At 56.7% G+C, this 115343-nt stretch carries 58 protein-coding genes (1 of these 58 running past the window's edge); 40 read left to right on the top strand and 18 right to left on the bottom strand.

Going from position 1 to position 115343, the window contains the following annotated elements; translation table 11 throughout:
• From M3089_RS07865 to M3089_RS07850, 4 genes are all read left to right on the top strand, one after another.
• Positions 1-1573 carry the 3' portion of a bifunctional fucokinase/fucose-1-phosphate guanylyltransferase gene (locus M3089_RS07865; protein WP_249083160.1) on the top strand. The gene continues 1154 nt to the left of window position 1, outside the view, so 1573 of the gene's 2727 nt are visible here — the last part of the coding sequence; its start codon lies off the left edge, out of view; its stop codon occupies positions 1571-1573.
• 292 nt (positions 1574-1865) lie between these two features.
• Positions 1866-2666, top strand: coding sequence for a GSCFA domain-containing protein (locus tag M3089_RS07860; protein ID WP_205109031.1), 801 nt, complete (start codon positions 1866-1868; stop codon positions 2664-2666).
• A 207-nt stretch (positions 2667-2873) separates the two neighbouring features.
• The gene (locus M3089_RS07855) at positions 2874-5345 is read left to right on the top strand and encodes a bifunctional UDP-N-acetylmuramoyl-tripeptide:D-alanyl-D-alanine ligase/alanine racemase (RefSeq protein WP_205109032.1); all 2472 of its coding nucleotides are present in this window, start codon (positions 2874-2876) and stop codon (positions 5343-5345) included.
• Between the two features lie 152 nt (positions 5346-5497).
• A complete protein-coding gene (locus M3089_RS07850; RefSeq protein WP_249083158.1) occupies positions 5498-6949 on the top strand; it encodes an MFS transporter in 1452 nt (483 codons plus the stop codon).
• A 434-nt stretch (positions 6950-7383) separates the two neighbouring features.
• On the opposite strand, the gene M3089_RS07845 is transcribed toward M3089_RS07850, so the two are convergent.
• Positions 7384-8121 (bottom strand): nitroreductase family protein, encoded by a 738-nt coding sequence (locus M3089_RS07845; protein WP_205109035.1) that lies wholly within the window; start codon positions 8119-8121, stop codon positions 7384-7386.
• Between the two features lie 604 nt (positions 8122-8725).
• Entirely contained in the window at positions 8726-10099 is a 1374-nt protein-coding gene (locus M3089_RS07840; protein ID WP_205109037.1) for a tryptophanase, read from the bottom strand.
• Between the two features lie 931 nt (positions 10100-11030).
• Here M3089_RS07840 and M3089_RS07835 point away from each other — a divergent pair.
• From M3089_RS07835 to M3089_RS07810, 6 genes are all read left to right on the top strand, one after another.
• A complete protein-coding gene (locus M3089_RS07835; protein ID WP_249083156.1) occupies positions 11031-13595 on the top strand; it encodes an adenosylcobalamin-dependent ribonucleoside-diphosphate reductase in 2565 nt (854 codons plus the stop codon).
• A 105-nt stretch (positions 13596-13700) separates the two neighbouring features.
• Positions 13701-14081 carry a dihydroneopterin aldolase gene (gene folB, locus M3089_RS07830; protein ID WP_205109040.1) on the top strand — a complete coding sequence of 127 codons (381 nt, stop codon included), beginning with the start codon at positions 13701-13703 and terminating at the stop codon, positions 14079-14081.
• Positions 14082-14134: 53 nt separating this feature from the next.
• Positions 14135-15544 (top strand): N-acetylmuramoyl-L-alanine amidase family protein, encoded by a 1410-nt coding sequence (locus M3089_RS07825; RefSeq protein ID WP_249083154.1) that lies wholly within the window; start codon positions 14135-14137, stop codon positions 15542-15544.
• A gap of 12 nt (positions 15545-15556) precedes the next feature.
• Positions 15557-16459: an MlaD family protein gene (locus M3089_RS07820; protein ID WP_205109043.1), complete on the top strand. Its 903-nt coding sequence runs from the start codon at positions 15557-15559 to the stop codon at positions 16457-16459.
• Positions 16460-17264: 805 nt separating this feature from the next.
• The gene (gene dnaA, locus M3089_RS07815; RefSeq protein ID WP_249083152.1) at positions 17265-18671 is read left to right on the top strand and encodes a chromosomal replication initiator protein DnaA; all 1407 of its coding nucleotides are present in this window, start codon (positions 17265-17267) and stop codon (positions 18669-18671) included.
• 364 nt (positions 18672-19035) lie between these two features.
• Complete coding sequence (locus M3089_RS07810) at positions 19036-21102, top strand: TonB-dependent receptor plug domain-containing protein (protein ID WP_249083150.1); 2067 nt, start codon at positions 19036-19038, stop codon at positions 21100-21102.
• 304 nt (positions 21103-21406) lie between these two features.
• Here the strand turns inward: M3089_RS07810 and M3089_RS07805 are convergent, their stop codons facing one another.
• A complete protein-coding gene (locus tag M3089_RS07805; RefSeq protein WP_249083148.1) occupies positions 21407-23788 on the bottom strand; it encodes a C10 family peptidase in 2382 nt (793 codons plus the stop codon).
• A gap of 260 nt (positions 23789-24048) precedes the next feature.
• Between M3089_RS07805 and M3089_RS07800 the strand changes: the two genes are divergently transcribed.
• The 9 genes from M3089_RS07800 (at position 24049) to M3089_RS07760 (ending at position 48094) form a co-directional block, all read left to right on the top strand.
• Positions 24049-26622: a rhamnogalacturonan lyase family protein gene (locus M3089_RS07800; protein ID WP_249083146.1), complete on the top strand. Its 2574-nt coding sequence runs from the start codon at positions 24049-24051 to the stop codon at positions 26620-26622.
• 224 nt (positions 26623-26846) lie between these two features.
• On the top strand, positions 26847-29729 hold the full coding sequence (locus M3089_RS07795; protein WP_249083143.1) for a glycoside hydrolase family 2 protein: 2883 nt from the start codon (positions 26847-26849) through the stop codon (positions 29727-29729).
• A gap of 1549 nt (positions 29730-31278) precedes the next feature.
• Positions 31279-32238, top strand: coding sequence for a transporter (locus M3089_RS07790; RefSeq protein ID WP_249083141.1), 960 nt, complete (start codon positions 31279-31281; stop codon positions 32236-32238).
• A gap of 109 nt (positions 32239-32347) precedes the next feature.
• Entirely contained in the window at positions 32348-34420 is a 2073-nt protein-coding gene (locus tag M3089_RS07785; protein WP_249083139.1) for an RNA degradosome polyphosphate kinase, read from the top strand.
• Between the two features lie 2 nt (positions 34421-34422).
• Complete coding sequence (locus tag M3089_RS07780) at positions 34423-35340, top strand: Ppx/GppA phosphatase family protein (protein ID WP_249083138.1); 918 nt, start codon at positions 34423-34425, stop codon at positions 35338-35340.
• Between the two features lie 505 nt (positions 35341-35845).
• The gene (locus M3089_RS07775) at positions 35846-40423 is read left to right on the top strand and encodes a rhamnogalacturonan lyase family protein (RefSeq protein WP_249083137.1); all 4578 of its coding nucleotides are present in this window, start codon (positions 35846-35848) and stop codon (positions 40421-40423) included.
• 199 nt (positions 40424-40622) lie between these two features.
• Positions 40623-43202, top strand: a complete 2580-nt coding sequence (locus M3089_RS07770) for a hypothetical protein (protein WP_249083135.1) — start codon at positions 40623-40625, stop codon at positions 43200-43202.
• Positions 43203-43273: 71 nt separating this feature from the next.
• Positions 43274-43846, top strand: coding sequence for a hypothetical protein (locus M3089_RS07765; RefSeq protein WP_205109062.1), 573 nt, complete (start codon positions 43274-43276; stop codon positions 43844-43846).
• Between the two features lie 1674 nt (positions 43847-45520).
• A complete protein-coding gene (locus M3089_RS07760; protein ID WP_249083133.1) occupies positions 45521-48094 on the top strand; it encodes a hypothetical protein in 2574 nt (857 codons plus the stop codon).
• Positions 48095-48262: 168 nt separating this feature from the next.
• Here the strand turns inward: M3089_RS07760 and M3089_RS07755 are convergent, their stop codons facing one another.
• Positions 48263-48532, bottom strand: coding sequence for a hypothetical protein (locus M3089_RS07755; RefSeq protein WP_249083131.1), 270 nt, complete (start codon positions 48530-48532; stop codon positions 48263-48265).
• A 530-nt stretch (positions 48533-49062) separates the two neighbouring features.
• On the opposite strand from M3089_RS07755, the gene M3089_RS07750 reads away from it, so the two are divergent.
• The 13 genes from M3089_RS07750 to M3089_RS07690 all read left to right on the top strand — a co-directional run bounded on the left by M3089_RS07750 (position 49063) and on the right by M3089_RS07690 (position 80902).
• The gene (locus M3089_RS07750) at positions 49063-51951 is read left to right on the top strand and encodes a fasciclin domain-containing protein (protein ID WP_249083130.1); all 2889 of its coding nucleotides are present in this window, start codon (positions 49063-49065) and stop codon (positions 51949-51951) included.
• 43 nt (positions 51952-51994) lie between these two features.
• Positions 51995-55366: a SusC/RagA family TonB-linked outer membrane protein gene (locus M3089_RS07745; protein ID WP_205109068.1), complete on the top strand. Its 3372-nt coding sequence runs from the start codon at positions 51995-51997 to the stop codon at positions 55364-55366.
• Between the two features lie 41 nt (positions 55367-55407).
• The gene (locus tag M3089_RS07740) at positions 55408-57159 is read left to right on the top strand and encodes a RagB/SusD family nutrient uptake outer membrane protein (RefSeq protein WP_249083128.1); all 1752 of its coding nucleotides are present in this window, start codon (positions 55408-55410) and stop codon (positions 57157-57159) included.
• Between the two features lie 15 nt (positions 57160-57174).
• A complete protein-coding gene (locus M3089_RS07735) occupies positions 57175-59310 on the top strand; it encodes a fasciclin domain-containing protein (RefSeq protein ID WP_249083126.1) in 2136 nt (711 codons plus the stop codon).
• Between the two features lie 25 nt (positions 59311-59335).
• The gene (locus tag M3089_RS07730) at positions 59336-61063 is read left to right on the top strand and encodes a fasciclin domain-containing protein (RefSeq protein ID WP_249083123.1); all 1728 of its coding nucleotides are present in this window, start codon (positions 59336-59338) and stop codon (positions 61061-61063) included.
• The gene (locus M3089_RS07725; protein ID WP_249083121.1) at positions 61060-64347 is read left to right on the top strand and encodes a SusC/RagA family TonB-linked outer membrane protein; all 3288 of its coding nucleotides are present in this window, start codon (positions 61060-61062) and stop codon (positions 64345-64347) included. The genes M3089_RS07730 and M3089_RS07725 overlap by 4 nt, the downstream gene beginning before the upstream one ends.
• Positions 64348-64359: 12 nt before the next feature.
• On the top strand, positions 64360-66201 hold the full coding sequence (locus M3089_RS07720; protein WP_249083119.1) for a RagB/SusD family nutrient uptake outer membrane protein: 1842 nt from the start codon (positions 64360-64362) through the stop codon (positions 66199-66201).
• 337 nt (positions 66202-66538) lie between these two features.
• The gene (locus M3089_RS07715) at positions 66539-68128 is read left to right on the top strand and encodes an alpha-galactosidase (RefSeq protein WP_394802266.1); all 1590 of its coding nucleotides are present in this window, start codon (positions 66539-66541) and stop codon (positions 68126-68128) included.
• Between the two features lie 100 nt (positions 68129-68228).
• Positions 68229-68903, top strand: coding sequence for an SGNH/GDSL hydrolase family protein (locus M3089_RS07710; RefSeq protein WP_249083115.1), 675 nt, complete (start codon positions 68229-68231; stop codon positions 68901-68903).
• 128 nt (positions 68904-69031) lie between these two features.
• Entirely contained in the window at positions 69032-71695 is a 2664-nt protein-coding gene (locus M3089_RS07705; protein WP_249083112.1) for a family 78 glycoside hydrolase catalytic domain, read from the top strand.
• Positions 71696-71852: 157 nt separating this feature from the next.
• Entirely contained in the window at positions 71853-73271 is a 1419-nt protein-coding gene (gene axeA1, locus M3089_RS07700; RefSeq protein ID WP_249083110.1) for an acetylxylan esterase AxeA1, read from the top strand.
• 928 nt (positions 73272-74199) lie between these two features.
• Positions 74200-78804, top strand: coding sequence for a rhamnogalacturonan lyase family protein (locus tag M3089_RS07695; protein ID WP_249083108.1), 4605 nt, complete (start codon positions 74200-74202; stop codon positions 78802-78804).
• An 85-nt stretch (positions 78805-78889) separates the two neighbouring features.
• The gene (locus M3089_RS07690) at positions 78890-80902 is read left to right on the top strand and encodes a sialate O-acetylesterase (RefSeq protein ID WP_249083107.1); all 2013 of its coding nucleotides are present in this window, start codon (positions 78890-78892) and stop codon (positions 80900-80902) included.
• A 345-nt stretch (positions 80903-81247) separates the two neighbouring features.
• On the opposite strand, the gene M3089_RS07685 is transcribed toward M3089_RS07690, so the two are convergent.
• From M3089_RS07685 to M3089_RS07675, 3 genes are all read right to left on the bottom strand, one after another.
• Positions 81248-85504: a hybrid sensor histidine kinase/response regulator transcription factor gene (locus M3089_RS07685; RefSeq protein WP_249083105.1), complete on the bottom strand. Its 4257-nt coding sequence runs from the start codon at positions 85502-85504 to the stop codon at positions 81248-81250.
• Between the two features lie 306 nt (positions 85505-85810).
• Complete coding sequence (locus M3089_RS07680; RefSeq protein WP_249083103.1) at positions 85811-87892, bottom strand: rhamnogalacturonan lyase; 2082 nt, start codon at positions 87890-87892, stop codon at positions 85811-85813.
• 782 nt (positions 87893-88674) lie between these two features.
• Positions 88675-89514, bottom strand: coding sequence for a hypothetical protein (locus M3089_RS07675; RefSeq protein ID WP_249083101.1), 840 nt, complete (start codon positions 89512-89514; stop codon positions 88675-88677).
• 303 nt (positions 89515-89817) lie between these two features.
• Here M3089_RS07675 and hflX point away from each other — a divergent pair, with 303 nt between their 5' ends.
• From hflX to M3089_RS07660, 3 genes are all read left to right on the top strand, one after another.
• Positions 89818-91068 (top strand): GTPase HflX, encoded by a 1251-nt coding sequence (gene hflX / locus M3089_RS07670; protein ID WP_249083099.1) that lies wholly within the window; start codon positions 89818-89820, stop codon positions 91066-91068.
• Between the two features lie 42 nt (positions 91069-91110).
• Complete coding sequence (locus M3089_RS07665) at positions 91111-92937, top strand: DUF4954 family protein (RefSeq protein ID WP_249083097.1); 1827 nt, start codon at positions 91111-91113, stop codon at positions 92935-92937.
• A gap of 358 nt (positions 92938-93295) precedes the next feature.
• Positions 93296-96205, top strand: a complete 2910-nt coding sequence (locus M3089_RS07660) for a M16 family metallopeptidase (protein ID WP_249083096.1) — start codon at positions 93296-93298, stop codon at positions 96203-96205.
• A gap of 353 nt (positions 96206-96558) precedes the next feature.
• On the opposite strand, the gene M3089_RS07655 is transcribed toward M3089_RS07660, so the two are convergent.
• The 8 genes from M3089_RS07655 to xseA form a co-directional block, all read right to left on the bottom strand.
• The gene (locus M3089_RS07655) at positions 96559-97659 is read right to left on the bottom strand and encodes an Mrp/NBP35 family ATP-binding protein (RefSeq protein ID WP_205109098.1); all 1101 of its coding nucleotides are present in this window, start codon (positions 97657-97659) and stop codon (positions 96559-96561) included.
• A gap of 440 nt (positions 97660-98099) precedes the next feature.
• Positions 98100-98486: a DUF2023 family protein gene (locus tag M3089_RS07650; RefSeq protein ID WP_249083093.1), complete on the bottom strand. Its 387-nt coding sequence runs from the start codon at positions 98484-98486 to the stop codon at positions 98100-98102.
• Positions 98487-98624: 138 nt separating this feature from the next.
• Complete coding sequence (locus tag M3089_RS07645) at positions 98625-99902, bottom strand: hypothetical protein (RefSeq protein WP_249083092.1); 1278 nt, start codon at positions 99900-99902, stop codon at positions 98625-98627.
• 559 nt (positions 99903-100461) lie between these two features.
• On the bottom strand, positions 100462-101232 hold the full coding sequence (gene trmB, locus M3089_RS07640; protein WP_249083090.1) for a tRNA (guanosine(46)-N7)-methyltransferase TrmB: 771 nt from the start codon (positions 101230-101232) through the stop codon (positions 100462-100464).
• A gap of 94 nt (positions 101233-101326) precedes the next feature.
• Positions 101327-101848, bottom strand: a complete 522-nt coding sequence (locus M3089_RS07635) for a ferritin (RefSeq protein ID WP_205109105.1) — start codon at positions 101846-101848, stop codon at positions 101327-101329.
• 50 nt (positions 101849-101898) lie between these two features.
• Complete coding sequence (locus tag M3089_RS07630; protein WP_205109106.1) at positions 101899-102921, bottom strand: branched-chain amino acid aminotransferase; 1023 nt, start codon at positions 102919-102921, stop codon at positions 101899-101901.
• A 267-nt stretch (positions 102922-103188) separates the two neighbouring features.
• On the bottom strand, positions 103189-103392 hold the full coding sequence (gene xseB / locus M3089_RS07625; RefSeq protein ID WP_249083088.1) for an exodeoxyribonuclease VII small subunit: 204 nt from the start codon (positions 103390-103392) through the stop codon (positions 103189-103191).
• Positions 103389-104699, bottom strand: a complete 1311-nt coding sequence (gene xseA, locus M3089_RS07620; protein WP_249083087.1) for an exodeoxyribonuclease VII large subunit — start codon at positions 104697-104699, stop codon at positions 103389-103391. Before xseA ends, xseB begins: the two co-directional genes overlap by 4 nt.
• 1113 nt (positions 104700-105812) lie before the next feature.
• On the opposite strand from xseA, the gene ald reads away from it, so the two are divergent.
• Positions 105813-106919 carry an alanine dehydrogenase gene (gene ald / locus M3089_RS07615; protein ID WP_249083085.1) on the top strand — a complete coding sequence of 369 codons (1107 nt, stop codon included), beginning with the start codon at positions 105813-105815 and terminating at the stop codon, positions 106917-106919.
• A gap of 192 nt (positions 106920-107111) precedes the next feature.
• On the opposite strand, the gene phnW is transcribed toward ald, so the two are convergent.
• From phnW to M3089_RS07600, 3 genes are read right to left on the bottom strand one after another with little or no spacing between them, the layout of a single operon-like run.
• Entirely contained in the window at positions 107112-108200 is a 1089-nt protein-coding gene (gene phnW, locus M3089_RS07610; protein ID WP_249083083.1) for a 2-aminoethylphosphonate--pyruvate transaminase, read from the bottom strand.
• Positions 108201-108254: 54 nt separating this feature from the next.
• Positions 108255-109049, bottom strand: a complete 795-nt coding sequence (gene phnX / locus M3089_RS07605) for a phosphonoacetaldehyde hydrolase (RefSeq protein ID WP_249083082.1) — start codon at positions 109047-109049, stop codon at positions 108255-108257.
• Positions 109050-109097: 48 nt separating this feature from the next.
• A complete protein-coding gene (locus tag M3089_RS07600; protein WP_394802265.1) occupies positions 109098-110444 on the bottom strand; it encodes a DUF5690 family protein in 1347 nt (448 codons plus the stop codon).
• A gap of 222 nt (positions 110445-110666) precedes the next feature.
• Here M3089_RS07600 and M3089_RS07595 point away from each other — a divergent pair, with 222 nt between their 5' ends.
• The 4 genes from M3089_RS07595 (at position 110667) to M3089_RS07580 (ending at position 115135) form a co-directional block, all read left to right on the top strand.
• Positions 110667-111566, top strand: a complete 900-nt coding sequence (locus M3089_RS07595) for a hypothetical protein (protein WP_249083079.1) — start codon at positions 110667-110669, stop codon at positions 111564-111566.
• Positions 111567-112593: 1027 nt separating this feature from the next.
• Positions 112594-113949, top strand: a complete 1356-nt coding sequence (locus tag M3089_RS07590) for an MATE family efflux transporter (RefSeq protein ID WP_249083078.1) — start codon at positions 112594-112596, stop codon at positions 113947-113949.
• 9 nt (positions 113950-113958) lie between these two features.
• Positions 113959-114582 carry a cytidylate kinase-like family protein gene (locus M3089_RS07585; protein WP_205109120.1) on the top strand — a complete coding sequence of 208 codons (624 nt, stop codon included), beginning with the start codon at positions 113959-113961 and terminating at the stop codon, positions 114580-114582.
• A gap of 46 nt (positions 114583-114628) precedes the next feature.
• Positions 114629-115135, top strand: a complete 507-nt coding sequence (locus M3089_RS07580; protein ID WP_249083197.1) for a metallophosphoesterase family protein — start codon at positions 114629-114631, stop codon at positions 115133-115135.
• The last annotated feature ends 208 nt before the right edge of the window (positions 115136-115343 follow it).

The following is a 115343-nucleotide window of genomic DNA, read 5'->3' as shown; positions in this document are numbered from 1 at the left end:
GCAGCAGCGAAGGCAGTTCCCGGTGGTTGCCGACGTGGCCGAGATGGGCCGCGTGCTGGCATCCATGCTCGCCGGAGGGCCCGCCCCAGAGGGCTGCAGGCTCATGAGTGCCGAGGAAATATCCAACGAGGCCAACCTGCCCAGGCTCGTAGAGCAGCGCCGTCGCTACCGCAGGGACAACTGGGCGGCACTGGCCCGCAACTACGAACACAGCGTTTTCTACCAGACCGACCTCGACGACGCGGCGCGCGAGTTTGCCCGTTGCGGCATGGAACTGCCCGCGCCGCTGCCCGTTGAGGCACCGCTCATGACGCGGATTCACGACGCCATGTTCCGCTCGGAGGTGCTGAGGCTCACCGGCCGCGACGGTTCGGCTGACTGTCGGCGCGCCTTCGGCCTGCTGCGCGAGGGGCTCACGGAGACCGTGCTGGCCGACAGGCAGGAGCCGCGGCTGTCGGTCTACGCCGACCAGATAGTGTGGGCGCGCAGCCCCGTGCGCATCGACATCGCCGGAGGATGGACAGACACGCCGCCATTCTGCCTCATGGAGGGGGGCAACGTCATCAACCTGGCCATCGAACTCAACGGCCAGCCGCCGCTGCAGGCATACATACGCCCGTGCCGCGAGCCGCACATAGTGCTGCGGAGCATAGACCTCGGGGCTGTCGAGGTGGTGGAGACATACGAACAGCTGGCCGACTTCATCCACGTGGGCAGCCCGTTCTCCATACCAAAGGCGGCGCTGGTGCTGGCCGGCTTCCAGCCCGGCTTCAGCCTTGAGCGCCACGCCTCGCTGCGCGACCAGCTCGAGGCGTTCGGCTGCGGCATGGAGCTGACACTGCTGTCGGCCATTCCCGCCGGCAGCGGACTGGGCACGAGCAGCATCCTCGCGGCCACGGTGCTCGGGGCGGTGAGCGACTTCTGCTCGCTGGCATGGGACAAAAACGAGATTGGCCGGCGCACGCTCGTGCTCGAGCAACTGCTCACCACGGGCGGCGGATGGCAAGACCAGTATGGTGGGGTGCACGGAGGGGTGAAGCTGTTGCAGACGGGCCGCGGCTTCGACCAGAGCCCGCTGGTGCGTTGGTTGCCCGACGACGTATACACCCAGCCCGACTGTGCCGGCTGCCACCTGCTTTACTATACGGGCATCACGCGCACGGCAAAGAGCATCCTGTCGGAGATTGTGCGCCGAATGTTCCTCAACAACAACCGGCAACTGGCCCTGTTGCGCGAGATGAAGGCCCACACCATCGACATGTACGAGGCCCTGCAGCGCCGCGACTACAGGCAGGTGGGCCTGCTCATGCGCGAGACGTGGCGGCAGAACCAGGCCCTCGACAGCGGCACCAACCCGCCGGAGGTGGCCCGGCTTACCGGCCTTGTCGACGACCTGTGCCTGGGCTACAAGCTGCCCGGTGCCGGCGGAGGGGGCTATCTGTACATGATGGCCAAAGACCCCGAGGCTGCCGCCCGCGTGAAGCAGGTGATAAACGCCAACCGCATGAACGCCAACGCCCGCTTCGTGGACATGACGCTGAGCAAGGCAGGGCTGCAGGTGAGCCGCAGCTGAGGCGGTAGGATATGTTTACAAAGCCTGTGCCGTGAGGCCGCCGCAGCCGTTCGACGGCCTGAAATGGGCCGTTCGGCCAAGCCATACGGGCCGTTTGGCAGCACAGTCGGGGCCGTTTGGCAGCGCAACGGCGGCCTGTTTGCCAACGCCCTGTGCCACAGCTGCTTGCGGAATGGGCAGCGTCGGCATGCACAATGGTAAGAAATGTTTATTGCGGCAGTCCCGGTCCCGCCCCTGCAGGGCCTGTGCCGGGACTTGCCGCCAACAGACACGCATAAGAAAATAGCAAGATATGGATTTCAGGACAATAGTGGATGTGCCCCGGCCCGACTTTGCCATCGGGCCGCAGGAGAAGATACTGTGCGTGGGCTCGTGCTTCGCCGACAGCATAGGGCGGCGCTTTGCCGAGGAGAAGTTCCGCGCAACGGTAAATCCCTTCGGCGTGATGTACAACCCGGCGAGCATACTCCACACCGTGGAGCGCACCGACTGCGCCCCGCGCGTGGCTTTCTTCACGCTCGGAACAAACCACGTGTACATACTCAACGAGACGGGCGAGATTGTGGACAACTGCCGCAAGCGCCCACAAAGGCTCTTCACCGAGCGCGAGCTCACGGTGGATGAGTGCATTGGATACCTGCGGCAGGCCGTCGATACGCTTGCCAAGAGAGACCCTGAGGTGCAGGTGGTGATTACCGTCAGCCCCATACGCTACGCAAAATACGGCTACCACGGCAGCCAGCTGTCAAAGGCCGTGCTGCTCATGGCGGCCGATTGGATGGCGCGGATGTACCAGCGCTGCACTTATTTCCCTGCCTACGAGATTGTGCTCGACGAGCTGCGCGACTACCGTTTCTATGCGCCCGACATGCTGCACCCATCGCAGCAGGCCGTCGACTATATCTGGGAACGCCTATCTGAGGCATATTTCAGCGAGGAGGCCAAGCGTTTCCTCGAAGAGTGGCGGCCAATAAAGGAGGCCTTGGGCCACCGTCCGTTCAATCCAGACAGCGATGAGTACAAGGCGTTCTTGCAGAAAACGCACGAGAGGATGGCGGCGCTGAAGGAGCGCTACCCCTGTCTGGAGGTATGATGGCGCCATGGCCGTCGCCTGCCTCGGGGCCGGTGGTGGCGCCGGGGCGGCGTGGTGGGCGTCCGAAAGCCCAGCCGGTGGCGCCGGCATCGGTTGGCCGAAGATGCTCCGGGCACGAAAAAAACAAGTCCATTCCTTTGCCTTTCGGCCGAATTGCACTAATTTTGCATTGTGAATGATGCGCCACGGCGCACAAACGATATAACGATGAGATATTCAATCGAAAAAGTCACCACGCTCATAGGAGCGCGGCGCATCGGTGAGGCCGATGCCAATATCGGGTGGCTGCTCACAGACAGCCGCTCTCTCTGTTTCCCCGAGGAGACGCTTTTCTTCGCCCTGCGCTCCGAACGCAACGACGGTCATAAGTACATCTGCGAACTTTACCGCCGCGGGGTGCGCAACTTTGTGGTGAGCCGGGTGCCCGACGGATTGGAAAACTATCCCGGTGCAAACTTCCTCAAGGTGGTCGATACGCTCGAAGCGCTGCAGCGCCTGGCCGAACGCCACCGCGATGAGTTCGGCATACCGGTGGTTGGGATAACCGGGTCGAACGGCAAGACGATGGTGAAAGAGTGGCTTTATCAGCTGCTGTCGCCCTCGATGGTGGTCACGCGGTCGCCCAAGAGCTACAATTCGCAGATAGGCGTGCCGCTGTCGGTGTGGCTGTTGAACGAGCAGACGCAGGTGGCACTGTTTGAGGCGGGCATAAGCCGGCCCGGCGAGATGCAGGCACTGCGCGACATAATACAGCCCACCATCGGCGTGCTGACGTCACTCGGAGCCGCACACCAGGAGAACTTCCGGTCTATGGAGGAGAAGTGTGAAGAGAAGATTGCACTGTTTCACGACGCCCGTGTGGTGGTGTACGACTCTGACGACGAGACCGTGAGCCGCTGCCTGCGCAAGTCGGGCTATGCCGGCGAGAAGATTGGGTGGAGCCGCCAGAGCCCCAACGCGGCCTTCTATGTGAGCCGTGTCGACACCGAAGGCACCACTTCGACCATACATTATATGTATAAAGGGGCAGAAGGCTGCTACCGGCTGCCGTTCATCGACGACGCTTCGCTCGGCTGTTCGTTTGCATGTGCATGCGTGGCGCTGCATCTCGGGCTGACGGCCGACGAGCTCGGGCAGCGAATGGCGGCCCTTGAGCCTGTGGCCATGCGCCTCGAGGTGAAGGAGGGAAGGCACGGCTGCACGCTCATCAACGACTCTTACAATTCTGACTTCAACTCGCTCGACATCGCGCTCGACTTCATGAACCGACGGCCCGACCACAACGGGCGCAAGCGCACGCTCATACTGAGCGACATCTACCAAAGCGGCGAGCGGCCCGAAGAGCTGTATGCCAAGGTGGGCGAGCTGGCGGCAAAGCGTGGCGTGGAGCGTTTCATCGGCATAGGGGCCGACATCTCGGCGCAGGCCGGGGCCATAACAGTGGCCGACAAGCATTTCTTTGCCGACGTCGATGGCTTCGTGGGCAGCCCGGTATTCCGCTCGCTGCGCGACGAGGTGATACTGATTAAGGGGTCGAGGGCATTCGGTTTCGACCGCATAACGGAGCTGTTGGAGCAGAAGGTGCACGAGACCATACTCGAGGTCAACCTTAACGCCCTGGTGGCAAACCTCAACTTCTACCGATCTTTCATGCGTCCGGAGACGAAGATTGTGTGCATGGTGAAGGCCGACGCCTACGGGGCAGGGGCTGTCGAGGTGGCCAAGACGCTGCAAGACCATCGCGCCGACTACCTGGCGGTGGCCGTGGCAGACGAGGGGGTGACGCTCCGCAAGAACGGAATAACCACGAGCATCATGATAATGAACCCCGAGATGACGGCGTTCAAGACCATGTTTGACTATGACCTGGAGCCCGAGGTGTACAGCTTCCGGCTGATGGACGCGCTCATCAGGGCCGCCGAGAAGGAGGGAATAACCAACTACCCGGTTCACATCAAGCTCGACACGGGCATGCACAGACTGGGATTCGACCCAAGGAAAGACATAGACGAGGTGATAAACCGTCTGAAGCATCAGAACGCAATCATCCCGCGGTCGGTCTTTTCCCACTTCGTTGGCTCCGACAGCGACGAGTTCGACAGCTTCTCGGCACAGCAGTTTGCACTCTTCGACGAGGGAAGCCGCAAGCTACAGGCGGCGTTCGACCACAAGATACTGCGCCACATGGACAACTCGGCGGGCATTGAGCACTTCCCGGAGCGCCAGCTCGACATGTGCAGGCTGGGCCTGGGGCTCTACGGGATAGACAGCCGCGACAACAGAATCCTGAGCAACGTGAGCACGCTGAAGACCACAATACTGCAGCTGCGCAACGTTCCGAAAGAGGAAACCGTGGGCTACAGCCGAAAGGGAAGGCTAACGCGCGACAGCGTGATTGCCGCCATCCCCATAGGATATGCCGACGGACTGAACCGACACTTGGGCTGCGGGCACTGCCATTGCCTCGTAAACGGACAGAAAGCACCGTATGTCGGGAACATATGCATGGACGTTGCGATGATTGACGTGACGGGCATCGACTGCCACGAAGGCGACTCCGTAGAGATATTCGGCGACCATCTGCCGGTCACTGTGCTGTCGGATGCGCTGCAGACAATACCATACGAAGTGCTCACAAGCGTCAGCAGCCGGGTCAAGAAAGTGTATTTCCAAGATTGACATTAGTCAATTGCTCGTAAAAACACCTATATGCAGTCTCGTTAAACTAATTTAACGAGACTGCATTTCCTTTTTGATTAAAATTCAGTATCTTTGCCGAAAACTTACTTGACAATACCTATTGGAAATAATTAAAAACTAATTAATAACTAATGAATCCTATTCAAACAACGAAGATGACCAACTTCCGTTGGGTCATTTGTGCTTTGCTTTTCTGCGCAACGACGGTAAACTACCTCGACAGGCAGGTTCTTTCGCTTACGTGGAAAGACTTCATAGCACCTGAGTTCCACTGGAATGATGCACACTATGGCATGATTACCGGTTTCTTCTCCGTGTTTTATGCTGTCGCTTGCTTGTTTGCTGGCAAGTTTGTCGACTGGATGGGCATAAAGAAAGGTTATCTTTGGGCTATCTTTATCTGGTCGCTGGGTGCATGCTTGCATGCCGGTTGCGGTTGGGTTACGATGGAAGTCGAGGGTCTCGACTCTGTTGAGGCCTTGCGGGCTGTCGAGGCCGGCAGTGCCGTTGCGGTGGCAATAGCCACGCTCAGCGTATGGCTGTTCCTCGTGTGCCGCGCTATCCTGGCTCTCGGCGAGGCCGGAAACTTCCCTGCCGCCATCAAGGTGACAGCCGAGTATTTCCCGAAGAAAGACCGTGCTTTTGCCACTTCAATATTCAATTCAGGCGCATCGGTGGGTGCATTGGCAGCTCCTCTTACCATACCAATACTCGCCAAGCACTTCGGATGGGAGATGGCTTTCATCATAATCGGTGCCATCGGCTTTATCTGGATGTTCTTCTGGGCCCACCTCTATGAAAAGCCTGAGAACTCAAAGCATGTGAACAAGGCCGAGCTTATATACGTCAACCAGGACGAGGAAGAAGAGACAAAGCCTGCCGAAGAGGCAAAGCCCGAGAAGACCATACCTTTCATGCAGTGCTTCAAGTACAAGCAGACATGGTCGTTTGTTGTGGGTAAGTTCTTCACCGACGGTGTATGGTGGTTCTATCTGTTCTGGGCACCGGCCTATTTCTCTGACCAGTTCGGCTACGAATCGTCGTCGACGATGGGCATGGCGCTCATTTTCGTGCTCTATCTCATCGTTACCGTGCTTTCGATATACGGCGGTTACCTGCCCAAGCTCTTTGTCGAGAAGAAGGGTATGGGCCCGTATGCCGGCCGCATGCGTGCCATGCTGATATTCGCTTTCTTCCCCCTCTTCGCGCTGTTTGCCCAGCCGTTGGGTGCCAACTCGGCGTGGTTCCCGGCCATTATCATCGGTCTTGCAGGAGCAGGTCACCAGGCTTGGTCGGCCAACTTGTTCTCGACAATCGGCGACATGTTCCCGAAGTCGACCATTGCAACCATCACCGGCATCGGCGCCATGGCCGGAGGCATAGGCTCGTTGCTTATCAACCTGGGTGCCGGAGAGCTGTTCAAGTATTCCGGCGACATGGGTTCGGCCTTCTCGTTCATGGGCTTTGAGGGCAAGGAAGGTGGCTACATGATCATCTTCTGCATCTGTGCCGTGGCTTACCTGCTGGCTTGGGTCATCATGAAGGCCCTCGTGCCGAAGTACAAGCCAATCATTGTTGATTGATGACATAGACACAATTTCAATTTGACTATAGCTTATTGGTTGGGCCGCCTGCGACAAGCAGGCGGCCCAAATGTTTTTTCCAGAGCCGGCGACTGGCCCGACGCATGTTGGGGTTGGGTTGCTGCGGGAAGCTTGTCCGCTGCGTTGCCCGTTTCGGCGCCATGCCACAGGCCGTATGCCTATGGCGCGTCTGGTTGCTGCCTCAATGGCTTTTGTCGCCCTAAGTCACGTCGATGGGGCGTCGTGCCATGGTGTGTTGCCATGCTGTGCGGGGTAAAACGGCAGGCGGAATGGTATCGTTGTTGATACCATTCCGCCTGTAGCGTTTCCGGCTATGGTGTTTGCCGCCTTGCGCCAAGCCTGTAGGTTCTGCCTGCCTGTTGCCGTTTAAGGGCGTGTGGGCGTCTGGCCGTGGGCTCTGGCGATGGGTACGGTCAGATGAACTTCTGCTTTTTCAGTGCCTCCATCATGCCTTCAGACATGGCCTCGTTGTCTTTCTTGGTGTAGCGAATGTCGGTGAAGATTTGCGCGAGAGTCTCTTTGTGGTTAATCTCGCAGAAGTGTTTGTTCTCCTCCAGCCCCTCTTTGTAGGCATACAGGCGGTCGATGTCGGCCTTGGTGTAGTCGAGGTAGGTCTCGCTGTGTACGAAAGCCTCGGCCGGGAGCCTGTCGGTGAGCGGCGGGTTTTCCGCCGGCCAGCCCACTGTTAGCGTGGCAACGGGCATCACCAGTTCCGGCAGCTTCAGGGCGTCGATGATCATTTGCGGCATGTAGACAGTCGTTCCGAGGTAGCACAGGCCCAGTCCGGCTTCCTCGGCAAGGTTGCAGAACGTCTGCGTATAGAGCAGCGCGTCGGTGGCCGCATTGATAAACGACAGGAAGTTGTCGTATCCCGGCACGGCATTCCTGTTGCGGCACCATACCGACGTACGGTTATAGTCGGCGCAGATGGTCAGCACCACCGGTGCTTCAGTCACCATTGGCTGGTTGAAGTGGGCCGGCGCCAGCTTCTCCTTGCCTTCCTTGGAGCGCGTCACCACCACGCTGTACAGCTGCAGGTTGCCCATTGTCTGCGTGCGGGCGGCCTGGCTGAGCAGCTGCCCGAGCAATTCTTCACTCACGTCCTTGTCAGAATACTTGCGGATAGTCCGCCGTGTGTTTATTGTTTCCATGTCTCTTAGCATTGATTCATGATGCAAATTTACGCATATTTTTCCTTTGTTATGCTTCCGGCCATGTGTTTTTCGCATTTTTTCAAGGCTTTGTCCTCACGTCAGAGGCATGCCTCCGCCGGTAGCTGAGCGTTTGTTGGCATGTGGCCGTGGCCATGGCGATGCGTTGGCTTGTTGGGAAAAGAAACTTACACTTGGCCGACAGCCAAGCTACGCTTGCCTTGGCCGCCGGCCGAACGGCCTGTTTTGTCGTTCGGAATGCACCGTTCCGGACGACAAAACGGGCTGTATTGCAAGGCAAAACATGTGTTTTTGCAACGTGCTGCCGGCCAGCAGGTTGCGCCGGATGCCCCGGCCGGCGAAATGTCTTTACAGAAAAAGCAGCTTGCCGTATAGGCCCCGTCGGTGGCAGCAGGCTCCGGCATCCGGCCTGCCGCCTTGTCGCGTCGCGCCCGGGTAAGCCATTCACGGAGCAGGCCGGCCATATTCACAGCAACAGTTTTCTACCGTTGCGCCCTGCAATGTGCGTTAACGGTAAAAAGAGACAGCCGCCGCGGCGGGCATCCCGTTGCGGCGGCTGTTTTACATCGTTGCCCGGTGGCAATCACAACCTTTCCAGTTGCACGGTGAAGTGGCGCATTATTGGGGCTTCCCATGCAATGCGCACGCCCCTTGTCACCTGCTCGCGGCGGTCGTAAACGTTCTTAAGGGCGGCGGCAATCACGTCCATGTGGTTGTCGGTGTATACGCGGCGTGGTATTGCAAGGCGCAACAGGTCGAGCCCGTCGAAGCGGTTCTCGCGGGTCACGGGGTCGCGGTCGGCCAGCAGGTAGCCAATCTCGCAGCCGCGTATGCCGGCCTCGAGGTACAGCTCGATGGTCAGCGTCTGTGCCGGGAACTCCTCTTTGGGCACATGGGTGAGCACCTTCGGCGCGTCGACGAAGATGGCGTGGCCACCGGCCGGGCGCTGGTAGGGTATGCCGTATTCGTCGAGTTTCTCGGCAAGGTGGTGCACTTGGTGTATTCGTGTCTCCAGGTTGTCAAACTCAGTGTTCTCGTCGAGTCCTATGGCCAGGGCGTTCATGTCGCGCCCGTTCATGCCTCCGTAAGTCAGGTATCCCTCAAACTGCACGCAGAAGCCCTTGGCCCCCTCATACCAGTCTTGCCTGTTGGTGGCAATGAATCCGCCCATGTTCACTATGCCGTCCTTCTTGGCGCTCATCGTCATGCCGTCGGCCATGGCGAACATCTCGCGTGTTATTTCCTTGATGGTCTTGTTGGCGTAGCCCTCTTCGCGCGTTTTGATGAAGTAAGCGTTTTCGGCAAAGCGTGCCGAATCGAAGAGCACAGGCTTGTGGAACTTGTCGGCCACGGCCCTTACCTGCCTCAGGTTCTCCATGGAAACGGGCTGGCCGCCTGCCGTGTTGTTGGTTATGGTCACTATGATGAACGGTATCCGGTCGGCATGCTCCTCAAGGGCGCGCTCCAGCTTGGCCGGGTCTACATTGCCCTTGAACGGCACTTCGAGCTGGGTTTGCTTGGCCTCGTCGATGGTACAGTCCAAGGCGATGGCCTTTCGGCCCTCGATGTGGCCCTTGGTGGTGTCGAAGTGCGAGTTGCCGGGCACGATGTCGCCCTCGTGTACGAGGTAAGAGAAGAGCACATTCTCGGCCGCCCGGCCCTGGTGGGTGGGAATCACGTACTTGAAACCGGTCAGCCGCTCGATGGTTTCCTTCAGCCTGAAGAACGAGTCGGCCCCCGCGTAGCTCTCGTCGCCGGTCATTATGCCCGCCCATTGGCGGTCGCTCATGGCCCCGGTGCCCGAGTCGGTGAGCAAGTCGATGTACACCTGGTTGGCTTTCAGTTGAAACACATTGTAATGAGCCTCCTTAATCCATTGCTCGCGCTCTTCTCGCGTGCTCTTGCGGATAGGCTCCACCATCTTGATTTTCCAAGATTCAGCAAAGGGTAGTTCCATAGGTTTGTTTTTGGTTTTGTTTTACGGTTAGTCTGGCCCGGCCCCTTGGCATGGCCGCTTTGCGGTGCTCGGTGGCCCGCTGTGGGGCTTTTGTGGCTTTTAATGCTGCAAATATACAAAATATAAGTGAAATGCAGTCGGTGCGGGGCAAAAAAATAGCATTCCCGTCATACAGTTTTTTCACTCTGCCCCCATTGCCGCCATGGCATGGTGGTGGGCTGGCAGAGTTGTCACTCCGGCCGATGGCAGCTCCCGTGTGCGCCGCCCCGCCTTGCAGGCATGTGGGTGCCACTTTGCCGCCGGCCCTGCAGCGGTAGCTTAATGCTGCATCGTGGCGTCCGCCCGGTGGCCCTGCAGGCATTCGATGTGGTCAGAAAAAGACAACGCCGTCATTGCGGCGGATGCTTTTGTGCCGCATTCCGCTACAGTGCCCGGCCTGTTCGTTGGCGTGCTCCGGCAGGTATTCTTTTATTACATTTATCGTGCATGTTGGTCGCACGGGGCGTTTGGCCTTGCCGCCGGGGCCGTTTGGCTTTGCAATATGGGCCGTTCGGGCCAGTGATACGGGCCGTTTCGCACGGTCATACGAGCCGCGTCTTCAACCTGCTGTGTACCAGGTGGTTACGAAGCGGTGCCCCGCCGTGGCGCTAAGCACAAAAAAGTTTACAGCCACTGTGGCCGTGCCGTTTCCCGCCGGTTGGCACCTGCCGCAACCGCGCTGCCGAAGCAAGCTCGCGGCACATGCGCGAGCCCCCGACGGCGGCGCCGAATGACGTTTATCTTTATGTTTCACCCGTATCTTGGTGAGGGTTAAAATGTTATCTGTTTCGGACAACTTGCGGGCTGCGCGAGCCCAAAAAGTTTTCCCCGAAAATATTCTTTTATATCATAAAAAGTGCCTAACTTTGCCCCAGCTAACATAAACATCACAATGGATTCAGGAAAGACATTCACTTATGAGGAGGCGTTCGCCGCTTCCTTGGAATATTTCGGTGGCGACGAGTTGGCAGCCCGCGTGTGGGTGAACAAGTATGCCATGAAGGATAGCTTCGGCAATATCTACGAGAAATCGCCCGAAGACATGCACTGGCGCATAGCCAATGAGATTGCCCGGATAGAGAAGAAGTATGCCAACCCGATGACAGCCCGCGAGGTGTTCGACCTGCTCGACCACTTCCGCTACATCATACCTGCCGGCAGCCCCATGACCGGCATAGGCAACAATCACCAGATTGCCTCGCTCAGCAACTGCTTCGTGATAGGCATCGACGGCGATGCCGACTCTTACGGAGCCATCATGCGCATCGACGAGGAGCAGGTGCAGCTGATGAAGAGGCGCGGCGGAGTGGGGCACGACATGTCGCACATACGCCCGAAGGGCTCGCCCGTCAACAACTCTGCGCTCACCTCGACAGGCCTCGTGCCGTTCATGGAGCGCTACAGCAACTCTACCCGTGAGGTGGCGCAGGACGGCAGGCGCGGTGCGCTTATGCTTTCGGTGAGCATAAAGCATCCTGACAGCGAGGCGTTCATAGACGCCAAGATGACCGAAGGCAAGGTGACCGGAGCCAATGTATCGGTGAAGATAGACGACGACTTCATGCAGGCCGCCATCGACGACCGCCCTTACGTGCAGCAGTTCCCCATCGACAGCGACACGCCCGAGTACAGAAAGGAAATCAGCGCCAAGGACCTTTGGGGCAAGATTGTGCACAACGCCTGGAAGAGCGCTGAGCCGGGAGTGCTCTTCTGGGACACTATCATCCGTGAGAGCCTGCCCGACTGCTATGCCGACTTGGGCTTCCGCACCGTCTCTACCAACCCCTGCGGCGAGATACCGCTGTGCCCTTACGACTCGTGCCGGCTCTTGTCCATCAACCTTTACTCTTATGTCATCGACCCGTTCACGCCCCACGCGCGTTTCGACTACGACCTGTTCAGGGCCCACGTGCGCGCTGCACAGCGCATAATGGACGACATCGTCGACCTGGAGCTTGAGAAGATTGACATGATAATGGCCAAGATAGACAGCGACCCGCAAAGCGCCGAGGTGAAAGGAGCCGAGCGCCACTTGTGGGAAAAGATAATGCGCAAGAGCGGCATGGGCCGCCGCACGGGCGTGGGCATCACGGCCGAGGGCGACATGCTGGCCGCCATGGGCCTTCGCTACGGCACGGAAGAGGCAACGGATTTCTCGGTCGAGGTTCACAAGACGCTGGCCCTGACCGCCTACCGCTCGTCTGTCGACATGGCCCGCGAGCGCGGCGCGTTCGAGATATACAGCGCCGAGCGCGAAAAGAACAACCCCTTTGTTGCGCGGATGCGCGAGGCCGACCCGCAGCTGTATGAGGACATGGCCAAGTACGGGCGCCGCAACATAGCCTGCCTGACCATCGCCCCCACCGGCACTACGAGCCTCATGACGCAGACAACGAGCGGCATCGAACCGGTGTTCATGCCCGTATACAAGCGCCGCCGCAAGGTGAACCCCGGCGATCCCGACGTTCATGTCGACTTTGTCGACGAGGTTGGCGACTCGTTCGAGGAGTACATAGTGTACCATCACAAGTTCCTCACATGGATGGACGTCAACGGCTACGACACCAAGAAGAAATATACGCAGGAGGAAATAGACGACCTCGTGGCCAAGTCGCCTTACTACAAGGCTACGGCCAACGACGTAGACTGGCTCATGAAGGTGCGTATGCAGGGCGCGATACAGAAGTGGGTGGACCACTCGATAAGCGTCACGGTCAACCTTCCGGCCGATGTCGACGAGGCGCTCGTCAACCGCCTGTATGTGGAAGCATGGCGGTCGGGGTGCAAGGGTTGCACCATCTACCGCGACGGAAGCCGCTCGGGCGTGATGATATCCGTGTCGAAAAAAGACAAGAAGGCCGACGGGGCGTCGCTGTCGCAAGACCCCGCGCCCTGCAAGCAGCCCGAAGTGACCGAGGTTAGGCCCAAGGAGCTGGAGTGCGACGTGGTGCGTTTCCAGAACAACAAGGAGAAATGGGTGGCTTTCGTGGGCCTGCTCAATGGATATCCTTACGAGATTTTCACCGGCCTTCAGGACGACGAGGAGGGCATTGTGCTGCCCAAGACTGTGACAAAGGGCAAGATTATCAAGCAGACCGATGAGAACGGGAAGCACCGTTACGACTTCCAGTTTGAGAACAAGCGCGGGTATAAGACAACCGTCGAGGGCTTGAGCGAGAAGTTCAACCCCGAGTATTGGAACTATGCGAAGCTCATCAGCGGCGTGCTTCGCTACCGCATGCCCATCGCCCACGTCATCAAGCTGGTGGGATCTCTGCAACTCAAGAATGAGAGCATCAACACTTGGAAGAACGGCGTTGAGCGCGCATTGAAGAAATATGTGGTCGACGGCACCGAGGCCAAGGGCCAGAAGTGTCCCGTATGCGGCCACGAGTCGCTCGTATATCAGGAAGGTTGCCTGATATGCAAGAACTGCGGAGCCAGCCGTTGCGGATAGCAGGCATGGCGGCCGCCTCGCCCACAGGGGCCGGGGCGGCCGCACCGCCTTCAGTGGCGCGTTGGCCCTGTGTGTCAATCCAAACAATCATGTCAATCAGCAACTATGGTCATTGAGTCAAGTTATGTATCTTTGCGCGAATTGCGCTTCCACGCCCGTCATGGCGTCTCGCCGCAGGAGACAGTAGTGGGGGCCGACTTCATCGTGAGCCTGCGGCTGGGCTACAACATCGAGCGGGCAATGATAACCGACGATGTGCGCGACACGTTGAGCTATGCCGATGTATATGAAGTGGTGAAACGCGAGATGGCAGTGCCCTCAAAGCTGCTCGAGCATGTTGCCGGGCGCATTGCCGACGCCTTGTTGCTGGCGTTTCCCGCCATCACCTCCGTCGACCTGAGCGTCACCAAGGTCAATCCGCCCATGGGGGCGCATTGCCTCGGGGCCGGTGTCGAGATACACTTAATAAATAATAAAACTCGTTGAATTGTTCGGGTTTTTGTGGATTAATAGCTACTTTTGCATAATTTAAATGCGATATGGGCAAAAGGTACGTTGCGTTATTGGGTCTGTTAGTGTTGTTTGCCACTGTGGTTGTAGCGGCAAACAAGCGTTTCACGCTGGTCATTGATGCCGGCCATGGAGGCAACGACGCCGGGGCGCGGGGCAAGTTCTCGAAAGAAAAGAACATCAACCTTAACGTGGCGCTGGCCTTCGGGCGCTATGTGGAGCGCAACTGCCCCGACGTCAGGGTGATATACACACGCAAGACAGACGTCTTCGTGACCCTGCACGAACGGGCCAACATTGCCAACCGCAACAAGGCCGACCTGTTTGTGTCGATTCATACCAACGCCCTGCCCAAGGGAAAGATTGCCCGGGGTATGGAGACATACACCCTGGGAATGCACCGAGTGGCCGACAACCTCGACGTGGCAAAGCGCGAGAACTCGGTGATATTGTACGAAGACAACTACAAGCAGCATTACGAGGGGTTCGACCCACGTTCGTCTGAGAGCTACATCATGTTCGAGTTTCTGCAAGACCGCAACATGGCCAAGAGCGTAGAGCTGGCCAAATATGTGCAGAAACGCGCCTGCGCCGAGGCCGGCAGGCCCAACAAGGGCGTCAAGCAGGCCGGGTTCCTGGTGCTGCGCGAGACGTCGATGCCCAGCTGCCTCGTAGAGCTCGGCTTCATAACCACGCCCGACGAGGAGAACTACCTCAACTCTTCCGACGGCGTCGACGCCCTGGGGCGTGGCATATACAAGGCTTTCGTGGATTACAAGCGCAAGTACGACCGTTCGGTCACCGTGCCCTTCCAGCCTGACTCCGACGACGAGATACGCATACCCAGCGTTGTGCCCGACGAGGACAAGCCAGCCAGGCAGACGCGACGCCAAAGGCGTAAGCGCGAGAAAGAAGAGGCCGAGGAGGCAAAGGCCGTGCGCGACGACGCCGCGAGCATAGCCGCCGACCTTGCCAAGGCCCGTGGCGGCGAGCAGCAGGCGCCTGCCGAGGCGGCAGCCAAGGCCGGAGATGAGGTTGCCAGGCCCGGTGCCGACGGCAGCCGCGCCATGGCAGCCGACGGCAATGGCGCAGCCAAGGTGGCCGAAGCCGCCGAGGCACAGCCGGCCCCGGCCCGCCAACCGGATGCACAGCAGCCCGACGTGCCGGTGTTCAAGGTGCAGATAATGGCCAGCGGTAACAGCCTGCCGGCAGGAAGCAAGCAGTTTAAGGGCCTCGACGGCGTGGAATGCTATGAAGACGGAGGCCTGTATAAATACACCTACGGCTCTTCTGCCGACTACAACGAGATATACCGGTTGCGCAAGAGCGTGCTCGACAAGTTTCCCGAGGCGTTCATCGTGGCCTTCAAAGGCGGTTTGCGCACCGACGTGGCGGCAGCCATACGTGAGTTTAAGCAAAACCGAAATAACAAGAAATAAGACATAAAGCTTATGAAATTCTTCAATCGAGAGGTGCAGATAGCCCTCGTGGCCATCGTCGGGGTGGTAGTGCTGTTCTTCGGACTGCAGTTTCTGAAAGGCTTGAGCTTGTTTTCAGATGAGGATGTCTATTATGTGTCGTTCGACGACATAAGCGGGCTTTCTGCCTCAAGCGCCGTCTATGCCGACGGTTACAAGGTCGGGGTGGTCAAGGACATTGTCTACGACTACGGTAGGCGCGGCAACATAGTGGCCGAGATAGGCCTCGACAAGAACCTGAGGCTGCCAAAAGGCTCGACGGCAGAGATAGAGAGCGACATGCTCGGCAACGTAAAGATAAACCTGATGCTGGCCAACAACCCCGTGGAGCGTGTGGCCGTGGGCGACACCATACGCGGCGGCAAGGCCTCGGGCATGCTCGGCAAGGCCGCCGACATGATACCGGCGATAGAGCGCATGCTGCCCAAGCTCGACTCGATAATGGCGCGCCTGAACGTGCTGCTGGCCGACCCGGCCGTGGAGAACTCTCTGCACAACGTCGACGAGATAACGTCGAACCTCACCACCACCACTGCCCAGCTAAACACTCTCGTGGCCGGGCTCAACAAGAGAGTGCCGGGCATGATGGCCAAGGCCGACGGAATACTCGACAACACGGGCAAGCTGACAAAGAACCTGAGCGAACTCGACGTGGCAGCCACCATGGCCCGCGTGGACGCAACGCTCGAGAATGTGCGCCAGATGACCGACAAGCTGAATAGCAACGAGGGCACCCTGGGGCTGCTCATGCGCGACCCGTCGCTCTACAACAACCTAAACTCCACTGTCAAGAGCGCCGACTCGCTCATGATCGACCTGAGGCAGCACCCGAAGCGCTACGTACACTTCTCGGTGTTTGGGCGGAAAGACAAATGACCTGTTGCCATCTGTGGCAAAGGTTGGCGCGGGCTTTTGCAACGACCGGGGCCCTTCGGTGCAAGTCGCTGCCTGCCAGCGTGTTGCACCGAAGGGCTTTTGGTGTTGTAAAACGGCCCGTTTTGCAGCGTCAAACGGCCCATATCGCAATGCCGAACGGCCCGTTCTGAAACTCTGCATGCCGCAGGTGTCCAAACGGTGTCGATGCGGTTGATTTGCAGGCAGGCCACAGTCTTTGGCATCCGGGCATCTGCGAGGCTGCCCCCGTGGCGGGCCAATATGCCTGCGGGCGGCCATTCGCGCTTATGGCGCGTGGCTGTGTTGGAGCCACAGCCATACGGCGGGGGAAAGGCCTGATGGGGCTTGGCGGCCATGACCATGGCCGCCAATGGTTAGCATGCCAACGTGACGTCGCCGCGCGGGCCGCCTGCAATTGCAATGTCGGCTTTGCAGTACCTAATTTTTATTTTGTCTAAATAAGAAACCGCTTTCGGAGTGTTGCCTTCGCTGAGTCGCAAACGCTTGATACAAGCCCGTTTCGGCCTCATTGCGGCCCATAGTCGGCATGCGCGTCCGGCCTGCGGCATCCCGGTAACAATCCGTTGTATTCCAAGATGTTACAATCTTGCAACAGCGCAAACCCGTGGCATGGCGCCACTTTGCGTTTAACTGCCCGTAAATAAGCACGTTACATGCAGTAGAGGCATGAAGGCCAAAACGCGCGGATTTGCTTGTTTCAGAAAAAATTGCGATATTTGCACACCGAAATCAGCATCGGCTTTAATTAAGTAATGAGCAACGCCAAATGGTAAACAGTCATAAGGCGCTTTGGGGCAAGTGCCTTGATTTGATCAGGGAGAACGTCACGGAGCAGCAATTCAAAACGTGGTTCGCGCCAATAGTGTTCGAGTCTTTTTCGGCCTCGACCAATACATTGTTGTTGCAGGTGCCAAGCCATTATGCCTATGAGTACCTGGAGCAGTATTACGTTGGGTTACTCAACAAGGTGTTGGCCCGTTGTTTCGGGGCGAACGTGGTGTTGCGATACCGCATAGTGACCGACCAGGAGCACCATCTCACCCAGGAAGTCGATGCTGAGCAGCCTGCCGACATTGAGCCGCCGCGCGCCGCAAGGGCCAACCAGGCGCCCACCACGCTCGACGCCGCCGTGCCGCAAGGGCTGAACCCCCAGCTCAACCCCCGCCAAACGTTCTCTAATTTCATCGAGGGCGACAGCAACAAGCTGCCGCGTACCGTCGGCATATCTATTGCCGAGCACCCGGGGAAGTCTACTTTCAACCCCTTCTTCATCTACGGGCCGTCGGGATGCGGCAAAACCCACCTTGTCAACGCCATCGGAGTGCGCTGCAAGGAGCTCTATCCGCAGAAGAGGGTGCTCTACGTAAGCGCCCGCCTGTTTCAGGTGCAGTTCACCGATGCTGTGAGGCAGAACCGCGTCAACGATTTCATCAACTTCTACCAGACCATCGACATGCTCATTGTCGACGACATTCAGGAGTGGGCCACGGCCGTCAAGACGCTCGACACGTTCTTCCACATATTCAACCACCTGTTCCGCAACGGCAAGCAGATAATACTGGCCAGCGACCGGCCGCCCGTAGACCTGCAGGGAATGAAAGACAGGTTGCTCACCCGCTTCAGCTGCGGGCTTATCGCCGAGCTCGAGAAACCCAACGTGCAGCTGTGTGTCGACATACTTAACTCAAAGTGCCGGCGCGACGGATTGAAGATACCGACCGACGTAATCACCTTCATTGCCTCTACGGCCAACGGCAGCGTGCGCGACCTTGAGGGCGTGATCAACTCGCTCCTGGCCTACTCGGTGGTGTATAACTGCAACATCGACATGCGTCTGGCGGAGCGGGTGATAAAGCGCGCGGTGAAGATAGACAACCGGCCGCTCACCGTCGACGACATTCTCGAGAAGGTGTGCGCCCACTTCAACGTGACCACACAGAACGTTTTCAGCCGCAGCCGCAAGCGCGACTATGTGCTGACGAGGCAGATATCCATGTACTTCGCGCAGAAGTACACCAAGATGCCGGCCTCGCGCATAGGCCAGCTGATAGGCAACCGCGACCACTCGACCGTCATCCACAGTTGCTCAACGATAGAGAAGAGGCTCAAGGTGGACAAGGCTTTCGTGGAAGAAATGAATAGCATAGAGAACGCTTTCCGCCTTAAGAAATAGGCGGTGAGCCACAGCGTTCCTCTCTCCGAATAGGGCTGCCCCAGACAAGGCAGCCTTTCGTCGTTTCTATGGCCATGGCGTGGCGCCCGGGTGCGGCTGGCGCCCACGTCGCATTGGCCTGGGCTGCGGGGGCGGTTACGGCCGTATGCCGTTGCCATGCGTAGATTGCCTGTTGCGAAACGAGGGTGTTTGCTTTGTCGTCCATAGTGTTCGCCGCGGGAGCAATGCAGCCCCCTCATTCCAGTTGTCCTTGCCTTGTGTCCATGTTGCGGCATTTTCTTTCTGTGGTTTCGCCTTTTTTGCTTATCTTTGCAAACCCGGCAAAAAGTCCGGGCATGTTATTTTATTTTTAATTACCAATCAAATGTACAAACCAAATTTCTACAAGCGCGAGGTCTTTGTGTTCCGCCGTTTCGGTCGCAAGGGCTATTCACTCTTTGCTTGTTTGGGGCGTGAGGTGGTGATAAGCACCCTGAGTGCGTTCACCCTTACCCATGCCACGGCCAAAGGCGTCAGCATCAAGCCAATCAAGGCTGACACCATAGCGGCCGCCACAGACAGGGAGATGATTCTCGGCGAGGTCAGTGTGACCGGCACGAGGGCGCCGCTGGCCTCCGGCCGCACCGTGAGAATGGTTCGTGTGCTGACAAAGGCGGACATTGCCACTGCGCCAGCGCAGAGTGTAAACGACTTGCTGAAGCTCGCCGTCGGCGTTGACGTGAGGCAGCGCGGCCCCATAGGCGCTCAGACCGACGTGAGCATCAGGGGCGGAAACTACGAGCAGATAGCCATATTGCTCAACGGCGTCAACATCTGCGACCCGCAAACGGGGCACAATGCCTTCGATTTCCCTGTTGATATTTCTGAAATCGAGCGCATTGAAGTATTGGAAGGGCCGGCCGGCCGAGTCTACGGCACATCGTCGCTTTCGGGTGCCATCAACATCGTCACTTCTTCGCCAATGCGTACTTCGGCCTATGCGCGCGCCGAGGGCGGAAGCTATGGCTATGCCTCGGCAGCTGTGAGGCTGGCACTGTCGGGCGGCAATGCTGGCAACAGCATCTCGGGCAGCTACACGCGGAGCGACGGCTACAGCCGCAACAAGGCGGGAGGGCTCAATGCCGACTACAGTGGCGGCAAGGCGTTTTACCAAGGCGCCTATGCAGGCGATGGCATCGCCGTGCGCTGGCACGCCGGCATGAGCATAAAAGACTGCGGGGCCAACACGTTCTACGGCGTCTCGTCCGACGACCAGTTTGAGCACACCATGAAGACATACACCGCATTGCAGGCCGAGGCCCGTGCCGGGGCGTTCCGCTTGCGTTCTTCTATATATTGGAATCACGGCGCCGACCGCTTCGAGTATTTCCGTGGCTCGGAAGTCAAGAGCCCGTTCAACTATCACCGCTCCGACGTGTTCGGCGTCAGCGTGGGCGGATATTTCGACTCGCCCCTGGGCCGTACCTCGGTCGGGGCAGAGCTGCGCAACGAGGACGTGGTGAGCACCAAGCTCGGCGAACCGCTGTCAAGGCCGCATCATATCCATGGCACCGACCGTGACTATAAGTATGGGCTGAACCGCACAAACGTCAACCTGATGCTTGAGCACAATGTGGTTTGGCGCGGACTGACGGTCTCGGCAGGGCTCGTGGCGGCCAAGAACTCATGGAACGACATGAACATGAGGGTTTATCCGGGTGTCGACATCAGCTATGCCATAGGCCGCTCGTTGACGGTGTTTGCCTCGTGCAACACGTCGTTGCGCATGCCGTCGGTCACTGAGCTGTATTATTCGGTGGACGGTCACAAGGCCGACAAGTACCTGAAGCCGGAAGAGCTGACGGCCTTTGAGGGCGGCGTTAGGTATGCCTCGGGGGCCGTGCAGGCCGAGGCTTCGGTTTACCACAACCGTTACAAGAACATGATAGACTGGGTGCGCCATACGTCCGACGGGCCCGATGCTTCTTGGGAATCGGTGAATTTCACGCGTATCAATGCCTTGGGCGTGGAAGCCTCGCTCAGGCTGGGGCTCGACCGGCTCATGCCTTCGCAGCATGTGTTGCGGTCGTTGGCCGTCAGCTATGGCTACATCGACCAGGACAAGGCCAACACCGACGGCCTGGAGAGCAAGTATTCGCTAGAGTATCTGCGCCACAAGCTGGTGGCCTCGCTTGGCGTCAGCGTGGTGCGCAACGTCTCGCTCGGGCTTAGCTGCCGCTGGCAAGACCGCACGGGGATATACACCGACACGGGTGGTATGAAGCAGTCGTATTCTCCTTATGCCGTGGCCGACGCGCGGCTGGAGTGGCTGGTAAGGCCTTGCAAGATGTATGTCGAGGCCAACAACCTTCTGAACACTACTTACGTAGACTATGGCAATGTGCCGCAGCCAGGATTCTGGTTTGTGGCCGGGGCCTCTGTCGAACTGTGACAGTGACACTGTCAGGCCGGAAGCGCGCCCTGCACCCATGTGTTCCATGCGCATGCGGGGGCCTTCCGGCCTTTTCGTTGGGCGGCGCCGGCGGCTTCGCCCACCAGTCACACTGTTGCCGTGGCATTGGTCTTGGCCTCTCGCTGTGTGTGCAGCCAATGCCGCAAGTTGGCAGTGGCGTGGCCATCGGTGCCGTGTCGACGGTTGACGGTGCCGATGGGTGTATGTCAGAACGCATCGGGGGGCAGGCGCCAATGGCACCTGCCCCCCGTTGTAGGTAGTTGCTGCCGCGGCAGCCCCTTTGTCATTTCTTGACTATACGCTTGGTCTCGCCGTCTGTCTTCACTATGTATACTCCGGGAGCGAGCCCCGAGAGGTCGGCCTCTGTGCCCCTTTGGCGCCTCAGGCAAGTTCCGGCAAGGTTGAATATGGCTATGTCGTGCATTGTGTCCACATCGGTATGGGCCGTCTCTACGCCCGATGTTGATCCGATGGTGATGGTGAGCGAGTTGTTGCTGTCAGGCCCGATGGTCAGCGGTGTGAGGCCGTTGAGGCTGAACACCTGCACCTTGAACTTGTCGCCGGCCTTGGCGTTGGGCAGCGACCCGTTGAATGTCACCGTCTTTTTTTCATCTTTCCCAATGTAAATGTTGCTTATGAAATAAGTGGTTCCGTGCGAGTTGTTTTGCGGGAACAGGTAAGCATACAGTTTCCCGCCGTAGAAACCGTTGGTGCACCCGATGCTGGCAGTGAACGTGATGTCGTCGGCCGAGGCGTTGTCGGCGTCGGCCATGGCAATCGGCGCTGCCATTGTGAGCTTCGGTTGGCCTGATGGCGTCTCGGTCACGCTGATTGTTTGACTGTCGCCCAACGGCGTTCCGTATTCCGTTATCACTAAGAGGTCGTAGTTGCCGGTGGCGTTCGGGGCCGTCATGGTAAACTCCAGGTTGACGCTTTCGCCCTGTGGCACGTCGATGAGTGTTATTTCCGACTTGTCGGTTATCTGCAAAGAGCCCTGCGGCGCTATGGCAAGCTGAATGTTGCCCACATATTCTTTGCCGCTGTTGCTTAGTGTAGCCTCTACCGTAAACTGCTGTCCGGCATACGGGGTCGACGTGGCGTTGATGGCCGTCGTGGTTATTTCAGGCTCGCTTTCTGTCGGGTATGAGAATTTGATAGACCCGTCTTGTTCGGTCTTTGCGACTATGTATTGGCGCTGCGTTATCTTTGTGAGCATCTTGTACCACGTGCCTGTGGCGTTGTCTCGGTAGGCGGGGTATACCTTGTAGGTGCCTTCGGCCTGCGGGAAATTGCTCATTGGCACATTCATTGCGTTGTAGCCAGTGGCCGGGCTGTAGTTTACCGTAGTGTTGTAAACCTCGAGGAAAGTGCTGTTGCCGTTGGCGTCTTCAACCATTATCCCAAGGGTCATGTTGCAGGTGATGCTGGTGTAGTTGTAGAATCCGCCGCTGAAGGTCACCGTGGCCCACGAAGCCGTGTTGGCGGGTGACACAGCGAACCTGCCCGTGCAGTACATAAGCGGCTCGTATGTAGACCCCGTCTCGGCCGGCCTTATGTTCAACGCGGCCTCCTGGCCGTAGTTGAAGCCCGACGCGGCGCCTCCCGTTCCCTGCTCATAGGGGTCGAGTGCCGTTGTCAGGAAGTAGCCGTTGCTCACGCCTCCCCATCCCCAGTTTAGGTGGAAATAGCCGTTTTTGTATCCGTCGATGACGAAAGCGTGGCCCTCGTTCTTTGTTGTCAGTCCGGTATAGAATATTGGGTAGCCGCTTGCAAGGCTGTTGTAGAGCATCTCGTTCCACTCTTCAATGCCGTAGTAGTCGCGTGACAACATGTTGACACTTGGGTCGTAGCTGAAGTATTTCTCCAATGCCACCAGGCTGATTATGCTGCTTGCGCCGCTGCTTGAGGGCCCGTACTGCATGTCGCTGGCCACGCCGACGTCGTACATCAGGCGTGCAACGGCGTTCTTCGATGCCTGTGTGCTCGTAGAGTTGTATGTGTCGGTCATCGACTCCCAGTCATACGTGCTCTGGCTGAAGTCGGCCGACAGGCTGCCGGCCTTCTGCCCGTTGACATACCAGGCGTAAGCATGGTATCCTTTGCCGGTTTGCGGCCACTTGTGGTAATACATTATCTGTGCCAGGGCGGTGGCGGCGCATCCCGTGGGGCACTTCACCCCGTAGTAGGTGGGGCAGAGAGAGTTGTAGGGAGAGTTCTGGTCCCACTTCGATTTTGTAAGCGGTGCAATGGCATCGTATACAGGCAAGGCCCTTTTGAGCTTGTCTCTGCTGTTTGTGGCGTCGCTGCCGGCGGCGTGTTCGAGCTCGCGCTCATATTCGCCCAGCCACCAGCGCATGGCTTCGGGCATGTTGTCGGCGCTGAAAGTGCCCTCGTCAGAGTAGCCCAGCACCTCGGCTGCGGCGCGGTCGTCGGCGGCCACTATGACGAAGCCGTCTTTCTGGCCCCGGTTGAAGGCGTAGTAAGCTTTTGACGTATGGGCGAGCCTTATCGTGGCAGAGGCTCCCTGGGCAGGCGCTTTGGCCATTCCTGTGTTGCTGTTGAAGAACTTGCTGGCGATGGTCTTCGCCTGCTCAGTTGTTATCTGTCCTGCCCATGCTGCGTTTGCCAGTAAGGTTAGGGCAATGATCAATAGTGATTTTCTCATACGTTATTATGTTTGAATTTGGCTTTCTGTGATATTTTATGCATAATCCGATACTTTGCAAAGTTAAGGAATTTAAGCGATTGTTTGGTGTTTTGGTGTTTGTTTAACTATGGTTAACAGTGTGTTATAAGCAATGAGCTCCTGTACAGAGTTAAAGTATGTTGCATTTTGACTAATTTTGCCTGTCTTTTCAAATATTATGCGTAAGTTTGCAATGACAAAATGAAGCCAATAACTAGCAACAAACAAAATTTCCAGATATGAGCAAATTTACATCTTATGCAGTTGCCGCATTGCTGTCGGCAACGGCAACAGTGTCAGATGCGCAGAATACGCCTGTCAGTCGGATGGAGCATCTGACCCGTGGCGTGGTGGCTGTGCCTGCATCTTCGGGCAACGGTATGTTCGTCAGCTGGCGTATGTTCGGCACCGACGACGACCTGACCACCTTCGACCTTCTGCGCGATGGGGTGGTTGTGAAGAAAGACATAGTGGACAAGACCAACTATGTAGACGTCAACGGCTTTACGTCAAGTGAGTACCAGGTGGTCGCCAAGCACAATGGCGTTGAGGTAGACCGCTCCGAGCCGGTGACAGGATGGTCGAACCTGTACATGCAGATACCCCTCGACAAGCCTGCCGACGGCAACGTCAAGGGCAGCGCTTATTCCTATTCGCCCAACGACTGCAGCGTCGGCGACGTGGATGGTGACGGAGAATACGAGATAATACTTAAGTGGGACCCGTCAAACTCGAAGGATAACTCGCATTCGGGATATACGGGCAATGTGCTCATCGACTGCTACAAGCTCGACGGCACCAAGCTGTGGCGCGTCGACCTCGGCCAGAACATACGCGCCGGGGCCCATTACACCCAGTTCCTTGTTTACGATTTCGACGGCGACGGCAAGGCCGAGATGATGTGCAAGACAGCTACGGGAAGCAAGGACGCCACCGGTGCTTATGTCAACTCGGTGGCAACAGACCCCGACATACAGTCGGCCGACAACGAGAAGGACTGGCGCAACAGCAGCGGGAAGGTGACCGGGGGCCAGGAATACCTCACGGTGTTCGACGGAGAGACCGGCAAGGCCATGCACACCGTGTTCTACAACCCGAACAGGGCCATGGGATATGGCGGCGCTCCCGGATGGACTGTAAACTGGGACGACCGTAGCGGCAAGGAAGACAAGGAGTATGGCAACCGCGGTGAGCGCTACCTGGCAACGGTGGCCTATCTCGACGGCCCCGACAAGAATCCCTCGGCAGTGTTCGTTAGAGGCTACTATACGTTTGCCTTCCTATGGGCCGTGGGCTTCGACGGCAAGGAGATAACCACCAAGTGGCTGCATTCGGCCAAGTCGAAGACCAAGTACACGGTGACATATCCCGACGCAGACGACTTTACCCAGATGCCCGGCAAGAGCACGAGTGGCACAGGCAGCTATACGGCATACGGCAATGGCAACCACAACCTCTCGGCGGGCGATGTCGACGGTGACGGGTGTGATGAGATTGTTTGGGGCGGCTGCGCCATCGACCAGGACGGAAAGCAACTCTATGCCACGGGCTACGGACATGGCGACGCCATGCACCTGAGCGACCTGATGCCCGACCGTCCGGGCCTGGAGGTGTTCACCGTGCATGAAAGTTCGCCTTACGGGTGGAACATCCACGATGCCGCAACGGGCGAGATACTGCATTATTCAAAGGGAAGCGGTGACAACGGCCGTGGCCTTGCCGCCGACATCGACTTGAACAGCAGGGGATTTGAGTTCTGGTCGTCGAACGACCGGAGCATACGCAGTGCCGTCGACGGAAGCGTGGTGAGCACGAAGTCGACGACGGTCAACTTCCGTACATACTGGGACGGCGACCTTGATGACGAGATTCTTGACGGAAACAAGATGGACAAATGGATTGGCGACGGCACTGAACGCATTTACCCCATCAGCGGCAAGAACTTCTATGACATAGCAAACTCGTCGACCTGCAATGGAACGAAGAACACTCCGAACCTCCAGGCCGACATTCTCGGCGACTGGCGCGAAGAGTTGATATTCTGGGATGGCAGCGACGCTGCCCACCTCAATGTGTTTACGACTAACGTACCGACAGACTTCCGTGTGCCGACGCTGATGCACGACCATGTCTACCGCCTCGGAGTGGCATGGCAGAATGTGGCCTACAACCAGCCTCCTCACCTCGGCTATTACCTGCCCGACTATTTCTCTACCCGTTACGCCGTCCTGGGCGAGGGTGGGTTTGAGCAGACCGTCGCCTTGGGCGAGCCCATCAAGGACATTGAATGCAGGTGGGTGAACAGCAACGCGCCTTCGCTCTACAACTGCATTGCACCCGACGGTACCGAGACAAAGACCGCGCCGGAGGGATTCAAGTTTGTTCGCAACACCTATACAACAAAGACATTCACCTTGTCGGGCACGCCTATGATGGAAGGTCTGTATGAGTTTGTGATAAAGAGCGGTGCCAACGTCGTCGACAATTCCACCAAGTATGATACCATCCGCATCAACTGCGTTGACCCCTCGGGCATAGTGGATGCCTCGACTGCCGGCGATGGCGGATGGGCAAGAGTGGTTGGCGGTGTCTTTGCAGACCAGATTGCAATCGACGTCAATGTCAGCGGACAGCAAGACGTGGCTGTAAGCATCTATAATGCGGCCGGTGCCCAAGTGTTCGGCAGGCAGTATGGTGTGGCAGGCAGCTCAAGGCTGACTGTCGACGGCCTCGGAAACCTCCGCGAGGGCATATATGTGCTGCGCGTGGAATCTGCAAGCGGACGCTACGTCAAGAAGCTCATCAAGCGCTAAAAATGGACGTTTGACACGATAATCGTACGATATTCCCATATTGCTTATGGTGGTTTTGTCGTATCTTTGCATAAGATAAGCTGCACTCGGGAATGTGCAAGCCAGCTTGCATTCCTCTCGTTTGCATTATCTTTGCATAAGATAAGCTGCACTCGGGAGCGTTCCCTTGGTTCATTGCAGCTTAGACTGGGACTCAGATACACAAAGCAAACTATATAAGTAATATGGGAATATTTTTTAGGAACCTGTTTATTGTCGGGGGTATCGCGCTGGCTATGAATGCCGAGGCGCGCGATACATACAACTTCAACTCCGGCTGGAGAATCGAAAAGCAGAAAAATCTCGTCACCCTTCCGCATGCGTGGAATGAAGACGAGGCCTTCAAGGTGTACATCAACCAAATGAGTGACTCGGTGATATGGTACCGGAAGACGTTCCGCATGCCCGAGAGCGCCGAGGGCAAGCGTGTCTTCATTGAGTTTGAGGGCGCCCGCCAGGCTGCCGAGGTGTTCCTCAACGGTGAGCGGGTGGGGCTCCATGAAAACGGGGTGATGGCCTTTGGCTTCGACCTTACGCCTTATTTAAAGAAGGGGAAGAACGAGATAGAGGTTCGAACGGACAACGACTGGCGCTACCACGAGCGTTCTACGAACTCAACATTCCAATGGAACAACAACAACTTCAACTCAAATTACGGCGGACTTACCAAGAATGTGAGGCTTCATGTGGTTGACGACGTCTACCAGACGCTGCCGCTCTACAGCAACCTGAAGACCACCGGCGTGTACATCTATGCCAAAGACTACGACATAAAGGGCCGGCAGGCAACCATCTGCGTTGAGAGCGAGGTGAAAAACGAGACCGACCGGCCTGTGACGCGCCGCCTCGAAGTGGCCGTCAACGAGCTTGACGGAGCCGAGGTTTGCGGCTTTGCCAGCGAGGAGGTGACCATTCCGGCCCACGGCACAGCCATACTGAAAGCCCAGTGCAGGGCTTACAACCTGCATTTCTGGAGCTGGGGATACGGCTACCTTTACGATGTCAAGACAACAGTTGGGGCCGACGAGGTGGTAACACGCACGGGCTTCCGCAAGGCCGAGTTCAAAAACGGCATGGTTTATCTCAACGACCGGGTCATAATGCTGCACGGTTATGCACAGCGCACAAGCAACGAGTGGCCCGGGGTGGGCATGTCTGTGCCGGCATGGCTGAGCGATTACTCCAACGACCTGATGGTGAAGAGCGGCGGAAACCTTGTGCGCTGGATGCACATCACGCCGTGGAAGCAAGACGTGGAGTCGTGCGACAGGGTGGGCCTGATACAGGCCATGCCGGCCGGCGACGCCGAGCGCGACGTTGAAGGCCGCCGTTGGGAGCAGCGCGAGGAGCTGATGCGTGACGCCATCATCTACAACCGCAACAACCCAAGCATACTTTTCTATGAGTGCGGAAACCAGAAGATATCGAAAGACCACATGATTTCGATGAAAGCCATACGCGACCAGTACGACCCCAACGGCGGGCGCGCCATAGGCAGCCGCGAGATGCTCGACCGTCCCGAGGCCGAGTATGGCGGCGAGATGCTGTATGTCAACAAGAGCGACACCAAGCCGATGTGGATGATGGAGTACTGCCGCGACGAGGCTTTGCGCTGGTATTGGAACTCATGGTCGTATCCTTTCCACAAAGAGGGCGACGGCCCGCTCTACCGCAACGCCCCTGCCGACGCTTACAACCACAACAACGATGAGTTTGCCCGCGAGCTTGTTGCACGCTGGTATGAGTATTGGCTGGAGCGGCCGGGCTCGGGCACAAAGGTCAATTCGGGCGGCGCAAAGATTGTGTTCAGCGACACCCAGACCCACGGGCGTTCGGCCGACAACTACAGGGTGAGCGGTGTTGTCGACCCAATGAGGGTGCCCAAGGATGCTTTCTTTGCCCACCAGGTGATGTGGGACGGATGGGTAGACGACCTAAAGCCGCGCACTTACATCGTGGGCCATTGGAACTATAAGCCCGGCGAGGTGATACCTACGGTCTATGTGGTGTCGAATGCCGACAGCGTGGTGCTCGAGCAGGGCGGGCAGCGCATAGCCCCCACGGAGCACAAATATAGGTTCCTCTATGTGTTCAACGACTTGAAGTATGCCGCCGACAGGCTGACGGCCATCGGCATGGACAGGCAGGGGCGCCAAGTGTCGTCGTATTCGCTCGAGACATCGGGCCCTGCCGACCACATTAAGCTCACTGCCATCGAGAACCCCACGGGCTGGAAGGCCGACGGGGCCGACGTTGCGCTCGTCCAGGTCGAGGTGGTCGACAAGCAGGGGCGCCGTTGCCCGCTCGACAACAGCCTGATAAAGTTTGAGCTCGACGGCCCGGCCGAGTGGCGCGGAGGTGTGGCCAAGGGCAAGGACAACCATGTGCTCTGCGACACCCTGCCTGTTGAGTGCGGCGTCAACCGTGTCATGTTGCGCTCGCTCGCCAAGGCCGGGACCGTGAAGCTCACGGCCAAGGCCGAAGGCATGGCCCCAGCCACGATAACACTGCGCACGTCTGCAGTCGAAGTGGCCGACGGACTGTCCAGGTGGCTGCCCTCCGACGGGCTTAAGCCTGTGCTCGACCGCGGCGAGACTCCCGACGAACCGTCGTTCAGCCAGTGGCGCCGCGGGGTGCAGATAGTGTCGGCCAAGGCCGGCAGCGGCAACGACGTGCGCCTGAGTTTCGACACGTTTGAGAACACGTCGTGGGAGAGCAGCAACCGCCTCGACTCTGCCTGGGTGACATACACGCTGGCCGAGAACACGCAGATTGACGACATTTGTGTGAAGATGAAGGGCTTCCGCTCTACTACATACCCGATAGCTGTCTATGCGGGCGACTCGCTCGTGTGGGAGGGATGGACGCCCAAGGCGCTGAGCTACATACACATACCGCTGAAGAATGCCCCAAAGACCAACACCATCACTATACGTTCGCGTGGGGCCAGCACCACAAAGGATGCTTTCGGCGCCGTGCAGGAGCTTGACGCCCGGAACAACGACAAGGCCGTGAAAGGCAAAAACTCGCTTAAGATTGTCGAGATTGAATTCTTGAAAAATCTTTGATGTGCATTTGCCGGCCCCGTGGCTTGAAAACATAGAAGCCACGGGGCCGGCTTTTTCATGTGCATCGGTAGATGCAGGCCGCAAGGAATGCGTCTGGCAGCATGCCTTGCATGGCCGCCGCCGGCATGATGTTGCTGCCTTGCATTGTAAGCATGCAACATGGGGGCGGCGTTGCCCTGCCGTGCCGGGGGCTTTTTTTAGGATGGTGGCGGATGTATATGCGGCATGCATATCTGGCAATTGTAGTGCTTGCGCGTGGCAGCATGCCAGTTGCTTTTGCAATCGGCGGGCCGTCGTGCCGCCCTGCCGTTGTTTGGAAATGCGCGCCATGCTTGCCAATTGCCTTGCCCGTCTTGCGCCATTTTGCCTGCCGCTCTGTGCGGCCTCGGCCTGCGGCCCGATTGCCAAGGGCGGCATGTCTACGGCTCGGCAATTCGGCTGAAACACCGGTTGCCCGGGCCTGCTGTTGTGATTTAAGCCCTTTGTCGGGCAGAATGATGGTTCTGTTTTGTGGATTATGTGGTTTATATGCGATATGCAGCGAAATTCGAGCATCTAAACTCGCAATAATTGTAATGTGATATTTATCTTTGCATGCGTGGCAGCGTCCATGGCCGGGCGCATTCCATACGGAGCGTTGTGTTGCCGCAGCTGTCGCCTCGTTGCGATGCGGCTCGCGGCCCATCGCATCTTGAAGTAGGCAATTACAGTGATATTGCGATATGATATAAATAGATTCGGATTTTTTGAGGGTGTTGCGTCGTGAGGCGCGGCACCCTTTGTTTTGTATTGTGGCCTGCTGTGGGTGGCCTCGGCCTTGGGCGCTTTGCTTCCGCAGCCGGGTTGGCGTGCGGTCTTGGCGCTCAGGGGCCTGCTTCGGCAAACAGCCTGGCCTGCAGCGGGTTGCGTGGCTGGCAGCCCTGCCGTTGCAAAACGGGCCGTTCCGCCTTGCGATATGTGCCGTTTGGCAGTGCTGCATGGGCCGTTTTGCAAGGCGGAACGGCCCGTTTTGCAACTCCTGACGGCAGGCCTTGCCGTATGCCTGCGTTTTCGTTGGCCTTTGGTGGCATGCCGACGACGGTTGGCTTTGGCGTCGGCCGTGCCCGCCGGTCCCGGCATGTCATGGTGGCGCCATGTGTGCCGCATGTCGTGGGCGGATTGACAAATGAATGGAAAACACCAAAAAAAGCATCCGTTTTGTTGCGGGTTTGCGATAGAAAGGTTATATTTGCATCACAATAGATGTCCGATGCATATATTCGGAACGGCTGCCTGTAGTGGCATGTTGCCGCCGTCTGTGAGTCGGCGCTGTAGGGCAGCGGGCTCATGGCCGCCGTCGTGGTGGCGCAATTGGGTTTGATAGGGTGTCTGTTTGGTGTCACCGCCATTGGCCGTCAGGCGTGGCAATGCGGCCATGGCTTCATGCCGGCGTTGCCGCAGGGCGCCACGGTGCAAGAGCCTCCGCCTTCTCCGCCTTTCGGCCCATGGCGGCTCGCTTCAGGTCGCAGCGGTTTGTCCGCGCGTACATTTATATATTAATATTATCGTTATGAACGTTTTGTCATTCATCAAACGTTGGTCGCTGGTGGTGTCTCTGTTGGCAGGCACCCTCATTTATCTGCTCTTTTCCCGCGTTTCCTTTCTGGAGCCGATAGGAGCCGATGCCGAGCCGCTGTTGGTTGGCGCGCTGCCGGTGTTGCTCTTCGTGCTTCTGTTCGTCACATTTTGCAAGATCGACGTGCGCGACCTGCGCCCGCGGCCGTGGCACTTCTGGCTGCAGCTGTTGCGCATCGTGCTGTCGTTGGCCCTTGTGGCCGGCATAGTGTGCGCCGGAGTGCCGGGCGTCAGGCTTGTACTCGTTGGGGTTTTCGTGTGCGTGGCCTGCCCTACGGCGGCCGCCGCGGCCGTTGTCACCGAGAAACTTGGCGGCAGCATAGCCTCGATGACCATATATACCATCATCGACAATGTTGTCACGTCTGTTGTCGTTCCGCTGCTCCTGCCGCTCATCGAGCGCGGTGTCGACGTGTCGTTTTTCACGGCCATGCTCATGGTGCTGCGCAATGTGGCCTTTGTGCTGGTCGTACCGTTGGCGCTGGCGCTGTTGTGCCGCAGGTTGGTGCCCCGCATCACGTCGGCCATTGCCGGCGTGCGCAACCTCGCATTCTATATCTGGTGCGTCAACCTGGCCATCGTCACGGGCGTCACCGTGCGCAACATCCTGCATGCCACGGTGTCGGGCTCAACGCTTGTCATGCTGCTCGCGCTCCCGCTGTTGGTCACCCTGGCCCTCTTTGCCATGGGCAAGGCCGTGGGCCATGCCTATGGCGACAGTGTGAGCGCTGGCCAGGCGCTCGGCCAGAAGAACACCGTGGTGGGAATATGGATAGCGCTCACGTTTCTCGACCCGCTGTCGGCGTTGGCGCCCGGTGCCTACGTGATATGGCAGAACCTTGTCAACGCCTGGCAGATATGGTATAAGGAAAAGTATGGCCGGGTGAAGTGGTGAGCCCGTGGCGAGGCGTGCTGTGGGCGAGGTGTAATGTATTTTTCACGCCGCTGAAACAGAAATGTAGCACAGGTTAAATAATTTTGCACGAGATAAATATATTTTAGATATGGAGAGCAAGAAGAGCCGCAAAGACTGTCGCTATGTTGAACGCGACCTCAGTTGGATGTACTTTAACCGCAGAATACTGCAGGAGGCAGAGAAACAGAATGTACCGGTGCTTGAGCGAATGTCGTTTCTCGGCATATACTCAAACAACCTCGACGAGTTTTTCCGCGTCCGTGTGGCATCGCTCAGCCGCATTGCCGAGTCGAAGGAGAAAATACCCAAGGCCGACAGGGTGAGGGCCAAGGCCACGATAAAGGAAATAAACCGCCTCAACGCCGCATACAACAAGGAGTTTGAGCACACCGTGGGCGTGGTTACCGACGACCTGGCCAAGCACGGCATACGCTTGCTTCATGAGACCGACCTCAACGAAGAGCAGAAGACATACATCAGGCGGCTCTATCTTGACAAGCTCAACGGGTCGACAAACCCCGTGTGGCTTAACGAAATCAAGGAGATAGGCGACACCGACGACGACAGCATATACCTGGCCGTGAAGCGTTCGCGCTGGCAGGCCGACAAGAAGAACCCCACGATCACCCATGCCCTCATCAAGGTTCCCGACCGCGAGGTGGGGCGCTTTGTGGTATTGCCGCCCAGCGACGGCTTTGCCAACATCATGTACATAGACGACGTGGTGCGGTTCTGCCTGCCGCTGATATTCATCGGCGCCGGTAAGTGCACCTACGAGGCCTATTCCTTCAAGTTTACCAAGGATGCCGAGATGGACATCGACAACGACCTGAGCTACGGCGTGGTGCAGAAGGTGGCCAAGGGCGTCAAGAGCCGCAAGCGCGGCGAGCCCATACGCGTTATCTATGACGAGCGCATGCCCAAGGACTTGTTGCGGAAGATAATGTCGAAACTGAACGTCGACCAGCTGGACACCATCGTAAGCGGCGGCAGATATCAGAACCACAAAGACCTGATGGGCTTTCCCGATTGCGGCAAGTCGGAGTTGCGCTATCCGTCGTGGACGCCCATTGTCAAGCCCGAGCTGGAGACCGAAGACTGCATTCTTGACACCATAAGGGGCAAAGACCGCTTCTTGCACGTGCCATACCATTCGTTCAACAGTTTCATACGACTGCTGCGCGAGGCTGCGCTCAACCCCGACGTGCGCGAGATACAGGCCACGCTTTACCGACTGGCCAAGGATTCGAAGGTTGTCAACACCCTCATCTGTGCGGCGCGCAACGGCAAGAAGGTCACCGTGGTCATCGAGTTGCTGGCCCGTTTCGACGAGGAGAGCAACATCAAGTGGAGCAAGCGCATGCAGGAAGCCGGCATCGAGGTGGTGTTCGGCGTCGAAGGGCTCAAGGTTCACTCCAAGCTCGTTTACATAAATTGCAAGGGCGGCGACATTGCGTGCATCGGCACGGGCAACTTCCACGAGGGCAACGCCAAGATATATACCGACTATATGGTCATGACGGCCAGGCCCACGCTTGTGCGTGAGGTGAAAAAGGTGTTCGAGTTCATCCGCAAGCCATTCAAGCCCGTCAGGTTCCGAGAGCTCCTCGTGTCGCCAAACGACATGAAACCGCGCATACTGAGGCTCATTGACAACGAGATAAAAAACGCGAAGGCCGGCATCGATGCCTGGATACGCATGAAGATAAACCACATCACCGACGAGGATGTGGTGGAGCGGCTCTACGACGCCGCAGCGGCCGGGGTGAAGATTGACATCGTTTTGCGCGGCAACTGTTCTCTCATGCCGTCGAATGTCGACAACATGCACGTGGTGGGCATCATCGACCGCTACCTCGAACACTCGCGGATACTGATTTTTGCCAATGGCGGGACGCCACGGTATTACATGGGCAGCGCCGACTGGATGCCGCGCAACCTCGTCAACCGTGTCGAGGTGCTTACACCGGTCTACGACGAGGACTTGCAGCGCGACCTGGCGCGGACTGTGGATTACGGCTTGCGCGATACCACCAACGGGCGCATTGTCGACGGTTTCGGCAAGAACGAAATGCAGCAGGGCGAGCCCTTCCGCTCGCAGGAGCACCTGTATGTCGACTATCTCAAGGAATCTCAAGAATACAACAACATAAGGAACTGATTATGGAAAACAGCAATTTCGCAGCCATCGACATTGGGTCTAACGGGGCGCGCCTGCTCATCAAGAACGTGATTGAGGACGCAGGGGGCAACTATGAGTTCAACAAGGTGCTGTTCCTCCGTATACCGTTGCGGCTGGGCAAGGATGTGTTTACCATCGGTGAGATATCTCCCGAGCGCGAGCGCATGATGATGTGCATGATAAAAAGCTACAAGCAGCTCATGAAGCTATACCGGGTGGTGGAGTACAGGGCATGTGCCACGTCGGCAATGCGCGACGCTGTCAACGGTCAGAAGATTCTGAAAAAGATACGCAAGGAGACAGGCATCAACATCGAGATTATCCCCGGAAGCGAGGAGGCACGCCTGCTTTGCGACAATTCTGTAGAAAGCGGATATGCGCGCAAGGGCAATTATGCCTATATGGATGTGGGCGGAGGCAGCACCGAGATTTCGATGATTAGCGACGGGCGCATCGTGGGCAGCTGCTCTTACAACCTCGGCACGCTGCGCATCCTCGGCGGGGCCGTAGAAGAGGGCGAGGTGGAGAAGATGAAAGAAGAGCTGGCTGCATATGCCGCCGACTATAAAGACATCTCCATCATAGGCTCCGGGGGCAACATCAACAAGCTGTGCAGGCTGTACGACAGCGGCAAGGGCAAGAAGTCGAAGGACACGCTGCCGGTTGACGGATTGCGCAAGGTGTACGACGAGATGAAGGGAATGACTTACCGCGAGCGCATCGACCGCTATTCGCTCAAGCCCGACAGGGCCGACGTGATAATACCGGCGGCAGAGCTGTTTCTCACCGTGGCCGACGCGCTGGGGTGCCAGCAGATACATGTGCCCAACATATCGCTGGCCGATTGCATCATCGACGGGCTTTACAAGAAACTGAAAGACTCGCCCATCAAGGCATGAGGGCGGCTTTTAGGTAGGAATTGTTGCCGGAGGCACGGGCCGCAGACCGCTGCCTCCGGCTTTGTGTTTGTGCGGTGGCTTCACTATTGTGCCATCCAGCCACTGCGTGCCCGGCTGTTAGGGGGCGTAGACGTTGTAATCCCGGGGCATTCACCTGTCTTTTTCTGTCACTTTTCCATAAGTTGCCATACCGTGGCAGTAGGTGTTATGGCCCATGGGCAGATTGCCTCAGCTGTGCCTTGAGGCTGCACTTTATTGTTTGGCAAGGTTGCATTAATGTAGTGGCTAAGCCATGCAATATGGTTGTTTTTTAGAGGTTGGGCTGTAGCCCGACCGTCCGTTTTTCTCCTTTTTTACGTTTTTTGTGTTAATTATTTGCGTGTATAATCCTTTTTTATACTACTTTTGCATTGACAAACGTGTTATCTGGATAACTTGCGTCTGTGACTCTATTGCTAATTTTACATATATTCATTATATATCAATAACTACAAACAATAGTAACATGAAGAAAAGATTTCTACCTCTGTTTGTGTTGGGAATGTTATCGGGCACTGCCTCGGCGCAGCGTGCGACCGACGTGCTCGACCGAGGCTTGGTGGCTGTCCAGGTAAAGGCAGACTCCAAGCTAAACAAGGAGGGGGGCATCTTCTGCAGCTGGCGTATGCCTGCCGAGGAATATTATGATGTTAAGTACAACATCTACCGCGACGGCACCAAGCTGAACAGCGAGCCTCTCAATGTTTCAAACTACTTGGACAAAAGCGGATCTACATCAAGCAGCTATCAGGTGCAGGCGGTTGTACGCGGCGTACCGCAGCAGATGTCGGACGCCGTGACGCCATGGGCCAACAATTACCTTGAAGTGCAGATGGATCACGGCAACCTCAAGAGCACGTACATACCCAACGACGCTTGCATGGCCGACGTTGACGGCGACGGCGAGCTTGAGATTCTATTGAAGTTTGACAACCAGGAAGACATTGCCGGGCGTTGGAAGAAAGGAGGAAACAACGGAGAGTATGCCATCATCGAGGTATATAAGCTCAACGGAAAGCGGTTGTGGTGGATTGACCTTGGACCGAACATGGCCGATTTCCAGAACAACGAGAACAATATCGTTGCTTACGACTGGGATGGCGACGGCAAGGCCGAGGCTGTGTTGCGTGCTTCCGACGGCACTGTCGTACACAAGGCCGACGGCACAACGGTTGAGATTGGCGACATGAATGCCGACTACCGCCCGGCAGACGGGCATACGGGAGGGGCTGAGTTCTTTGTGCACGAGGGCCAGGAGTTCCTGCTCTACCTCAATGGCGAGACCGGAGAGCCTTACCAGATAATGGAGTATCCGCTGAAAAGGCTTGAAGATGGCGAGACCGACCTAAACGCTGCTTGGGGCGACGGCTACGGCCACCGTTCCACAAAGCATTTCTTTGGCGCTCCCGTGCTCGACGGTCGCAAGCCCAGCATCTTCATCGCACGTGGCATATACACACGCCACAAGATGATTGCATACGATGTTAACCCCGCTACCCACCAGCTCGAAGAGCGTTGGCACTGGAACTGCAACACGCCGGGATCGATGTGGTACGGGCAGGGTTACCATAACTATTGCATCTCAGACGTCGACTGGGACGGGCGCGATGAGATTGTGTTCGGCTCCATGGTGATTGATGACAACGGCAAGGGCCTCTCGTCGAGCGGCCTCGGACACGGCGACTCGCAGCACTGCAGCGACTTCGACCCATACAGCTTCGGGCAGGAAATCTTTGCCTGCAACGAGTCGCAGCCTAACAATAACTTCCGCGACGCAACCACATCGAAGATATATTACCGCTCTGTGGGCAGCCGCGACGACGGCCGTGCCAACATGGGCAAGTTTGTAGACGACATACCCGGTGCCCAGGGAGTGTCGTCGCGCGACGACAATCTCGTTGGCGCTGCGGCCCATGCCGGCGTCGACGGATATTCGAAGAGTTCGTTCAACATTACACAGAACTTCAGGATATATTGGGATGGCGACCTTTGCGAAGAGTCGTTCGACTATCGCAACGGCAAGAACACCGAGGGACACATCGTCAAGGCGCGCGAAGGCGAGATAGCGGTGCTGGCCGGCAGCATGACCAACAACGACACCAAGGGAACGCCTTGCTATCAGGGCGATGTGCTGGGCGACTGGCGCGAGGAGGTCATCATGCGCACAGCCAACAACAACATACGCATCTACACAACCGACTTCCCCACGAAGTGGCGCAACTACTCGCTCTGGCATGACCACCAGTACCGCCAGGCCATGGTATGGCAGATGTGCGGATACAACCAGACTCCGCATGCAAGCTACTATCTTGGCGAGATGGAAGGCATCACGATGGCGCCGCCGGCTCTTTCCATGACGGGGCGTGACGAGATTGCAAACGGTTCGTCGATAGATGCCGGTAGCAACGACAAGCACATCATCATGTGCGAGACCAACGACATGACTGTCAGCGTTGCCGACGGTGCACAGCCTTACATCTTTACCGACAATGCGCCGATATGGACGCAAGGCCATGACGACAACAACAACATCACTACCGAGACATACACCCACACGCTCACGGGCGGGGCGTTTACAGGCTCAATGCGCCTTGTCAAGCAGGGCAGCGGAGTGCTTGTGCTGCCCAAGGTCACCGAGACATATACGGGCAACACCGACGTATGGGGCGGTACGCTCAGCTTCGACGGAACCATGCAGTCAAGCCGCGTCTGGCTCAACCGCCACACAACGCTCATCTCTGATGGCGGCAAGTTCATGAAGGGCATACAGGCAGAGTACAACGCCAGGCTGCTGCCAGGAGGCGAAGGCAAGCAGGGAACCATCGAGACCGACTCGCTCATACTCAACTTCGGTTCGCGGATGCTTATCGACTTGTTCAGCGACGGCATCTCTTCCGACCAGATAAAGGCCAATGTCCTCACCATAGGGAAGAAGGACTGGAAGAACGGTCCGCAGTATCTCACCCCGGTGATGGAGTTTGTTTGCCATCCTGCTTCGGGCGAGGACAGGATTGCCGAGGGCAAGTATCTGATTGGTGAGTTTGGCAAGATAGAAGGCGACATCAACGACCTTGTCATCGAAGGGCTCAACAGCCAGCGCAAGACCTTGACCTACGAAGACGGCAAGCTGTATATCTCCATAGAGAACTACGTGCCGGGCAACGTTACATGGACAGGCGCCGAAGGTGGCGATTGGGACCTTGACAAGACCCCGAACTTTGCCGTCGACGGTTCTGAAGACTTGCGTTCGTTTGTCCAGGGCGACATCGTCACGTTCAACGACATTGCCTCTGTCACCGACATTACCGTCAGTGGCAACGTCGCTCCCAAGAGCATAGTATTCGACAACTCCGAGAAAGACTTCACAATATCCGGCGACAGCATCGTCGGAGAGCCCACAGTCGAGAAGCGCGGCACAGGCAGCGTCACAATAAACAATGTCAACCACACCGGCAATACCACCATCAGCGGTGGCGAGCTCGTGGTAACGTCGCTTGCCAACAACGTCGGCCAGGAGTTTGGTTCGCTTGGCGGACTCGACAAGAAGGTCACCATCACAGGCAACGGCATACTCGGTGTGTCGGGCTCAGTGACCTCGGGCCAGGAGATTTTCGTAGGCGAGGGCGGTGCAGTCATCGACGTCAAGCCGTCGTCGTCGCTCACCATGGAGCGCGGCATTGGCGGCACAGGGGCGTCGGCTGTGCTCAGCAAAGACGGTACCGGAACGCTCACGCTCGGCTCTTCCAACCAGGTGGGCCGCCTCGTCATCGTTGCCGGAGTGGTCAATGCCGTTGAGAGCGGCGACCAGACACAGCTGCCGCCTGTCGTAGAGTTCCGCGGTGGAACGCTTTACGACCCCAACGGCGAAGGCTCTTACACCACCAACTATGCTGCGTTTGAGGTGCCCGAGGGCGCAACCGGCACGTTCTATGCCGACCCGCGTTGCAACTACCGCGGCAAACTGACAGGTGCCGGAACGTTCAACGTCAACGCGGCAGGCGTCCGCAACTACTTCCAGGGCGACTGGAGCGAGTTTGAGGGAACGCTCGTGCCGGGCTTGTCGAAGCGCGCCACCTACGACCCGTCGTTCGACTTCGACAACACCTACGGTCTGCCTAAGGCCACACTGCAGCTCAATTCGGGCGTGACATTCAACAACAGGGGCCACGCTGTGAGCATTGCCAACGTCACGGGCTCGGGCGTACTGGCCGGAGGCGGCACGTACACCATTGGCGGCCAGGGCGACGACATCAAGTTCCGTGGCCAGTTCGATGGCTCGTCGGTAGTGAAGACCGGCGACGGCACATGGTCAGTATACACCTCTTCCCCGCAAGACAACATCGGTTCGGTAACGGTGAATGGCGGCGGGCTGTATCTTGACACATACAATTCTACAACGTGCATCATGTCTGGCACGATAACGATGAACAGCGGCACGTCGATCAAGGGCACCGGCACGGTGAAAAACATTGTGCTCAACTCGGGCGCAGAGCTTGCCCCGGGCCGCACCACCACAGCCGATGTGTCGGGCTTCGTTGCCGCCGAGGGCAACCTAACGGCCAATGCCGGCTCTGTGGTCAGCCTCAACATCAAGAACGCTTCGAACACCACGAGCTCGAGGTCTTTCCTCAAAGTGGGCGGAGCATTCAAGGCCGACGGAACCATCCGCATTACTCTCAGCGACAACTACTCTCCCGAGGAGGGCGATGAGATAGTGCTCTGGACGGCCGGCAGCTTCAGCGGAACACCTACGGTAGAACTGCCCGAGCTGCCCGAGTGGCTCGACTGGGACAGCACCGGCCTGCTTGCGGCCGAAGGCAAACTGCGCGTCATCTCTTCGGCAGGCATCTCGTCGAAGCCGGCCGCCGACGAAGCTGTCGTTTGCCGCGTGTTCACTCTCAGTGGAGTGCTTGTCGGACAGTTTGAGGCCACAGGTGCAACAGCCGTAGAGCGTGCCAAGAGCGCCATCGGTGCATCGGGCACATACATCATCCGCATCAGCGGAGCCGATTCGGCTTCTACGGTGAAAGTCGTAATCGACTGAATCTGATTATATTGAGCGTAAAACGGAGTTTGGTGTCCGTTTTACGCTCATTTTAGTTAAAACTAATTAATTTTGGGCGATTATCCACAAAGAATTAGTGTATAAAGGATAATGTTTGGCTGTTTTTACCTATCTTTGTCGCCGAAAGATATGACCAAAGGCTAAAAACGAAACTTATTAATAACCAACTTAATTATTTATGAAGAAGCAATTACTAATGATGGCGGCTGCCTTCATGGGCGTAGCTGGGTCGGCTTATGCTTATAACATCGGCGACGCAGTTTATACCCATTCAGGCAAGTACAAGATTGTGGGTGAGAACATCGTGGTCAATGGCGATTTCTCAAACGGTACGACCGGCTGGACCGGCCTGACCGGCAGGGCCATTCCTACCGACACGTTCAACGTTGTGCCAAACGGCGGGCCCGATGGCAAACCGTGCCTTCAGGTCATGATTAGTGGCGGTACGATGGGCAATACTCTCGACGGCAGTGCCAACTTCCGCCAGAGCGTGCGCCTTGCCGGCGGCAATACCTATGTGATTTCTTACAAGGTCAAGGCCAACACCGGTGGCGTTACGTCTACCGCACGCTGGTCGGGCCGCAACGACAACTACCAGGATGTGTTCGTCAACGGCAACGGATTGAGCCCGTATCCCACCGAGACAGAAGACAACAAGTCGCAGGGAAGCGTGGCCGAGTGGATTGACACCAAGGGCGGCGAGTGGATGACCATCAACTATGCCTACCGCGCCGAGACAGACATCTACCTCAACTTTGAGTTCTTCAACCTCATCCAGTTTGACAGCTTTGCCGACTTCGGCGTTTATTCAGCTACGCAAGTGGGCGACGACCGCATTGCCACCAGCGCAGCAAACACACTGCAAAGCATCATCGACGACACCGAGACATTCCCCGATGCAGCCGATTACCTGTCGGAGCCGTTGGCCGAGCTGAGGTCTGCTGCCGAGAATCCCGACATCTCGGTTGACGAGCTCAACGGCATGGTTGATATGATCATGGGCAGCGAGTCGGCCCTGAGCGAGTATCTCAACGCCATTTCTGCCGACGTGTCTTCATATTTCGATTACTTCACGTTTGACGACTGCACCGAGAAGGGCGCCAACAAGGGCGCTGCCGAGGGATGGTCGGAGACCGGCGGACGCTGGGGCGTGAGGGCTCCGTGGTCTGACATGACCACACGCCACATCTTTGCCGAGAGCCCGGCCAACGTGGCCATGGCTGCCGGTAGCCAGTATCAGACTGCCGCACTCCCCAAAGGCAAGTACCTGTATATGGTAAAGGGCTCGGGTACAAGGTATTACGGCGACGGCTCGGGCAAGAAATCCAACTTCTACATACCCGACTACTATAACAATGTTTCGGGCATGGGCTTCTTTATAAATGGCGACTCTGCAGAAATGAAAGACGTGCCCACATACATGTCTAACATTTATTACAAGGTGTTCGACGTGGCTGAAGACGGCGACCAGACCATCGGATTCTATCGCGACGCCCAGAGTGCCTTTACGGGCAACGACCGCAACAAGGTGAGCGGTTCGGGCATTGTGCGCTTCGACAACATGCACATACGCATACTCGGCGTTACCAACGAGGATGTTGAGGCTTACTTCCTGAAGGAGACACTGGCCAACTCGCAGAACGCGCTCAAGGTGATGGTCGACTCGGCCAAGAACGTTGTTGCGCTTACAAAGTACATCTGGGGCAAGGACGAGCTGCAGGCTGTGATCGACGAGTCTGACAATGTGTATGCAACATGCACCAATCCTACGCAGGAAGACATCGACAAGCTCGACGCACAGATGCCTATCATGCGCGACGCCATCCGCGCTTACTATGCTGTAAACAAGGAATATGTGCAGCTGGGCGAGGACATTGAGGCTGCCAAGGAAGTGGCTGCCGACGCAAAACGCCCTGCCGGCAAGGATGCACTCAATGCTGCCATCAAGACGGCCGAAGACTATTACACTCCGCTCAACGCGTCGTCGGTGCGCGACTCGCTCACTCTTGTCAAGACCGACTCTACGCTCAATGCCGCTGTGCAGACATTCTATGTTGCCAACGCATCGTGGGAGGCACCTGCTGTGATGAACCTGGTGAACGCCGACTTTGCCGACAACTCAACCGGATGGTCTATCGATGCCATAGGCGGCACTGCTTCTTGGAAGTTTGGCACCATCGACGGCGTGGGCCGCACCATGTACTTCAACCGCGGCAACACGGCATACGACAACAAGTATGCATATCAGGACGTAAAGGTTGAGCAGCCCGGAGTCTACGAGTTCTTCGCCACTCTGGCCGTGCATAACTCACAGTGGAGCTCAATCGAGGGCCAGGTGACCAGCACTTACCTCTATGCCAACAAAGACTCCATCGAGGTTTGCACTCTCGGACCGGGTGAGCCCACTGCCCAGGTTGTTGGTTCGTTCGACGACTTCAGCGTGGTAAGCAAGGTTACCGACATCAACGACACCGAGCAGGTGCCCGTGGCCGGCTACATCCGCGTGGGTCTTGAGAAGCGTCCGTTGCCCGATGGAACCAACGCTGTTGTCAACATGATTTACATTGCCAACACCAAGCTGCTCTACTACGGTTCTATCGAGGACTATGAGACCGGCGTTACCGATGTGGAGGTGGTCGACACCACGTTTGATGTTTACAACCTCAATGGCATGAAGGTGCGCTCTAACGTCAACTCTCTCGACGGCCTTGCCAAGGGCATCTATATTGTCAACGGCAAGAAGTATGTTGTGAAATAATTCATTATATCTAATATTAATTTAGTGCCAAAAGCTTAAACGCTTTTGGCACACTTTTAATTGACTTGTTTATGAGACAATATTTTATCTTTTTATGCATACTTTTTGCATTGTTTTCGTGTGATTCAGATACAGATGCTTTGTTAAGTGTAGATGATGATAAATGTATTAATGGGGAAACACGAGGAGGTAATTTACCGTATTTTGTTGATTTCGATATTTACGGGGATAAATATAAAACATTTATCGTTACTAGTGCAAATAATAACGGAGGTGTTGTTGTAGGAGATAGGGGGCCTTTTCCTTTTTATTTAGATGGTCATACGGCAGTAATTTTGGCAGATTATTCATATATCGATTTAATTACCCCATTGACTAATCTTTATTTCGATGATAGGGGTTTATGGCCTTCCGTTTATACTTATGATTATACTTTGTCAATGTATGTGTGTAGACCAATACCGATTGGAGAAAAAATTGCCATTTGGGCAAGTGAGGAGGAATATACTAATGCAGATCTAAGAGCCCACGATGGTGATGAAGAGTATTTTTCAAAAGCATGTGATACATTTGTATGTTGTTATATTACAACATTGCGTAAGAATATGGTTATTGTTTATGATTCTGTTAGATGGTTTGATTGATATCATTATATCTTGGGCGAAAGGGCAACAGCCTTTTCGCCCTTTTTTGTTGCTTTTCGCCTCGCAGCCCCTTGCTTTTTCTGCTGTATTGCCGCCGCGGTTTTGCCAAATTATTGCACCCTCAAACCGGCAATCCTGCCGCATGATTCTTGTTTTGGTGTCGATGCCCTGCTTGTCAAGCGCCTGTGTTCTCCGCCGAGGCTCTTTCCTCACCCTTTTAACCGGCGTGTGCCGCCATAAATGCGGTAAAACAGGAAGTCATTATGCGCTACATTTTTATGCGTGTTTTTTGTGATGAACAGCCCGGTAGGGGGGGTGAGAGATGGCCCTGCCGTGGGTGTGGTGTCGGCATGGGGCTGCGCCGCTGCGTGCGGCCTTGACCGGCTGCCGGCCGGTATGGCCCGTTTTGCTTTGCCGGACGGGCTGTTTTGCATTGCCGGACGGGCTGTTTTGCAGTGCCGAACGGGCCGTTTTGCAATGCCGAACGTCACGTATTGCACAGCACCGGTCGAGGGGTAGGTTTTTAGCCGGCGTTTTTCTTCAGCCCCGGCATTATGTAGGCAGTCAAAACGCCCCATGGCATTGTTGCGTGGGCCGGACGGCCCATTTGTCGGACCACAGCGTTTTGCAATGCTGCCCGAAGCATGCCGGGCGTTTTATTGGCGTTTTGCCAACTTTTAAGTAGGTGTTCAAAATCAGTTGCCATCAAATTGTGCGCTCTTTCGGAGATGCATGCCAAAGTCCGAAAAGAGAGCGTGGCGGGCTACGCTAATGATGAGACTTTGGCATGCGGCCCGCAAGATCACACAAGATGGAGGCAAATATATAGTGGACACATGCAAGGTCTATTGTATCGGTTAGTTTTGAACAGTTGCTTACCGCCGCCTAACGGCATTTTTGCCGTTGCTTTTCGCATGTGTGGCCCGCCCAACTTTCGGTATGTGCCGATTACGGTTTGCCCTGCGGCTGCAGGTTGGCGTTGTTTGCTATTATTGCCTGTCAATGTTGAAATTGTGGCGGTAAACGTCGGTAAAATAATGAAGTCAAGAAGCCTGAAATCTGGGTGAAATGTTTGAGGGGCATGAAGCAAACGTGAAAAACGGCGTTTGGCAGAGAGCCGTTGTTGTGGCGGGCAGCGTCGTTATCAAGCTCAGCTACATTTTTTCTCATTCAAATGGCGTCGGGGCTATGCCCGCCCATAGGCAAAGGGTGGGGCGGGCCAGGTGTGCAAAGGGCATGGGTATTGCAAATGTTGGGTCGGCGCAGAGACTGATGGCCCCGACATGAGGTAATAAACAGCGTTTTACACATTATTATATTTATAGCTGTTGGAAATTAATTTTGAACACCTACTTACACATTATTATATAATTATATATGCTTGTGGTCGGGTTCTGCCATAAGCAGTGGCGACATCGTCGGCGCAGGCATATCCAGCCCGATTGCCGCACCGCTGGTGTACAGACCGGCCTGTGCAGACGTCATTTTATGATTTGTTGCTATTCATTTTGCACGGTTTAATGACCACAGAGTTAAAACAGCTTAAATATCAATTATGCGCTTTAAAAATACAGTGATGAAACATTGTGGTTTGCTTTCTTTTAGCTATCTTTGCAAAGTCAGATCAAAAAACTATTACTAAACAAAGTATTTCAACTAATTTAATTGTTATTTATGAAGAGACGATTACTTATGATGATGGCAGCCATAGCTGGCTTGGCTACGCCTTCATTTGCTTACCAGCAAGGGGATGCTGTCTACACCTTTAATGGTAAGTTTAAGATTATTGGTGAGAACATGCTCACCAATGGCGATTTCTCGGATGGCGTGAACGGTTGGACCGGCCTGACAGGAAATGCTGTGCCCACCGACACTTTCAGTGTCGTTCCGGCAGGAGGCCCCGACGGCATGAACTGCCTCCAGGTGTCTATGAGCGGCGGAACGCTTGGCACAAACCTTCACAACAGCGCAAACTTCCGCCAGAGCGTGCGCCTTACTCCCGGTAACTATGTATTCACATACAAGGTGAAGGCCCTGACCGGTGGCTGTACGTCGAACACCCGCTCAAGCGGCCGTAACGACAACTATCAGGACGTGTTCCTCAACAACTCTGGCAAGTCGCCTTACCTGAGCACCAACGAGGCCGACAACATCACTTCGAGTGTGGCCGCATACGTAGAGACCGAGGCCGGCAACTGGATGACTGTTTCTTACAACTATCGCGTTGAGGCCGACGAGTATGTAAACTTCGAGTTCTTCAACCTGATTCAGTACGACTGCTTCGCCGATTTCGGTGTATATCCTGTAGAGCAGGTTGGCGACGACCGTCTGCTGCAGGATGCCGTCAATACATTGGAGGCTTTTGTTGCCGACGAGACCAACTTCCCCGGTGCTGCCGATTACCTGGCCGGCCCGATTGAAGACCTCAAGGCTTCGATGGAGAATCCCGACCTCACTGTTGACGACGTGAACGGAATGGTAAGCATGATTCTCGGAAGCGATGGTTCGGCACTTCAAGAGTACCTCAACACCATCTCTGCAGACGTTTCGAAATATTTTAATTATTTCACATTCGACGATTGCGCAGAGAAAAGCGCCAACAAGGGTGCTGCCGACGGTTGGACAGAGAGCGGCGGCCGCTGGGGCGTGAGCGCACCGTGGTCAGACTTCACCACACGCCACATCTTCGCCGACATCAACGGTGGCTACGGTTTGGGTGCCGGTTCGCAGTATCAGTCGGCTTTCCTGCCCAAGGGTAAGTATCTCTATATGGTGCAGGCCTCTGCCTATCAGTATTATACAGCTGCAAAGGAGACCTATATCGTTGACTGGTACAACCAGCGCAGCGGCCTGAAATATTTCATCAATGCCGACTCTATCGACATGGCTGATGTGCCGACTTGGAAATCAAACACTTATTTCCATGTGTTCGATGTGGCCAACGACGGTGAGCAGACACTCGGCTTCTACCGTGCCGCCAACGAGGCTGCCAGCGGCAACGACCGCAACCGCGTGAGTGGCGGTGGCCAGGTGCGTTTCGACAACATGCACATCCGCATACTCGGTGTTACCGACGAAGACGTTGAGCGCTTCTTCCTTGAGAACAATCTTGCCGACGCACAGAACTCTCTTAAGACAATGATTGATTCGGCCAAGACCGTTATCGCCGACTCTCGCTACATCTGGGGTAAGGACGTGCTGCAGGATTCCATCAATGTGTCGCAAGGCATTTACGACCAGTACACCAATGCCGTGCAGGAAGACATCGACAAACTCAACGACCAGATGCCTTTGATGCGTGATGCCATCCGCGACTATTACGCTATCAATAAGGAATATACACAGTTGGGTGACGACATTGCAGCTGCCAACAAGCTGACCGGCGACGAGACCCGCCCCAACGGAAAGGATGAGCTGAGGGCTGCCATCACAACAGCCGACAAATATTATAAGTCGCTCAATTCTCAGTCAGAGCGCGATTCGCTCCAGCTCGTCAAGACCGACTCGTTGCTCAACGACGCTGTAGGTGACTTCTATCTGGCAAATGCCTCTTATCAGACACCCGGATACATCAACCTCGTGAACGACGACTTCACCGACGGAACCAACGGATGGTCGGTAGACAATGGCACCGGTACTGCTGTATGGAAGGCCAGCGACGTTGACATGCCTACTTACAAAGGACGTGCCGTGGTGTTCAACCGTGGTGTCACAGCAACCGACAACAAGTACATCGTTAAGGATGTATATATCAAGAAGACAGGTATTTACGAATTCTCTGCAACATGTGCCGTGCACAGTTCGGCATGGAGCGAAATCGGTGAGAACCAGACTTACACTTACCTGATTGCCGGTGCCGACTCTGTGAATGTAATCACAAAGGGCGATGGCTCCAAGAAGCAGCAGATAGGCGAGTGGGCCAGGTTTGTAGTTCAGACCGAGATTGATGATGTTGAAACATCAGAAGGTCTTGTTGCTCCCCACTATCTCCGCGTGGGTCTTGTGAAGATTCCTAAGGAGGATGGTACCAACCAGAGCGTAAACATCATCTGCTTCGGTTCGCCGCAGCTGATTTACTATGGCACGAAGGAAGATTACGAGCAGGGCATCTCTGACGTAGAGGTGGTAGACACTACCTTCGACGTTTACAACCTCAACGGTATGAAGGTTCGTTCTAACGCAACTTCACTCGATGGTCTGGCCAAAGGCATCTACATTGTCGACGGCAAGAAGTATGTGGTAAAGTAAGTTAGACGTCTATAATAATCAACAACCAGTACCAAGGGGCCTCAGGCTCTTTGGTCTGGTTGTTCGTATCTGTCTGTATGTGCTTACGGGGCAGCTGCCAACGACAGGCTTTTGACGAGATTTGTCGTAATATTTCATTGTTTTAAATTACCCGGTTTTTGTTTTGTTTCACAGAGTTTCATATTTCTGTTCATCAAGCATTGTTTTGTCAGGAAATTGTTTTCCAAACGCCTTCTGTGCGTAGTTGGCACTGAAATGCAACGCGCTGAATGCCAGTTTGATGTGCCGCTGCATGCCAGCTGTTGTCTGTCGGCCTATGGCTTTTGGTGCAGTTTTTTCCACATTCTTGCCTTCGTAGCGTTCAACCGGTGGTTTCACCGGCTTTTTCGCCATCGCCACGCCGTCGTCGTACAGTTTGGCATGGTTTGCCATAGCCATTCCGGCGTCCGTTTCCCGATGCTTTTTCCTGCCGGATTTAATTTCGTTTGCCCACGGTTTTCGGAAGCTGCCGCTTGCTCATCGTTTGTTTTCGCGGTAGCCGCGCAGACTTCACAGAGTGTAATCTTTTATGTCTGTTTATCGTATTTTAATCCATATTTTCGCATGTAAGCGTAGTTTCATGCCAAATGTTCCAGGCCTCGCGATAACAGTCTGATGCGATTTCAACATATAAAATCGACCGTTTTTTGTATTTGGTAAATACAGCCAATCGTTCATTTTAACATTTTCATTGAACCGTTTTGAATGGGTTTAAGGCATAGATAATTGACATTAACCACCTTTAATTGCTAAAATATTTAGCATATACCCCCTTTACGGGTTTCCTCATTAAATTTTCTTTCCTTTTGTTTTCTTTATTACCTAAAAAATATGTAACTTTGCCCAAACTATAAAACAATCAGATTCGTGTTGCCTATTAACATTTAGGGGTCAATAACTACAAAATAAATATAAATCAAAAAAGCAGTATGAAGAAACTCATCTTTTGTTTTTCGCTTGTCTGCGTGGGAATGTTGTCTTCCTGTGTGGATAAGAACGAACTTGTGGATGAAAAATCCAAGCCGTCGTGGCTGGGCGAGAGCATCTACGGGGAGTTGAGCAACCCGGACCCGTCAAAGGGCCTTACGGGTACGTTCAAAAACTATCTCCGTCTGGTTGACGACCTCGGCTATGCCGAGACACTCAACCGCACCGGTAGCAAGACGGTGTTCCCCGCCAACGACGAGGCGTTTGAACGCTTCTTCCAGAGCAACGACTGGGGCGTGAGCCGCTATGAAGACCTGACGCAGGCGCAGAAGAAAATGCTACTCTACTCGTCGATGCTCGACAATGCCATCCTGGTTGAAATGTTGTCGAACGTTAGCTCCAACGACGGCATCGTGTCGGGAAATGCTGTGAAGCATGCCACTTCACTCAATGCCATCGACACTGTCACCACATACCCCTTCCTGTCGGCCCTCGACGCTTACGGTGAGCGCAATCCATTCTGGACACGCTTCTCCAACGGCATCTCGCTCGTGAGCGACGCAACGAAGCCCATGCTCGTTCACTTCACGCGCGACTACATGCTCAAGAACAGCATCACCACCGTGGGCGACGGTAGCGACTTCTCAATCATCACCGGCGGTAGCTATGAAGACTCCAACGATGCCTATGTGTTTGGCAACAGGATAACATCGCGCGACATCACCTGCCAGAACGGTTACATCCACCAGGTGGAGGATGTGGTTACGCCTCCGGGCAACATGGCGCAGCTCATCAAGCGCGACAAGAACCTGTCAATCTTCAACCACATGCTCGACCGTTTTGCAATGCCTGTCTACAACAGCCAGGTGACAAACAACTACCACGACTGGTATGCAGAGCAGGAGAAGGTGCAGGACATGACCGGAGTGCCCAACCCCGACTCTATCTATGAGGTGCGCTATCTCAGCAAGATGTCGCAGGGCAACGTCAAGTTCAACGGCGACGCAAGGAGCGGAGGCGTATTCCTCGACGACAACCTGCTCACATTCGACCCGGGATGGAATGAGTATTACGTGGCTTCGCTCACTGGATCGACAGCCACCGAGCTGGCCGACCTCGGCGTGATGTTCGTGCCCGACGACGAGGCCCTTTCGACATACCTCACCGAAGGTGCAGGAAGCATACTGCTTACCACTTACGGCAAACTGCCAAATACCAAGGAGAACGTGATGAGAAATGTGGAGGACGTGCCTCTGAGCATTCTCTCCAAGCTCATCTCAAACATGATGAACACTTCGTTTGCAGCTTCAGTGCCCAGCAAGTTCTCGTCTATCGTCGACGACGCAAAAGACGTGATGGGCATCACCATTGGCGACCTCAAGACCAAGGCAGACGGTGGCTACGATGTGCGCATTGCCAACAACGGCGTGGTGTATGTCATGAACAAGGTGTTCGGCCCCAAGGCTTACGAGGTGGTTTCGGCCCCGGCACTCTTCGGAGCCGAGACAAACATGAGCATGGTGAACTGGATAATCCAGAACGTTACATATAATAATGTATACGGACTCGGACTCGACTACTATGCTTACCTGCTTTCGACATCGTCGAACTACGGTCTGTTCTTGCCCACCAACGAGGCTTTCGACTGTTATTATCTCGACCCGACTTCGCTCACCCGCTCTACAGGCCCCGAAGTGATACATTATTATTATGTAGGCTCCGGCTCGTCGAGCTCTACCGCCGGTTCTGCCGGTATTGCAGCATCGAGGTGGAAGTATAATGTGGAGACACATCAGGTGGGCGACTCTATAGGCGTCATCGACTTCGAGGGAGCCAACAACGACGCAAACATGCCCATCATCAAGGCCCAGCTCTCAGACATAATACAGCAGAGCACCATAGTGCTCGGCGAGAACGAGACACTGCAGCCCGGATGCTATTACCTGACAAAGAACGGAGCCGGAGTGAAGATTGAGGGCAGCGGCGACCTGAGCAACGGACGCGTGCTCGGCGGCGGACAGCTCGTCGACGGCCTGCCTGCACCGACCATCACCGAGGTGTTCAACCAGACCAACGGAAAGTCGTATGCCATCGACCACCTCATACAGGGAACAACCCGCAGCGTTTATTCTTATTTGAGCACAACGCCGCGCTTCAGCAAGTTCTTCGACCTTTGCAACGGATTCGACACCGAGATTATGGCTTGGGCCGGAATATCCACCGAGAAAGAGGAAGGCGGCACGGGCATCATCGAGTCCGACCAGTATAAGACGTTCTTCATACCGGGCGAGACCAGCACTTCGTCAGACCAGCAGCTGCGTTGCATCGACTACAACGTGAAGTTCTTCAGCAACTACAACTACACTCTCTATGCTCCCAACAACGACGCCGTTGACTATGCAGTGAACCACGGACTGCCCACATGGGACGCAATCTACGAGATATTCTCCAAATATAACAATGAAGAGGGAACCACACCCGATGGCGAGGAGGAAGCAAAGGCCCAGGTCAAGGTGATGATCAAGGCCATTCGCGATTTCGTTCGCTACCACTTCCACTCAAACTCGGTGTATGCCACAACGACACTCGGCTCAACCCATAATGATTACACCACATTCCTCGTTGACGACAACACACACATCAGCCAGAACCTGACGGTGTGGGGCGACAACACCGGTAAGATTCACGTGAAAGACGTGGTGGGCGAGAAGGTGATAGACCCCTCGAACACTAACCTCATGACCAACGAGATGACCCGCGACCTGGAGTTCAACAAGAACCGCACCCAGGCAGGCAACTACGTAACCGCTTCGTCGTATGCTGTCGTGCATGAGCTCACACAGCCGCTGAGCTACAACTCAACGGAAGATTTCAGCCAGGGCCTGCAATGATGGACTAAGTTAAGTAAAATTAAAAACAAAGCTAAAATAAGTTATGCCAAGAATAAAACTATTGGTTACAGCCATATTGCTGACCCTCGTGCAGACTGTGTTTGCCCAGGGCACGCGAATATCGGGAAAGGTCTCTGACGACTTCGGCCCGGTGATGATGGCTAACGTTGTTGAGCGAGATGCCAACAACCGTATCGTTACAGCTGCCGTCACCGACGTGAACGGTAACTTCTCTATGGTGGTCAAGAACACCAAGAACAAGCTTTCTGTTTCGTATGTGGGTGCCAAGCCAATCACCGTGCCTATTGGTGCAAAGACGGTGTTCAACCTGAAGTTGGGCTCGTCGCAGACTACTGTGAAGGAGGTGACCGTGACATCGCGCCGCCGTACCAGCTCGGGCGGTCTCTCGATACCCAAGCGTGAGGTGTCTGTGGCCCAGCAGACCATGGACATGGCCGACGTCGAAGGTCTGTCGTTCACCAGTGCCGACGAGGCTCTCCAGGGTAAGATTGCCGGTCTTGACATCGTTGCCGGGTCGGGTAACCTTGGTGCCGGCACACAGATGCGCCTGCGTGGTGTGACTTCTATCAATGGTAACAAAAACCCGCTCATCGTCGTTGACGACCAGATTTACGATGCCCCCGACTTCGACCCGGAGAATGCAACCGAGGAAGACTATGCGTCGCTGCTCTCTGTCAATGTTGAGGATATTGCCAGCATCACTGTGCTGAAGGATGCTGCCTCTACAGCCATCTGGGGTTCAAAGGGTGCCAACGGTGTGATTGAGATCAAGACAAAGCGTGGTGCCCGCGGTAAGACGAGGGTTAACTTCTCGTATAAGTTCACAGGCAACTGGCAGCCCAAGGGCTACGAGCTGCTCGACGGTGACAGCTACACCATGCTCATGAAGGAGGCTCTCTACAACCCGACACAGGCTCAGGACGCTACGACCAACGTCAACGAGCTCAACTACAACCAGTCTTGGCCGCTGTATGAGAACTGGAACAACAACACCGACTGGGTGGACGCTGTTACTCAGTTCGGACAGATGCACAGCTACAGCCTTAACCTCACCGGTGGTGGCGAGAAGGCCAACTTCCGTATTTCTGCAGGTTATGACCATCAGACCGGTACGATTATCAAGCAGACGCTTAACCGTTTCACCACACGTATGGCTCTCGACTATTTCGTGAGCGACCGCATAACGTTCATCACCAACTTCTCGTTCTCTTATACCGACAACGACAAGAACTACACCGACCTGCTCGGTATCGCCCAGAAGATTGCCCCTAACATGAGCATCTATCGCCAGAGGGCTGACGGAACAGACACTGATGAGTATTACATCATGAACCGCAGCGACGCCAACCGCAACCCGTCGTCGTCGGAGCTCGACAAGATCAGGGAGCTCGGCAACCCCATCGCCATCGCCAACCTGGCCAAGTCGCAGGAGACCGTATATCGTATCAACCCCGACTTCAGGCTCAAGTATGAGCTGCTGGGCATCGAGGAAGGCAAGAGCCGCCTTACATACACCGGTGGCGCTTACTTCGACATCTATGCAAACAGCAAGCCGAGCTACTATCCTGCCGAGTTGGCAAAGCTCACACTCACTGACACCGACTACAACCGCGGTTACAACTACGAGAGCAACTCAATGACATTTACCTTTACCAACGACCTCGTCTTCACTCCTTATTTCAAGAATGAGGACTGGACGGCCACGATGCGCTTCCGCTATCAGATGGTGACAGGTAACAGCAGCAAGCTCGAAGAGACCGCGCGCCTCTTGCCTCCTGGAATCGAGATTCCTACTCTCGGCGGCGAATTGCTCGAGGGCAGCAAGACTCCTACGTCAAGCTCTACCGGAAAGTCGCGCTCGCAGAACTGGAGCTACACCGGCCACGTTTCTTACAAGAGCCGCTACTCTCTCGGACTCACCATCCGTGCCGACGGCGACTCTAAGTTCGGTCCGAAGAACAAGTGGGCTTACTTCCCCAGTGTGTCTGCACGATGGAACATCATCGACGAGCCGTTCATGGAGCCGTTGCGCAAGGTGGTGTCGATGCTCGCCTTCCGCCCAAGCTGGGGTATGGTGGGTAATGCGCCAAGTTCTGAGTCGCTCTTCTACGAAATCTACAAGCCGTCCGAAGGCGCCTACGGTCCCGAAGGCGGCACGCCAACCACATCTATCACACAGCTTAAGCTCGACGACCTGAAGTGGGAGACAACAACCAGCTACAACCTCGGTTTCAACCTCGGATTGTTCGACGACAAGATCGATGCTGAGTTTGAGTATTACTACAAGAAGACTACCGACCTGCTGATGAAAGACGTGGCCATCCCGACAACCAGTGGATATTCAAAGCTGGCCTACGCCAACGTCGGTGCCATGACCAACGAAGGATGGGAGCTCAACGTTAACTTCAACGACATCGTAAAGGTGGGCAAGTTCTCTATGGATGCTTACGTGAACGTTTCGCAGAACTACAACGAGATTACCGAGATGGACGAGAAAGTGCTCAACTCTGTCAATGCGGAGTGGTCTAACGAGAACGGTAAGTATATGAACCGCGCACAGGTGGGCAACCCGCTCGGCTCTGTCTATGGCTATAGGTACAAGGGCGTTTACCAGTATTCTTACGACTATCTGCTCAACCAGCAGAGGGAGAACAACTGGACGTCTTCCGACTTTGAGAACTGGATTAACAACGAGTTCCTGGCCAAGGGCAAGACTGCTCCTGTGGCCCTCGACAAAGACGGCAAGGTGCTAATGCAGGAAGACGGAACCCCGAAGCATGTGGTATACGACTACACTGGCGTGAACTATGAGTTCAAGGGTGGTGACGCCATCTACGAGGACATCAACCACGATGGTGAAATCAACAGCCTCGACGTTGTTTACCTCGGCAACTCGCTGCCTAAGGTTAACGGAGGTTTCGGCTTTACCTTCACTTACGACAGGTTCACGCTGCGTACCAGCTTCAACTATCGCTTCGGCAACAAGGTGGTCAACACGGCACGCATGAACCTCGAGAACATGTCGTCGGCTTACAACCAGTGCGCAAGTGTAAACTACCGCTGGCGCAAGGATGGCGACGTAACCCCGATACCACGCGCCATGTACGGCGACAAGGTGGCTTACAACTACCTGGGTTCTGACCGATATGTAGAGGATGGCTCGTTCGTGCGCTTCCAGTATGTGCAGCTCACTTACAACATGCCGCCGAAACTCACCAAGAAGCTCGGCCTGAACCAGTTTAAGATATACCTCTCTGCTAACAACCTGTATTGCTGGACCAAGTATAGCGGCACCGACCCAGAGCATTCTGCCGACGGTTGGGGATACGCTGAGGATGACTCTAAGACTCCGAGAGCCAAGTCGTTCACCGTTGGAATTAATATAGGTTTCTAAAACTCGATGTGTAAACGCATATAAATTGGAGTTATATTGTTATGAAGAAATATATATTGTTTTTATTATCTGGCATGCTCATGACGTCCTGCATTGACACAGAAGTGTTGCCTAACGATGTGGTCATTGGCGAGGATTTCTGGAAAACCAAAGACGACGTGACGTCGATGGTGGCTGCTGCCTATAAAGAGATGAGCCAGGCGGGCGTGATAGAGCGCTGCATCGTTTGGGGCGACTTCCGCTCAGACGAGCTTGAGGTCAACGAGATTGTGTTCAACGACTCGAAGCGTACGGACTTGGAGGAGATAAAGGTGGGAACGATGGACTACGAAAACCAGTTCTCAGACTGGGCTTCTCTCTATTCTGTAATCAACAAGTGCAACATCGTTCTTGAGAAGGCTCCGCAGGTGGTGAGCATCGACCCGAGCTACACCGAGGGAACGCTCCGCACCGACGAGTCGCAGATGCTCGCCCTGCGTGCGCTGTGCTACTTCTATCTTGTGCGTGCTTTCCGCGACGTGCCTGTGACCGATGGCGCTTATTTCAACAGCAGCCAGAATTTCGAGATTCCGCAGCAGGCTCCGCTCACCGTGCTCGACAAGTGCATAGAGGATTTGCAGAAAGCGCTGCAGACCCCGCTTTCACCCGACGGATACACCGACTGGCGCAGCGTTGGTTACATCAACCGCGATGCCATCAACGCCATCCTGGCCGACGTGTACCTTTGGCGCGCTTCCATGACGGGCAACTTGGACGACTATGACAAGTGTGTTGACTATTGCGACGCAGTCATCGAGTCGAAGAAAGCAAGGTATTTGTCAGACAACCAAGCCTCTGGCCCCAGCATCATCGGAAACATCGACCACGACGGCTACCCCCTCTATCCGGGCGAGTATGCTTATCAATACAATTTCATCCAAGGCAACTCGATGGAGAGCATCTTTGAGTTGCAGCTCGATGGTGAGAACATTTCAAACAGCGGCCTTATGCATTGCTATTGGAACTATGACGACAAAGCCCGTACCTACGGCTTGATGATGGCTCCGGCAAGCAGGTTTGCAACGGCAGGCGACGGCAATGTGTTTATCAAAGACAAAGATTACCGTTGGTTTGAAAGCTGCTTCAATGTGCAGAGCGCCGATGCAACTCAGTTGACAGTGTTCAAGATGGTGTCGCCTACGGGAACTGGCAATACCGAAGCCTCGCTCAAGCCCGTTACTGCAGTGATCACTCCAGGGAATACCAAGATTGACCAGAACTGGATAGTTTACCGACTCACCGACGTGATGCTCATGAAGGCAGAGGCCCTTGTGCAGCTTGAGGCTTCTGACGCCAACAACCTCCAGCGTGCGTTCAGCATAGTCAACACGGTCAACAAGCGCTCACTGGCTATATCTTCACCCACAGCCACCGACACACTGCAGTTCTCTTCTTACAACTCAAAGTCGGCCATGGAGCAGCTCGTGCTCGAGGAGCGTCAGCGTGAGCTGTGCTTCGAAGGCAAGCGCTGGTTCGACCTGATGCGCTACACTTACAGGAGCCTGCGTTCGGGAGATGCCAACGACCAGTCGGCACTTCTTCATCCCGATATGCTTCTGAGCGAGATGGGCGGACTGTCGAACATGGCTAAGACCAGCACTATACTCGGCAATATCCTCGGTTCGGACGTGCAGATGTCAATGGAGTCAGAGCCTTACCTCTACTTCCCGGTTAAGCAAAGTGAGATGAAAGTCAACTTCTTGCTGAAGCAGAACCCGGCATACGAGAAAATGGAAAGTATTCAGAAACAATAATAAGGAAATTAGAATATGAAAATCAACGTGAAATCATTGCTTAAGGCAGTCGGGGCTGTGTTCATCCCCGGGTGTATAGCATTGTCTTCCTGTACGGCTGAGCCGGATGAGTCTAACCGATTCACTTTTACGGGAGAGACCATTTATGACTTCCTTGTAAACAATGATTCGGCATATAGCAACTTCAATTACATTCTGCAGCGCTCAGGACAAGACAGGATATTGAGCTCTTATGGAGAGTATACTTGCTTTGCACCCAACAACAGGGCTGTGATGAGGTATATTGACAGTCTGTATAATGACAAGGAAAGCGTGGACGACGCCGGCAACTTGCTTCACAACGGCATGACGGAGAACTCTCTCGAGGGACTGAGCGACAGCCTTTGCGAAGACATCGCCATGTTCCATTTGCTGAAGACCGAGCTCACCACCACCGAGATGCTTACCTCTACCGGTGCTACATACCGCACATTGCTTGGCCGTTACATCACTGCCGGTGCAAGCGGAAGCCAGATTCTTGTGAATGGCAATGCCCCTATAGACCGCACGCTGTGCGACTATGAGGTGGTGAATGGTATCGTGCATGCTGTTGACAGGGTTATCCAGCGTTCAAACAAGCTTGTGGCACGCGAGCTCCAGACCGACTCTGTGCATTTCTCCATATTCTATGAGGCACTCGAGCGGACGGGTCTTGACAAGCAGCTTGAGACTCAGTATAAGACTCTTTCGGCCCAGGCACCCGCTTCAAAGGACGGTTACTATATACCGACCGAGTGCAAGAAAGGCTTCACTGTGTTTGCCGAGACCAACGATGTGTTCAAGGCTAACGGCATCAACAACTTCGACGACCTTGTTGCAAAGTGCAAGGAGTGGTATGGCAATGCCGCTTCCGGTTCGCGCAGCATGACTTCCGGATGGTACGACTACTTCCGCAACAATAACATTGAGGTCGACATGTCGTCTGACTATACCAAGCAGAACAACGTGGTCAACATGTTCGTGAGCTACCATATACTCAAGACAGCTGTCAATGCAAATGTGCTGGCGTTCAAGAACAACACCCACACCACTCACGGATGCACCGGCGACGCATACGATTATTACGAGACCATGCTTCCCATGACGCTCATCAAGGCATGGAAAGTGACATCTGAGGGCGACAAGATTTACCTCAACCGCTATGTCCAGAACAACACCCTGACCGACGGAATCGAGACAGTCGGTTCTGCAGCAATGCACCAGATGGTGTACAAAGGCGTTGAGGTTGACGTCGACTCGCTCAAGCAGCCGCTCAACGGATATGTCTATCCTATCAAGGACATCTTGCTTTACGATGGCAAAGTGCCATTGGGCGTGCTCAACGAGCGCATGCGTTTCGATGCGCTTACCCTGCTCGGCGAGACGATGGACAACGGTTTCCGTGGCGCTTATGTAAAGGATGTCACAGCACTCAACAGTGGCAAGTCGGCCGGCCGCGTGCGTTTCCCGGTTGACTATTTCGACAATGTGGTTGTGTTCAACGGCAACAATACCCAGTTGGACATGAACCTCGTGGCCGACCCGGGCTCAAAGGCATACTCGCTATACAAGGGCGACTCATTCCAGGGAATGGGAGTGTTCGACTTTGCCATCAAGCTCCCGCCCGTGCCGGACGGAACATACGAGATGCGAATCAACCTTGACTGTATGCCCCACGGCACCATGCTTCAGCTGTATATCGGCGACAAGCCCGAGATAGCATCGATGGAGCCGCTGAGCATACCTCTCGACATGCGCATGGCCATGGACGAGAACGACCCAGCCATCAAGGCCATGGGCTTTGTAAGGCTTGACGATGAGTCGTTGCACCCCGAGGCTTACGCCGACCGCGGACTTGAGACCGACAAGATAATGCGTTCACACGGATTCCTGCGTGGCCCGCTTTCAGTAAGGCGCCAGAACGAGAGCACCGATGCCTTTATCGTGCGCTTCATCCCTCACCAGTTCCGCCGCATCCTCGACACACGCCAGTTGCGTCAGCAAGACTACTGGCTCCGCCTCAAGACAGTGCTCGACGACGGCAACCTTGAGCGCAAGTTCCAGATTGATTATATAGAGTTTGTTCCGATAGGTGTGGCTCAGAACCAGCAATATCTTGAGGATTGGTATTGATTCCTTGTAAAATCAAAAAAGAATTATGATACGTAACAAATGTATATACAGCATGATAGCAGCAGCAACATTGCTTGCTGCTTCATGCACCGACTTCGATGATTACAACGAAGCGTACAAGACAGGTTCGCCTGAAAGCAAGAAGACTCTTTGGGAGAACATTTCTTCGCGCAGCGACCTTACTGAGTTTGCGTCATTGCTCTATAAAGTTGGCTACGACAAGGAGCTTGGCAATACTCGATTCTATACCGTGTGGGCACCGCAGAACGGCACCTTCGACTATGCCACTTACGACCAGATGGACAGCACGTCGCTCGTCGACAGGTTTATCAAGAGCCATGTGGCAGACTACAACTTCACGGTGTCTTCAAGCATCAACGAGCGTGTTCACACCTTGAACGAGAAGTCGTTTGAGTTGCAAAACATCGAGGGATGCACCTACGGCGACCACAACATAGTTAGCCTCAACAATCCGAGCATCAACGGTATTTACCACGTGATGGACGGAGCGGTGCAATACTTGCCCAACATCTATGAGTATATCTTCGACCAGGCAGACACCGACAGCCTCATTGCTGCATATTTTGCGAAATATGAGTCAGAGGAGTTGGATATCAAGAACAGTGTGCCCGGGCCTATCGACTCTCTGGGCCGGCAGACCTACAGCGACTCTGTGATGATAATGAACAACACCTTGTTCAGGGAGCTGAATGCCCAGATTAACAATGAGGACAGTATGTACACCATGCTGTTGCCAACTGATGAGGCATACACCAGCTCATACGACCAAATCAAGAACTCGTTCAAATACAACACAGAGACCAAGTATTATCCTATCACTACCGACGGAGTTGGGTCTGTGCTGACAAAGAGCGAGGCCAACAAGGATTATGATGGGGCTTACCTGACCGACTCTCTTGCAAAGCTTTGCATTGGCTCAAGCCTTATACTTGCCCATAGCAACAAGTACAATTTCTGGCTCGACGAGGTGGACGGCCCGCAGAATGGTTTGCTCGATACCCTCATGACAACTTCCCATATCAAGCTTTCTGGTGGCGAGGAAATAGTGTCTCACACTATCGGCTCTCCCGAGAAGATGAGCAACGGCTATGCACGCCGTGTCGACTCTTTGGCTCTTAAGCCCTGGGAGGTTTGGAATCCCGAGCTCAGCGTCAATGTTTACAGCACCGATGTACGTCCTTTGGTAAAGGAGGCCGCTGTCAACACTGTCGAGGTGACGACCTACGATTTCAACGAGAGCGTTGGCGACTACATATCAAGGTATATCGACCTCGTTCCCAACAACGACAGAACGGCTCGTCCGGAGGCATATTTCTATCTGAATGGGATAAGGTCGACGAAATACAACCTCTATGTCGTTTTCGTGCCGGCCTGCATCAACAAGAACTCAACCGAGCAAGAGAAGATCATCCAGTTTGACGTCAATGTGAACTATATGAACGAGAAAGGCAATATCGGAACCGCTTCGTCTCCTACCAAGAAGTTTACCAAGCTGCTCACCGACTCGGCCAATCTCAACAAGATAGACACATTCTTGGTAGGCGAGGTTGACTTCCCATATGCATACGTTGGCATCAGCGATGATTGCAAGCCGTATGTCAGTGTCAAGATTAACCGCAACGTTTATAGTTCAAAGGAAAAGAACTATGGCAACAGGATGCGTATAGCCGGTTTGATTCTCCGTCCGGTTGATTATGACGAGTACTTAAAAAAAGAAGATGAAAGATTATGAACACTGTTATATATAATATCCATAAGTCGTTTTTCAGGAACGCTTTCTTCGCACTTTTAGTGGGGTTGGCTGTGCCGGCTTACGCTCAGGATGAAGTTGCTGCCGACGATGAGCAGGCCTCTTCGGTTCATCGAGCTCCAAAGATTGAGCCGGAGAAGTATGAACTCGTGTCTGTCAAGGGAACCGTATTCGAGGAGTCCAGCAAGAAGCCTTTGGCCGGTATTCAGGTCAAGGCGCTTGGCAACGCCCGTTACACGGCCATGACCGACGAGAAGGGGCAGTTCGAAATCAAGGTACCCAAGTTCACCACTTCGCTGTTTGTCTATTCGCCAGAGTTCCTATCGCAGCAGGTTGCCATCGGCAAGGGCGACGATCTCGTTATCTATATGTTGAGCGACAAGTATCGCCCGATGTATGAAGACGCAACGAACATCACGGCTTCGCGTTCCATCAAGTCTGATGCAACAGAGAACTACACCCTCGACACAGAGCTTGAAGACAAGTTGCTGGCAGACATGCGCACCACCCAGCGTTCGGCAATGCTTGGCGTCGGAGGCGACATGTTTATCCGAGGCATCAACTCACTGAATGCTAATTCGCAGCCGCTTATCATCGTCGACGGCGTAGAGCTCGACATGCAGCGTGACCGTGCGGTGCTGCACAGCGGCAATTTCTTCAATATGCTGGGCAATATCATGCCTGCCGACGTAGAGAAGGTGACGGTGCTGAAGAACGCCACAGCCCTTTATGGTGCCCGCGGCGGCAATGGCGTCATCCTCATCGAGACCAAGCGTGGCCATAGCATGGCAACGCGAATCGACGCCAACCTTTCGGTAGGCGTGACGCTGATGCCACGCCTGCAGACCGTCATGGATGCCTCTCAGTATCGCATCTATGCTACCGAGATGCTCGGCACAGTGCCCAACCTCGACGTCAACTCGTCGGCATTCAAGTTCCTCAACGATGATCCCAATGGTTATTACTACCATACGTATCATAACAACACCGATTGGCAGGACGAGGTTTACCAGACGGCATTGACGCAGAACTACAGCATCAATGTGCAAGGAGGCGACAACATCGGTATGTACAACCTCTCTGTGGGCTATGTCGATGGCGAGACAACCTCAAAAGGCAATGCCTACAATAGGATGAACGTTCGCTTCAACACCGACATCAACATCCTTAAGAATCTCTCAACCAAGTTCAACCTGTCTATTTCGCGAATGCAGAACGACCTGAAAGACGACGGCGTGCAGGAAGACTTCGATGCCGCAACACCGACATCGCCCACATTCCTCGCTCAGATTAAGTCGCCGCTGGTTGCACCTTACCAGTACAACCAGTACCTGGGAGGATTCTCCAACCTGCTCAGCGAGGCCGACGACTTGTTTGACGCTGTCGGCACGGAGCATTCGCTTTCAAACCCTGTGGCCATTCTGGCGCAGGCTCACGGCGACAACAAGAACTTCCTTGAGAACACCTACTTCCAGGCAATGTTGGAGCCTACGCTTAAGTTGGGCAACGACTGGCGCATTACCACAGCGTTCAGCTATACCCTCAACCGCAACTCGCAGCGCTACTACCGTCCTAACACGGGTGTGGCCGGGTTCAACATACCCGATGTAGGCTTGGTTTACAACCAGTTCTCTACATATTATGCCAAGGAGAACAACATCCTCAGCAACACGCGAGTAAGCTACTCTCACATCTTCGGTGCCCACTCGCTGAGCGCTTTCGTTGGTTTCCGTTACAATTACTTCTCGTACGACGGCGACGGTATCTCAACCCAGTACACAACGCGCCAGGACGACAAGAACCCGCAGATTTCTGCCAACACCAACAACATCATCTCGGCCTTCGGTGCCAATGATGTATGGAAGCAGATACAGTGGTACGGCAACGTAGACTATAACTACCAGAACCGTTATTTCCTCACACTGTCGCTCCTTGGCGAGGCCAACAGCCGTTTCGGCGACAACAGCGACGGGCTCAGCATGTTCGGTGTGCAGTGGCAGGTTTACCCCAGTGTACAGGCCGGATGGGTGGTTACCAACGAGAAGTGGTTCCCGAAGAATGCCGGAGTTGACTATCTGCGCCTCAATGTTGGCTACGACATCAGCGGCAACGACGACATTGCCAGCAATGCCGTGCGCACCGTTTACGCCATGGTGAAGTACGACAACCAGGCCGGCTTGCAGCTCAAGAACATCGGTAACGACAAGATAAAGAGCGAGACGATGAAGAAGTTCAACGTGGGCTTGCAGACCAACTTGCTGCACAACCGTGTCGCATTGAGCTTTGATTACTATATCAACAAGACGAGCGACCTGCTCACTCTGAAGACCTTCACCGACCCGATTGCCGGCCAGAACAACTACTGGACCAACAGTGGCGAGATTCAAAACACCGGTTTCGAGGTCATGCTTTCCGGCAAGCCCGTCGTGGCAAAGGACTGGGATGTCGAGATTGGCGCCACTGTGGGCCACTACAAGAACGAGGTCAAGTCGTTGCCTGATGGCGATTACCTCTCTTCTATATATGGCGAAGACAACATCCTCACCTCTGTGGGCAACCCTGTGGCCCTGTTCTACGGCTACGAGACAGCCGGTGTGTTTGCCGACGATGCAGCCGCACGCGCAGCAGCAAAGCAGGACGGTGGCCATGAGTATCTCTACATGCTCGACAACACCGGCAAGGAAATGTATTTCCAGGCTGGCGACATCCACTTCGTCGACCGCAACGATGATGGCAAGATTGACGAGAGCGACCGTACGGTCATCGGCGACCCGAATCCCGACATCTACGGCAACATCTTTGCTTCTGTCAACTGGAAGAACTTCACGCTCAGCCTCAACTTCAACTACAGCCTCGGCAACGACGTGTTCAACTACCAGCGCATGATACTCAACTCGGGCAGCAACTTCTACAATCAGCAGGTGGCAATGACCGACCGCTGGCACTATGAAGGCCAGGTGACCGACATTCCGCGCATAGCCTATGGCGACCCGATGGGCAACAGCCGCTTCAGCGACCGTTGGATTGAAGACGGAAGCTATCTGCGCCTGAAGACCCTCAAGCTGACATACCGCGTTCCTGTCAACTTCAGCTGGCTGCAGGGTCTTGCTGTGTGGGCAGAGGCAGTCAATCTGTTTACTCTTACCAATTATCTTGGCAACGACCCCGAGTTCAGCATTGGCCGCGGTTCGTTGTACCAGGGCATAGATTGTGGCAACCTTGCCCAAAGCCGTGCATTTACTTTTGGAGTGAAGATAAATCTATAAGAAAACGAAATCATGAAGAAGATAATATTTTCAGTTATCTGTATGATGACGCTCTTTGTGTCGTCATGTAGCGATATGCTCGACGTTGAGACAAGCCGCGAGGTTGAGCTGCCCTCCATCGGGCAGGCCTCCGACTCCTTGTTCTACGTGCTGGGCATAATGCAGGCAGTGCAGCAGGCTGCCGACGCCTACTACATTCAGAATGAGATGCGTGGCGACCTGGTCGACGTCACCGTGCATTCAGACCTCAACTTGCGTGAAATGGCAAACTTCAGCGCCACGGCTTCCAACAAGTACGACAGCGCTTACGTTTACTACCGCATCATCAACAACTGCAACTACTACATTGCCAATCGCGACACCACCTTGTATGACGGTACATACAATGTCACACAGTCGGAGTATGCCACCGTGCTGGCTTTCCGTGCGTGGGCTTACTTGCAGCTTGCCCGCAATTACGGCAAGGTGAAGTTCGTGACCAAGCCGCTCACCTCTTTGAGCGACATCGAGAACGACAAGTCTGAGGAGCTTGGCATCAAGGAGATTGTTGCACGCCTGGCCGACGAGGGCAACACCGCGTTGAGGCGTTACAGTGGGCTCGACCTGCCCTACGGCAATGGTGTCATTGGCAGCTATTACATTCGCTCAATGTGCATCCCCGTCGACGTTATCCTTGGCGAGCTCTATCTTGAGGCCGGGCGCTATGCCGAGGCTGCCGACTATTACTTCAAGTACCTGCTTAAGTATAAGATGGTGGCCAGCGACCAGCGTTCTCCTGTTGAATTGTCGAATATGTGGGATCTCAATTTGCCCAACGACTTCCTGCCAGAGTCTTCCGGCCAATGGTTCTCTAATAACTTTTCTCTCATATCTACATCAACGTCACTCGACGGTCGCATCACTTATCTCCCCATGGCGCTGAACAAGTTTAAGGGAGTTACGTCGGAGATACCCAAGTTGTTCGGTTTTGACTATTACCTAACTTCCGGCGACGAAGATGCCACTACGGACGAGAAGTATCAGGCCAAGTTCATGGACGAGCAGCAGATAGTGCCGTCCTCTGCCTACAAGTCGCTGGCCAACAACTCTCTTTATTACTACACGTCGAGGTTTGCCGGCCATGAGAACGAGAAGGGCGCGCTCAGCATTGGCGACCAGCGTGCAAAGGCTCGCGTGGTTCAGCGCAGCAATGTGGGCGGCGTCGACACCATGGAGTATCAAAGGCTGTTCACTTATGCACCGCAGATCATTCTCTACCGTTCTTCCACCGTGTGGCTGCATCTGGCTGAGGCGTTCAACCGCATGGGTTATCCCGACGCAGCTTTCGCCATCTTGAAAGACGGCCTTACCACCAACCTGCTCGCGGATACGACCTACATCACCGATGGCACCAAGGAGTTGCTCACCGGTCGCTATCCGTTCCTGATAGGCGAGGGTGCCTCTATCTTCAGCGGCACGGGTGGGGCGCGCAACTACGGCATCCATCGCCATGGTTGCAGCGACGCCAGCGGCATCGACGGCGTTTACTCGCTCTATCAGATGGACACCGAGGTTTTGCGCAAGCTCGACGAGATAGAGAGCATGTTTGAAGTGACCTCTGCCGGCAGCGAAGACTCTCTCGCCGTTATCGTCAATGCTGTAGAAGACTTGCTGTGCGACGAGTACGCCATGGAGTTTGCTTTCGAAGGCTGCCGCTATGCCGACCTCATGCGCTTGGCCCGCCATAAGAACGAGTCGAGCCCTGCCGGCTACGGCACCAACTTCGGAGGCCGTTGGCTTGCCCGCAAGCTGGCGTTCAAGAATCCGGTCAAGAATCTTGAAGACGAGCAGAATTGGTATCTTCCGATGAAGTAATGCCATAAATTGAGTTTTTTCACATGCAATGGCCGCATGCACGCATGGGCGCGCATGCGGCCATTTTGTTTGTTCATTTGTTACACCGCCGTCACGCGGGACGTTTTCGTACGTATTTCATATTTTTCGTACGAAATGACAATGCCATTGTCGTTGCCGATGCTTAACTTTGCGCACGAAAGCCGGCAGAGGCTGCCGCAGTGCCATGGCAGCGGCCCGCAGGCCGGCATTGGCGTCAGAGAAACAATCAATACATATAATGATGACATATTTCAACCGTTTATCCCTTTATGGCTGTGCATTGGCCCTGGCTTGCCTGCATAATGCCTTTGCCTGCATGGCAGCCCCGCCAACAGTCCGTGCAGTGGCCTCGCCGTCAGCAGAAGAGTCTGCTGCCGCAGACCCGCCAGTGATGGGCTGGAGTTCCTGGAACACCTATCATGTAAACATCAGCGACACGCTCATCATGCGCCAGGCCGACGCCATGGTGGCCAAGGGCCTCAAGGCGGCAGGCTATCGTTACATAAACATCGACGACGGCTTTTTCGGCTATCGCGACAGCACAGGCCTCATGCATGCCCATCCGCAGCGTTTCCCGCGCGGCTTGCGGCCCGTGGCCGACTACATCCACTCGCTGGGCTTCAAGGCCGGAATATATTCCGATGCAGGCAGCCACACATGCGGCTCGCGTTACGACAACGACGAGAACGGGTTCTGGGCCGGCCTGTACGGCCATGAGCGGCAGGATGCCGAGCTTTATTTCAACGACTGGGGCTTCGACTTCATCAAGATAGACTATTGCGGGGCGGGCACAGAGCTCAACCTCGACGAGCGCCGCCGATACACCGAGATAAGCGAGGCCTTCAAGAGTGTGGGCTGTGGCGACGTGGAAATCAACATCTGCCGTTGGGCTTTCCCCGGCACATGGGCCCGCAGCATTGCCCGCTCGTGGCGCATCAGCCCCGACATACGCCCCCGCTGGTCGTCGGTCAAGCGCATCATCGACCTCAACCTATACCTGTCGGCCTATTGTGGCGGCGGACACTACAACGACATGGACATGCTCGAGATTGGCCGCGGCATGCCCCGCAATGAAGAAGAGGTGCATTTCGGCATGTGGTGCATCATGAGTTCGCCGCTCATGATAGGCTGCGACATGCAGACCATACCCGAGGCGTCGCTCTCACTCATAAAGAACGAAGAGCTGATAGCCCTCAACCAAGACCCGCTCGGGCTGCAGGCCTACGTCGTTCAGCACGAGGGCGAGGGCTATGTGCTCACCAAGGACATCGGGTGCAGGCGGGGCACGGAGCGTGCCGTGGCCCTTTACAACCCGTCCGACTCTGCCTGCCACTTCAATGTGCCGTTGTCGCTGCTCGAGCTTGGCGGCCGGGTGAGGCTGCGCGACCTTGTAAGGCGTTGCGACCTGGAGCCCGTCAGCGACAGCATAGTGTGCGACCTGCCTGCCCGCAGCCTGCGCCTGTTGCGTGCCGAGGGCCTTTACCGCACCGACCCGGTGGCCTATGAGGCCGAGTGGGCTTACCTGCCCTGTTTCGATGCCCTGGGCAAGGTGAAGCACCAGGTGCTCTATGCCGCCAACCCCGACGCTTCGGGGGGCATGGTGGTGTCGTGGCTGGGCGGTCGCAAGGAGAACATAGCCCGCTGGAGCGACGTCTACAGCAGCCGCGGCGGCGCCTACGACATGACCATCACCTATGTGCCCGCCGCCCGCCGCAGGCTCGAGGTCACGGTCAATGGCACAACCACGCGCCTCTACGACCTCGCCTCCGAGGGGCGTTTGGCCACGGTGACCATACCCATTACGCTGCGCAAGGGGTTCAACACCGTCGAGATGGGCTATCCCTACGGCTGGACTGTCGACATAGACCGCTTCGAGCTTCGCCCTGCCGGCAGTGGCGGGCGCTGACAGCTGCCCCGCATGCCGGCATGACTGAAGGGCGCCGGGCGTGACGTGGTCACACGGCAGCCTGCCGTTACCGTTTACGTTTATGCATGTTTTTTTGTTTATGAAGAAAATACTGTTAGTTATGGCTGCCGCCATCATAGCCGCAGCCAGTGCCGTGGCCGGCGACCCCGACCCGTTGATGGGCAAGAAGATGGGTGTCATCGGCGACAGCTATGTGCGCAACCACCGTGAGCCGGTAGAGAACACATGGCACTATAAGTTTGCCATGAAGCATGGCATGAGGTATTACAATTACGGCCGCAACGGCAATTGCATCTCCGTCGACCTTGCCCGCTGGGGCGAAGGCATGTACCGCCGTTATGCCGACATGGCCGACTCGCTCGACCTCGTCGTAGTCATTGGCGGGCACAATGATGCCGCCCGCCTCGACAGCATAGGCATGGGCCTGTTCCGCGAGCGCCTCGGCGTGCTTTGCCGCGGGCTCATCGAGAAATATCCACGTGCCCAGATAGTTTTCTTCACGCCGTGGGTGTGCGATGGCTTTGCCGGTAGCAACCGCGAGCGTGTGGTCGACGCCATGCTCAGCGTGTGCGGCTCTTACGGCATACCCGTGTTCGACGCTGCCCGCCGTGGTGGCATCTATGCCGGCAGCGCCACTTTCCGGCGCATCTATTTCCAGGGTGGCGGCACCCGCGACACGGCCCACCTCAATTCGCGGGGGCACGACCGTTTCCTTCCGGTGGCCGAGTCGTTTATACTGCAATACACAGAGTGATGCGCCAACAAACCGTTTACCAATGACTTTCGGCGCCCATCGGCGGTTGGAGGCAACAGTGGCGGCTGTGGCTGCCTGGTGCCCCAGGCCGTCGTCAGCCATGGGCCCGCACAAAACAAATCGCAATTATGAAGTTTACCAACATCATCATGGCCTTGGCCTTCATGCCGCCCTGTGCGGCGTCGGCGTCGGGCGTCAGTCTTTCGCGCCTCACGGTAGAGGGCCGTGTGGCCCCTGTGGGCATCGACGTTGCCGTTCCCCGTTTCGGCTGGCAGATAGTTTCTTCCGGGCGCAACGTCCGCCAAGAGTCTTACCGTATCATAGTGTCGTCTTCCGAAGACAATGCGCGGAGCATGGTGGGCGACGTGTGGGACAGCCGCACCGTGGCTTCCGACTCGTCGCAATGGGTGGCTTACAAGGCCGCCCCCTTGCAGCCCAACCGCAAATACTATTGGCGTGTGCTTGTCAAGACCAACGTCGGCGACGCCGTGTGGAGCGAGCCGTCGTCGTGGTCGACGGGCCTCATGTCGCCAGAAAACTGGCGGGGACAATGGATTGGGCTCGACTCGCTGCTGCCCGGCGACGTTGCCGAGCGCCACAGCCGCATGGCGGTGCGCTGCTTCCGCAAGGAGTTCCGGGCCGGCAAGGGGGCCGTGAGCCGAGCCACTATCCACATTTCCGGACTGGGCAACTACGCCCTCTACATCAACGGCAGGCGGGTGGGCACCGACGTGCTCACGCCCGTGCCCACCGACTACACCAAGACAGTGGCCTACGACACCTACGACGTCACCTCGCTCATTGCGGGCCGCAATGCCGTGGGCGTGGCCCTTGCCCCTGGCCACTATTTTGCCCAGACACAGAATTACCAGACCAACGTGCGCACCACCTACGGTTACCCCAAGCTGCGCGCCAACCTCATCGTTGAGTATGCCTCCGGGCAGGCCGACACCATAGTCACCGACTCCACTTGGCGCTTCTTTGCCGGCGGCCCCATACGCTATGCCAACGAGTACGACGGCGAGCTCTTCGATGCCCGGCGGTGCGTGGCCGGCTGGGCCGAGGCCTCGTTCGACGACAGCAGCTGGGCCAGGGCTCGCGTCGTGGCCGCGCCCGGTGGCGTGTTGCGCGGCAATGTCACGCCGGCCATGAGCGTCTATTCGTCGGAGCGCCCGGTGGCCGTGCGCAGCTACGGGCGGCGCCACATTGTAGATTTCGGCACAAACGGGGCAGGGCGCCTGCGCCTCACGCTGAGGGCCGCTGCCGGCGATACCGTGCGCATACGCCATGCCGAGCTGCTGGCCCCGGGCGACTCGGCCCTCTATGTGGCCAACCTGCGCAGCGCCGAGGCCACGGCCTGGTATGTGGGCGACGGCCGCAGCCGGCGCTGGGCGCCCGAGTTTACATACTACGGCTTTCGGTATGCCGAGATAACTGGCGTCGACGACATCGGGGAATGCGACGTGGTGCGCGAGCTCATTGCCGACCGCATGGACGATGAGGGCACCGGCTTCGCCGCCTACGAGGCCGGGGGCGAGAGCATGCTCAACGCCATAGTGGCCAATGCGCGCCGGGGCGTGAGGAGCAACTACAAGGGAATGCCCGTCGACTGCCCCCAGCGCGACGAGCGAATGCCGTGGCTCGGCGACCGCACCACGGGCTGCCTGGGCGAGAGCTACCTCATGGACAACCATTCGCTGTATGCTAAATGGATTGCCGACATACGCGACGGGCAGCGTGCCGACGGCCGCATCAGCGACGTGACACCTGCTTACTGGAGGCTGTACAACACTAACATCACGTGGCCGGCGGCCCTGCCTTTTGCCTGCGACATGCTTTACCGCCAGTATGGCGACCTGCGCCCCATGCGCGAGAGCTACATGTCGATAAAGAGGTTTCTCGACATGATAAGGCGCGACAACTATGATGGCGGGCTCGTGCCATACGACCGCTACGGCGACTGGTGCGTTCCGCCGGAGTCGCCGAAGCTCGTTCACAGCAAAGACCCGGCCCGCAAGACCGACGGGCGGCTCATCTCGTCGGCTTACTATTACTATCTGTGCCGGCTCATGCAGCGCTATGCAGGGCTGTTCGGCCTGGATGCCGATGCCGAGACATACTCGCGCGAGGCCGAGACCACGCTGAAGGCCGTCAACGACACCTTCCTCTGCCGGGGCCGCTATTCAAACGGCACTGTCACGGCCAACCTGCTGCCGCTGGCCATGGGCATGGTGCCCGAGGGCTACGCCCGTGGCGTGGCCGACAGTCTTGTCAACACCATAGTGGCCAAGAACGGCAAGCATGTCAGCGCGGGCGTCATAGGCATACAGTGGCTCATGCGCCAGCTGTCGGCGATGGGGCGCGGCGACCTGGCCTACGACCTGGCCACCACCGACACATACCCCGGATGGGGATATATGGTGAGCCGCGGGGCCACCACCATCTGGGAACTGTGGAACGGCGACACCGCCAACCCGTCGATGAACAGCGGCAACCACGTCATGCTGCTCGGCGACCTGCTGCCCTGGTGCTACGAGCACCTGGCCGGCATCAGTCCCGACCCGGCCTGTCCCGGGTTCAAGCGGGTGGTGCTCAAGCCCGACTTCAGCATCAGGCGGCTCACCCGTGTGGCCGCCTCCCACCGCTCGCCGTATGGCACCATACGCAGCGAGTGGTGGCGCGAGGGCTCTGCTGTCAGGTGGGCGGTGTCTGTGCCGGCCAACACCACGGCCGAGGTGCACCTGCCCGACGGCACCGTGCGCCAGATAGGCTCGGGCGACTATGTGTTCTGACTTTGCAGGGTGGGGCGGTGCCGTGTGGCTGCCGGCACTGCCCCACGCCGTCGCCCTGTTAGGGTTAAATGTCGTTAAGCAGCGTGGCGTTAGCCTTAATGTTTGTATTTTTGCATTCGGTTACTGACTACTGAAATAACATTAAGGAAAAATAAGCATGAAGAAGACTTTGTTTTTGTGTGCCGTGGCAGCCCTCGGAGTGGCCGCACAGGCACAGACGGCGCGCAAGCTGACCGTCAACCTGACGCCCGATGGTGCGTCGAACATACAGGTGTTCCTGCCCGAGACACCCTCGGGGCGGGCCATTGTGGGCTGCCCCGGCGGCGGCTATTCGCATCTGTCTATGCAGAACGAGGGCACCGACTGGGCCGAATACTTCAACAGCCAGGGCATAGCCTACTGCGTGCTCACCTACCGCATGCCCAAGGGCGACCGCTCGCTGCCCATGTCTGACGCACAGAACGCCATACGCACCGTGCGCGACAGCGCACAGGCATGGAAGGTGAATCCATACGACGTGGGCATCATGGGATTCTCGGCCGGAGGCCACCTGGCGTCGACCACTGCCACACATGCACCCATCGACGCGCGCCCCGACTTCCAGATACTGTTCTATCCCGTCATCTCGATGAACGAGCGCGTCACACACAAAGGCTCGGTGGTGGGCTTCCTGGGCGACGGCAGAGCCGACAAGGCCCTTGTCGACGAGTTTTCCAACGACAAGCAGGTGCGCCGCCACCAGACGCCCCCGGCCTTCATCGTCATGGCCGGCGACGACCGCGCCGTGCCGCCCCTGACCAACGGGCTGCCTTACTACACGGCGTTGCGCCGCGCAGGCATACCGGCCGCCATGCACATATACCCCTCGGGCGGCCACGGCTTCGGCTTCCGCTCGTCGTTTGCCTACCATAACGAGATGCTCGGCGAGCTCTCGGCATGGCTCAAGAGCCTCAAGGTACCCGACGCCGGGGCCAAGCGCGTGGCTTGCGTGGGCAACAGCATCACCGACGGGCACGGCATTGACATGGCCGACGTGCAGGGATATCCGGCGCAATTGCAGCGCCAGCTGGGCAGCGGATACTGCGTGCGCAACTTCGGCGTCAGCGGCCGCACGCTGCTCAACCATGGCGACCGCCCTTACATGAAGGAGAAGGCATGGGCCGAGGCCAAGGCTTTCGAGCCAGACATCGTGGTGGTAAAGCTCGGCACCAACGACAGCAAGCCGCGCAACTGGGACAACTACGGCAAGGAGTTTGCCGCCGACCTGCAGCAGATGGTCGACGAACTGAAGGCGCTGCCGTCGAAGCCTGCCATCTACTTGTGCTGCCCTGTGGCCTCGGACACCGGCAGCGGCAAGCAAGACGACAACCAGATACGCGACTCTGTGGTGGTGGCCGGCATCATGCCCGTGATAAAGAAGGTGGCCAAGAAAAACAAGTTGCAGGTCATCGACCTCCATTCTCTGCTCGACCCTAAGTCTGACTCGATGCAGCGCGACGGCATTCACCCCACGGCCAAGGGGGCGGCGGCCATAGCAAAGGCGGTGGCCGGGGCTGTGGTTGCAGGCGAGCGCTGACACCGCGTCGCGGGCTTGCCGAAGACATATCGAAAGCGTTTTTGTACGATATTACCAAAAAACGGACGAAAGTATACTTTTGCAATGGTTTCGTTGCCGTAATTTTGCACCCGTGAGTCGGCTGCGCCGCGCTACGGTCTGATTGCCGTTGGGCGCGCGCCTCTGCCGGGCTGCTGTTCGCGGCGGCCATTCATGAAAGTTTGATTATGTTAGTTTTGGTTAGTACAATACGTTTTTAGAAAGTACATTTGGTAGATATCTTTTTCTGGAAAGGCCTGGCTGTGAAGCCGGGCCTTTTTTAACTCCTGCATGCCGGCAAACCGCCGGTGATATGGCTTTGTTTCTTTCCCCGTCTTTCAAAGGGTTTATGCGCCGCCCCACTCGGCAGGCTTCGTGTCGGTTTTTTGTCATCCGGCGTTGCCGTCAATTGCTGCCGAGCTTGCGGCCTGTGCCACAGCAGGTTGCGACAGCTGCCGTTTTGCGTTGCCATAAGGGCCGTTTTACGACCCGAAACGGCCTGTTCCGCACTGCAATACGGCCTTTGTGGGATGCCTGTTGGGCCGCGTCCGGTGGCTTTGCGCTGCCGTGTCGCGTTTTTTCATCGCCTGCGGCGGCCTTCCGCCCGGGCTGCCTTGCCACAGCGTCCCGGCCGCCGGCACATGGCCCGGGCATGTTGGCGCATGGCGGCAGGTTGCAGCCCCGAGGCGCGCCTTGCTTAGGCTGCGGTGCCGCAACCGCGGGCCAAAGCGTACTAAATTACCGGTTTTTGTACGATTGTCGTGCTTATGTCGGGTGTTTTTTGGTAATTTTGTGCCGTTAAATGCTTTTGTAGCACCTCGCGGCAGCATGACGCGCATGGTTGCCGAGGGTGATGCGGATGAAGAAAATACTATCATAACTCAGCTTAAAACTAAAAGACAAAACGGCAATGAGAAAATTTTACATCGGTCTTTTGATGGCGGCCATGCTGCCATCCTGCCTGTATGCACAGCGGATACAGCAGAAACTGGGACGCTCGGTGGTGGCCGTGGCCGGCAGCGACAACGTGCTCGTGACGTGGCGCAAGCTGGCGCAGGAGCCCGAGAACTGCACGTACAACCTGTACATGCGTAAGCAAGGTTCGTCGGACTACACCAAGGTCAACGCCGAACCTATTGTCAACACCAACTACCAGGCCACGGTTTCAACCATACCCTACGGAACTGAGCTGGCTGTGACCATGGTTTCGCCCGACGGGACGGAAGGCGACAAGAGTTCCCCATTCCTCTTTCAAAGCCATGCTTACAACAATGTGTTCATGGACATCGACTTCGAGGCGGCGGTGCTCAATCCCAACAATTACGAGTTTAAGTATGCCTGGCCCATGGACAACGACGGCGACGGCGAGTTTGACGCGCTGCTCGTTGACCGCAGATACTGCGGACTGGCAGGGCAGGCCGACCCCGGCACCACAACCACGAGCCACAAGCTGCAGGCATATACGTTCGACGGGCGCTGCCTCTGGACGGTAGACATGGGCCCTAACGTTGACATCGACGCCGGCCAGGGCGACATGGTGGTGGCTTACGACATCAATTGCGACGGGCGCACCGAGGTGATTGTGAAGAGCTCTGACGGCACGCGCTTTTGGAACAAGGCCGCCGAGACGTGGGGAAGCTACGTGGGCGGAAGCCAGGATGCCGACACCGATGCCGACGGTATTGTCGACTACACCAAGCAGGGCAAGCGCACCCCGCCTTATTATGTGTCGATAATCGACGGTGCAACGGGCGAGGAGATTGTGCACTCCGAACTCAACTACTCGGCCGTTACCGACGGGGCCGACAGCTACGGGCGCGACAACAGGGCCGACTATTACGACGACAACAACGGACTGGAGTATGCTTTCCTCGGAGGTTCGTTCTCGATATGCTACTTCGATGGCATACACCCGTCGCTTGCAGTGCAGTGTATGAACCGCCGAAAGAGCGACGGCCACCATTACTACATGTGCGAGTGGGCGTTTGACTGGACGGGCGGAAAGCCCCAAAACTGGCATCACGCCTACACGTGGCCCATGCGCAGCGCCAATCCGCCGGCCGCAGAGTTCCACCAGTTGCGCGTGGCCGACGTCGATGGCGACGGCATCGACGAGCAGCTCGGCGGCGGCTATGCAGTCAACTCGGTCAAGGGGCTCGTCATGTCGCCCGGAATAGGCCATGGCGACCGCTACGACGTGAGCGACATAGATCCCGACCGGCCAGGGCTCGAGGTCTACGCAATACAGCAAACCAACCTGATGGGGCAGCTGCTCTACGATGCCGCCACCGGCGAGCACATCAAAGAGTGGTACCTGCCGACCATCGGCGACGTGGGGCGCGGGCGGTGCATCGACGTAGACCCGGCCCACAAGGGCTACGAGGTGTTCTCGACCATGGGCAACCTTTACGACTGCAAGGGCAACGTGATAAAGGAAGGGGAGACCGCCTACCCCGTGGAGGCCGTGTGGTGGGATGGCGACCTGCAGCGCGAACTGATTGCCTCGAGCGGCGGCAGCGGCCGTGGCACCAACGTCCACGTGGCCAAGTACGACGGATCGCGCCTCATTCAGTTCTCGCGCGAGAGCGACTGGGCCGTCCATGCGGGCGGTGCCGTGCGCCCGGCGTTCATGGGCGACATCACCGGCGACTGGCGCGAAGAGCTCGTTCTCATGAAGCAGGACGACAAGACCAGCACCGGACTGATTGCATATTCTACCAACATACCCACCGACTACAGCTTCTACACGCTGCAGGAAGACCCGCACTACCGTCTCGACTGCACCACACGTGGCTACTACCAGATGCCGTGCACGGGCTTCTACCTCGGTGGCGACATGCCCTATCCTCCGCTCCCGCCTGTGATGGTGACCGACCTGCGTTGGCAGGGAGGCGGCACATGGGGCGCGTCGGGCTCGGGCTTCACCTCGTTTGACATGACTGCGGCGCAGGATTACGCCGACGGCAAGAGCGTGGTGTTCGACCTGAGCGGACAAAACGGGCAGCCAATACAGGTGAACTCTACGCTGAAGCCTTCGGCCGTTTACATAATGAACCCCAAGGGCCACGACTATGCCTTCAACGGCACAGGCTCACTGGCCGGCGACATGGAGCTGTGGAAGTCGCAGCAGGGCACTGCCACCATCGACATCAACCTTGACTTCACCGGGCGTACCATAATAAGCGAAGGCACGCTGTGCCTCAACGGCACCGTGGCCGGGCCGGTCGAGCTGCGCGCCAAGGGCACACTGGCCGGCGTGGCAAGGCTCAATGGCGACATCTCGTTTGAGAAGGCGCTCAACTACGAAGGCTGCCGCATCATGCCGGGAAATGACGCCGACAAGTTTGGCACAATGACTTTTGGCAAGAGCCTGACCCTGCCGGGCGACGTATACATAGAACTCAACGCCTCGGCAGCGCAGATGGGGCATGTCAAGGTTGATGGCGACCTGACGCTTGAAGGCACAAACACGTTTACCATCAATGCCGCCGAAGGGCAGATAGCCGTGGGAAGCTATGTGCTGGCCGAGTGTTCCGGCAAGCTCACGGCCGACCCCGACAGCATAGCCATGCGCGGACTGGACGGCGTGAACTGCGACGTGACGGTGGAAGGCAACCGCCTTGTGCTCACTGTCAACGAGTCGAGAGCCCCGATGAAGGATGTTGTGTGGACAGGAAACGAGTCGGACAAGTGGGACTACAAGGCCGACAACTTTGTTGCCGGCGGCGCTGCCACGCCGTTTGTAACCAACGATGCCGTGGTGTTCAACGACGAGTCGGCCAACCGCAATGTGGCTGTTGCCGACAACATGGTGACGGATGGCGTGACGTTCGACTTTGACAACGGCACCTATACGCTCTCGGGCGAAGGGGCAATAAGCGGCAACGGCGGTCTGACAAAGAACGGAAAGGGCGAAGTGAGGATGGAGCTGGTGAACAACAGCTATACCGGTCCGACCGTCATCAACGCCGGAACGCTCACTGTGACCAACCTCGCCGACGGCGGAAAGAACAGCTCCATAGGAGCCTCGACGGCCGAACAGGGCAACCTGCAGCTCAACGGCGGCACGCTGAAAGTAGACGCCACCAACATGGCCACAGACCACATAGTGACCCTGAGCGACACTGCGACCATCAACGTGGCGTCGGCTTCGGGCACCATCTCGCTCAAAGGGCTTGTCATGGGCGACGGTTACCTGGTGAAAGACGGCCCGGGACAGCTTAACTTTACATACGAAGGAGACAACACGTTTGCCGGCCTCATAGTGAGACAGGGCAAGGTTGCCACGGGCGCATGGAACGCAACGTTCTGCAAGCCCGGCTCGACAATGGTGCTGGCAGGCGGAACTGTCGACCTGCTCGACGTAAACAATTCAAGCACGAGGCCCGAGTTCAACTATAAGGTTACCGTGGTTGAGGGCACCGACAACACCGTCATGGGAACCATTCGCGGCGACATAAACGGCAGCTTCACCGGCAAGGGCAACCTGACCATCGTTTCCGACGGTGTGAGGAATGACATTGGGGCCGACTTCTCGAAGTTTGAGGGCACGCTGACTGCACAAGGCGAGAACTTCCGCCTGCAGGACAACGTCACCGACATGGGCATGACGAGCCTCGTGCTGGCCGACGGTGCCATCGTGAGACACTACAACGACAACGGCGGCAACAGCCGCGCGGTGAAGACGGTTGTGGGCTCTTTGGCCTCGAAGGCCACCGACTGCGAGCTGGGCAACGGCATCGACAGCTACGAGGTGGGCCAGAACAACAGCAGCACCAAGTATGCAGGGCGACTCACTGCCAAGACTATTACCAAGCGGGGAACGGGAACCCTGACCATCAGCGGCACAGAAAGCACTTCCGACCTTGTGGTTGACGAGGGGGCGCTCGACCTTTATTGCAATCCTTACACCGCCGCGCCGACATCGCTCACCAGCGGTGCGATCACTGTAAACGACGGCGCCCGTGTCATTGGCTACGCCGGGGCGGCTGCCATGGTGGTAAACAAGGGCGGCGTGATTTCTGCCGGCTACGACGACAGGACGGGCATGATGAAGTCTACGGGAAGCCTCACGCTCGGCGAGGGCAGCACCATCGTGGTGCGGCTCGGCCTCAGTTCGGGCTCAAGGAGAACTTATGACTCTTATAAGTTCAACGGTGCTGTGACCCACAATGCCGACACCGTGCTGGTGGTTGTGCCCGAAGGGCGCATGCTCGCAGCCGGCGACGAGTTTGATGTGTTTGACGGCGAGGGCAAGCAGAGCGGTTCGTTCATCATCAAGACCGTCAGCCCGGGCCAGGACATCACGTGGGACAGCTCCGACTTCCTGTCGGAGGGTGTGCTCCGGGTGGCCACTGCCGACGCCATCGGGGGCGTGGCGGCCGATGCGGCCCGCGTGGATGTCTACTCTGTCGACGGCATCAAGCTGCGTGGCGGGGTCTGCCGCGACAAAGCACTCGACGGGCTTGCACCCGGCGTATATATCGTCGGCGACCGCAAAATGGTGAAGGAGTGACCTTAAGGCAACATGTAAAGGGCGCGCGCAGCGGTGTGCGCGCCCTTTTGCTACAGTAATTCAACCAATCAACGTTTGTTTCATCATGAGAATAATCCATAGATTTGGCAAGGCATTGGCGGCGGTGGCGCTGTCGGCCTGTGCTGTTTGTGCCCCGGCCCAGGAGCCGGCTTCAGTGTTCATAACGGCGGGGCAGTCGAACGCCGACGGCCGCGAGTATGTCAACAAGCTGCCATATTACCTCAAGGGAGGGTACAAATACCTTAGATACACCAACGTCACGTCGTCGGGCGACGGTACGTTTGGCGACTTCAAGTTCGACAAGCGGTTTGCTTTCTGCGACATTACCAACTACTTCATCGAGCAGTCTTTGCAGACAGAATTCTACGCAATAAAGTGCGCTTACGGCGGAACGGCCATCGACACGGCTGCCACTTACAGCCATTTGCCCGTTTGGTGCGCCGACGAAGGGTGGATAGGGCGCAACAATGCCTACAGAGGCGACATCAACAAGGGCAAGTCGCTCACCAAGTCGCTTACCGAAGGCTTTGCCGCCTGCGCCGACGTCACGCTGTCGAAGTTGCCCCAGGGCTATGACGTGAAGGCCATCATGTGGCACCAGGGAGAGAGCGACCGCAAGCAGGCCGGCCACTATTACAAGAACTTCAAGGACATGATAAACTACATGAGGGCGGCGGTGTACGCCAAGACCGGGCGCGAGAAAGACAAGACGCTGCCGTTCATCTTCGGCACCGTGCCGCATGCCAGCAAGCAGTACAGCCGCGGCGTCGAGGAGGCACAGTTGCGTGTGGCTGCCGAGTTGCCCAATGTTTACTGCATCGACATGAGCGACGCTGGGCTGAGGTCGGACGCCCTGCACTTCGACTCGGCCTGGACCGAGTATCTGGGCAAGCAGATGTACAACAAACTCGTAGAGCTGAGGCTTGTCGACGGCGATATGGTTGAGGCCGAGAAACCCCACAAGCCGGGTGCAAGCGACACGCTGCAGGTTGAGTCCGAGCGCCGTTGGGACTTCACCGAGGCGTGGGCTCCCGAGGCCGAAGAGAGGCTCAAGGCCGACAAGGCGTGGCCCATGTTCCAGAAGCTGGGCTACCGCTATTCGTCGGCAATGCCCGAAAACCGGGAACTGGCGGCTTCAGACGGCTACGTGTTTCCGGCCACCAAGGGGCTGTTCTTTAAGTGCAGCACGGGCAACCGAATCATTGTCAACCCCGGAAACCACATCTGTCTTTATGGCGACAACCTGTACCTGACAGTGCCTAAGGTAAGTCCGGGACAGACGGTGACCATCGTCACCGAGTCGGCCAAGGGCGAACGGGGCATCACCACCGAAAATGCCGACTTGGTGGAGCTTGTCCGCGGTGGCGGCAAGGCCACGGGAAAGGTGGTCAACGAGTGGCGCGTGAAGGAGTCGCTGGCAGGGCCTGTCGACCTCGTTTTCCACTCGGACGGAGGCGCAATCTATGTCTACAGCATACAGGTGGCTTCACCCTACGTCCAGATATTGGTTGGGGCCGATGGCAAGGTGACCTTCAGCAGCGACAAGGCATGCGACGTCAGGCCTTATGCCGGCATGATAAAGGCATACGTGGCCACCGACTATGACGCCTCGTCCGACGTGCTGACGCTGCAGCAGGTGGACACCATCCCGGCAAATACGGGCGTTGTGGTGATTGGCGAGGAGTGTCTCGTGGGGGCGCCGCAGGTGAAGGCGGCCCCGGCCGTTGCCCGCAACCTGCTTGTTCCGGTGGTTGGCGAGTCCGCTGTAGGCCCCACCGAGAATGTTGGGGGCGTTGATTGTTGCAACTATGTGCTTCAAGCTGTTGGCGGTTCGGTAGACTTCCACAAGCTCAAGGCGCCCGTCCAGTTGTCGGGTCAGGCCTACTTGCGGCTGCCGGCAGCCGAGGCTGCAGGTGCCGAGGTGGTAAGGCCGGTGGCAGACACGGGCTCGGGCATCGGGCTGGTCAGTGCCGGCGGCATGGCCCGCGGGGTGTGGTACACCATCGACGGAGTGGCGGTGGAGCGCCCGTCGCGGGGGCTCTATGTGTGCGACGGGCGCAAGTATCTGTTCAAATAGGCATCCCGTGCGCTCCGGCATTATATATTATAAAAGTTTACATCATGCTTGATGCCAGTCATCAAGAGCCATTCGGACGTTCAAAACGGCCTCTTTTGCATTGCGGCAAGGCCCGTTTCGGAAAGCGAAACGGGCCTTGCTGCATGTTGATATGTGTGGTTCTGGAATGTCTTGGCTGTCAGATGGTTACACGGTAGGGCCGGAAACCGGGCCCAGGGTGAAATATATTGACATGCGATGGCCTGCAGGCCGCGGCCTCGTGGCGTGAGTGGCAGGTGGCCTCTGGGCTGTGTGGGCTATGCCGCGGGGGTGGGGCGGCGCAGCGCCAGCGCCGGCATTGTGGCGTCATGGCTTGCCTTTGCCATACTGCTTCGGGCTCACCCCGTACTTGGCCTTGAAGCATTTGTTGAAGTACGAAGCGTCTATTATGCCCACCTTGTAGCTTACTTCGGTCACGTTGAGCCGCCCCTCGAGCAGCAGTTCGGCGGCAAGCTCCATGCGCTTGTTCAGCAAATACTTGTTGGGAGATACGCCGGTGAGCTCTTTCACCTTCTTGAAGAACTTTGAGCGGCCTATGTACAGCATCTCGGCAAGGGCCGTCACGGTGAAGTCGGGCGCGCTGATATTCTGCATAATCAGTGCATCCATCCTGTCGATAAACTTCTTGTCGGCAGGCGACATGATAAGCCTGATTTCGTCTGCCTGGGCGGCAGGCGTGTCGCAATGGCCGTTGTCTTGCGTCGCCCGCCTTTTGGCCTTCTGCGCATTCTTTATCAGTTGGGCCGCGCGGCCGGTGAGGAGGCGAAAGTTGCAGGGCTTCACCATATAGTCGTCGGCCCCGGCGTTGTAGCTCTTCAGCTTGTGGGCGTCGTCGTCGAGGGCCGTAAGCATAATCACGGGGATGTCGGCCGTCTCGATGTTTGTCTTCAGATGCTTCACAATGTCGTATCCGCTGATGTCGGGCAGCATCACGTCGCAGATTACAAGTGCCGGTTTGCGTGCCGCCACCCCGTCGAGCCCGGCCTCGCCGGTGGCGTAGCTGTCGATGTGGAAGTAAACGCCCATCTCGCTTTCCGTCTGCTGTCGCATGTCGGGGTCGTCTTCGATGACGGCAATGGTCACATCGTTGAACGCCTTGGGCACCAGTTCCTTGATAATCTGCTCGTATTTGTCGTTCTTCTTCTCCGTGCCCGTTGTGGTGGTGTCGATGGCCTTGCGCCTGTCGCCGTCGGTGTATGCGTCGCCGGTGGCGGGCAGGCTGATGGTGAACACCGAGCCCCCGCCGTTGGCCCCCGGGCTGTATGTCAGCGTGCCTTTGTGCAGCAGGGCCATCTGGTAGGCGTTGTACAGGCCTATGCCCATGCCCCCCTGCGACGCGTAGCCTCCCATGAACGGCTTGAACATGAGCTGCCTGCGCTCGGCGGATATGCCCGGGCCGCTGTCTTCGACCACTATCTCGAGGCTGTTGCCGGCCAGCCTCACCGACAGGGATATGGCACCCCGCTCTGGCGTATACTTCACGGCGTTGCTCAGCAGGTTGTATACCATGGCCTCGACCATCTGCCTGTCGAACTCCATCTCGTGGCTCTTGGCAAACGGAGTGAACGTTATTTGCTGCCGCTTCTGGTGGGCCAGGCTCCAGAAGTCTTGGTAAATGTCTCTCACAAAGGCAATGATGTCGGCCCGTTCAACGCTAAGCCGCATGTTGCCGGTGTTTACCTTTCGGAATTCCATGAGCTGGTTTACCAGCTTCAGCAACCGTTTTGTGCCCCGGCGGGCCGTTTGCAGCGCCGCCTTCGAGGGCGGTCGGTCGCTGTGGTCGGCCAGCTTGTCGACCGCTCCCTGTATTATGGCGAGCGGAGTGCGGAACTCGTGGGTGACGTTGGTAAAGAAGTTGAGCCTGAACTCGGCCATCTGCTTTTCCAGTTTCATCCGTTGGTGCAGCCGCAGCTTCTCTCTCGCGTTGTTGTAGACGTAGAGCCCGAAGGCCGCGGCCACCATGAGGTAAATCAACCATGCCCACCATGTGTTGTACCACGGCTGGTGCACCACGATGGCCAGCTGCGTCTCTTCGCTCCACACGTTGTCGCTCAGCGACCTGAGGTGGAAGATGTATGTTCCCGGGGGCAGGTTGGTGTACTCCACGTGGTTGACGCTTGTCATCTGCCGCCATCCCTTGTCGGCGCCCTCGAGGTAGAACTGGTAGAGCGACGACTCGATGTTTGAATACTCAAAGTTTGAGAACGACAGCTTGACGGTGTTCTCGTTGTGCCTGAGCGACACCCTGTCGACGTGGCCCGGAGCCCGCTCAAACCTGCCGCTGTCGCTTGCCGACACGCCGTTTATCTCGATGTCGGTGATGTAGACGTGGGTGCTGTCGGCCCGGTTCGCCTTGGTGGCAAGCCGCGGGCTGACTATGGTAAGCCCGTATTGAGTGCCGAAGAGCAGCCGTCCGTCGCCCATGAGCATGGCGCTGCCCTCAGAGTAGATGTTGCGCTGCGGCATCTTGCCAAACTGAAAGGTCTTTACCTTCATGTCATGGTCGTATATCAGCGACAGGCCGCTTTCGGTTGCAACCCATATATTGCCGTCGTTGTCTTCCAGTATAGAGCAAATGCTGTTGTTGGCCAAGCCTTCCCTGTCGGTAAGAATCTTGAGGTCGAAGCAGGCCGGGCCCTTGCCGAATGTGCATCTCACCACGCCGCAGCCCTTGCCGCCTGCCCACAGGTGGCCGTCGGAGGTGTATTCCAGGCATCTGACCTCGTCGAACGGGAAACTGCCGTCTTTTGTGTTGAAGCACTTGAAGTCGTCGTTGGTCAGGTCTTTCTTGTTGGTGTCGGCCACATACAGGCCGTTGTTCGAGCCCACCCATATCCTCCCCATGGCGTCGATTTCAATCTGGTGGAGCCTGCTCTCGTTGGTGCTGCGGTCGAGCAGGCGCCTGAACGACAGGCGCCCGCCGTTGTCTGTCTGCGCCATGAGCAGTCCGTCTTCATACGTTGCTATCCATACGCGCCCCTGCTTGTCTTCCTTCATGTCGTAAAGGTCGTTGCTCGGGCAGTGCATCCGCCTGTCGCCCTTGTTGTAGCCAGTGCCGTCCACGTAGAGCCCGTCGCCCCGTGTGGCCATCCATTCCCTGCCCCTGCTGTCTGTGATGTACGAGTATGCGCAGGCCTTTGTCTCGTAGAGCAGCGTGGCTTGCCCCATTTCGGCGTCGAGGGCGTATATCTTGTTGTCGCGCGTGCTGAATATTGTCTTGCCGTCGCTGCGCTTCGCAATCATCTTCACGTTGTTGGCCCAGTCGCCTTTGTGCCCCTTCGCCGGCAGCACGAAGTCGGCTATCGACTGGTCGGCCACCGATATGCAAGCCACTCCCATCATGTCTTGCGCCACCCACAGCGTTCCGTCTCGGTCGATGAACATCGTCGTGAGGAAGTTGCTGTCTATAACGGGTTGCGGGTCGTTGGCCGAGTAATGCCGCAACGCGCCGCTCCGATGGTCGTAGACGAAGAGCCCGTTGCCGAATGTGGCGATGTAGAAAAGCCCGTGGGGGCCGCGCCTCACCGTGTAGCGGCGCATGCGGTCGGTTGTGAACTTCACGTCGGGCAGCAGCTTGAGCGTCTTTACCTCGCCCTCGGGGGTGAACACCCATAGCGTTCCGCTGCTGTTCGACTCAAAGTGGTAGCCGTCTGCCGTGTCGAGGAGCAGTCCGTTGGGCACCTGTACGCCGTCGGGCTTGGTGGTGACGCCCGTGTTCAGGTCTACCTGGTAAGTGTCTTTGCAGAACAGCATCCATCGCCCTCTCCACACGAAGTTGCTCTTTATGGCGTTGACATTGCCCACGGCAGATGGTATCTTGAAGCTTTTCGCCTTCTTGCCGTCGGGCGAATATATCTCGACGGTGTTGCTTTCGGTTAGGCAAACAATGTCGCCACGGTATGTGTTGGCTTCCTTGTAGCGTTGTCCTTTGGCTATCGTCGTGAGCCGGCCTTGCCTGTCTATGCGCAGCAGTCCGTTGTCGGTGGCTGCCCATACGTTTCCTTTGCCGTCGGCAACCATGCGCGGTATGTGGCTCCCGGGCAGCCTGCCGTTCTGCACGGTGTAGTCGGTGCACTTGAAATTGCCGCCCTGGCAGCTCACGTGGCGTATGCCCGAGCGGTCGTCATACATCCAAAGGTCGCTCCCGTTTTTTATGAATCGCCGGTAAGTGCGGTTCTCGTCGCCCCGCCGGGTGTAGTCTACGAATCGTCCGGCGGTCAGGTCGTAGCACGCGAAAGTGAGCGTAGCGGTGTGAATCCATAGCAGCCTGTTGCTTGAGTCGCAGTGTATGTTGCCTATGTTGGCGTCGATGTTGCGGTTCTTGTCGCTGCTGAGCGACAGATAGTTGACAAACGAGTAGCCGTCGTAACGGCACAGCCCGTAGGCCGCCCCCATCCATATGAAGCCGTCGTTGTCTTGCGCCATGTCGTAGACGGTGTTGCTCGAGAGCCCGTTTGCGGTTGATATCCTCTTGCCGGTGAGCACCATCTGGTCGATGGACACTGCCCGGCAGACTATTGCAGAGATGGCGAATATGGTTAGTAAGAACGTCTTTTTAAGCATTGTTTCTGATTTGTTGGCAAACAACAGTATTGGTAGCTGCCCGTGCCGGAGCTGTCGCTGCCCTGCGGCATGCGGGCTTTCTTTATTTGCAAAGGTACGAAAAAAAACAAGATAAGGGCCGTGAAATATATAAAATAGGCCTGTTGGCGCTTAAAAAAGCTACCCCGCCCCATACCTCGGCCGCCTTTGTGCCGGGGCCATGGGCCTGGCGGCACAGTGAGGAGGCATAATGGTATGAGGCAGGGTGGACATGTGCCGGTGCGGCCCGCGGCCTTGCCGGCACGGTCAGTTGCACGTCATGACGGCCTATTTCAGGAAGTCTGTCACCGACTTGTCGGGGCCAAGGTAGAACCCTGTGTGCGGAGGCTGGTTGTAGCCCACGTTCTCTGTGGCCACGCCTATGCGGTAAGGGATGTCTTCCATCAGGCAGTTTATGCGGTAGTCGGTGGGGATGGGGCTGACATACAGGCGCAGTTCGCCGCTGTCGGTGGTGCGCACGAGCACCTCTTCGCGCCAGTCGCCCACGATGTCGGCACTCAGGCATGGGTTCGACTTCGTGCCGTTGTTGAACGTGCAGCCCTCAAACTCCTTGATGAGCTTCATCCCGCCGGTCTCCCATTCATACTTTGAGACACGGTTGTGGTCGAGCATCTCGCGCAGCAAATCGCCGTCCCACCACACGGCAAAGTTGGTTGGCAGCCGCATTCCGCGCAGGAACAGGGCCGTGTCGTCTTCTTCCGACTTGGCCTTGTCGGCCTTCTCCTCTTCGCTTGTGCGCTTTGGCGTTACCAGTTCTCCCTTTATGTTGCGTATGCCGTGGCTGTCTGAGCTCCACATTTCGAGCCCCGGGTTGGTCGGGTCTATGTCTGCTGCCATGCAGCGGCCCACGTCTTCGCGGCTTTTAATCTGGAAAATCACCTTCCCCGTGGCCGCGTCGCGCAGGTCGGAGCCGTCGCGCCGGTTTTCGTGGCAGTCCCACAGCTGCAGCCTGTCGGTGGTAGGGTCGAACGCCGTCAGGTGCATTGCGTCGCCATGGCCCATGCCCGTGGTGTACAGGCCTGTGCCGTCGTTGTCGACGGCCATCGAACCGTATATTATCTCGTCGCATCCGTCGCCGTCGACATCGGCCACCCGCACGTTGTGGTTGCCCTGGCCGGCGTAGTCTTTCCACCTGCTGTCGTTGGTGTCAAACGTCCATCGGTTTGTCAGTTTCCTGCCGTCCCAGTTCCATGCGGCTATCACCGTGCGCCCGTAGTAGCCGCGGCAGAAGGCCGCGCTGGCCCGTTTGCCGTCGAAGTAGCCCATGGTGGCGAGGTAACGCTCCGAGCGGTTGCCCCTGTCGTCGCCCCAGTCGCTCACGTTTCCGCGCTCGGGTATGTACGGTTGTGAGTCCATCGCTTCGCCCGTCAGGCCGTTGAACACCGTTATGTACTCCGGTCCCGACAGTATCCTGCCTGCTTTCCACTCATTGTAGCCCGGGTCTCGGCGTTGCCGTGGCTGCCGCCTTCCCCGCGGTCCGCGTTGCGCCCGTTGCGGGCGCCGTCCGTCGCGGCGCATCTGTTCCCACTCCTTGCGGCGCTGCTCCATCTCGGCCTGCTCCTTCTTGGCAGCCTCGCGGTTCTTGTCCAAGTTGGCCATGGCCTTGCCAATCTCCTCGCGCCAGTCGGCCTTGGCGTCGCCAATGGCGTTGCCCTTGCCGTCGATGGTGCCGTCGGCGGTCTTGACCATCAGCTCGGCGCGGCCGTCGCCGTCGAAGTCGTAGACAACGAACGGCACGTAATGTGCCCCGCTCCGTATGTTCTTGCCCATGTCTATGCGCCACAGCCGCGTGCCGTCGAGGCGGTAGCAGTCGAACAGAGTGTTGCCCGTGAAGCCCGAGTGGGCGTTGTCGTGCTCGTTCGACGGGCTCCATTTCAGTATTATCTCATACTGCCCGTCGCCGTCAACGTCGCCCACACTTGCGTCGTTGGCCGAGTAAGTATATTCGCGCCCGTCGGGCGATATGCCCCCTTCGGGCTTCTGCAGCTTTATCGGCAAGTAGCCTTCGGGCGCGCCGGCCGCCAGCGTGTAAGTGCCGTTTTTCCCCCCGCCTCGTATCTCGTATGTTGCGTCGGTGGCCAACGGACTGTCGTCGACATAGAATGTGCCGCCCGTGGTCAGCGGTTGCCGGTTCAGTTTCACCCCGTTGCGGTAAATGTCGAACGGTTCGCCCTTCTTGTCGGTGTACAGCGTCCGCCAGCTCACTATGACGTGGCCTGCGTCTTGCCTCACGGCCACGACGCCCCTGTTCAGTTGTTCCCGTTGTATGTTGGCCATGTCGTAGCGTGGCTGTGCGCATGCTGTGGAACAGAGCACAGCTGCCGTCACCATTGAAAAAAGGTGTCTCATCTTTTTGACTTGTTTGGTTTTTAATCGTTGGTTGTTACTGTTGTCATGAGTATGACGTTCGTCGGGATGAATGGTTTAATTGAAAAGAAAATTCTGTGGGTTTTTCTTTCCGAGGCTGTTGTATGCCTGGCGCTGCCGTTGCGCGTGGCCATGGCCGTATGCACAGGTGGCGGTTGGTGTCTGTGCGGCGTTGCGTGACAATTCGGAGGCGCTGCTTTTTTGTTTTCGGTTGAGGTGAGCGACGCCTCCGCCGTGGCCTTGTTTTTTTTGAAATCAAGACAAACGGAAAAGCCCTGAAAATCGTTTTAGGGCTTAGTGTTCCATGGATTTTCGGCAGAGGCGCGCTTGCCGGTTGTGACATTTGTCGCGTGGCGTAGTCGGAACTTCCACAGATAGCATTGCTGTACGGGCTTGTTTTCGCGGTCTTGCGTGCCGTATTGCATTGCCGGATGGGCCATGTTGCATTGCCAAACGGGCCGTTTGGGGGCGCTGTTTGGCGCATTATGCCGGCCGGAATGGCTCATGGCGTGGCAAGGCCGTGGCTTTCAGGGAGTTGCGTGTTGGTGGTGTTTTTCGCGTTTTTCAGCCCGATGGCCGGTTCGGGTCTGGCCGTGAAGGTTTCGGCCGATATGTTTCGGCAGGCATGCATGCCCGGCGCGGCATGGTGTGCCGTGGTCGGGTGCATGTCTGTCGTGGTGTCTTTCGGTTGCCCGGGGGCGTCGGCGGCGCGTGGTTGCGGCCAGCCCCGCCCTGTGGCCAGCCTGTGGCTGCGGTGGCAGGCGCTATTTGGCGTTGTACAGTGCCTTGCCCAGTTCGGCCAGGTTTTCCTCTCCCGGCAGTCCGGGGTATTGCGCTTTCATGGTTTCTACGAATGCTTCGGGCGTAGGCGACGACGCCAGTGCCTCTTTCATCTTGCCGAGATACGCAATCTTGAACTCTACCGCCTCTTTGCCGCTTGCGCCCCCGTGGCCGCCAATGAACAGCGTGGCGCCCGACTGCAGCGACTTCCTGGCCTCGGCAATCTCGGCGTCGATGGCCTTGGCCGACGCTATCTGCAGTTGTGAGGCGTGGGCCCTGGCCGGTGCCCAGTGGGTGAAGTACGCCTTGCCGCCTATGGTTATGCTCGCTGCGGGGAAGTCGGTCGACGCCCCGCGGTCAAAGTGGAACGCCGTGCCGGCTATGGTTCGCGTAGTGCCGAAGGCCACCTCGGCCACGCTGTCCGTGGGCTGGCTCGCCATGGCCTCGCCGAAGGTGCCGGCGAAGCCCTTCATCATGCCCCCGTATACAGGGCCCTTTGTAAACGAGCCCATGCCCTCGGCCATGAGCACCGGATGGTCGGCGGTGCTGCCGACGTGGTAGTCGGCAATCCTCGCGGCCACCGGCTTGCCCATCTTTTCGACGTAGGCGTCAAACTCGGCGGCGTTGTCCTTGAAGAGCGGTTGCTCCATTGTGACAACCGAGTCGTTGCCCTCGACAATGAAACTGGCGTCGTTCATCACGTCGTTGGTGTAGTAGACGTGCAGCCGGAAGCTGCCCATGTCGTGCACCTCAAAGCGCCCTTTCACCTGGGCCGTGGCCGCGGTGGCCACCAAGGCGAGCGCGGCAATCATCATTTTCTTCATAGTCTGTTTCTCCTTTTCTTTTGTTTTGTTGTCTGTTGTCTTGTTTCACGGTGCAAAATTAGCCATTGGCAGCCATACGCGCAAGAGGGCACAAAGCTGTAAGCAGGTTACGCCATGGTTACTTTTGCGGCGCCGTGTGGCCACACTGCGAGTAGTCTTTAACTTAGGTTAACCTTGCCCCGCGCAGCCGTTTCCAACCGGCCGGGGGCAGGCCGCGCCCACCAAATACATCATCCGGCGGCAAACCTTTGGCCGTTTCGCCATAAATGCGTATATTTGTAGCCGTTTAAACGATAATAAGGAATGAAGGAATTTGTAATATCCGAGGCCAAGGCAGAGACTGCTGTGCTCGTGGGCCTGATCACCAACGAGCAAGACGAGGCCAAGACCAAGGAGTATCTCGACGAGCTGGAGTTCCTCGCCGACACGGCGGGAGCCGTCACCGTGAAGCGGTTCACGCAGAAAGTGAACGGCCCGAGCTCCGTCACCTATGTGGGAAGCGGCAAGCTCGCCGAGATACGCAAGTATATAGAAGACGAGGCCGAGGCCGACCGTGAGGTGGGAATGGTCATCTTCGACGATGAGCTTTCGGCCAAGCAGATGCGCAATATCGAGAAAGAGCTGAAGGTGAAGATACTCGACCGCACGTCGCTCATACTCGACATATTCGCCATGCGCGCCCAGACGGCCGAGGCGAAGACGCAGGTTGAGCTGGCGCAGCACCGCTACATGCTGCCCCGCTTGCAGCGCCTGTGGACCCACCTTGAGCGCCAGGGAGGCGGCTCGGGCTCCGGGGGAGGCAAGGGCAGCGTGGGTTTGCGCGGCCCGGGCGAGACGCAGCTCGAGATGGACCGCCGCATCATACTGCAGCGCATAACCCTGCTCAAGCAGCGGCTGGCCGAGATCGAGAAGCAGAAGAACACGCAGCGCAAGAACCGCGGGCGACTCATCAGGGTGGCCCTTGTGGGATATACCAACGTGGGCAAGTCGACGCTGATGAACCTTCTGGCCAAAAGCGACGTCTTTGCCGAGAACAAGCTCTTCGCAACGCTCGACACAACGGTGCGCAAGATGGTCATCGAGAACCTGCCGTTCCTGCTGGCCGACACCGTCGGGTTTATCCGAAAGCTGCCCACCGACCTCGTCGACTCGTTCAAGTCTACGCTCGACGAGGTGCGCGAAGCCGACCTGCTGCTGCACGTAGTGGACATTTCGCACCCCGATTTCGAGGAGCAGATAAGCGTGGTTGAGAACACACTGAAGGATCTCGGCTGCGCCGAGAAGCCGTCGATGATTGTGTTCAACAAGATTGACGCATACCGGTGGGTGGACAAAGACCCCGACGACCTGACGCCGCCGACGCGCGAGAACGTGACGCTCGACGAGCTACGGCGCACGTGGATGGCCAAGCTTGGCGACGATTGCATATTCATCTCGGCACGCGAGAAGCAGAACATCGACGAGCTGCGCGACGTTATGTACAAGCGGGTGCGCGAGCTCCACGTGCAGAAATATCCATACAACGATTTCTTATACGATAATTACGAGTCCTGACGGTTGCCTTCGGGCTTGCGGGACTCATAAAAACATGGTGTGATGCGTTCGCTGACAGTAGACGAGATTGAGGCGCTGGAGCGGCAAGGCTGCTCTGCCGAAGACTGGACACGCATTGGCGTGGCCGAGGATTTCTGCCCGGCATACATACATAACGTGGCTTTTTACGGCGATGTCAGCCTCGGGCTGTTTGACAAGCAGGTCGAGGTTGACGAGGGGTTCGCGCGGCATTCGGGCATACGCAATGCCGTGTTGCGCGACGTGTCGATAGGCGACAACTGCCTGATAGAGAATGTAGGCTGCCACATCTGCCGCTATTCCATTGGCGACGAGTGCTATATCTCGGGCGTTGGGCTCATCACCTGCACCGAGGGGGCATCTTTCGGCCAGGGCAACGTCGTGTCGGTGCTCAACGAGGCGGGGCCGGGCAACGTGGTAATCTACGACGGGCTGACCTCGCAGATGGCAGCCTTCATGGTGCACTGCTCGGGCGACAAGGCCCTTTGGGAGCAGTTGCAGGCCATGGTGGCGGCGTTTGTGGGCAGGCGTACGGAGGGCCGTGGCACCATAGGCTATGGCGTGAAGATTGTCAACACGCGCGAGATAGTGAACTCGTGCATAGGCGATGAGTGCGAGATTAGCGGCGCCGAGCGCCTCTGCGACTGCACCCTGAGCGGCACACCCGATGCCAGCATATACATAGGCAGCGGCGTTGAGTGCGACAACACCGTGGTGCAGGCCGGCGCATCGGTGGTGGGCGGGGCCCGGCTCAGCAGCTGCTTCGTGGGCGAGGCCTGCCATGTGGGGCGCGGGTTCTCGGCAGAGAGCAGCCTGTTCTTTGCCAATTCGTATGTCGACAACGGCGAGGCCTGCGCCGCGTTTTGCGGTCCGTTCACTGTCAGCCACCACAAGGCCACGCTGCTCATAGGCTGTGCCTGCTCTTTCTTCAATGCCGGTTCGGCCACCAATTTCAGCAACCATGCCTACAAGCTCGGCCCGCTGCACACCGGCACGCTGGCCCGGGGGAGCAAGACCGGCAGCGGCGCACACCTGCTGTTGCCCGCCCGCATAGGGGCCTTCTCGGTGTGCATGGGCAAGATAGAGACGCATCCCGACACCCGGCAGCTGCCCTTCTCTTATGTGATAGGCTCGGCCGGGGCCACCTATCTGGTGCCGGGGCGCAACCTGCCCACCGTGGGCACCATGCGCGATGTGGCCAAGTGGCCCCGCCGCGACATGCGGCCGAGGGTGGGGCGGCAGGCCATTGTCAACTTCGACTGGCTCTCGCCGGCTGTCGTTGCGAGCGCCATTGAAGGGCGGAGGCTGCTGCAGCGCCTGCGCGACGAGCAGGGCGACGACGCCGAGACTTACTCTTTCGGGGGTTGCCTGATAAGGAAACGGTGGCTCGTGCGAGGCATTGCGCTATACGACATGGTGGTGCGCATTTACCTTGGAAGGGCCGTCAGGGGGCATTATTGCGAACTGCCCGAGAGCTCTGTCGGCACGGGCGAGTGGGCCGACCTGGCCGGCATGCTGGTGCCAATGGCCGAGGTGGAGCAGCTGGCCGACGACATCCGCAGCGGCACCGTTGACGAGTTGCAGCTCGTAGACGACCGTTTCATCAGTCTCAACGAGGCGTACGATGACTTTAAGTGGAACTTCACATACAGGCTTGCGCTCGATTACTATGGGCTTGACACGCTGTCGGCCGACGACATCGACCGTATCACGGCCGACTATGAGGCAGCGCGCGCTGAATGGGTGGCTGCCGTCGGGCGCGACGCAGAGCGCGAGTTTGCACTCGGCGATGTGGACGAGGGGGTGCTGGCCGCCTTCCTCGACAGTCTGGAGGCGCAAGGCGTGGTGTGACGCTCTGGCGTTGCCGCGCATTCACGCCGGGCATCATGCCGCATGGCGCGATGGCTTTGGCAAATCGGTTTTTGTAATATTTTATGTTTTTCCGGGCTGTTCCGCATAACGTGCTGACAACCACCGTGTTGCAGAATGGCCGGCCCTGCTTCGCAAAACGTGCCGTATGGCACGCCAAAACGGCGCGTTTCGCACGCCCGAACGGGCTGTTTGGCATGGCCGAACCGCACCGGCAGGGGCACAGGGGGCTTTGTGTAAGCAATTCGTCAGTGCCACGTGACACCCGGACAGCCCGTATGCCGCAATGCCGACCTGCATTGTGGCTGTTGTGACAATCAATCAATAACACAATAAGCAAATGGTAAAACTACGTTCTTTCTTTATCGCCTGCATGGCATTGTCCATGACGGTGGCAGTCCATGGCAAAGACTATAAGTATCAGTCGGTGGACGGCGACATGATGAAGTCGCGGATATACAAACTTGACAACGGCCTGACGGTTTACCTCACGGTCAACAACGAGAAGCCGCGCATACAGACCTACATCGCCGTGCGTACCGGAAGCCGCAACGACCCGGCCGAGACCACCGGGCTGGCTCACTATCTGGAGCACCTGATGTTTAAGGGGACAAAGGCTTTCGGAACCACCGACTATGCGGCAGAGAAGCCTTTGCTCGACGCCATCGAGGCTAAGTACGAGCACTACCGCACGCTCACCGACCCGGAGCAGCGCAAGAGCTGCTACCGCGAGATAGACAGTCTGTCGCAGCTGGCGGCGCGTTTCTTCATACCCAACGAATACGACAAGCTCATGTCGTCGATAGGAGCGCAGGGCACCAACGCCTATACCAGCAACGACGTGACCTGTTACACCGAAGACATACCGGCAAACGAGGTGGAGAACTGGCTGCGCATACAGGCCGACAGGTTTGAGAACATGGTGATAAGGGGATTCCACACAGAGCTCGAGGCGGTGTATGAGGAGAAGAACATTTCGCTTACCGACGACTTCGGCAAGGCATACGATGCGCTGAACGCCAAGCTGTATCCGGGCCATCCCTACGGCACGCAGACCACCATTGGCACACAAGAGCACCTGAAAAACCCGTCGATAACCAACATCAAGAACTACTTCAAGCGCTATTATGTGCCAAACAATGTGGCTATATGCATGTCGGGCGACTTCAACCCCGACACGGTCATTGCACAGATAGACCGCTATTTCGGTTCTTGGAAGGCCGACCCCGCCCTGTCGCGACCCGAATATCCGGCATTGGCCGAGTTGACATCAGCCGTCGACACCACCGTAGTGGGGCAGGAGGCAGAGAGCCTCATGCTTGGCTGGAGGTTCAAGGGGGCGGCCGATATGCAGGCCGACACGCTCGGGGTGATATCGCTCATGCTTGCCAACGGTGAGGCGGGGCTGATGGAAACAGACCTCGAGCAACAGATGCTCGTGCAGAGGGTGGCCGTGATGATTGACGGACACACCGACTATACGTCGATGCTTATGTTCTGCCAGCCTAAAGACGGGCAGACGCTTGAGGAGCTTCGCGGGGTCGTGCTGAAGGAAATGGGCAAGCTGAGAAGCGGCGACTTTGACGACGGACTGCTGCCGGCGGTCATCAACAACATGAAGCTGGAGTATTACAAGCAATTGCGCGACAACGGCGCAAGGGCCAACATGTTTGTGCAAACCTTCATCCAGGGAAGGCCGTGGGCTACAGAGGTGGGGGCCATCGACCGCATATCGAAGATTACCAAGCAGCAGATTGTGGACTTCGCACGCCGCCATCTCGGCGAAAACTATGTATGCGTGTACAAGAAAATGGGCAACGACACTACGGTAAAGAAGATAGACAAACCGCAGATAACGGCGATACCGGCCAACCGCAACTTGCAAAGCGACTTCCTGAAGGAGGTCGTGGAATCGGAGGCCAAGCCCATACAGCCGCGGTTCCTCGACTTTGATGCCGACCTGACTGTGACGAAGACCGGGGCCGGGGTGCCGCTGCTTTACAAGCAGAACACTGACGACGGGCTGTTTGACCTGTGCTACCGCTATGAGTTCGGCACCGAAGACGTGAAAGGCATGGACATTGCGCCAGACTATCTTTACTATATCGGCACCGACAAAAAGAGCTCAGAGCAAGTCAAGAAGGATTTCTACAGCTTGGCGTGCAACTATTCCATTGGTGTCGGGGCCGACTACGTGGAGGTCAGGTTGAGCGGTTTGAGCGAGAACATGCCCAAGGCTGTGGCCATGCTCGACGACTTGCTGAACAACGCCAAGGGCTACGACGAATCGTTTGGGGGCTTCGTTGACATGCTGGAGAAGTCGCGTGGCGACCTCAAGACCAATCAAGACGCCAATTTCTCTTACCTGTTTGCCTATGGCAGGTATGGCCGCTACAACAGCCAGCGCAACACTCTCAGCGAGCAGGAGCTGCGCGCCGGAGGGCCGCAGTTGCTTACCGGCATGCTGAAGAAGCTGGCAGGGTATGAGCATACGGTGATGTATTATGGGCCGGAAACGCAGGATAGGCTTGTCGAGGTGCTCAAGGCAGGGCGTCATCTGGCTGCCAGGCTGTCGCCGGCGCCTGTAGGCAAGGCCTACGAGATGGCGCTTACGCAAGCCAACGAGGTGATGATTGCTCCTTATGACGCCAAGAACATATACATGGTTCAGTTCCACAACGAGGGCCGTCGGTGGCATGTCGAAGAGGCACCGGTGCAGGCTCTGTTCAACGAATACTTCGGAGGAGGCATGAATACGGTTGTGTTCCAGGAGTTGCGCGAGTCGCGCGGACTGGCCTACAGCGCTTTCGCACGGTACAATGCACCAGCCCGCAAGAATCAGACCGAGTCGTTCTACACTTACATCATATCCCAGAATGACAAGATGATGGACTGTGTCAATGTGTTCAACAACATATTGGACGACATGCCTCAGTCGCAATCGGCATTCGACATTGCCAAGCAGAGCCTTATTAAGAAGCTGCAGAGTGAGCGCACCACGCGCTTTAACGTGCTTCGCGCCTATGTTGAGGCTCGTAACCTTGGCATTGACTATGACATCAAAGAGCGCATTTACAATGCTCTGCCTGCCATCAAGATGGCCGACGTGATAAACTTTGAACAGCAGAATATGGCAAAAAAGCCCTTCCGCTATATCATCCTGGGCGATGAGAAGGAGCTCGACATGGAATCGCTCGGCAAGATTGGGCCTGTGAAGAGGCTCTCTACCGAGGAGATTTTCGGCTTCTGAACGGCGGTAAATGTGAGCCGTTGACAGCGGAGTTGGGAGTTATGGGGAGTTAAGTGAAGTTAGAAGGAGTTAGAGGACATTGGTATTCGACAAGCAACTATGCAGTCTGAAGCCATTGTCTTCTAACTCCCTATAACTCCTTCTGACTCCTTTTAACTCCCAAATTCACAGTCTAAAGCCATTGTCTTCTAACTCCCTATACCTCCTTCCGACTCCTTCTAACTCCCAAATTCACAGTCTGAAGCCATCGTCTTCTACCTCCCCATACCTCCTTCTGACTTCTTCTAACTCCCAATATATTATAAAACCGCCTTTTGCACGGCTTTTTGGGAATAGAGAAACAATCCGGGTCGTCAGTTGTTCACTTCGACAATCTTGGTTGGTGCCTGCTCCTTGTTGCGTCGGTTGGTTACGGTTACCACAGCCTGGGCAAGGTTGATGAATGCCAGTCCGGTGATGGTTTCCGAGTTGCATGCGGCGGGTTGTCCAGCGTCGCCGCTCTCACAGATGCTCTGAACAAGCGGAATCTGGGCCAGCAGCGGCAGGTCCATCTCCTTGGCCAGCGCCTTGCATCCCTCGTGGCCGAAGATATAGTACTTGTTTTCGGGCAGTTCGGCAGGCGTAAACCACGCCATGTTCTCGACAAGTCCCAGTATCGGCACGTTCACCTTGTCGTTTTTGTACATGTCGATGCCCTTGCGCGCGTCGGCTAATGCCACGTTTTGCGGCGTGCTTACTATCACCGCGCCCGTTATGGCCAGCGTTTGCAGCAGGGTGAGGTGTATGTCGCTTGTGCCGGGAGGGGTGTCGAGGATGAAATAGTCGAGCTCTCCCCAGTCGGCATCGGCTATCAACTGCTTTAGCGCGTTAGACGCCATGCCGCCGCGCCAGAGCGTCGCGGTGTCGGGATTGACAAAGAAGCCGATGCTGAGCAGCTTCACTCCGTATTTCTCTATGGGCTCAATGAGTTGCCTGCCGTCTTTTTCCACGGCATACGGCCTGGCGTCTTCAACATTGAACATCTTTGGCATCGACGGGCCGAAGATGTCGGCATCGAGCAGCCCGACCTTGTAGCCGAGCCGTGCCAGGGCTATTGCCAGGTTGGCGGCCACGGTGCTTTTGCCCACTCCTCCCTTGCCGGAGCTTACTGCAATGATGTTTTTCACCTGCGGCAACAGCTTGCCCACCTCCGGCCTTGGCTTCGACCTGAACTCTGTGGTGATGCTTACCTGCACGTCTTTGCCTACGTGGTAGTGTATGGCGGCCTCGGCGGCCTTGACCGTTGACTTAAGAAACGGGTCGGTGTCTCGCGGGAAAATCAGTGAGAACGACACCGACATGCCGTCTATTCTGATGTTGTCGGCCACCATGTCGCTCTCTACGAGGTTCTTCTTCGTGCCGGCATAGGTCACTGTTGCCAGCGCGTCGAGTATGAGTTTCGGATAAAGTGTCATATTCTTTGCTATATGGTTCTTGGTTATTTGGATTGCAAATATTGTGCCGAAAGGCCATGCCACGGCCCGGTTTTTGCATCCGTAGGGTTGTTTTCTGTGTTTTTCGGCATGGTGTAGCCTGCATGGCCAAACAGTCATACAGTCATTTTCAGCATGTCACAGGTGGGATGTAGCGGTGCCGGCCTTGTTTTCTTGATTCTTTACAAAGGCGCTGCCGGTTGACCAGCCGGCCCGTCCCGAATTGCCGGACGGGCCGTATTGGCGTTTGATATGGGCCGTTTGGGGTTACAATACGGGCTGTTTCGGAGCCTGAAACGGCATGTTTGGCAAAGGGCTGAGCCACAGGCCGTTATGCCGTATGGCTGTCGCTGTGAATAAACACTACACTGGCGGGAGCGCCCTTCCTGGTCGCCGTTGCCGGCCTGTGGGCCGCTCTGGGGTTATGATGCTATTGTGTTGTCGGCTTTCTGTTTCACTGTGGCTTTCTCCATCTGGTTGCAGTATCGCTTGCATTGGTCGCAGATGTTGTAACCGAGCATGGCCCCGAGGATGAAATCCTTTTCAGGCGAGAGTTCGTAGAGCGGGCAGTTGACAAGGTGCTTTATCACCTCTATGCACTCGCTCTTTCCGAAAAACAGGTTGACGCTGTTGCGGCCGGCAGGCTGTATCAGGTAGGCTATGCCCTGGCTGTTGAGCCGCCGTATGGCAAAGTCTTCATACTTCTTGTTCATTGTGTACAGCACCATTTGCCTTACTCCTTTCTTGAACTCGTAGACATGGTTGAGGAACACTTTCAGTTCCACGGGGTTTATGTTTGCAGTTTTCATAAGCTAAGTGTCAGTTTGCTGGCCGCTGGCGTGTGGCGGCACTTTTTTCACGTCGGTTTCCGTTTGCAAAACTAACTGAAAACTGCCGATTGCGCAATACCTAAAAGTTATGAAAAGGCGTTGCAGGGCCTCGTTTTGTCACTCAACATACCTGCCGAGCCTTATCTTCCGGGCCAGCAACTCGTCGTCGGGTGCTTGCCTTGCTGCCTCCTTCCAATAGCCCATGGCAACCTCTTTTCTGTATTCCGCGTCTGTGAAGAATCGGTCGCCGTCCTTTCCATCGGTGTTTTCCATGAGCATGGCTATGTCTCCTGCAATCTCGAGCAGGGCGGGCGTTTCTTCGCTGGGGTCGTAGATGGTCGGCCCGAGCCATTCCCATGCTCCCCGGTAGTCTTTCTTCTTGTATAGAATGATGGCCTTGGTGCGTTTGTAGTAGTCGTGTTCCGGAAAAGTGGCGAGGGTGGCCTCGTTCATGAGCGTGGCCTGCGTGAGGTCTGTTTTGTGTATGGCCATTGCGAGCGCAGACATGTTTATCGCGTCGCACATTTTTATGTCGAGCAGCTCAACGGCCTTGCTGATGCTGTCGATGCCTGCCGAGTCGCCCTCGGCAAGCATCATCCTTCCCAGCGCAACCAGGTTGATGGAGGCGTAGATGGTGTCTTTCCTGATGTCCGTTTTCATCGTTCCTTTTTTTAAAAGAGCCATGGCAGCCTTGTTGTTGCCGCGCTTCATTTGCTCTACGCTGGTGAGAAAGGTGTACAGCGGGTCGTCGGTTGTGGCTGCCGGGGCCCGCCTCATGGCTCGCGCCACTGCCGCCGTGTCGCCCTTGGCGTGTTCAGTCCTTACAAGGTCGACCCATCCGGCTGTGATGCCGGCTGCTGCTGCGAAGCAATAGTTGCTTTCAGCTAAGTCGGGCACTGTTATTTCGATGTCGCCAAGAAAATAAGTGACGGTGGTTTGCGACCGTCCCAGTATGTAATTGATGACACAGTTTGCCGCTATGAAGTATGATGCGTAGACAATGACCAGCGTCAGCAGCGGTGCGGCCACACGCTTCATTACGAGCGGAATGGCTGCCGTCAGCAAGAGGGCCGTGGCGGCTGCAGCCAGTGCCAGTGGTGTTTCGTTTCTCGTCAGGTAGACAATTAATGGGAGTATTGGCGGGATGAAGGCCACCGAGGTGTATGAAAAGCCGGTGCCACGGGCTTTGTCGACCTTTCTCATATGCTCGTATAGAATACCGCAGGCTATCACGAAGGCGGTCGTTATAGTGGGGCAAATATCATAGGCCCGCTGTCCATCAATGTTAATATATTCAAGCAGGGATACAGCGAGGAGGGTGATGCAATATAATACTGCGCCGCCGCCGTAAATGATGATATAGTCTTGCGCGGTGTAATTATCTCCTACATTCATCGTTTTCGTCAGTTTCTTAGTTTGTTATGCTGTTTCATGACTTGAGGTTGCCTTGCCCGTGCTGTTCTGAGTAGGGTGTGTTGTTGCTGAAGCGGTAGGCGTTGTGGCGACAAATAGTAATCACAGGTCATGAGTTTCGTTTTCTGTATCATGTCATTATGGCCGGCCTTGCGGTCGGGATGCGCGGCGACGACGGCCGTTGTGAGGCTTGGGCGGTGGCCTTGCCGTTGGTCTTGGGTGTTGGTAGGCTGGCCGCGCCAATGCTTGGCGGGCGGTCTTGCCGGTTAGTGGCTGTTGCCCCTTGCGCCCCTCCCGGCCGTTTCCTCACGTCCCGTCATGTCGGCGGCGCTCATCGTCGGCCTCAGCCGTGGTGTAGTTTGTTTATTGTCATTTTCCTATTAGGCGTGGGCGTGTGGCGCATGTCATGGGAGTGGATGTGGCAGCCTGATGCTTCCCGTGTTCAGCCTGCCTGCCTTTGCTACGTTGCCGATGTTCTGCTGATGCCATGTCCAGGCCGGATGCTCCCAGGGGAAGCGCAGTCCGGTCTGTGGCTGGTGGTTTATTTGCTCGTCGACAGCCCGCTTCGCTTGGTGCGCTTGTAGCTGCGGTACTCGTCGAGCGGTATCTCAACGTCAGGCTCTTCGAGCGTGCCAGAGTGTGGCAACCTGAACTTCATGTAGCGTATATTGAGCCCGCGGTCAATCCATTGCGCCTCGTAGTAGGTCTGTATCGACAGAATCTTGCGCGTCTCGGGGTCAATGCCGTCGGTGTGGTATAGGTCTTCGGTGCGGAAAAGCAGCGGCAACCGATTGCGCTCCACCATGTAAGTGGTGTATGTGAACAGGAAGTTCGAGTCGGTCTTCAGGTGTATTATGCCTCCGTCTGCCAGGAAATGGCGGTAGCGTTCCATGAACGAGGTGCTGCTGAGCCGCTTCCTCGGGTTCTTCATCTGCGGGTCGCTAAACGTCAGCCATATCTCCTGCACTTCGCCGGGGGCAAAGAACCGGTCTATGATTTCTATGTTGGTGCGCAGGAAGGCCGCGTTGCTTAGTCCCTCGTCGAGCGCCTGCTTGGCCCCGGTGTGCATGCGTGCGCCCTTGATGTCGACGCCGATGAAGTTTACTTCGGGGTATAGCTTGGCCAGGCCGACGGTATATTCGCCTTTGCCGCAGCCCAGTTCGAGCACTATCGGGTTCTGGTTGTGGAAGTAGTCTTCGCGCCATCGTCCCTTCATCTCAAACGTTACGCCTTCCATGGCGGAGTAAGGGAACTGGAAAACGTTGCTGAACGTCTCCATCTCGGCGAACTTCTGTAGTTTTCCTTTGCTCATTGTTGTTGTCGGGTAAGTAGGGGAAAGGCCGCTTCCGGGGTACATTTGATACTTCGGCGGCGGCCTTTCGTTATTTCTGGAAAATGTTTATGCCTTATTGGGCAGATGCCAGCGGTGCTGCCTGGGTGTAGGTGCGTGCCCCCAGTTCCTTGTCGAGCATGTACAGACCGTAGCCGTTGTCCTGTATCATCTTGAGGTTGTCAATGATGTTCTGGGCCGTTTCCTCCTCTTCAACCTGCTCGTCGATAAACCATTTCAGAGCGCTTTGGGTTGCATAGTCCTTCTCGGCGGCTGTCAGTGCGAACAGTTCGTTGATGAGTGCCGTTACCTTCTGCTCGTGGGCGAGGGTGCTCTCGAACACGTCGAGTAGCGATTTCCATTCCGTGGGAACGGCATCTATCGGCTTAAGGGTAACCGTGCCGCCGCGCTGGATGACGTAGTTGAAGAATATCTTTGCATGGTCTTGCTCCTCCTGGAACTGCACTTCATACCACTTGCCCATGCCCGGCTTGCCGTTTGAATGGCAGTATGCGGCCATGGAGAGGTATAGGTAAGCCGACCATAATTCGGCGTTGATCTGCGCGTTGAGCGCCTCTTCAATCTTTTTGCTTAACATAATGATATGTATTTAAAGTTGAGTTGTGTTGTTGTTTGTATGTTGGCGTGTCATTCTATCACTACTTTTGTCCACCCGTGCTTGTCTTCTTCCGTTCCGTATTGTATTCCGCGGAGGTGGTTGTAGAGCCTGGTGGATATCGGTCCGGGCTTTCCGTCGGTGCTGAACGTGTAGCGTTTGCCAGTGTCAAGGTCGTCGATGTATGATATTGGCGATATCACGGCGGCTGTTCCGCATGCTCCGGCTTCCTCGAATGTCTCGAGTTCCTCTTCGGGTATGTGCCTTCGCTCGACTGTCATGCCGAAGTCTTCGGCCAGTTGCATCAGGCTTTTGTTAGTGATGCTGGGCAGTATGCTGCTCGACTTCGGCGTCACGTAGGTGTTGTTCTTTATTCCGAAGAAGTTGGCGGCGCCGCATTCGTCCATGTATTTCTTCTCTTTAGCGTCGAGGTAGAACTCACATGCGTAGCCTTTCTCGTGGGCTATGCTGTTGGCTTTCATCGATGCTGCATAGTTGCCGCCCACCTTGTAGCATCCCGTTCCGAGCGGGGCGGCGCGGTCGTAGTCGCGTATGATGACGTAGGGGTTGGTAGAGAACCCGCCTTTGAAGTACGGGCCCACCGGCGTTACGAATATCATGAACAGGTATTCAGACGCCGGGTGCACACCCACTTGTGCCGACATGCCCACGAGCAGGGGGCGTATGTAGAGCGTGGCACCGCTTTCGTAGGTCGGTATGTACTCTTGGTTGAGGCGCACCACCTTCTTTACCATGTCCTCGAACAGTTCCGTAGGCACTTCGGGCATGAGTATTCCGCGGCATGTCGACTGCAGCCTTGCTGCGTTCTCATCCATGCGGAACACGCGCACCTTGCCGTCGGGGCACCTGTATGCCTTCAGTCCTTCGAAGGCTTCTTGCCCATAATGCAGGCAGGTGGCTGCCATGTGCATCTTTATGTACTCGTCGGAGCAGACCTCAATCTCGCCCCATTGCCCGTCGCGGTAGTAGCACCGCACGTTGTAGTCAGTCGGAACATATCCGAAAGACAGGCTTCCCCAGTCAATGTTCTTCATATTATGACTTGTTAATGTGAATCCTACCCGGCCTTTGCCCGTGTGTGGCTGCTGTGCGTCGGTTGGCGCCTTGCGCCTTGCGGCAGGCCAGTCGTTTACCAAAGGCAAAGGTAATCAAAATATTGAACGATAGCAACTAAAAGGGTACAAAAATCTGAAAATGACGTGAACTTTTCTTTGTTGGTGTCCGGTAGCCGCCCTGCTGTCGGCCTTCCCCCGTCAGTATGGGGCTTTGCGTGGTTGCCGTCAGGCGCCAGTGCCGGTGGCTCACTCTTTTCCGCCGTCGCTTTCCAGTATGTCCTTTATCTCCTTGTCGGTCTTGGTGAGCTTGGCTTTGCACAGCTTTATCAGCTGTTGTGCGCGGCGTAGTTGCTCGCCGAGCGAGTCGATGTCGGGCTCTTCGTTTTCCATTCGTGCCACAATGCGTTCCAGTTCGCGCATGGCGTCTTCGTATTTCATGTCGTTCTTCATTTCACTGTTGATTTTATTCTGCCTTTTTCAAGTCTTGTTTCAATCTCGTCGCCGGGCTTCAGCTGTCCTGCGTCGCGCACGGCGTGTCCTCCGCACATTGTTATGCTGTAGCCGCGCCGCAGCAGCAGTGTCGGGTCTTGGGCCAGTGCACGTTGCTCGAGCATCTCCACCTTGTGGTGTGCGGCTGCCAATTGCCGCATGGCAATGGGCGGTATGGCCTGCCTTGCCATCTCTATGCGGTGGCCCTGCTCATTGATTCGGCGTGCAGCGGCGGCCTTCAGCCTCTCTGCAATGATGCCTATGCGGGCCTCCTGGCGCGTCTTCACTACCGAGAACAGCGCCGGTATCCTGCCCGATATGGCCGACATGCGCTGCCTTTCCGTGCCAAGCCGGGCCGTCACCATGCGGACGAGGCGTTGCCGCCAGGCGTCCAATTGCGCATCCACGGCGCTCAGCCTGCTCACGAGCAGGGCGGCGGCGGCCGTCGGCGTCTTCACTTTTGTGTGTGAAACCATGTCGAGTATCGACTCGTCTCTGTCGTGCCCGATGCCCGTGATGACCGGTAACGGGAAGTTGGCCACGTTCTCTGCCAGTGCCAGGGTGTCAAATCCCGACATGTCGCTCGTGGCCCCTCCTCCGCGGATTATAACCACACAGTCGAACAGGTCGGCTTCCGCATTTATTCTGTTCAGTGCCGCTATGATGCTCTGTTCAACCTGCTCGCCCTGCATTGTGGCTGCGAACAGTCGCGTTTCAAAGGCGTATCCATACTCATTCTCGGCCAGTTGGTTGCAGAAATCGCCATATCCGGCGGCTGTCTGGCTTGATATCACGGCTATGCGCTGCGTGAACACGGGCAGCTCAAGTTCCTTGTTGAGGTCGAACACCCCTTCTTCCTTCAGCCGGCGAATTATCTCCATGCGCCTGCGAGTCATGTCGCCCAAGGTGTAAGTGGGGTCGATGTCGGTGACAATCCAAGAAAACCCGTATGCTTCATGGTATTGGGCATACACTTGCAGCATCACCTTCATCCCGGCGTGCAGCTGTTGTCCGGTGGCGCGCTCGAAGTAAGGGCGCAGCAAGGCCCACGTCTGTCGCCAGCATTTTGCCGACGCCCGGGCTATGGGAGTGTTGCCGTTGGCGTCTTTCTCAATCAGTTCCATGTAGCAGTGGCCCCTTGACTCGCGCACCTCCGACAGCTCCGCTTCCACCCAATAGTCGTCGGCCAGCACGCTCTCTATCGTAGAGCGCACCATGCCGTTGAGCTCATATAGCGTCATTGCCGCCTTGTTGTGCGTTGTTGCCATTGCGTTTCGTGTTGTCATGCTTGTTGTTGTCATGCTTTGTTGGGGTGCCGTCGGTGCCCGAATATGACGGGCTGTGGCATTGCCCACGCGCGTTGCCTATGTCGGGTCGTGGCGGTTGCCTTGCCGTTGCGTTTGCCTTGCCTTTGGCGCGGCCGGGCTAGGCGCCAGGGCTTTGCCCCATTGCACCTCGACGTAGGCCATGCAAATTTACGAATAAAATCCGATAAAAACCGTATCAGGCGTGAAATGTATTTACATAATGTGTCGTGAGAATGGCTTGTTTGCGGCAGGCCGGGCGCCGGCAGGCAAATAACGGCAAAATGAGTGTGCATTCATAACAGCCTGACACCGTTTGCCTTGCGCCTCTACAGAGCGTTGTTGTGCATCGGTTCCGGCCGTTCCACTATGCCGTTTGGCTCGTTTTGGTATGCTAAACGGGCCGTTTTGCAGTGTGACATGGGCCGTATTGCCACCGGGTTGATGGCTGTTTTTATGCCCGTTTTTGTCGTTTTGTGCTGAGAATGGCATTGTTTTAATATGACGCTGCATGTGTTCGCACCCCCAGAGCCAACTTTTTGACTCTATTTCCACTTGTTTTTCAGTAGCCGATATTAGTATTAAATGTTTATAATATGCCTTTACGTGCATGGCACACAGGTCGGAGTGCTGTTGGCGTACGGGGGCGGCTTGGAGATGGCATGTGGTCGGTTAAGGCCCGCTATGGCGTAGTGTACGCTGGCAATGAGTGCAGGTGGCAGTGCCGCCAGATTGTTGTCTTGGCCCCAAGCGTAGAGTGCCGCGCCAGTGCGAAGGTTCCGTTACGGCGCCGCGGGTGCGACAGAAGCATTTGGCGCGCGCGGCATAAATATCAATACAGGCATTCCCCGGCCTGTAGGCCAGTTTGGATTATATATATGTGTAAGTGCTTCTGTAACGTTATTTAGCATTTTAATGCTGAAAAAATGCGCCCCGATGATATACAACAATGACAGAAAAAGCGTATATTTGTGGCCGACTGATGCCCCGGCGAGGTGCCCGTCAAGCCCGTGCTTGTGAGCGGCTGGCCTCGTGCAGGGAGTTCAGCATAAGCCAAACAATTAAAAATCCGTAGTTATGAGAATTGGTATTCCTAAAGAAATCAAGAACAACGAGAACAGGGTCGGGATGACTCCTGCTGGCGTCTCAGAGTTGGTGGCTCACGGCCATGAGGTGTTTGTTCAGCACACCGCAGGCGTAAACAGTGGCTTTCCGGACGAGAAGTACGTGAAAGCCGGCGCGAAGATATTGCCAACAATAGAGGATACATACCGTTCGGCCGACATGATTATCAAGGTGAAAGAGCCCATCGAGCCCGAATATCCGCTCGTTAAGCCAGGTCAGCTTGTGTTTACGTATTTCCATTTTGCATGTGACCGCAAGCTCACCGAGGCCATGGTGAAGAGCGGCGGTGTCTGCCTGGCATACGAGACAGTGCAGCTCAGCGACGGTTCGCTGCCGTTGCTTGTGCCGATGAGCGAGGTTGCAGGCCGTCTCGGCATGATAAACGGCGCCTACTACCTGCAGAAGACCAAGGGCGGCAAGGGCAAGCTCGTTTGCGGCGTGCCCGGTGTGAAGCCTGTCAAGGTGCTTGTTCTCGGTGGCGGAATAGTTGGGCAGGCTGCTGCCCGCGTGGCTGCCGGGCTTGGAGCCACCGTGGTCATGACCGACATATCGCTCCCGAAGCTGCGTGAGTTGTCGCTCACGATGCCCGCCAACGTGAGCACGCTCTATTCAAACAGGCACAACATAGAGCAAGAGCTGCCCGACACCGACGTCGTAATCGGTTCGGTGCTCGTGCCGGGCGACAAGGCTCCCCATCTCATAACGCGCGACATGCTTGGCATGATGGAGCCGGGCTCGGTGCTTGTAGACGTGGCTATCGACCAGGGAGGGTGCTTCGAGACCTCGCATCCCACCACCCACAGCGAGCCGGTTTACGAGCTTGACGGCATCGTTCATTATGCCGTGGCAAACATCCCGGGTGCCGTGCCTCACACATCGACGTCGGCCCTCACCAACGCCACGCTTAGGTATGCCGTGGCTTTGGCCGACAAGGGGTGGCGCCGTGCCTGCAAGGACGACCCGGCACTGGCCCTGGGGCTCAATGTGGTTGAGGGTAAGGTGACGTATAAGGCCGTTGCCGATGTCTTCGGCATGGCTTACGAGCCTATTGAGCTGTAGCCCGCGGCATCAAGGCATGGGCTTTGTGAAATTCATGTTGCCCCCGAAGGCTGTTGCAAAAGGCAACCCGCCGTCGGGGGCAATACATTATTATAATGCAATACGGCGCTGCTTCAGTGCGTCACTGGCGGCCAATCCGTTTGGCGCAACTGCTGCCATGAGGCAAGCCACTCGGCCGTGTCAAAAGGCTTTTCAGCCCTCTATGTCCTTTATGGCCTGCGTCAGTCGCCTGAAATCTTCGGGAAACACGTCGCCGATGTTGCCAATCCTGAACGTGTCGGCCTGCGATATCTTGCCCGGGTATATCACGAATCCCCTCTCCTTGAGCTTCGTGTAGAAGTCTTTGAAGTCAAATTCGGCATTGGGATAATAGAACGATGTGATTATCGGCGACTGCACTTCGTCGGGCAGCAGCGTCCGAAACCCGAGGCTGCGCATGCCCCCCACGAGCGTGTCGTGGTTTTCGCGGTAGCGGGCGTGGCGTGCTTCAATGCCGCCTTCTGCCCTCAGTTCGGCCATGGCCTGCATGAAAGCCCGCACCACATGGGTGGGCGACGTGAAGCGCCATTTGCCGTGTCCGTCTTCCATGGTGCGCCATTGGTCGTAGAGATCGAGCGACAGCGAGCGCGCCACGCCCCCGCATTGCTCGAGCAAAGAGCGCCGGGCAATGACGAAGCCGAAGCCAGGCACACCCTGGATGCACTTGTTTGCGCTGCTTATCATGAAGTCGATGCCGAGCCTGGCCATGTCTATCGGCACCCCGCCGAAGCTGCTCATGGCGTCGACAATGAGCACCTTGCCGTGGCGTTTCACCACAGAGGCAATCTCCTCGAGTGGGTTGAGCACGCCGGTAGTGGTCTCGCAGTGCACCACCGACACGTGCGTCACCTCGCCGTGTGCCGTCAGGTAAGCGTCGATGCGGGCCGGGTCGACGGCCTCGGTCTCCTCAAACCTCATCACGTCGCAGTCGATATGGTAGTAGTCGGCAATCACTCCCATGCGCTTCCCGTACGCCCCGTTGGCGGCAACCAGCAGTTTGTCGGAAGGCCTCACGGCCGTTCCGAGAGTGGCTTCGACGCAGAACGTGCCGCTGCCCTGCATCAGCACCGCCGTATATTCGTCGGGACGGCTCGTTGCCAGTCCAACAAGTTGCTTGCGAATCTGCTCTACTATGCCCACGTTATAGTCTTCGTCCCATGTGCACCAGTCGCTCATCATGGCTTTCTTCACGCTGTCTGTCGTAGTCAGCGGGCCCGGTGTAAGTAGTAAGTATGGTCTCATGTCCGTATTGAATTTATTGTTCCGTCTTTTTGTCAGCGTTTGTTTGCCGGGCGCCTATTCGCCGGCCATCCTCATGTTTATGCTTTCTATGAGCGCCGGCAGTGCCGTTGCGTCGTCCACCACATAGTCGGCTCCGGCGGCATACATCCTGTATCTCACGTCGTCCATGCGCTTTTTCAGTTCTGCACTGTCCATGGCCACGGCCTCGTCGGGCGTCAGCGCCATCTCGTTGCTGCCCATGATGACGCCCACGCTCCATGCCCCGGCGTTGCGCCCTTCGCGTATGTCGGCAATGGTGTCGCCGAACTTGACCACCGACCGTGGCGAGTCTACGCCGAGCCTGCACATGTTCTGGTATATCATGTAGGGCTTGGGGCGCCCTGCCGGCAGTCCGTCCGCCGTCACGCAGCAGTCAACGGCATAGCCTTGCCGGCGTGCCGCCGCCGTCACCACGTCCATCATGGCTTGCGTGTAGCCCGTGGTCGAGCCAACCTTCAGCCCATCCGCCCTCAGCGCGGCCATGGTTTCCACCACCCCGGGTATGGGTGTTGAGTAGTCTTCGAGCTTTGTTGACAATGCCGCCTGGAATCCCCTGTAGCATTGTTGCACATCGTCTTCGTTGTAAGCGCGACCGTATTTCGCTGCAAACTCATCGCTCACGTGCCCTATGGCAAACAGGGCGCGTATCTCTTCGAGCTTTGTCAGGCCCATGTGGGCGCGTGTCCCGGCCGGCGAAACGTTGAGCCCCATTGCCTTGAAGCATTCAACGAATGCAGCCACAGGCGCGAAGCAGCCATAGTCGACGGCCGTTCCGGCCCAGTCCATGATAACACATTCAATCTTTCTCATATCAGTCTTATAGCGTTGTATGTTCGTCTTAGTAACCCGGCATGCGGTTTAGTTGGCAGGCATGAAGCCACTTATGGCCTGCCTTCCGGCCATCTTGCCGTCTTCAGCCTCGCGCCGTGTGCGCCCTGCCTGCATGAGGTAGGCCACCGAGCACACAAACATTATGCAGCAAGCCACGCCAACCCATGTGCTCATCTCGTTGTAGAACAGCGGCCAATCGATGTTCGGGGCGCCCAGTTCCTTGAAGAGCAGTATGCCGAGAGTGCCGAGATAGCCAATGAAATCGATGGTTATGATGAAGAACCCGACGTTGGCGTGCAGCTTGAAGCAGGCGATGAACCGCTCAAAGAATATGGTCTGGAAGCTCAGGTAGGCGATGTCTATGCATAGCGTCTGCAAGAACAGCCACAGGGTGGTGGGCAGCGCCAGTTGAGTCTGGTATGCCCCGATGAACCCCAGCAGTGCCATTCCGGCGGTAGACACACCGAGCAGTGTGCAGAGCACGCGCAGGTGGCTGCCCACGGCAGACAGTATGGCGAACATGGCCAGCAGCACCACCGTCGCTATTCCGTCGAGGTAGGCGAAAGCCCACGACGGCACCGTGCTCACATCGATGATGCACACGATGAAGTCTTCCTTGATGTCGCGCTGCACTGTGAGCAGAAGGTTGGCCGTGAAGAGCAGCAGCAGCATCGGCATGAAGCGTCGGAACAGTTGCCAGCGCTGCCTGCCGTTGAGCGTGACCCGCTCGGAGCGCGCCGCCACGTCGGCAGCGTCGGGCTTTGGGAGTCGCGTCATCATCCACCCGGTGAGGCATAGCAGCGGGAAGGCCACGGCCCCGATGAGCGCAGGCATCCACATCTCGCCCACGTGGAGCGACTGCAGGGCGTAGAGCCCGAGCGACTTTGCCACGCCCGAACTGAGCGCCATGCTCACCCCCATGATGCTTGCCAGGATGTCGGTGGTGCGGCGTCCTTCGAGGAAACAGAACAAGACGCCCCACATGCAGCCCAATGACAGACCGTTGAAAAACAGCGCGAAGATGTTGGCCGGCACAGGCATCAGCGCGAAAGCCAGCAACGATGCCTCGGAAAGAGCGGCCGACCCGATGATGAATCGAAGACGGTTTTCGGGCCGCAACTCAGATATGAACTTTATGCCGAGCATCTTCGCGCATACGTAGCCAATCAGTTGGATGATGCTTACGGCTATCTTGTAGTCCATGCCGAAGGCCTGCATGCCCTCAAACTCGGCCGCCGTAAACGGTTTGCGCAGGGCGTAGACAAGTGAGTAAGACACCAGTGCCGTGCCGCCGGCCCATATAACGAAAAGCCAGTCGGGCATGGCCGTTCCGGCCCTGTGCGCATTGTGCATCATGTTTGCCATCTGTTTCATCCTTGTAGTTTGCTTTGTCATTTCACGCCGCAAAGTTAGTCGTTGCCCTGTTGCCCCGGAATGAATAATCCATGAATTACGGGCCGTAACAATTCAGTTAAGCTATCGTAACGCGACAATAACGGCAGTGCAAAACAGGCGCAACCCGAATGTAACACTTTTGCAATGTGTTTTAAGCGGAAAATAGCTATTTTTGCAATTGAATGGCATTGGAAACAGCTTATGGACGAACTCAAGGACATATACGACCGCATCACTTACTTGCGCCATAAGAGCATGAAGATGAAAGACATAGCCGCGCTGGTGGACTTCCAGCCGAGCGTGTTTTCGGCCTTGTATACCACAGTCATACCGGCGTTTGTAAAGAACACGGCGCGCGGCATGGCACCGGCCGAGGCGCTCGACGGCGCTCTCGTGTGGGTCAACAACGTGTCGAAGCGCCGCCTGCTGGCATCGCTGCCGTCGATGAAGGCCACGCTCATGGCCACCGACGTTGAGCCGGAGCCCGTGCGCGGCGGCGGGGGCAACCCCTATGCGGCGGCCCTCGGCAGCATAATGGCGCGCTCGGCAGAGACCATAGGCAGCCATGCCGGCACAGACATGAGCTACAGCATGTCGTCGGGGTCGCACGCAATGAAGTTCGAGCCTTACATGATTGCCCCCGCTGCAGGTGGAGGGTATGCCGAGGTGACGCACAACAACGCGTACGGAACAACCCATCGCGGACTGGTGATGATGAACGGTGCGAGCCACATCTACCTTGTGTTCAACGAGAACCCTTACCCTCAGCTGGCACTGTTCAGCGTGTGCCTCAGGCTGCCCATGTACGAGCGCCCGCCTTTCTTGCGCGGCATCTACACCTGTTTCGACTATAATTACAACCCGATAGCAAGGCGAATACTCTTTGTGAAGCTCTCTGACAGCACCTCGGCCGACGAGTTTGCAAAGCTCAACGGATGCCTGAAGGCACGCGAAGAGCTTGAAGGGCAGGAACTGGCATACTACGATTACACATGCCGTGGCGAAGATGCAGTGAGGCTGTGCAACATCTCTTCGCCCACGATGCGCATCGACGACCTGGCCGAAGAGAAGCGACTGCTCGGTTCGCTCAATGCCGGCTGAGCCTCCGTTGCTCCTGCAGTAGGTCTTTGCCGGCTGTGGGCAAGGGCCCCGCCGTTGCGTAATTGCCATGCAAGGCGTGCCATACGGATTTTTTCTGGCTTGCTTTTTGTCTGCCCTTAAAGGGCCGTGCGCCGTCCAAAACGCCATGGTGTGCAAACGGCTGCGTGACTTGTTTCCCGACTGTTTGTACCCTGTCTCTTGTTGTCTTGCATGGTATCGGCCTGCCGTCGGTGGGCGGGCTTGCGTCCGACAAGCAGTGTTAAAATCTTGAAAATACGCCGGGCGAAATAAAAAATTAGTACCTTTGCATGGCCTTCAGGCTGCCCCGCGCATGGTGGGGCGCATCCGCCACTGCCCGGCGGCGCCACGGGGCTTTGGCCGTGGCAATGGTCTGTGCCCGTCGGCAGGCAACGCCGTCCGGCCTGCCTGTGGCATTGGTTGCGGCCGCATGGCAGGCATGGCAGTGCCGGCACACATCTTTTGCGGCCTGTTTTTGCGGCCGTCACAGCTGCCGGTGCACTTTTGGACGCTCCGGTGCATGGCTGGGGGAGGGCAAGAGAGTGCTTGGCGGAGCGTCTTGTCGATGGTAGCATATTATTACAATGTGGCGCCCGCATCCCTGTTTGCGCAGTCCTGGCCTGCAAGACAGGCCGTTTCGTGGTGCAACGGCGGCCGTTTTGCCCTGCAATCCGGGCCGTTTGGCGGCCTGAAACGGCCTGTGTCGCAATGCGCTGGTGGTCAGCGCGTTGGGCAGGTCGTACCGTTCTTTGAAATTATCGTTACATTATAGCGACAGCACATGGCTGCCGTCGGCATGAGCAACAGCGGCGTTGACACCATGGCTGCGCCCGTGTTGTGTAGCGCCGCGCCACGGCCTGTCGGCCGGCCTGCCGTGGCTGTGGTTGCCTGCGGCCTTTACGGCTGTGCCGCCGAGGCCTCAAAACATTTCCATATTGTGCTAAAAAGCCTCTGCTTTTTCCTTCTTACGAAGAAAATTAGTAACTTTGCACGCTATTTAAAAGATTGTATGGAAAATAACAAGGCTACTTTGGAATTGGGAACAAAGCCCGTCGGACCCCTGCTTATGCAGTATGCCTTGCCTGCCATCATAGCCATGACAGCATCGTCGCTATACAATATGGTAGACAGCATATTCATAGGGCAGGGCGTAGGGGCCATGGCCATCTCAGGATTGGCCCTCACCTTCCCCTTCATGAATCTTGCAGCCGCCTTCGGAGCGGCCGTTGGCGTCGGCGCTTCGACGTGCATCTCTGTCCGCCTCGGGCAGAAAGACTATGAGGCCGCCGAGCGCGTGCTTGGCAACACCGTCACGCTCAACCTCATCATCGGCATCTCCTTCAGCGTGATTTCGCTGCTGTTTCTCGACCCCATACTCTATTTCTTCGGGGCGAGCGAGCAGACTTTGCCTTACGCGCGCGACTACATGGAGGTGATTCTGGCCGGCAACGTGTTCTCGCACATGTATTTCGCCATGAACGCCGTGCTGCGTGCGGCGGGCAAACCGCGCCAGGCCATGTATGCAACCATGTTTACCGTGGTGATGAACACCATACTGGCGCCCATCTTCATCTATCCGCTCAACCTCGGAATACGCGGCGCCGCCTATGCTACCATTATCGCGCAGATGATGGCTTTGGTGTGGCAGATGAGGCTTTTCAGCAACAAAGACGAGCTGTTGCACCTAAAACGGGGCATCTACAGGCTGCAGGGCCGCATTGTGAAGGCCATCATCGCCATCGGAATGTCGCCGTTTGCCATGAATGTATGCGCCTGCGTGGTCGTCATTTTCATCAACAACGGACTGCAGAAGTATGGCGGCGACCTTGCTGTGGGCGCCTACGGCATTGCCAACAAGGTGTGCTTCATCTTCGTGATGATAACGATGGGCATCAACCAAGGGCTGCAGCCGATAGCCGGTTACAACTATGGCGCGCAGCTGATGGACCGCTTGATGAAGGTGGTGAAGTATGCCATAATTGCCGGTACGGTTGTCACAACGGCGGGCTTCGCCATAGCCGAGCTGCTGCCGGGGCCGTGCGCACGCCTGTTCACCACCGACCCCACGCTGATAGCGCTGTCGGTCGAGGGTCTGAGGATAGAGATGCTGGCCTTCCCCATAGTCGGTTACCAGATGGTGGTGACCAGCTTTTTCCAGAGCATAGGCAAGGCAAAGGTGAGCATGTTCCTATCGCTTTCGCGGCAGTTGATATTCCTCTTGCCACTGCTTGCGGTGCTGCCGCCCATCTACGGGGTCGACGGCGTGTGGTGGGCAATGCCGATATCCGACACTGTGGCTGCCGTGGTGACGTTCTTCATGATGATGTCGTACATGCGGAAGTTCAAGAAAATGACTATAAAATAACATCGGGATATGAGCGAAAAGAAAATAATCATAAACGTGGGGCGGCAGCTTGGCAGTGGCGGTCGCGACATAGCGAAGATGCTTGCGCAGCATTTCGGCTGCAAGTATTACGACCGTGAGCTGCTCAACCTGGCCGCAAAGGAAAGCGGTTTCAGCGAGAAGTTCTTCGAACAGAACGACGAACAGAAGGGATTCTTCAAGTCGTTGTTCCACCTCAACGTGCCTTTCCTTGGCAGCGCCAACTTCTACAACAACAACCTTTCGCAGGAAAGCCTTTTCAAATTCCAGAGCGATGCGATACGGAAAGCGGCCGACGAGGGCTCGTGCGTGTTCGTAGGGCGTTGCGCCGACTACGTGCTGCGCGATTACCCCGGTCATGTCGACGTGTTCATCACGGCCGACATAGCCGACCGCATAGCGCTGGTGAGCAGCCGGCTGGGATGCGACGAGGCCACGGCGCGCAAGAAGATACTGTCTGGCGAGAGCGAGCGCTCAACATATTACAATTATTATACCGGCAAGGAATGGGGCCACAGCTCATCCTACGACCTTTGCATCAACTCGAGCTTGCTGGGACTTGAGGGCACTGCCGCCTTCATTGCAGAGTTCATCGGCAAGCGGCTTGCGCTGTAAGGCATAGGCAAAGGCAGGCTGGCAACATGAAGAAAGGAGGGCAATGATGAAGAAAATAGGCATCATAAGCGATACCCATGCGTATTGGGACGACCGTTACCTGAAGTATTTCGAGCCGTGCGACGAGATTTGGCACGCCGGCGACATAGGCTCGCTCGAGGTGGCCGAGCGCCTGGCGGCATACCGCCCGTTGCGCGCCGTCTGCGGCAATTGCGACGGGGGCGACCTGCGGCGCATGTACAGAGAGACGCTGCGGTTTAAGTGTGAAGACGTAGACGTGCTCATGAAGCACATCGGCGGTTACCCCGGCAATTACGACCCGTCTGTCAGGGGGATGATATACGCGTCGCCGCCACAGCTGTTCATCAGCGGCCATTCACACATATTGAAGATAAAATACGACCGCACGCTGCGACTGTTGCACATCAATCCCGGCGCCGCTGGCCTGCAGGGGTGGCACAAGGAGCGCACGCTGGTGCGCCTGGTGGTAGACGGCAGCCGTTTTGCCGACTGCGAAGTGATAACCCTTGGCAACCGCACCACGGTGGTTTAGCACTGTGCCCGGGCCGCCCGAAGGCGCTCGCGGCGGCATGGGGCACGGCTGGCTGTGGCGTGGCGGGGCCCACTTAGGCCCGCCATGTGGCGGCATCGGCGGCCACGGCAGGCCAAGCAGCTGTGGCGATATATAATAAATTGGCTTCAAGTACGTTATAGTCAATATACAGAACTCACCAACCAATAATGTCAAACGCAATGAAGAG

Origin of the sequence: Marseilla massiliensis (assembly GCF_023336985.1) — a bacterium.
GTDB classification, from domain to species: domain Bacteria; phylum Bacteroidota; class Bacteroidia; order Bacteroidales; family Bacteroidaceae; genus Prevotella; species Prevotella intestinigallinarum.
The sequence above is the reverse complement of the archived record's forward strand: the minus strand, read 5'-3'. Positions and strand labels throughout refer to the sequence as shown.

What these genes read in the sequence shown, in the direction of transcription:
- M3089_RS07595 (WP_249083079.1), top strand. Translation starts at nt 110,667, where the DNA reads ATGGACGAACTCAAGGACATATACGACCGCATCACTTACTTGCGCCAT.
- phnX (WP_249083082.1), bottom strand. Translation starts at nt 109,049, where the DNA reads ATGAGAAAGATTGAATGTGTTATCATGGACTGGGCCGGAACGGCCGTC.
- M3089_RS07855 (WP_205109032.1), top strand. Translation starts at nt 2,874, where the DNA reads ATGAGATATTCAATCGAAAAAGTCACCACGCTCATAGGAGCGCGGCGC.
- M3089_RS07675 (WP_249083101.1), bottom strand. Translation starts at nt 89,514, where the DNA reads ATGAAGAAAATGATGATTGCCGCGCTCGCCTTGGTGGCCACCGCGGCC.
- M3089_RS07785 (WP_249083139.1), top strand. Translation starts at nt 32,348, where the DNA reads ATGGAGAGCAAGAAGAGCCGCAAAGACTGTCGCTATGTTGAACGCGAC.
- M3089_RS07770 (WP_249083135.1), top strand. Translation starts at nt 40,623, where the DNA reads ATGAAGAAGCAATTACTAATGATGGCGGCTGCCTTCATGGGCGTAGCT.
- M3089_RS07755 (WP_249083131.1), bottom strand. Translation starts at nt 48,532, where the DNA reads ATGGCTATGGCAAACCATGCCAAACTGTACGACGACGGCGTGGCGATG.
- M3089_RS07685 (WP_249083105.1), bottom strand. Translation starts at nt 85,504, where the DNA reads ATGCTTAAAAAGACGTTCTTACTAACCATATTCGCCATCTCTGCAATA.
- M3089_RS07810 (WP_249083150.1), top strand. Translation starts at nt 19,036, where the DNA reads ATGTACAAACCAAATTTCTACAAGCGCGAGGTCTTTGTGTTCCGCCGT.
- M3089_RS07805 (WP_249083148.1), bottom strand. Translation starts at nt 23,788, where the DNA reads ATGAGAAAATCACTATTGATCATTGCCCTAACCTTACTGGCAAACGCA.
- M3089_RS07635 (WP_205109105.1), bottom strand. Translation starts at nt 101,848, where the DNA reads ATGTTAAGCAAAAAGATTGAAGAGGCGCTCAACGCGCAGATCAACGCC.
- M3089_RS07705 (WP_249083112.1), top strand. Translation starts at nt 69,032, where the DNA reads ATGAAGTTTACCAACATCATCATGGCCTTGGCCTTCATGCCGCCCTGT.
- M3089_RS07765 (WP_205109062.1), top strand. Translation starts at nt 43,274, where the DNA reads ATGAGACAATATTTTATCTTTTTATGCATACTTTTTGCATTGTTTTCG.
- M3089_RS07750 (WP_249083130.1), top strand. Translation starts at nt 49,063, where the DNA reads ATGAAGAAACTCATCTTTTGTTTTTCGCTTGTCTGCGTGGGAATGTTG.
- M3089_RS07800 (WP_249083146.1), top strand. Translation starts at nt 24,049, where the DNA reads ATGAGCAAATTTACATCTTATGCAGTTGCCGCATTGCTGTCGGCAACG.
- M3089_RS07840 (WP_205109037.1), bottom strand. Translation starts at nt 10,099, where the DNA reads ATGGAACTACCCTTTGCTGAATCTTGGAAAATCAAGATGGTGGAGCCT.
- hflX (WP_249083099.1), top strand. Translation starts at nt 89,818, where the DNA reads ATGAAGGAATTTGTAATATCCGAGGCCAAGGCAGAGACTGCTGTGCTC.
- M3089_RS07795 (WP_249083143.1), top strand. Translation starts at nt 26,847, where the DNA reads ATGGGAATATTTTTTAGGAACCTGTTTATTGTCGGGGGTATCGCGCTG.
- M3089_RS07690 (WP_249083107.1), top strand. Translation starts at nt 78,890, where the DNA reads ATGAGAATAATCCATAGATTTGGCAAGGCATTGGCGGCGGTGGCGCTG.
- M3089_RS07860 (WP_205109031.1), top strand. Translation starts at nt 1,866, where the DNA reads ATGGATTTCAGGACAATAGTGGATGTGCCCCGGCCCGACTTTGCCATC.
- folB (WP_205109040.1), top strand. Translation starts at nt 13,701, where the DNA reads ATGGTCATTGAGTCAAGTTATGTATCTTTGCGCGAATTGCGCTTCCAC.
- M3089_RS07660 (WP_249083096.1), top strand. Translation starts at nt 93,296, where the DNA reads ATGGTAAAACTACGTTCTTTCTTTATCGCCTGCATGGCATTGTCCATG.
- M3089_RS07720 (WP_249083119.1), top strand. Translation starts at nt 64,360, where the DNA reads ATGAAGAAGATAATATTTTCAGTTATCTGTATGATGACGCTCTTTGTG.
- M3089_RS07730 (WP_249083123.1), top strand. Translation starts at nt 59,336, where the DNA reads ATGATACGTAACAAATGTATATACAGCATGATAGCAGCAGCAACATTG.
- M3089_RS07665 (WP_249083097.1), top strand. Translation starts at nt 91,111, where the DNA reads ATGCGTTCGCTGACAGTAGACGAGATTGAGGCGCTGGAGCGGCAAGGC.
- M3089_RS07745 (WP_205109068.1), top strand. Translation starts at nt 51,995, where the DNA reads ATGCCAAGAATAAAACTATTGGTTACAGCCATATTGCTGACCCTCGTG.
- M3089_RS07600 (WP_394802265.1), bottom strand. Translation starts at nt 110,444, where the DNA reads ATGAAACAGATGGCAAACATGATGCACAATGCGCACAGGGCCGGAACG.
- ald (WP_249083085.1), top strand. Translation starts at nt 105,813, where the DNA reads ATGAGAATTGGTATTCCTAAAGAAATCAAGAACAACGAGAACAGGGTC.
- axeA1 (WP_249083110.1), top strand. Translation starts at nt 71,853, where the DNA reads ATGAAGAAGACTTTGTTTTTGTGTGCCGTGGCAGCCCTCGGAGTGGCC.
- M3089_RS07680 (WP_249083103.1), bottom strand. Translation starts at nt 87,892, where the DNA reads ATGAGACACCTTTTTTCAATGGTGACGGCAGCTGTGCTCTGTTCCACA.
- M3089_RS07740 (WP_249083128.1), top strand. Translation starts at nt 55,408, where the DNA reads ATGAAGAAATATATATTGTTTTTATTATCTGGCATGCTCATGACGTCC.
- M3089_RS07710 (WP_249083115.1), top strand. Translation starts at nt 68,229, where the DNA reads ATGAAGAAAATACTGTTAGTTATGGCTGCCGCCATCATAGCCGCAGCC.
- M3089_RS07825 (WP_249083154.1), top strand. Translation starts at nt 14,135, where the DNA reads ATGGGCAAAAGGTACGTTGCGTTATTGGGTCTGTTAGTGTTGTTTGCC.
- xseA (WP_249083087.1), bottom strand. Translation starts at nt 104,699, where the DNA reads ATGGCAACAACGCACAACAAGGCGGCAATGACGCTATATGAGCTCAAC.
- M3089_RS07630 (WP_205109106.1), bottom strand. Translation starts at nt 102,921, where the DNA reads ATGAAGAACATTGACTGGGGAAGCCTGTCTTTCGGATATGTTCCGACT.
- M3089_RS07715 (WP_394802266.1), top strand. Translation starts at nt 66,539, where the DNA reads ATGGCAGCCCCGCCAACAGTCCGTGCAGTGGCCTCGCCGTCAGCAGAA.
- dnaA (WP_249083152.1), top strand. Translation starts at nt 17,265, where the DNA reads ATGGTAAACAGTCATAAGGCGCTTTGGGGCAAGTGCCTTGATTTGATC.
- M3089_RS07820 (WP_205109043.1), top strand. Translation starts at nt 15,557, where the DNA reads ATGAAATTCTTCAATCGAGAGGTGCAGATAGCCCTCGTGGCCATCGTC.
- M3089_RS07725 (WP_249083121.1), top strand. Translation starts at nt 61,060, where the DNA reads ATGAACACTGTTATATATAATATCCATAAGTCGTTTTTCAGGAACGCT.
- M3089_RS07580 (WP_249083197.1), top strand. Translation starts at nt 114,629, where the DNA reads ATGAAGAAAATAGGCATCATAAGCGATACCCATGCGTATTGGGACGAC.
- M3089_RS07835 (WP_249083156.1), top strand. Translation starts at nt 11,031, where the DNA reads ATGGATTCAGGAAAGACATTCACTTATGAGGAGGCGTTCGCCGCTTCC.
- trmB (WP_249083090.1), bottom strand. Translation starts at nt 101,232, where the DNA reads ATGAGCAAAGGAAAACTACAGAAGTTCGCCGAGATGGAGACGTTCAGC.
- M3089_RS07760 (WP_249083133.1), top strand. Translation starts at nt 45,521, where the DNA reads ATGAAGAGACGATTACTTATGATGATGGCAGCCATAGCTGGCTTGGCT.
- M3089_RS07780 (WP_249083138.1), top strand. Translation starts at nt 34,423, where the DNA reads ATGGAAAACAGCAATTTCGCAGCCATCGACATTGGGTCTAACGGGGCG.
- M3089_RS07585 (WP_205109120.1), top strand. Translation starts at nt 113,959, where the DNA reads ATGAGCGAAAAGAAAATAATCATAAACGTGGGGCGGCAGCTTGGCAGT.
- M3089_RS07695 (WP_249083108.1), top strand. Translation starts at nt 74,200, where the DNA reads ATGAGAAAATTTTACATCGGTCTTTTGATGGCGGCCATGCTGCCATCC.
- M3089_RS07650 (WP_249083093.1), bottom strand. Translation starts at nt 98,486, where the DNA reads ATGAAAACTGCAAACATAAACCCCGTGGAACTGAAAGTGTTCCTCAAC.
- xseB (WP_249083088.1), bottom strand. Translation starts at nt 103,392, where the DNA reads ATGAAGAACGACATGAAATACGAAGACGCCATGCGCGAACTGGAACGC.
- M3089_RS07845 (WP_205109035.1), bottom strand. Translation starts at nt 8,121, where the DNA reads ATGGAAACAATAAACACACGGCGGACTATCCGCAAGTATTCTGACAAG.
- M3089_RS07590 (WP_249083078.1), top strand. Translation starts at nt 112,594, where the DNA reads ATGGAAAATAACAAGGCTACTTTGGAATTGGGAACAAAGCCCGTCGGA.
- M3089_RS07655 (WP_205109098.1), bottom strand. Translation starts at nt 97,659, where the DNA reads ATGACACTTTATCCGAAACTCATACTCGACGCGCTGGCAACAGTGACC.
- phnW (WP_249083083.1), bottom strand. Translation starts at nt 108,200, where the DNA reads ATGAGACCATACTTACTACTTACACCGGGCCCGCTGACTACGACAGAC.
- M3089_RS07775 (WP_249083137.1), top strand. Translation starts at nt 35,846, where the DNA reads ATGAAGAAAAGATTTCTACCTCTGTTTGTGTTGGGAATGTTATCGGGC.
- M3089_RS07790 (WP_249083141.1), top strand. Translation starts at nt 31,279, where the DNA reads ATGAACGTTTTGTCATTCATCAAACGTTGGTCGCTGGTGGTGTCTCTG.
- M3089_RS07850 (WP_249083158.1), top strand. Translation starts at nt 5,498, where the DNA reads ATGAATCCTATTCAAACAACGAAGATGACCAACTTCCGTTGGGTCATT.
- M3089_RS07735 (WP_249083126.1), top strand. Translation starts at nt 57,175, where the DNA reads ATGAAAATCAACGTGAAATCATTGCTTAAGGCAGTCGGGGCTGTGTTC.
- M3089_RS07645 (WP_249083092.1), bottom strand. Translation starts at nt 99,902, where the DNA reads ATGAATGTAGGAGATAATTACACCGCGCAAGACTATATCATCATTTAC.